Origin of the sequence: Paenibacillus sp. FSL P2-0322 (genome assembly GCF_037975315.1) — a bacterium.
Lineage (GTDB): Bacteria > Bacillota > Bacilli > Paenibacillales > Paenibacillaceae > Paenibacillus > Paenibacillus polymyxa_B.
Map to the genome: position 1 here is coordinate 1257843 of NZ_CP150243.1, position 115343 is coordinate 1373185.

Annotated in this window: 89 protein-coding genes, 1 pseudogene, 1 riboswitch and 1 other annotated feature (2 of these 92 cut by a window edge); of the genes and pseudogenes, 62 read left to right on the forward strand and 28 right to left on the reverse strand. The window is 46.2% G+C overall.

The window, feature by feature from the left end:
• Positions 1–280, reverse strand: the 5' end (the start) of a protein-coding gene (locus MKY24_RS05670; protein ID WP_023987320.1) for an EamA family transporter. 623 nt of this gene lie to the left of the window's left edge; only the first 280 of its 903 coding nucleotides appear in the window; the start codon lies at positions 278–280; its stop codon lies beyond the left edge, outside the window.
• A gap of 155 nt (positions 281–435) precedes the next feature.
• Here MKY24_RS05670 and MKY24_RS05675 point away from each other — a divergent pair, with 155 nt between their 5' ends.
• Positions 436–1296, forward strand: a complete 861-nt coding sequence (locus tag MKY24_RS05675; protein ID WP_023987321.1) for a TrmB family transcriptional regulator — start codon at positions 436–438, stop codon at positions 1294–1296.
• Between the two features lie 85 nt (positions 1297–1381).
• Here the strand turns inward: MKY24_RS05675 and MKY24_RS05680 are convergent, their stop codons facing one another.
• Together MKY24_RS05680 and MKY24_RS05685 are read right to left on the reverse strand one after the other, a co-directional pair.
• Positions 1382–3004 carry a nucleoside hydrolase-like domain-containing protein gene (locus MKY24_RS05680; protein ID WP_339201570.1) on the reverse strand — a complete coding sequence of 541 codons (1623 nt, stop codon included), beginning with the start codon at positions 3002–3004 and terminating at the stop codon, positions 1382–1384.
• A 236-nt stretch (positions 3005–3240) separates the two neighbouring features.
• A complete protein-coding gene (locus tag MKY24_RS05685) occupies positions 3241–4323 on the reverse strand; it encodes a bifunctional 3-deoxy-7-phosphoheptulonate synthase/chorismate mutase (protein ID WP_013309063.1) in 1083 nt (360 codons plus the stop codon).
• Positions 4324–4410: 87 nt separating this feature from the next.
• Positions 4411–4682 (reverse strand) — a binding site (T-box leader).
• A gap of 161 nt (positions 4683–4843) precedes the next feature.
• Here MKY24_RS05685 and MKY24_RS05690 point away from each other — a divergent pair.
• Genes MKY24_RS05690 through MKY24_RS05700 form a run of 3 tightly spaced genes read left to right on the forward strand, consistent with a single transcriptional unit; the run spans position 4844 to position 7088 of the window.
• Entirely contained in the window at positions 4844–5704 is an 861-nt protein-coding gene (locus tag MKY24_RS05690; protein WP_028543188.1) for a carbon-nitrogen hydrolase family protein, read from the forward strand.
• A 16-nt stretch (positions 5705–5720) separates the two neighbouring features.
• Entirely contained in the window at positions 5721–6392 is a 672-nt protein-coding gene (locus tag MKY24_RS05695) for a GNAT family N-acetyltransferase (protein ID WP_023987324.1), read from the forward strand.
• A 24-nt stretch (positions 6393–6416) separates the two neighbouring features.
• Positions 6417–7088 carry a hypothetical protein gene (locus MKY24_RS05700; protein ID WP_028543187.1) on the forward strand — a complete coding sequence of 224 codons (672 nt, stop codon included), beginning with the start codon at positions 6417–6419 and terminating at the stop codon, positions 7086–7088.
• 89 nt (positions 7089–7177) lie between these two features.
• Here MKY24_RS05700 and MKY24_RS05705 read toward each other — a convergent pair whose 3' ends face one another.
• Together MKY24_RS05705 and MKY24_RS05710 are read right to left on the reverse strand one after the other, a co-directional pair.
• The gene (locus MKY24_RS05705; RefSeq protein ID WP_028543186.1) at positions 7178–7357 is read right to left on the reverse strand and encodes a hypothetical protein; all 180 of its coding nucleotides are present in this window, start codon (positions 7355–7357) and stop codon (positions 7178–7180) included.
• Positions 7358–7448: 91 nt separating this feature from the next.
• Positions 7449–7709: a hypothetical protein gene (locus MKY24_RS05710; RefSeq protein ID WP_023987327.1), complete on the reverse strand. Its 261-nt coding sequence runs from the start codon at positions 7707–7709 to the stop codon at positions 7449–7451.
• A 183-nt stretch (positions 7710–7892) separates the two neighbouring features.
• On the opposite strand from MKY24_RS05710, the gene MKY24_RS05715 reads away from it, so the two are divergent.
• Together MKY24_RS05715 and MKY24_RS05720 are read left to right on the forward strand one after the other, a co-directional pair.
• Positions 7893–8180, forward strand: coding sequence for a hypothetical protein (locus MKY24_RS05715; RefSeq protein WP_023987328.1), 288 nt, complete (start codon positions 7893–7895; stop codon positions 8178–8180).
• A gap of 132 nt (positions 8181–8312) precedes the next feature.
• Positions 8313–10202 (forward strand): sensor histidine kinase, encoded by a 1890-nt coding sequence (locus tag MKY24_RS05720; RefSeq protein WP_028543185.1) that lies wholly within the window; start codon positions 8313–8315, stop codon positions 10200–10202.
• A 99-nt stretch (positions 10203–10301) separates the two neighbouring features.
• Here MKY24_RS05720 and MKY24_RS05725 read toward each other — a convergent pair whose 3' ends face one another.
• From MKY24_RS05725 to MKY24_RS05740, 4 genes and pseudogenes are all read right to left on the reverse strand, one after another.
• A complete protein-coding gene (locus MKY24_RS05725) occupies positions 10302–10538 on the reverse strand; it encodes an NHLP leader peptide family RiPP precursor (RefSeq protein WP_013309068.1) in 237 nt (78 codons plus the stop codon).
• Positions 10539–10613: 75 nt separating this feature from the next.
• The gene (locus tag MKY24_RS05730; protein ID WP_028543184.1) at positions 10614–11549 is read right to left on the reverse strand and encodes a hypothetical protein; all 936 of its coding nucleotides are present in this window, start codon (positions 11547–11549) and stop codon (positions 10614–10616) included.
• A gap of 177 nt (positions 11550–11726) precedes the next feature.
• The gene (locus tag MKY24_RS05735; protein WP_339201571.1) at positions 11727–12800 is read right to left on the reverse strand and encodes a polysaccharide deacetylase family protein; all 1074 of its coding nucleotides are present in this window, start codon (positions 12798–12800) and stop codon (positions 11727–11729) included.
• 82 nt (positions 12801–12882) lie between these two features.
• Positions 12883–13125, reverse strand: a pseudogene (locus MKY24_RS05740) (hypothetical protein); the annotation flags it as partial.
• Between the two features lie 392 nt (positions 13126–13517).
• On the opposite strand from MKY24_RS05740, the gene MKY24_RS05745 reads away from it, so the two are divergent.
• Positions 13518–14030, forward strand: coding sequence for a hypothetical protein (locus MKY24_RS05745; RefSeq protein WP_339201572.1), 513 nt, complete (start codon positions 13518–13520; stop codon positions 14028–14030).
• A gap of 56 nt (positions 14031–14086) precedes the next feature.
• On the opposite strand, the gene MKY24_RS05750 is transcribed toward MKY24_RS05745, so the two are convergent.
• The 3 genes from MKY24_RS05750 to MKY24_RS05760 form a co-directional block, all read right to left on the reverse strand.
• Positions 14087–14965 carry a hypothetical protein gene (locus tag MKY24_RS05750; RefSeq protein ID WP_028543180.1) on the reverse strand — a complete coding sequence of 293 codons (879 nt, stop codon included), beginning with the start codon at positions 14963–14965 and terminating at the stop codon, positions 14087–14089.
• Positions 14966–15132: 167 nt separating this feature from the next.
• A complete protein-coding gene (locus tag MKY24_RS05755) occupies positions 15133–15588 on the reverse strand; it encodes a MarR family transcriptional regulator (protein ID WP_220027180.1) in 456 nt (151 codons plus the stop codon).
• 215 nt (positions 15589–15803) lie between these two features.
• On the reverse strand, positions 15804–16250 hold the full coding sequence (locus MKY24_RS05760; RefSeq protein ID WP_339201574.1) for an AbrB/MazE/SpoVT family DNA-binding domain-containing protein: 447 nt from the start codon (positions 16248–16250) through the stop codon (positions 15804–15806).
• 198 nt (positions 16251–16448) lie between these two features.
• Here MKY24_RS05760 and MKY24_RS05765 point away from each other — a divergent pair, with 198 nt between their 5' ends.
• Both MKY24_RS05765 and MKY24_RS05770 read left to right on the forward strand, forming a co-directional pair.
• Positions 16449–17846 carry a helix-turn-helix transcriptional regulator gene (locus MKY24_RS05765; RefSeq protein WP_339201576.1) on the forward strand — a complete coding sequence of 466 codons (1398 nt, stop codon included), beginning with the start codon at positions 16449–16451 and terminating at the stop codon, positions 17844–17846.
• A 238-nt stretch (positions 17847–18084) separates the two neighbouring features.
• A complete protein-coding gene (locus tag MKY24_RS05770) occupies positions 18085–18270 on the forward strand; it encodes an aspartyl-phosphate phosphatase Spo0E family protein (RefSeq protein ID WP_076157770.1) in 186 nt (61 codons plus the stop codon).
• Between the two features lie 262 nt (positions 18271–18532).
• Here the strand turns inward: MKY24_RS05770 and MKY24_RS05775 are convergent, their stop codons facing one another.
• Entirely contained in the window at positions 18533–19759 is a 1227-nt protein-coding gene (locus MKY24_RS05775) for an acyltransferase (protein ID WP_076157774.1), read from the reverse strand.
• Positions 19760–19977: 218 nt separating this feature from the next.
• Here MKY24_RS05775 and MKY24_RS05780 point away from each other — a divergent pair, with 218 nt between their 5' ends.
• The 4 genes from MKY24_RS05780 to hcp all read left to right on the forward strand — a co-directional run bounded on the left by MKY24_RS05780 (position 19978) and on the right by hcp (position 25710).
• Entirely contained in the window at positions 19978–20985 is a 1008-nt protein-coding gene (locus MKY24_RS05780; protein ID WP_339201578.1) for a substrate-binding domain-containing protein, read from the forward strand.
• Positions 20986–21022: 37 nt separating this feature from the next.
• Positions 21023–23020, forward strand: a complete 1998-nt coding sequence (locus MKY24_RS05785) for a sensor histidine kinase (RefSeq protein ID WP_339201579.1) — start codon at positions 21023–21025, stop codon at positions 23018–23020.
• Complete coding sequence (locus MKY24_RS05790; RefSeq protein ID WP_339201581.1) at positions 22971–24272, forward strand: response regulator; 1302 nt, start codon at positions 22971–22973, stop codon at positions 24270–24272. Before MKY24_RS05785 ends, MKY24_RS05790 begins: the two co-directional genes overlap by 50 nt.
• 145 nt (positions 24273–24417) lie before the next feature.
• Positions 24418–25710, forward strand: coding sequence for a hydroxylamine reductase (hcp, locus tag MKY24_RS05795; RefSeq protein ID WP_220027187.1), 1293 nt, complete (start codon positions 24418–24420; stop codon positions 25708–25710).
• 41 nt (positions 25711–25751) lie between these two features.
• Here hcp and MKY24_RS05800 read toward each other — a convergent pair whose 3' ends face one another.
• Positions 25752–26099 carry a helix-turn-helix transcriptional regulator gene (locus MKY24_RS05800; RefSeq protein ID WP_023987345.1) on the reverse strand — a complete coding sequence of 116 codons (348 nt, stop codon included), beginning with the start codon at positions 26097–26099 and terminating at the stop codon, positions 25752–25754.
• Positions 26100–26551: 452 nt separating this feature from the next.
• Here MKY24_RS05800 and MKY24_RS05805 point away from each other — a divergent pair, with 452 nt between their 5' ends.
• From MKY24_RS05805 to mmsB, 8 genes are all read left to right on the forward strand, one after another.
• Complete coding sequence (locus MKY24_RS05805; protein ID WP_339201583.1) at positions 26552–27091, forward strand: hypothetical protein; 540 nt, start codon at positions 26552–26554, stop codon at positions 27089–27091.
• A gap of 76 nt (positions 27092–27167) precedes the next feature.
• Positions 27168–27494, forward strand: coding sequence for a nucleoside triphosphate pyrophosphohydrolase (locus tag MKY24_RS05810; protein ID WP_339201584.1), 327 nt, complete (start codon positions 27168–27170; stop codon positions 27492–27494).
• 828 nt (positions 27495–28322) lie between these two features.
• Positions 28323–29486 (forward strand): hypothetical protein, encoded by a 1164-nt coding sequence (locus tag MKY24_RS05815; RefSeq protein WP_202404132.1) that lies wholly within the window; start codon positions 28323–28325, stop codon positions 29484–29486.
• On the forward strand, positions 29467–29904 hold the full coding sequence (locus MKY24_RS05820) for a hypothetical protein (RefSeq protein WP_160789574.1): 438 nt from the start codon (positions 29467–29469) through the stop codon (positions 29902–29904). Before MKY24_RS05815 ends, MKY24_RS05820 begins: the two co-directional genes overlap by 20 nt.
• Positions 29897–31678 carry a hypothetical protein gene (locus tag MKY24_RS05825; RefSeq protein ID WP_202404133.1) on the forward strand — a complete coding sequence of 594 codons (1782 nt, stop codon included), beginning with the start codon at positions 29897–29899 and terminating at the stop codon, positions 31676–31678. Before MKY24_RS05820 ends, MKY24_RS05825 begins: the two co-directional genes overlap by 8 nt.
• Before the next feature lie 536 nt (positions 31679–32214).
• Positions 32215–33300 carry a multiple monosaccharide ABC transporter substrate-binding protein gene (chvE, locus tag MKY24_RS05830; RefSeq protein WP_025722459.1) on the forward strand — a complete coding sequence of 362 codons (1086 nt, stop codon included), beginning with the start codon at positions 32215–32217 and terminating at the stop codon, positions 33298–33300.
• Between the two features lie 32 nt (positions 33301–33332).
• Positions 33333–34883 (forward strand): multiple monosaccharide ABC transporter ATP-binding protein, encoded by a 1551-nt coding sequence (gene mmsA / locus MKY24_RS05835; protein ID WP_339201587.1) that lies wholly within the window; start codon positions 33333–33335, stop codon positions 34881–34883.
• Complete coding sequence (mmsB, locus tag MKY24_RS05840; RefSeq protein WP_068938496.1) at positions 34867–36030, forward strand: multiple monosaccharide ABC transporter permease; 1164 nt, start codon at positions 34867–34869, stop codon at positions 36028–36030. The genes mmsA and mmsB overlap by 17 nt, the downstream gene beginning before the upstream one ends.
• 119 nt (positions 36031–36149) lie before the next feature.
• Here mmsB and MKY24_RS05845 read toward each other — a convergent pair whose 3' ends face one another.
• Entirely contained in the window at positions 36150–36902 is a 753-nt protein-coding gene (locus MKY24_RS05845) for an MBL fold metallo-hydrolase (protein WP_339201588.1), read from the reverse strand.
• Positions 36903–37062: 160 nt separating this feature from the next.
• Here MKY24_RS05845 and MKY24_RS05850 point away from each other — a divergent pair, with 160 nt between their 5' ends.
• Positions 37063–37488 carry an Lrp/AsnC family transcriptional regulator gene (locus MKY24_RS05850; RefSeq protein WP_023987353.1) on the forward strand — a complete coding sequence of 142 codons (426 nt, stop codon included), beginning with the start codon at positions 37063–37065 and terminating at the stop codon, positions 37486–37488.
• A gap of 66 nt (positions 37489–37554) precedes the next feature.
• Here MKY24_RS05850 and MKY24_RS05855 read toward each other — a convergent pair whose 3' ends face one another.
• Positions 37555–38031 (reverse strand): GNAT family protein, encoded by a 477-nt coding sequence (locus MKY24_RS05855; protein WP_049828516.1) that lies wholly within the window; start codon positions 38029–38031, stop codon positions 37555–37557.
• 132 nt (positions 38032–38163) lie between these two features.
• Between MKY24_RS05855 and MKY24_RS05860 the strand changes: the two genes are divergently transcribed.
• Positions 38164–39078, forward strand: a complete 915-nt coding sequence (locus MKY24_RS05860; protein ID WP_339201589.1) for an EcsC family protein — start codon at positions 38164–38166, stop codon at positions 39076–39078.
• A 102-nt stretch (positions 39079–39180) separates the two neighbouring features.
• Here the strand turns inward: MKY24_RS05860 and MKY24_RS05865 are convergent, their stop codons facing one another.
• Positions 39181–40449, reverse strand: a complete 1269-nt coding sequence (locus MKY24_RS05865) for an MFS transporter (protein WP_023987356.1) — start codon at positions 40447–40449, stop codon at positions 39181–39183.
• Between the two features lie 355 nt (positions 40450–40804).
• On the opposite strand from MKY24_RS05865, the gene MKY24_RS05870 reads away from it, so the two are divergent.
• From MKY24_RS05870 to MKY24_RS05895, 6 genes are all read left to right on the forward strand, one after another.
• Complete coding sequence (locus MKY24_RS05870) at positions 40805–42796, forward strand: copper amine oxidase N-terminal domain-containing protein (protein ID WP_339201590.1); 1992 nt, start codon at positions 40805–40807, stop codon at positions 42794–42796.
• A 209-nt stretch (positions 42797–43005) separates the two neighbouring features.
• The gene (locus tag MKY24_RS05875; RefSeq protein ID WP_339201591.1) at positions 43006–44775 is read left to right on the forward strand and encodes a phosphatase PAP2 family protein; all 1770 of its coding nucleotides are present in this window, start codon (positions 43006–43008) and stop codon (positions 44773–44775) included.
• Positions 44776–45044: 269 nt separating this feature from the next.
• Positions 45045–46451: a sucrose-specific PTS transporter subunit IIBC gene (locus MKY24_RS05880; RefSeq protein WP_023987359.1), complete on the forward strand. Its 1407-nt coding sequence runs from the start codon at positions 45045–45047 to the stop codon at positions 46449–46451.
• Positions 46452–46469: 18 nt separating this feature from the next.
• The gene (bglX, locus tag MKY24_RS05885) at positions 46470–48725 is read left to right on the forward strand and encodes a beta-glucosidase BglX (RefSeq protein ID WP_339201593.1); all 2256 of its coding nucleotides are present in this window, start codon (positions 46470–46472) and stop codon (positions 48723–48725) included.
• On the forward strand, positions 48718–50097 hold the full coding sequence (locus MKY24_RS05890) for a glycoside hydrolase family 32 protein (protein WP_264454081.1): 1380 nt from the start codon (positions 48718–48720) through the stop codon (positions 50095–50097). The genes bglX and MKY24_RS05890 overlap by 8 nt, the downstream gene beginning before the upstream one ends.
• A gap of 215 nt (positions 50098–50312) precedes the next feature.
• Positions 50313–51146, forward strand: coding sequence for an AraC family transcriptional regulator (locus MKY24_RS05895; RefSeq protein WP_023987362.1), 834 nt, complete (start codon positions 50313–50315; stop codon positions 51144–51146).
• A 112-nt stretch (positions 51147–51258) separates the two neighbouring features.
• Here MKY24_RS05895 and queF read toward each other — a convergent pair whose 3' ends face one another.
• The 6 genes from queF to MKY24_RS05925 form a co-directional block, all read right to left on the reverse strand.
• Entirely contained in the window at positions 51259–51756 is a 498-nt protein-coding gene (gene queF / locus MKY24_RS05900) for a preQ(1) synthase (RefSeq protein WP_013309106.1), read from the reverse strand.
• Between the two features lie 430 nt (positions 51757–52186).
• Entirely contained in the window at positions 52187–53050 is an 864-nt protein-coding gene (gene queE / locus MKY24_RS05905; RefSeq protein WP_339201594.1) for a 7-carboxy-7-deazaguanine synthase QueE, read from the reverse strand.
• Positions 53043–53534 (reverse strand): 6-carboxytetrahydropterin synthase QueD, encoded by a 492-nt coding sequence (queD, locus tag MKY24_RS05910; protein WP_339201595.1) that lies wholly within the window; start codon positions 53532–53534, stop codon positions 53043–53045. The genes queE and queD overlap by 8 nt, the downstream gene beginning before the upstream one ends.
• Complete coding sequence (queC, locus tag MKY24_RS05915; RefSeq protein WP_013309109.1) at positions 53527–54210, reverse strand: 7-cyano-7-deazaguanine synthase QueC; 684 nt, start codon at positions 54208–54210, stop codon at positions 53527–53529. Before queC ends, queD begins: the two co-directional genes overlap by 8 nt.
• A 134-nt stretch (positions 54211–54344) precedes the next feature.
• A riboswitch (PreQ1 riboswitch) is annotated at positions 54345–54388 on the reverse strand.
• A 79-nt stretch (positions 54389–54467) separates the two neighbouring features.
• Positions 54468–55172: an AIM24 family protein gene (locus MKY24_RS05920; RefSeq protein WP_339201596.1), complete on the reverse strand. Its 705-nt coding sequence runs from the start codon at positions 55170–55172 to the stop codon at positions 54468–54470.
• A 25-nt stretch (positions 55173–55197) separates the two neighbouring features.
• Positions 55198–55638, reverse strand: coding sequence for a hypothetical protein (locus MKY24_RS05925; protein WP_023987365.1), 441 nt, complete (start codon positions 55636–55638; stop codon positions 55198–55200).
• Positions 55639–55951: 313 nt separating this feature from the next.
• Between MKY24_RS05925 and MKY24_RS05930 the strand changes: the two genes are divergently transcribed.
• The 3 genes from MKY24_RS05930 to MKY24_RS05940 all read left to right on the forward strand — a co-directional run bounded on the left by MKY24_RS05930 (position 55952) and on the right by MKY24_RS05940 (position 58153).
• Complete coding sequence (locus MKY24_RS05930) at positions 55952–56107, forward strand: hypothetical protein (RefSeq protein ID WP_023987366.1); 156 nt, start codon at positions 55952–55954, stop codon at positions 56105–56107.
• A 223-nt stretch (positions 56108–56330) separates the two neighbouring features.
• Positions 56331–57098, forward strand: coding sequence for a hypothetical protein (locus MKY24_RS05935; RefSeq protein ID WP_028543153.1), 768 nt, complete (start codon positions 56331–56333; stop codon positions 57096–57098).
• 71 nt (positions 57099–57169) lie between these two features.
• Positions 57170–58153, forward strand: a complete 984-nt coding sequence (locus MKY24_RS05940) for a WYL domain-containing protein (protein WP_023987368.1) — start codon at positions 57170–57172, stop codon at positions 58151–58153.
• 40 nt (positions 58154–58193) lie between these two features.
• Here the strand turns inward: MKY24_RS05940 and MKY24_RS05945 are convergent, their stop codons facing one another.
• The 4 genes from MKY24_RS05945 to MKY24_RS05960 all read right to left on the reverse strand — a co-directional run bounded on the left by MKY24_RS05945 (position 58194) and on the right by MKY24_RS05960 (position 62115).
• Positions 58194–58865, reverse strand: coding sequence for a 3'-5' exonuclease (locus tag MKY24_RS05945; protein ID WP_023987369.1), 672 nt, complete (start codon positions 58863–58865; stop codon positions 58194–58196).
• Positions 58866–59108: 243 nt separating this feature from the next.
• Positions 59109–61010 (reverse strand): 5'-nucleotidase C-terminal domain-containing protein, encoded by a 1902-nt coding sequence (locus MKY24_RS05950; RefSeq protein WP_339201597.1) that lies wholly within the window; start codon positions 61008–61010, stop codon positions 59109–59111.
• A 194-nt stretch (positions 61011–61204) separates the two neighbouring features.
• Positions 61205–61630 carry an ImmA/IrrE family metallo-endopeptidase gene (locus MKY24_RS05955; RefSeq protein WP_076264415.1) on the reverse strand — a complete coding sequence of 142 codons (426 nt, stop codon included), beginning with the start codon at positions 61628–61630 and terminating at the stop codon, positions 61205–61207.
• 11 nt (positions 61631–61641) lie between these two features.
• On the reverse strand, positions 61642–62115 hold the full coding sequence (locus MKY24_RS05960; RefSeq protein ID WP_339201599.1) for a helix-turn-helix domain-containing protein: 474 nt from the start codon (positions 62113–62115) through the stop codon (positions 61642–61644).
• A 332-nt stretch (positions 62116–62447) separates the two neighbouring features.
• Here MKY24_RS05960 and MKY24_RS05965 point away from each other — a divergent pair, with 332 nt between their 5' ends.
• From MKY24_RS05965 to MKY24_RS06050, 18 genes are all read left to right on the forward strand, one after another.
• A complete protein-coding gene (locus tag MKY24_RS05965) occupies positions 62448–62924 on the forward strand; it encodes an ArpU family phage packaging/lysis transcriptional regulator (protein WP_013309118.1) in 477 nt (158 codons plus the stop codon).
• Positions 62925–63394: 470 nt separating this feature from the next.
• Complete coding sequence (locus tag MKY24_RS05970) at positions 63395–64255, forward strand: hypothetical protein (RefSeq protein ID WP_339201601.1); 861 nt, start codon at positions 63395–63397, stop codon at positions 64253–64255.
• 10 nt (positions 64256–64265) lie between these two features.
• Positions 64266–64484, forward strand: a complete 219-nt coding sequence (locus MKY24_RS05975; protein ID WP_013309120.1) for a hypothetical protein — start codon at positions 64266–64268, stop codon at positions 64482–64484.
• A gap of 2 nt (positions 64485–64486) precedes the next feature.
• On the forward strand, positions 64487–65953 hold the full coding sequence (locus tag MKY24_RS05980) for a phage tail sheath family protein (RefSeq protein WP_023987375.1): 1467 nt from the start codon (positions 64487–64489) through the stop codon (positions 65951–65953).
• A 122-nt stretch (positions 65954–66075) separates the two neighbouring features.
• A complete protein-coding gene (locus MKY24_RS05985) occupies positions 66076–66483 on the forward strand; it encodes a phage tail tube protein (RefSeq protein WP_013309122.1) in 408 nt (135 codons plus the stop codon).
• Positions 66484–66559: 76 nt separating this feature from the next.
• The gene (locus MKY24_RS05990; protein ID WP_007429164.1) at positions 66560–66994 is read left to right on the forward strand and encodes a hypothetical protein; all 435 of its coding nucleotides are present in this window, start codon (positions 66560–66562) and stop codon (positions 66992–66994) included.
• A 176-nt stretch (positions 66995–67170) separates the two neighbouring features.
• Positions 67171–68964 carry a hypothetical protein gene (locus MKY24_RS05995; RefSeq protein WP_339201603.1) on the forward strand — a complete coding sequence of 598 codons (1794 nt, stop codon included), beginning with the start codon at positions 67171–67173 and terminating at the stop codon, positions 68962–68964.
• Positions 68965–69000: 36 nt separating this feature from the next.
• The gene (locus MKY24_RS06000; RefSeq protein WP_076295027.1) at positions 69001–69645 is read left to right on the forward strand and encodes a LysM peptidoglycan-binding domain-containing protein; all 645 of its coding nucleotides are present in this window, start codon (positions 69001–69003) and stop codon (positions 69643–69645) included.
• A complete protein-coding gene (locus MKY24_RS06005; protein ID WP_339201604.1) occupies positions 69642–70619 on the forward strand; it encodes a phage portal protein in 978 nt (325 codons plus the stop codon). The genes MKY24_RS06000 and MKY24_RS06005 overlap by 4 nt, the downstream gene beginning before the upstream one ends.
• Positions 70612–71019: a hypothetical protein gene (locus MKY24_RS06010; RefSeq protein WP_014280222.1), complete on the forward strand. Its 408-nt coding sequence runs from the start codon at positions 70612–70614 to the stop codon at positions 71017–71019. The genes MKY24_RS06005 and MKY24_RS06010 overlap by 8 nt, the downstream gene beginning before the upstream one ends.
• The gene (locus MKY24_RS06015; RefSeq protein WP_028543145.1) at positions 71012–71476 is read left to right on the forward strand and encodes a DUF2634 domain-containing protein; all 465 of its coding nucleotides are present in this window, start codon (positions 71012–71014) and stop codon (positions 71474–71476) included. Before MKY24_RS06010 ends, MKY24_RS06015 begins: the two co-directional genes overlap by 8 nt.
• Positions 71476–72627 (forward strand): baseplate J/gp47 family protein, encoded by a 1152-nt coding sequence (locus MKY24_RS06020; protein WP_028543144.1) that lies wholly within the window; start codon positions 71476–71478, stop codon positions 72625–72627. The genes MKY24_RS06015 and MKY24_RS06020 overlap by 1 nt, the downstream gene beginning before the upstream one ends.
• A complete protein-coding gene (locus MKY24_RS06025) occupies positions 72620–73294 on the forward strand; it encodes a YmfQ family protein (RefSeq protein ID WP_028543143.1) in 675 nt (224 codons plus the stop codon). The genes MKY24_RS06020 and MKY24_RS06025 overlap by 8 nt, the downstream gene beginning before the upstream one ends.
• Position 73295: 1 nt before the next feature.
• Entirely contained in the window at positions 73296–75860 is a 2565-nt protein-coding gene (locus tag MKY24_RS06030; protein ID WP_339201605.1) for a hypothetical protein, read from the forward strand.
• Between the two features lie 13 nt (positions 75861–75873).
• On the forward strand, positions 75874–76485 hold the full coding sequence (locus MKY24_RS06035) for a hypothetical protein (RefSeq protein WP_339201606.1): 612 nt from the start codon (positions 75874–75876) through the stop codon (positions 76483–76485).
• A gap of 59 nt (positions 76486–76544) precedes the next feature.
• Complete coding sequence (locus tag MKY24_RS06040; RefSeq protein ID WP_023987386.1) at positions 76545–76811, forward strand: hypothetical protein; 267 nt, start codon at positions 76545–76547, stop codon at positions 76809–76811.
• Positions 76812–76898: 87 nt separating this feature from the next.
• Positions 76899–77345 carry a phage holin family protein gene (locus MKY24_RS06045; RefSeq protein WP_023987387.1) on the forward strand — a complete coding sequence of 149 codons (447 nt, stop codon included), beginning with the start codon at positions 76899–76901 and terminating at the stop codon, positions 77343–77345.
• 158 nt (positions 77346–77503) lie between these two features.
• A complete protein-coding gene (locus MKY24_RS06050; protein WP_053324828.1) occupies positions 77504–78469 on the forward strand; it encodes a glycoside hydrolase family 25 protein in 966 nt (321 codons plus the stop codon).
• Between the two features lie 117 nt (positions 78470–78586).
• Here the strand turns inward: MKY24_RS06050 and MKY24_RS06055 are convergent, their stop codons facing one another.
• Positions 78587–83080: an amino acid adenylation domain-containing protein gene (locus MKY24_RS06055; protein ID WP_339201607.1), complete on the reverse strand. Its 4494-nt coding sequence runs from the start codon at positions 83078–83080 to the stop codon at positions 78587–78589.
• Positions 83081–83656: 576 nt separating this feature from the next.
• Between MKY24_RS06055 and MKY24_RS06060 the strand changes: the two genes are divergently transcribed.
• The 12 genes from MKY24_RS06060 to MKY24_RS06115 all read left to right on the forward strand — a co-directional run.
• Entirely contained in the window at positions 83657–86752 is a 3096-nt protein-coding gene (locus MKY24_RS06060) for a cyclic peptide export ABC transporter (RefSeq protein ID WP_339201608.1), read from the forward strand.
• A 38-nt stretch (positions 86753–86790) separates the two neighbouring features.
• A complete protein-coding gene (uvrA, locus tag MKY24_RS06065; protein ID WP_339201609.1) occupies positions 86791–89706 on the forward strand; it encodes an excinuclease ABC subunit UvrA in 2916 nt (971 codons plus the stop codon).
• Positions 89703–90734 (forward strand): class I SAM-dependent methyltransferase, encoded by a 1032-nt coding sequence (locus MKY24_RS06070; protein WP_339201610.1) that lies wholly within the window; start codon positions 89703–89705, stop codon positions 90732–90734. The genes uvrA and MKY24_RS06070 overlap by 4 nt, the downstream gene beginning before the upstream one ends.
• A 13-nt stretch (positions 90735–90747) precedes the next feature.
• Positions 90748–92154 (forward strand): condensation domain-containing protein, encoded by a 1407-nt coding sequence (locus MKY24_RS06075; protein ID WP_339201611.1) that lies wholly within the window; start codon positions 90748–90750, stop codon positions 92152–92154.
• Positions 92155–92156: 2 nt separating this feature from the next.
• Entirely contained in the window at positions 92157–93305 is a 1149-nt protein-coding gene (locus MKY24_RS06080) for an archaeosine biosynthesis radical SAM protein RaSEA (RefSeq protein WP_028543130.1), read from the forward strand.
• Positions 93306–93388: 83 nt separating this feature from the next.
• Positions 93389–101011 (forward strand): amino acid adenylation domain-containing protein, encoded by a 7623-nt coding sequence (locus tag MKY24_RS06085; RefSeq protein WP_339201612.1) that lies wholly within the window; start codon positions 93389–93391, stop codon positions 101009–101011.
• Entirely contained in the window at positions 101008–105927 is a 4920-nt protein-coding gene (locus MKY24_RS06090; protein ID WP_339201613.1) for a condensation domain-containing protein, read from the forward strand. Before MKY24_RS06085 ends, MKY24_RS06090 begins: the two co-directional genes overlap by 4 nt.
• 31 nt (positions 105928–105958) lie before the next feature.
• Positions 105959–107170 carry an aminotransferase class I/II-fold pyridoxal phosphate-dependent enzyme gene (locus MKY24_RS06095; protein WP_028543127.1) on the forward strand — a complete coding sequence of 404 codons (1212 nt, stop codon included), beginning with the start codon at positions 105959–105961 and terminating at the stop codon, positions 107168–107170.
• 5 nt (positions 107171–107175) lie between these two features.
• Positions 107176–109200 carry a non-ribosomal peptide synthetase gene (locus tag MKY24_RS06100; RefSeq protein ID WP_339201614.1) on the forward strand — a complete coding sequence of 675 codons (2025 nt, stop codon included), beginning with the start codon at positions 107176–107178 and terminating at the stop codon, positions 109198–109200.
• Between the two features lie 3 nt (positions 109201–109203).
• On the forward strand, positions 109204–113238 hold the full coding sequence (locus MKY24_RS06105; RefSeq protein ID WP_339201615.1) for an SDR family oxidoreductase: 4035 nt from the start codon (positions 109204–109206) through the stop codon (positions 113236–113238).
• Positions 113239–113279: 41 nt separating this feature from the next.
• Positions 113280–114914: a carbamoyltransferase N-terminal domain-containing protein gene (locus MKY24_RS06110; RefSeq protein ID WP_339201616.1), complete on the forward strand. Its 1635-nt coding sequence runs from the start codon at positions 113280–113282 to the stop codon at positions 114912–114914.
• Between the two features lie 36 nt (positions 114915–114950).
• A protein-coding gene (locus MKY24_RS06115; protein ID WP_339201617.1) for an amino acid adenylation domain-containing protein crosses the window boundary here: on the forward strand, positions 114951–115343 show its start. Its footprint extends 6741 nt past the window's final position; the window shows 393 of its 7134 coding nt (coding positions 1–393); the start codon lies at positions 114951–114953; its stop codon lies off the right edge, out of view.

Sequence of the window (115343 nt, forward strand, 5' to 3'; positions counted from 1 at the left end):
TCTCCATTGAAAAATAGAGAGTGATTCCCAAAACACCACTAAACGAAATCGTAACCAAATCTTTTGGCTTTACTTTGATATGTTCTTTTTTAATCAGCAAAACGATACCTAGCACAACGGAAGCTATAATAAATCTGGATAGACCCAAGGTAAGAGGGGGGAACGTCGTGTAGGCTGCTTTGGTGGCAATAAACGATGTACTCCAGATCAATAGGGCCAGAATCGTAGAACCGTAGTAAATCCGGCTGCTTTCGCTGTGATGAGCTATGACTTTGTTCAAGTTAAATCCTCCCTGAGATAATCCCCTGTGAAATGATGATAGTAGCTACTAAAGTGACTACTATAAAAACGTTACTAAAAAGATAGTGTGTATATCAGTTTTTGTCAAGGGGAAGTGATATAGTAAGGATGAACACGAATTGAGGAGAAGACGTCATGAAACCAAAACCAAATATATTAGAAATTCTACGGGATTTGAATTTTAGTGAATATGAAGCCAAGGCTTATGTGACCTTATTGGAAAGCTCTCCACTTTCGGGATACGCCGTTTCATTGAATTCCGGGGTACCGAGATCCAAAATTTACGAGGTTTTGTCTGGAATGGTCAACCGTGGGGATATCATGGTCAGTCAAGAAAATACGCCTCTGTATGTGCCGCTCCCGCCACATGAATTGATTGCCCAGAGAAAACGCAAAGCAGAGCAGATTTTCAATGTGGCGCAAGAGAGTTTGGAGCAGTACACAGCATCATTTCAAAATAGAGAGAATATTTGGAATATTTCGGGGTATGAAGCCATTATCAATCGCATAAATGAAGGGGTAAAGGGAGCAAAACACCGAATTTTATTGGAAATTTGGAAAGAGGATGCCGAGGTGTTCCGAGATGCCTTAGAGCAAGTCGCTCAGCAAGGAATTGAAGTGATCATTGTAGCGTATGGGGAGCTTAATTTTGATTTCGCTACTGTTTACCGCCATGATATGAGTGAGGAGATTACGTCTGAAATTGGTGGTCGGTGGATTGTACTTAGCGTAGACGACCGGGAGGTCGTAGCTGGCATACTTTCACTTGGTGATGACAGCCGCGCTGCATGGACGTTACATCCGGGTCTGGTGATGCCGATTACAGAAGTGATTATTCATGATATTTATATCATGGAAATCCTATATGAGTTTCGTGAACAATTAGAGGCGAAATTCGGCCCTAATCTAATTCATCTTCGCAATAAATTTGCTATGGGTCCGAATGGCAAAGGATATTATGTTCCTTTGACTGAAAAAAGCATTAAACGTGTATAGAGATTGTCTGAGGTCCGATGTGCAAAAATAAACAGGCCCATGGAGTGTTATTCCATGAGCCTAATTTTATTGATGTTGTGTTCAATTATTTTACGGTTACAATCACACGTTGATAATGCTTTAAAGGATGTTTTCCATTATCCTGTACTTCTGCAATGATATGAAGTGTATTCCCTGACTTAGCATCTGCAGGAACTGTGAAACTAACTGCATTCGTATCACTACCTTGCAAGTCAATCGTGTTTACTTTCTCGCCTTTAGCTACTTCTCGATGAAGCCCAAGCTGCATTTCCCCCAGCAATTCAGGTTTAACTTGTGCTGGTTTTACTTTAGAATCCTCATACGTGTCTGCTTCAAAATATCTCCACCATTTATAGGTCAATTGATTACCGTCGGGATCTGAACCTTCTGCATGCAGGGTTATTTTCTCCCCTGGACTAGCGGTTAGGTCTAATCCTTCTTTAATGGTCAACGTTGGATTGTGGTTGGCATCTTTGTAGTCGGATGCAATAGCCCAATCTGCACGAGCAGCAAAGTCATTTTGAATATCATCAAACCAACGCATCAGAGAATACTCTGCTTCGAATTTTTTCGTATGCACATCATAATCTAACACGGTATTTCTAAATAATTTATCGTTAACGACACCGAAACGACCTCCCCAGCCACCATAGGTTGGGTTTTCCATACTCCGCAATCCGTTATCAATTAAATAGAAGAAGGATGGAGAATCACCTTCAGAAATAAAGTCATACTTGTCGTATTGTGGATTTTTCTTTAAGTAGGCTTCACTGCCTCTTTGTTCTTCATCCAACTCGCCTTTGATGATATTGCCATCGCCCATCAAGGCATACATATTGAGCAACTTGCCATGACCATCTTTAATATTTTTGAAGTTCCATTCCCCGTGCAACTTGCTGTTTACTTCTTCTGTGTGCATTTTCCAAGCATAAGCGAAATGCCAGAAGTTAGATTGATCATTAATAATTCTGATGTCAGGCCAATTTTTAGCGATGTAATTATTGTAGCTATCGTCCTGGTCCAGAATGATGTACAGTACGAGTTTATCACTTACTTTTTTTCGAATCGTTTCCCATTGATCTGTATTTTTATATTCGTCTTCAATGGACTTTAAAGCTCTGGCCGTGGTATTGGTTCCACCCCAAGTTTGTACGTACAAATCTCTTTTGTCATCGTCCATGAAAAGTGTTTTAAGGAAATTGGAGCCTTCCGTTTCTTTGTCCATTTCACCTTTATTTGAAATGTTACCTATTTTGGTAACGCTCTTGATATATTCAGGCTTTGGATATCCCTCGGCATGTTTGATTAAGTTGGGATAAATCTCTCCGTAGGCATCAATCATGTCCGTTACCCATTGCGTTCCGGTCCATCTAAATGGCTTGATGCCAGCCTTTTCATCACCTGCATAATGATATACGGAGCTAGTCAGTACAATCCCCGACAAATCCATTTCATTGGAGTAAAGAAGAAAGCGAATGACAGAGTTCATATCATCTACTTCTCCATCGGTAGTGATTACCGTTCTGGCCTTGGTTGCTTTATTTTCTACTTTATTTTCCGTTTGTTTTTCTGTTGGAGCAGCGCTTTCATCCTTCACAACGGCGGGAGCCTTACTACTACAGCCACTGATGATCAAAATACAAATCATGGCTAATAAAAAAATGCTTAACCCTTTTCTTTCTCTCATTTCTGTTCCCCTCTCTGAACGTTCCTATGATGTTTTTTTAGGATTATAACCATGTAGGTATTCTTTTTATTCAAGATTTAGGCATAAAAAAAACCTAAACATATATATGCCTCAACAAAAGTCGAGCATACATACATTTAGGTTTTGCCTGCATGATCAGTCACAATCCTGATTCAATTTTACATCATTGTCCGAGAAAATGAAAGCGGTTTATGAATCCCGGCATAAAATTAGTTTTACGCTTTGAATAAACCGGATTCTTTGACTTCAGACAGGAAGTTGTGGAACTCAGGAATGTTCAGCTGTTGCTGAGCATCGGACAAAGCGACTGCCGGGTTCGGGTGAACTTCCACCATGATACCGTCAGCTCCAGCAGCCAGGGCAGCTTTGGCGCAGGGGGCCAGGATGTCCTTGCGTCCTGTGGAGTGAGTCACGTCCACCAATACAGGCAGATGGCTTTCCTTTTTCAAAATCGGAACAGCGGAAATATCCAGCGTGTTACGCGTCCATTTTTCGTACGTACGGATACCGCGTTCAATCAGCATGACTTGCGTGTTACCACGGGAAACGATGTATTCAGCAGCATGAAGGAACTCTTCCATTGTGGCAGCCAGTCCGCGTTTGAGCAGAACCGGAGTTCTAGTTTCACCTGCAGCTTTGAGCAATTCAAAGTTGTGCATGTTGCGCGCACCAATTTGAATAATGTCGATGTATTGGATCGCTTCCTCCAAATGTCTTGGATCGACGATTTCACTGATTGTAGCCAGCCCGAACTCGTCGCCTACACGTTTGAGAATTTGCAGTCCTTCCACGCCCAGTCCTTGGAAATCGTACGGAGACGTACGTGGTTTGAACGCACCACCACGCAGAATCGGCACACCGGCTTCCTTGAGAGCCGCACCTACTTCGCGAGTTTGCTGGTAGCTTTCGACCGAGCAGGGACCTGCGACCATAATGGAGGCTTTGCCGCCCACCAGCGTATCTTTAACCTTGATAACTGTGCTATCCGGTTGATTTTTGCGGCTGACGATCAGATGTTTTTTGTGTTCTTCTTTTTGATAGTTCAAAGAAGCCTTGAAAATATTTTTGAACAGCTGGCGAATCGTAGCATCGTCAAAAGGCCCACGGTTAGCCGCGATCAGCTTGTCCAGCATTTGTTGCTCACGTACCGGATCAAAGTCAGGTACCCCTTGAGCTTCCTTCAATTTTCCAAGTTGTCCCGCCAGTTCAGCGCGTTGGGACAGCAACTCCAGCAATTGCAAATTTGTAGCATCGAGCTGTTCACGCAGCAGCTCCAAAGAATTTTCATTTGTAGACATACAGTACACCCTTCCCAAATTTAAATTTGTTTTTTCTGTCAGCCCATGGACTTTTCTTGCAGAAAATAACACAAAAAGGCACTCGTCGCAAGGGACGAATGCCGTGGTACCACCCTAATTACAGAAGTATACATACGAATCGTCAACGTCGTTCAGTCGACGGCAGTAACTTCTGAGCTTGATGCCCGTAACGGGGGCTTCCGGAAACCTCTACTGCGGACAAAGGAATGAATCCTTCTGTCGGTTCAAGGCTCGACTCGGGAGTGAATTTCAACGCGGGATTGCGGTACGCTCTCAGCAATTCGTACCTTTCTGTGGGAATCCGTTAGACGTTTACTTGTCTCCGTCACTGTCTTTGTTCATGGTATTCAAAAGATTTGACCTTATTTTAAACAAAGTAGGTGCAGAAGGCAAGCCCTGATTATCAGGTTCAGTTTTCGCACCGTTTTGAATCGGTTATAATGTGAACAGCAACGGGACCCCCTTGCAATCTAAAAGACGTGATGTCCGAGGAGGAATTATGAGCAAAATCAGAGTATCGGCGGTTCAATATCATCTGCATACGATTGACTCATTCGAGCAATTTGCCCTGCAATCGGAACATTATATCAAAACAGCGGAGGAATTTGGCGCGGAATTTGTTCTGTTTCCCGAGTTTTTTACGACCCAGCTTATGTCGATTGGTGATAGTGAAGGCAAAGCTCTGACGATCAACTACCTGCCGGATTTTACGGACCGGTACCTTGAATTATTCACTTCGTTCGCACGTCGAACCGGGATGCATATTATCGGTGGCACTCATGTAGTTAGGAGAAACGAACGTTTATATAATACGGCACATTTGTTTTACCCGGACGGGCGTGTGGCCACTCAGGACAAAATTCACATTACACCGACAGAGGTGCATGAATGGAATATGGCTCCCGGTGAGGGGCTGAATGTGTTTGAGACGTCCAAGGGCACCATAGCGATGCTGACCTGCTATGATATTGAATTTCCCGAAATCGTTCGCATGGCGAAGGCCAAGGGAGCAGATATTATTTTCTGTCCTTCCTGTACGGACGATCGTCACGGATTTTACCGGGTACGATATACAAGCCACGCCAGAGCGGTTGAAAATCAGGTGTATGTCGTTTTAACGGGAACTGTCGGCGCTTTGCCTACGGTTGATTTTATGCGTGCCAATTATGGACAAGCCGCAGTCATTACACCCAATGACATTCCTTTTCCGCCACGCGGCATTATGGTGGAGGGTGAACTGAACAACGATATGATTGTGACAGCAGATCTCGATTTGCAGCTGTTGTACGATGTGCGCGAGCGGGGCTCGGTTACAACCTGGCGTGACCGTAGAACAGATTTATACACAGACTGGAGCTAATGAAAGGAAATAAGCCATGTATCGCAAAGAATGGTTCATCTTTGACGGCGATCGGCCGCTACGGGCGGTGATTCGTAATTATTCTACAGCCGATTATGAGGGATTGCTGCGTATTCAGCAGGAGAGCTTCCCCCCACCTTATCCGCAGGAGCTGTTATGGAGCCGGGAGCAGATTGCTAGCCAGACAGAGCATTTTGCAGATGGAGCGCTGTGTGTGGAAATTGAGGGGGAACTGGCGGGTTCGGTAACCAGCCTACTGATGCATTATAACCCCGAACATCCCCAGCATACATGGGAGGAAGTAGCAGATGACGGTTATATTCGTACGCATTGTGAGGACGGCAAGGCGCTGTATGTGATTGATTTGGCGGTACGTCCTGCTTACCGCAGATTGGGTCTGGGCAAATGGCTGATTTTTTCCTTATATCATCTTGTGATTGAACGGAGACTGGATCGTTTGCTGGGCGCGGGGCGTATGCCTAGTTATCAGCATCATGCCGACCAATTGAGCGCAGAAGCGTATGTGGATGCCGTAGTGTCTGGTGAGCTGAAGGACCCGGTATTAACTTTTCTGCTTCGTTGCGGACGGGTGCCTGTTTGTATCCTGCCGAATTATTTGGATGATGAACAATCGCGTAATTATGCTGCCCTCATGGAATGGCGAAATCCGTTTCATACCCATCACTAATTGTAGAGGAGCGTGTCCTATCCTATGGAATATCATCGCATTACTCATATTGAAGACCCCTTGTTTGCGAGCATGCATCAGCTAATGCAGGAAGTATTTCCACCAGAGGAAGTGCTGGAGTACAGTCTGTGGAAGGAACCGCTGGAAGACCCGGGTATTCGTGTCTTTGTTGCGGTACAGGATGATAAGGTAGTTGGTGCAACAGAGTATCGTTATTATGAGGACTTTAATGTAGCTATGACAGATTTTACGATCATCGGACAACCGGGACTGGGCATTGGCCGTTTTCTTTGGACACGACGCCAGAATGACTTGCACGCGCTTGCTCAGGCCAGCGGACAGCAGTTACAGGGGATGTTTGCTGAAATCTATGACCCTTACCGTGGCAACGAGCATCCCTTTGGTGGTGTCAAGCCAATGGACCCGTACGTGCGACGTGAGGTGCTATCTCATCTGGGCTATAAGCGTTTGGATCTGGACTACGTACATCCGTCCTGGAATAACGATGGTGTAGCAGTAGAAGGGCTGAATTTAGGCTTTATGCCTGAGGATGATAGCGTGGAAGAAGTGAGCGCCAAATTGGTGGCAGCTTTTATACGTCGGTACTATACAGTATTGCCGAACAAGCCTGCTGTCTGGAACGAAATGGTAGATGGATTGGAAGCTAAATCGACAGTAGCATTGCTGCCATTGTAAACATATGAAGTACAAAAAGGGTGCACTCAAGCCATGTATCATCTGCGTGGCTTAGGTTGCACCCTTTTTGCATTCTCTAATTGACCCTTTCATTTTCCTTGATCCCTGGGTTCGGGCTTCGCAGATGCGACTCCTCGTGGGTTATCTTCGGCCGAAATATCATCTGTAGTTGTCTTGTCCGCGGTCCTACGTTCGTCTGCTTCCACAGGATTCAAGGTTTTGTAGCGCTTATACTCCATATCGGCCTGAGACATCGGATCTTTATACATAGGAGATCAGTCAACTCCTTTCTGTTATACACTTCATTACCCGCATACCAGAATTGGTAACCGTTTTCTTTCACCTGATAAAATGAAGTGGTTAATCCAGCATATCGTCGCTGTCCAGTTGCTCTTCTTCGTCTCCATCCGTACCGTTCAGCAAATCGGTACCATGCAGGAATTCAGCAGGAGCAGAAGGATCGACAGGACTGTTCGGTGTCAGTTCATCGGCATCTGGGACGTCCTCCAGAGGAGTATCCGGCCCTTCCGTCAGATTCTCCCAGTTGGTTTCTGCATTTTGCAGAGAAGGCTCAAAATCATTGTCATGTAGCTCATTAGCTCGATCATCACGATTGGCCATGTTGCTCAGCTCCTTTATTTTTTGTTGCTTATTCCGACCTTACCCAAACAGCAGAACGGCTAAACCTTGAGTTAGTGTGTCTGTAGGAAGTTAAAATCATGCGAATAGGGATATGCCCATTCTCAATTAGCGTTTTTTTGGTAACTGCTGTGATATGATAAAGAAGATAGGGAGGGATATGAATTGGAATGGTACATGTTTGGTCCGATGATTAGTCGTATCCGAGTAGGTCAAAAGGCATCTACCCCGGGATTTTCCCGCACCCTCATTCGGCGCCCGGAAGGCTTATACTGGACAGATGGCGGACAAGCCGGAAAAATAGTAGAAATACGCGATTATTTATTTTCCGATATTTGGACGATCTATGAAGATGAAGATTGTGAACCATGGTTGGGGCTTAGAGAGCAGAAAGAGCGGCGCGAACAGGAAATGATCATTAATCAATATGAAGATTTTACAAAAAATGAGTAAAAAGAACATGATACCCTTCTTATGAAGAAGGTATGCACATCATCGTATAGAATAATATAATTTCAGGACGTAAAAAATGTTAAAACGTATACAAACTTGTAAATCCTACTATGTAACTTTGAGGTGCTTAACATGAGGCATGTGCCCAAAGCTGTCGCCACCCTGCTAGCGGTCATTGTGTTGCTGTTGTCGCTGGGCCACTCCGCCTATGCGGCCAAAATGACCCCGGAAAGGGATTATAAAATACCCTCCTGGGATATGAGATGGGGAGCGGTAGACGAGGATGGCTCTTTAGATGAGGTAAAGGATCGCAGCAAGGTCTGGATGCATATTGAAGATGATACACAACTGCTTAGGCAGCCCGGTAATATAGGCTCCGCCTGGATTCGTATTAAGTTACCTTCGTTAAATGATGAAACGCCAGCGGTACTTTTTGAAAATATTTATGGCAGGCATATTACGCTGTATAAAGATGGGACCAATTTTTACGAATCCTACCGTGGGTACAATTATGAGAATAATCGTATTCTGATTCCGCTGAAGCCGGAAGACAGCGGTAAAACATTATACATATGGACGGAAAGCAGTAAGAATAGACTGGGCATTATCGGCAATGTGATGACCGGTGATTATCGTGATTTATTGGGAACCTTGGTCAGAATGGATGTTTTAGATATTGTACTGGGCAGTACGTTTATCTTTATCGCCCTGGTATTACTGATCTGCTCGTTTTTTCTGTTCCGTCCGAGTATGGCCATGTGGCTGTCCCTAAGTGCGATTGTATTGTCTATTGGTCTGATGATCGTAACGTATTCACCATTCTTGTATACATTCTATCGCGGCTATGGCAAGCTGTACTTACAACTTTTTGATGTGGCACTATTTATTCTGCTACCTTCATTAGCCTACTTTTTTGAGCAAAATATCAATTCGATTATACTGATTCGCAAATTCAGAAAGGTGTTAACCGCCTACTCTTTGTTCTGCTTTACCATGATGATTGTTAATTTAGGAGCACAGGAGCGGTTGAACGATATATATTATTTTTTTAGTGTAGTCATCCTGGGTATATTACTCGTCGCCTTAATGATACTGCTGGTATTTGCTTCGGTTCGCATGGCACTTAAGGGTGATCACGAAGCGATCATTTTATCGACAGGCTTTGCATTTTTTGCAGTCATCTCTATCGGGGAACTGAGCTGGTTCTTTATTCTGGACGGACACTACAATATGTTTTTGTGGAAATGGGGCGTGTTCGGTTTTGTACTGGCGTTGATCGCGATTTTGGGCAGAAGACTGGCAGAAAAGCACAAGCAGGTGGTTCGGTATTCCAGAGAACTGGAGATGTTCAATAATGAGCTTCAACGTTCGGAGAAAATGGAGATTATTAGCGATCTGGCTGCATCTGTAGCTCATGAGGTACGTAATCCCCTTCAGGTTACACGTGGATTTCTTCAGTTGATGAGCAAGCAGGAGGATGGAAAAAACAAAGACTATCTACATATCGCTCTGGAGGAGCTGGATCGAGCTTCCGCGATTATTACTGATTTTTTGACTTTTGCCAAGCCAGAGTTTGACCAAACCAAAACGTTGACCATATTGGACGAATTCAAACATATTGAAGGAATCATCAGTCCAATGGCTAATTTGCAAGGTGGAAAAATTTCACTGGATATTCCCCAGGAAATCAAAGTACGCGGGAATTCCTCCAAGTTCAAGCAGGCGTTCATCAATATTATCAAAAACAGCATTGAAGCGCTGCGAGACCAGGGTCATATTCATATATGGGCTTATGTGGACAACGGAGAAGCTGTCATTCATATTCGGGATAATGGTGAAGGGATGGATGCTCAGACTTTATCCAGACTAGGTGAGCCTTATTTCTCGAATAAGACAAAAGGCACGGGTTTGGGGATGATGGTGACTTTTCGGATTATTGAAACGATGAATGGAAAAATAACTTTTACAAGTGCAAAAGGGGTGGGAACGGAAGCGACCATCCGCTTCCCCGTAGCCGGATAATATCCGGCTTTTTTGCATTCGGAGAAAACGGAGGGAAGCTTGCTGAGCCCACCCACATGAGATTAAGGAATATAGATTAAATAAGCATTAACAACCAATTTACCACATCGAGCGAGGTTTCTGGGATGCAGCGAGTACACCGGAGGGGTCTGGAGGAATTACCAGAAAAAACTGATCAGGCGTTTCCTCTAACGTTTTGATTTGGATATGATCGGGGATCACGACTCCTAACACATCACGAATTGCAGATTTGGGATCTGTCATCAGTTTCTCTCTGAAACTGGCATCCTCCCAAGCTTTTTGAATGACTTGTGTTTGAAGAACTTCAGTAGCCATCAAAAATCACCCTCTCATTCAATTGGTTATATTTACCTAGTCAGTATACCACGAAAGACTCAGAAAAATCTAGCATTATTTCATATTTTTGGAGAGCCAGTAATCAAGTCCGCCTCTTCTCAAATGCGAGCGTCCGCCTTCAATTTCCGCCGCCACTTCGCCCAGCTCCGCTGCGATAGAATGTGCAAAACTACGTAGGCCGTGGATAGAAGGCTCCAGGGTCTCTAACTGTTGGACTGCTTGATCGGCAATGTTCACATAGTTGGCGAGCGCACCGCGTACATAAATCGCTTCCTGAATCTGTTTGGGTCCCAATCCTTCACAGTAAGCCGTCTTCTGCTCGGCACTGATATGGGACAAAAGACAGTTATAGCTATGTTCGACCAAATCTTCTGACCAATCCGCCCAATCATCCGACATTTGAAGCACGAGTAGCGCCAAGTCCGTCATATCTGTAATGATCTGGATCAGATCGGCACGGCCTGCAAGCAGTAAAGCACCCGTTCCGGCCATTTTTAATGGACTTGCTTTCAGCGCGACCTTATTTCTTTCCCCTTGAAAATAGTCCTCTGTTCCTTCGGATGTCACACTAACGGCCCATTCATCAATATACGTTCGGGCATATGACCAAAAAGGAGAGGTTGCCGGAAAAAGGTCCCGATATACGCTTAGACACTCGGTATAGAATAGCTGGCTTAACGCGAGTTGCGTTTTACGGTTGTCTGCTGCTGTGTCCATCACATCATCTTGAATTAAATAGTGAGCCATGACGAATACGTTGCCAAGTGACAGCTTGCGGCATGTTTCGGGGGGGAGTCCGGTGAGTTCTTGCAGCCAAAATGGAAGCAAATAGCATATGTAATTACGCGTGCTGTCTTCCCTCAACGGATTAAAACGCGCCAGATAGTCCAAACCCTCTTGCTGAAAGGGAGCTGGAAACGTGGACGTCCGTTCCTCCGCTTGACGAAATACTTTTTCCAATTCGTCTTTGTATGCAAAATACCATTCCATCGCTATCACCTGCATCTCTTATGAATATTTTTATAGCGATTTCTAGTTGTTAACCGCCATTATACAACAGATTGCAATTTTCAAGATTTTGTTATTTTTACATTGAGAATGTTGTAAAAAGGATATCGACAAAAATCCCGGCTGGGAAGATCCCGCCGGGATTTTGTTTTTTTAAAATTAGATGATCTCTAAATAGTCAATATAAGCATCCCATGTCCCATCATCGGCTGTTACAACAAGCTCAATCTCTTGATTTCCGGTTCCATGGCTGACATTGTTTAAAGTATAGACCGCAGGACTGCTCCCGCCGAAATAGAAGGTACCCTTCGTTTGTCCACCAATTTTCAAGTCAACTTTGGCCATGTTGGAATTATTTGAAGCACCACGGAGTGAAAAACTATGGGTGCCACTGGTAAAATTCTGTGTGAATTTCACTGAATCATTGTTGGAGTATAAAGCCACTCCGTTGAACGGCGAGCTGATATTTGAAGTGTACTGACCGCCTTTGGTCATATTCTCTGCTTCCACTTTTGTGCCTTTGTTTGGCGGCGTTTCGCCGTTTCCGCCATCAGGCGCTACTGCCCGGCCATTGCTTGGTGAGATCATACCAGAGCAAAGGTTACGGTTTTTGAGGTTCTGTGCAATTTGTGGAATAGCTTGGAGTGTAGTCTGGTACTGATCATGCATCAGGATCACATCGCCGTTTTTAAGTTTGCCCGCAGCAGCTACGATCTGTGCGGTGGAGGCGCCGTTCCAGTCTTGGGAGTCAACGTTCCACAATACTTCGGTAAGACCGTTTTGGGTCTCAATGGATTTGAGGGTTGCGTTGGTCTCGCCATACGGAGGACGGAACAACTTTGGTGCCGTGCCAGTAATGGACTGTATCATTTGCTGCGTGCGTGTAATTTCCGATGACATCTGCGATGTGCTCAGTTGTGTCATATGCGGATGTGACCATGAATGATTACCGATCCACATGCCTGCTGCTTGCTGGTCACGTACAAGCGAAGGATTATTCTGCGCGTTTTGTCCAAGATTAAAGAGCGTCGCGCGTAAACCGTTTTGCTTCAGAGCACTAAGCAGCGCTTTGGTGTTAGAGGGATTGGGACCATCGTCGAAGGTTAACGCTACATAACCGCTCGAGCAATCAGCCGCAAGCGCCTGGTTGCTCGAGATCACCAGCGAGCCAGTGAATAAAGACAAGGTGATTGCCATAATCGCCGTCCATTTTCCTGCTTTAGCTATAAACATGGGTCTACCTCCTAGCTATTTTAATATAGTATGGATGTTCCGATACTCCGAACCGATTCAACTCTTTACTAGATTTGAAATTTTAGTCGATCTCCAAATAGTCAATATAAGCATCCCATGTCCCGTCATCGGCTGTTACAACGAGCTCGATCTCTTGGTTTCTGGTGCCATTATTGCCGCCAATCGTAATTGTATTACTAGTTACATTGGCACTCCGACTGCTTTGGTATCCCTCTACAGTAAGTGAAGCTTCATACATCTTGTCCATGTCTTCCCACTTTTTGAAGTGCTCGCTGACCGATATGGTTTTGCTCGTGCGTTTGGATGTCCATAAAAATAACCTTATTTTTTTGTTTCATTGGACTTTTCTCCTGTAGCCTCACTATGATGCAGTGCATTCTGTAGTAGCTTGATGCAACATGTCTTTCCAAAAATCAAATTGTAAACGTTTACAATTTGATTTTATCATATTTTCCTTAATATATAACTTGAAAAATTTCAAGTTATATTGTAGAAAGTATAGTTATTCATTCTTGCTCACTCTACAGGATAGGGTTCCCAAGGAGCGCGTGTAGATCGAAGGTTGGGTGTAATTGTGATAGCAATGTTCATAATTTCTTTTTCCCGTCTTATGGTTACTTAACAGGCGAAAATATGAATAAAAATAGCGGGAAAAGAAAATATTATTTTAAAAAGGATGAAAGAAGGGTCTGCAACATGAAAAAACAATGGAAATTGACCGCTGCTATTCTGTATGGAGGAGTGATGATGTATGGCACTGCGGGTGCAGCTGGAGCTTTCGGGACGGAACCGAGTAATTCGTTGCAAACTCTCACTCCCAACGACTCTATCCAAGGGGCAGCACGCCAATGGAATGTTGAACCACAGGACGACCACGGGCATGGGCATGTTCACAGACATAGACACGGCAAACGGCCTGGCGGCTTGAATCACCATCTCAACGAGAAAGTAGCCAAGCTGCTGGGCATCACTCCTGTCCAATTAGAGAAAGAACTGGGACAAGGGAAGTCATTGGCCGAGGTTGCTAAAAGCAAAGGCATCCAAGAAGATCAGCTTATTGATAAATTGAAGAATGAAATGACCGTGGATTTGAAACGGCTTGTGAACCGTAAAGGCCCGATTACATTCGATCGTAAGTCCGGGGCTTCGAATGAAGCTCAATTAAAACATGAGGCAGGGACGCCCTCAACCTCGACTAACGAAAACTAAATGTATCTTTTTGCACTAAAAAACCTTGAGAATGGCGGTCCTCAAGGTTTCCATATTCACCGGGCGGTCCGCATCGGATTCCTGCTCTCGCAGGGCACCTTGGTCTGGCACAGTCCGCAGCCGGCACCTGATTTGGCCTCGCCGCCGTTTAGAACCGCAAAGTCCCGTGATGCTTGGCCGTACACAAATTTCATGCAAGCAATCTTGTCATGTCCGCCTTCCTTGCTGATGGCTTGCACAGGGCAGCGGGTAATGCACACACCGCAGATGCCCTTGCTACACAGCAGGCAGTTTCCGGTATGGCCTGTGACTGAAGATGCTCTGGCATCAGGCGGCACCTTGAGATCGGTCACCACGGACAGCAGGCGGATGGCAATTCCTTTTTCGGTGATGAAGCCGTCGTTGATACTGAAGGTGCCAAGACCTGCAGCATATGCAATGTGGCGCTCCGACCAGTTGGAGATCGGCCCCCCTGTGGCACCATAGATGCTGTACCAATCCGTATCCAGCGGTGCAACTGCACGGTAACCAAGGCCTGTTAAGTATCCCGCCAAATGCCGCCTCGCAGACTGTACAAAATATTCATCGCCAAAGGTCCGCAGCAGCGCCCATTCCCTTGAGGCTCTATCTTTTTGCGCACGATTAGCCTTGCGAATCGTCTCGCTGATCGGCAGCACAACGCTGATAACGGTGCCTCCATCAAAACTCCCCATTCCAAAGGAACGTTCAAATGCTTCCTGCGGCGTGGCGTGGTCGGGCCCGACCACTCTTTTGTACTCCTCAAACAAAGGATCATTGCCCGCGGCAAATTGAATAATCGGCTCCTCGTAATAAGGACTCTGTAGTTCTTCACAAACATTGCCTTTGTCTTCGCTCACATAGGTTTTCATCTCGGCTACGATGTTTTCTCTCATATCCGGTACGGATTCAACCATCCTATCCACATCCCTCTCCGTGGTTATTGTTCACAGCAAAGCTTCCTTTCAGAAGTCTTGTGGCGGGCTAACATATATTACTGACCAGCCTTGATACCGCGAAACATTTCTTTTTTTCGTGTATATACACGAATTGAGCAACACTTCATGTATGAGTAGGCGGCTAATCACAAACCCAAATGTTCAATTTTGGATAAGAGTGAGGTCAGTATCTGCAGATTCCCGTTTCCCAATGACTCCTGCAAAAAACGTTGCGCCTCCTCCCAAAGCTCGGCTGCGTCGTTGTATACCGTTCTTCCACTCTCCGTCAGAGTAAGGCAGCGGTTGCGACTGCCCTCAGCAGATGTATCCTCCACATATCCGCTATGCTCCAGCGCCTTCAAATTGCGCACAATCGTTGTCCGGTCGAGCCGCATCTCCAGCGCCAATTCGCTTACACTTGCCGGTCCCAGCGCAGTTAAGTGCTTGAGCAGCGAGAATTGGCTAATATTGAGTCCGCTCGGGGCCAGATACCGGTCATACAGTCCCGTAACAGCCATCGAGGAACGGCGCAGATTAATGCAGGTACAAACTGAGGCTGATTGCTCCTGCGAAGATTTCTTATTCTTCCTTGTCGTTGTCATAAGTTCCCCATTCTTTGTACTGTTTCGTGTATCTACACTATCTCAAAAAATAACCGGTTTTGTCAGAGATGTTTGTCACAGCAGTCAGCTCTGTCGGTCTATCATGATTTATCCCCTGTAGTCCTTCCTACAAATGAAAAGTTGAAATAACCAGTCGCACGAAATCAACCAGCGACTGGTTATTTAGCTTTGCTAGAATATGAGTTGAGCGATACCTATAATAGCTTTTTAAGCTGGGAAATACGGCCTTGGGACACGCCGAGCCATTCAGCATATTCACCTTGCTTGGCTGCTGGATGCTCACGCATAAGTCTTCTTAGCTTTTCAACCAAATGTTGTGAAGGCGACCGATGTGCTCGTTTTTCTTTGTATGGTTCCTTAACAACAGGAACAGGTATTTGACTTACACCTATGTTTCCCTTCAGATCGTTTATGCATTTTTTACACAAAAATGAATCCCTGAAATAGCTTAAATCCTGAACCGAATAACATAAGTGACAGCAGACTCCAATATACTTCCGCATACTCAATAATCCTGTTTCAACATCTAAATAAAATTCTAAAGACTCACCAGCTTGAATACCCATAGAGGTTCGCAACTCCTTAGGGATAACAATCCGGCCTAACGTATCCAAGGGACGTGTCATACCTGTATTTTTCAAATGATCCTCTCCTTCCATTGTCCAACATCCAATGATCTCCTAATAAAAATATAAAAATCAATAAAGTAAAAGCATTTATGTTTGTTCCAAAAGATGGTATTATCGTGAAGGAAAATCTATAATTATACTATTAGTTTCCAAACTATATTGTTTATTGAAATTGAAATTCTATGAAAATGCTGAAAGGGTGGTTTATCCATGGAAATCACACCTACGATACAGGCAGAAATTCAAACCTATTTGAAACGAAAAGGCTTAACGATGACCAAGTTTGGTCACACGATTGATTTGAATGTAGGTACAGTTAGTAGCATTGTGACCGGTAACCGATCTATTTCTGTTCACCAACTGGATAGTATTACTGCGGGAATGAATTTACCACCGGATTATTTTTACGAGCGTTATATTGAAGAATGTATTGAAGAATCTCCGCTCAACTGGAAAAAAATCAGCCCTTTCCTATACCGCTGCATTGAGCTAGGACGACTGGACTGCTTGCAGCGAGTGGTAATTCTGTTATTGGATAACCCTAATTATCCGCCATCACTCTTTGAAGTTGCCGAAAATGTATACAAAGACGGTTATAATGAAGCAGCGGCTTACCTTTACAAAAAGGTGGCTGAAAGTGAGAAGCAGCAGCATTCAGAGCGATTGGCGATCTGCCAGTATCGTTTGTTCCAAATCAATATTGGACAAGATAGAGCTGTAAATCTTCAGGCTGCCATTGAATTTGCCCCTTTTGTTGATCGTTTAGACGAGATAGAGCAATTAGATGCATTAAAAGATTTAGCGAACGTGTATAGGTCACTAAGTATGTGGGACAAGGTGTATGAATTTTCATCTCAAATGGGTCAATTAGGACAGATCCAATATAATTTGGTTTATAACTCCAAGCGAAAAGGAACAGAGCCGCAAAAAAAGCCAATTAGACCGTTTTTTACTTACATAGCCTATTCTGGACTAATGTGTGCTAGTGCTTGCGATGCAAAAGGAGATCATGAACAAGCATTAGAACACATTCATTGTTATGCGGATCTAAGTTGGGTGAAGGAAAAAGATTCCGAGTCCCTTTATTGGAAGAAGCAGTATCTGCAATGGGCGAAAATTAATACGTACGTCAATAGACTTATGTCCGGGGACATCAGTGTTCTGCCGGATTACGTAGAACATATGGCTGCCGAAAAAGAGATTTTTGCCGAGCTACTGAACGTCCTTGAAGTAGCTAATCGATATAATGTAGATGTAGATCATATCCTCCGGCGCTTTGAGTCCCAAATTGCAGCGTATCAGGAACCATCATCTTCTGATACGTATACTCAACAAGTTTTACCGGAAGAATACGTACGCTTCTGGTACAAAATGGCCAAGTACAGCCTAAATAAAGGCAGATATCTATATGGTTTCAAATGTTTAATAAACGCGTTTGAAAAAGCTGTTACAATTAACCATGTACTACTTATTGCCAATTGTTTTGGATTATTTTATCATTTCAAAGCACATGCGGCTCCTAAAACACAGGCTCGGTTCCAAACTATTTATGAGGAGGTGTGGGAGAAAAATGATCAAAAGGATGGCTTTCTTCTTAGCGGTAACTAGCTTTTTACTGGTATTCACAGTACCAGCTCAAACTGCAAATCTAAGCCATGACACAATCCAAACACAAGGACACGTTGGTGGAATGTGATCCAAGTAATGATCATCTTCATATTCTTTACCCTGGACCAGCTTATCGCTGGTCTCTTTTTGTATTATTTTGTAATTTTTTGGTTCAAAAAAGATTATGACGTATTTGTACATCCCTCCTTAAAATAAAATTCATTAGGAGGTATGCAGGATGAACAGGTATGAAACGGTGCCGTTAATTCAACAGATGGAACACGCCAGACAACAATTGCATGATCTTTACGAAGAGTATGGCTTCGGACATGCTTGTGTACTTGAGCAGTCTATGCTTTTGGATGAACTGATTAATCAGTACAACCGTATGTTTCAGACCAAGAAGCTGCCTCACTATGTTTAGAGCTAGATCATTAACAACGACGATGTTATGTTCGGTTCATTCCCCCTTCTTTTTATGCAAAACTATGACTTCTTCCGCGTAATGTTTATTATTATTCTATATAATGACTTATTTTAAAATAAAATACATATTCATGTCATAAAATGTTAATCATTTTTTTGAGGGGACGGCATACTAAGGCAACAAAAAAAGCAGAGCTCAATAAGTGAGCCCTGCCAAAGTCCATTGGAATTATAACCCCATGCTGAAACACAGACACAGATTAGCCAAGCTCCTGCGTGCTTTTGGAAGCACGTTTGGAGGAAAGGAACTGGAAGCGAAACGAGTGCCACTTCAACCGCTGTCTGCCTTTGGAACCAACAATCCAGTTGCCTCCAGGCAGATGGGCAAAGAGCCAGCTGATGCCCAGAGAAACACTTGCCACGACGATAAACGTAATGAGCGTAGCTGTAAAATGATGATCGCCCAGTGCAAGCGGGCGGGTGTAGTAGGATATGAAGGCCAGTACGAGCGCATGGGCCAGATATCCTCCAAAAGAATAACGTCCGATCCAGTTCAGCATACGGCGAAACGGCTCGGATCGCGTATCTTTTTGCAAATGGAGCAGCAGTCCGTACAATAAAAGCAACTGCGACACGATTAGAACAAAGGTGCTTGGCTTCAAATAGGTGGAAATATTAAGATTGATCGTATCGCCCGACTGGATCAGCATCGTGTGACCCATGAGCATGAACAAACCAATAAAGACAAATACATTCCACGGCAACGTCTGTTTGGCCAGTCCACGCCAGGTGTCTGTCATGTAAGCACATACTGCGCCCAGCATAAAATAGAAAAAGTACATGACAAAGTTGTAGGTGCGATAATCCAGCAGAGTCTGCCAAAAGGACGGCAACCCAGTGCTCCATGCAGACATGTCATAGTAGGACCATTGTAACAGCAAAGCATAAACCGCAGCGGAAATCAGCATAATAGCCAAAACAAGCTGTTTGCGTCTTTTCGTGCTGTAACGACGTAGAAACGCTTGAACCTGCCCGGCTGCTTTTGAAAATAGAGGAAACAAAATATAAAACTGAAAGATCATCACTACAAACCATAGATGATATCCGCTGACGGGGATGATCATTTCCTCGAACATACCTTTGTAAAAATAAATATTTCCCCACTGCGCCGTTGACCAGTTCTGAGTACATACCCAATAAATAACAGTCCAGCAAAGGAAAGGAACATAAATATCTCGAAACCGCCTGCCAATATAGCGAGGATAACCAATCGGTTTGTTGCCATTATAAAAAAGTAGCGCCGCAGACAGGAAAACGAACGTCGGTGTGCCAAAACGTGTCAAATGATACAGCATCGCGAGCATAACAGAATCTGGCTGTTGGATGTCGCTGCGATAAATATATTCGCCAATGCAATGCTGAAGCACGACAGCGAGGTAGGCAAGGCCCCGTAGTTCTGTCCACTCCGCGATACGCGGCTTGCTCATCCATATCACTCCTTTTCCTCAAGATACGCACATGTTTTCCCTAGCACAATTGTAGGTATTGTAACGTAGAAACATTAGTGCAGGATTAACGCCACCTGAAAGTAAGAAGAGTGAAGTAGTTCCAATTTGATATGATTGCGTTTACAATCTAAGTAAAACCAGAATAAATTAAAGTGAATTTATAACTTAAGGATACACACAGGAAGAGGAGAGGAAGGATGAAAAAAACGCTGCTGGTATATATGCTGTTGATTGCGGCCTTTGCTCTCTATGTGTTCAGGTATGAACAATCTGGCCCGTTGAATGGCACTTGGGAGGATAAGGGGCTACGAGGCAGCATTGGAGAAACCTATATGATGATTACCTTCCAGTCTGGTTTGGAGTATTGGAAAAGCGGGCTCAAGGGCTTCGAGGATGCTGGGGATGCGCTGGGGGTGACTGTGGAGTATCGGGGAGCTACCCGTTATGATGCGCAGGAGCAGACGACCGTTATTGAGCAGGCGATTGCTCGTAAGCCCGCAGGGATTGCCATATCAGCGATTGATCCTCACTCCCTGATTCCGGTGATTAATAAGGCGCTGGATGCGGGCATTCCTGTAGTACTGTTTGATGCCGGAGCGCCGGGGAGTCGTGCGTATTCCTTTTTGGGCACGGATAATTATAAGGCGGGCGTGACCGCTGCGGATAAGATGGCAGAGCTGTTGGGACGAGAAGGTCAAGTCGCTGTTCTGACACTGCCTGGACAGCAAAATCATGAAGAACGCTCGCGTGGATTTCGCGATACCATTCAGCGGCAGTATCCTGCGATGAAGGTGGTGGAAGTCGCAGATGGCCGCGCAGACGCGATGGTATCCCGGGATGAGTCGCAAAGGCTGATGAAAGCTTATCCGAAACTGGCGGGCATTTTTGTGACCGATGCAACGGGAGGAACAGGTGTGGGTGAAGCGGTACTGAGTCAAAAAAACAGCCATCCGCTGAAAATCATTTCTTTTGATACGAATAAAGCGACACTGGATATGATTCGTGGTGGGACGATCTCGGCAACGATTGCCCAGGGAACATGGAATATGGGCTATTGGTCGCTTCAATATTTGTTCCATCTGCATCATCATTTAACGATTCCTGCACCTTCTTACTCTGGCGACAACACTCCGCTGCCCGTGCGGGTAGATACTGGGATTTCCGTGGTCACCCGGGCGAATGTAGATGATTATTATGCGAAATAAATTTTGGAAGCGTATCCACTTAAGGGTGCACCAAACGATGCCTCGCTTACGCTTGCGCAATATGCCTTTACGCTATCAGCTCATGCTGCTGTTCCTGTTGTTTGGCATTGTGCCTTCGCTGGGATTAGGTCTGCTGGTCAATTGGACGGTGGAACGGATTATTGAGCGGCAGGTGGAAGACCATACGATGCAATTGATTGGCAAGGTAAACGAAGCACTGGACACCAAAATGGAAAATTTGCAAAACATGACGTATCTGATTGCTTTTAACCCCGATATCGGGGAGTTCTGGAAAGGGCGGACGCTGGCAGACGGCCACGCGGGTCATGCGAGTATAGTAACGCCGGAAAACCAGGGGGAGCGGACACAGAACTCGGTGCAAAATCAGGCTCTCAGCTCCAAGCAGGCATTAAGTTCTGTACAGGAGCAGGATACGCTATATGAAATGAAGCAATTTTTGCAGGGATATACTACGTTATATCCTGAGATTGCAGGGATTCTGATCGTAAACGAAAAAGGCGACTATATCAGCAATGAAATGTATGCTCGAAGCACGCGTAGCCTGACGGAAGAAGGCTGGTACCAACAGGCGGCGCAGCATGCAGGCATATTCACTGTGCTAGGACAGCCGAGCCACCGTAATGTGACTACTCATGTCCGGTACAAGGACAGCGAAATTGTCTCCGTCGTTCGTTCGGTTACGGATCCGGAAACCGGACACGTGTTAGGCGTGATTATGATTGACCTCAAGCTACGGGCTGTGTCGCAGGCTGCCAGAGATGTAACCCTGGGCAAAAGCGGGTATTTAATGGTGACAGACGCTGAGGGGCGCAGCGTGTACAGGCCGGATATGCCTTTGATTGAGCGCATTCCGTCGCAATGGTTCGGGGCAGGTGACAGCGGGATGTTTACCCGTGAAGCTGGGGGCAGAGAATTGCTGTTCATGTTCAGGGCTTCCGAATTCACGGGCTGGAGAACAGTGGGGGTATTCCCGGCACGCGAATCTACACTGGAAGTTCGGCAAATTAAGTTCTATGTCGTCTGTTTTGTTTTTATTGTATGTCTATTTGGCTTAACGGCATCCTTGCGATTGTCGAGTTCCATTGCGCAGCCGATTTTCCGGCTGATGTCCTATATGCGGGCAGCAGAGACAGGAGATCTTACAGTTCGCCAATGGAGTGACCGTGGGGATGAAGTTGGGATGCTGGGGCGGAGTTTTAACCGGATGCTGGAGCAAATTCGCCGTCTCATGTCACTTAGCGAACTGAGGGAACGGCAAAAGCGGGATGCCGAGCTGCGCAGCCTTCAGGAGCATATTAAGCCGCATTTTTTATACAATACGCTAGATACCATTCACTGGATGGCTCGAAAAAATGGAGCAGACGACGTGTCCGACATGGTGGGGGCGCTATCGAGATTGTTCCGTCTCGGGCTGAGCAAGGGGGATGACTTTATTCCGCTGCGCTCCGAGATTGAGCATATATCGAGCTATATGCAAATCCAGCAAACCCGCTATCGTGACCGACTTCGCTGGGAATTGAATGTACCCGACGAGCTAAAGGATCTGTTCGTGTTGAAGTTAATGCTTCAGCCTGTAGTGGAAAATGCGATTTATCACGGCATCAAGGCTAGACGTGGTCCAGGCACGATTTGGGTAGAAGCTAAAGCCGAGGGCGACAAGCTGCTGCTGACGGTACGTGACGATGGCGCAGGGATGACGACGGACCGGCTGCGTGAACTGCGTGAATGGCTGGAAATACCCCTGGAGGCGATGGAAGGAAAGCAGAAGCAAAAGGGAGTTAGTACCCATGGCAGAAGCTATGGCATGCTGAATGTACAAGCGCGTATCCGGTTGTCTTTTGGCGAGGAATATGGAATTGTACTGGAGAGCAAAGAAGGGACAGGTACCTGCGTTACGATCACTCAACCGTTGCTGCTGGATATGGCGCAACTGAAGAAGCCTTATGAAAAAGGAGAGGGTCAGGATGACGAAATCACAGGCCACAGACAACTCGACAACGGTGAGTCTGATTGACCAGGCCATAACGGAAGTGACCATAGGGACGGCAAAACGTTACCAAGTATTGATCGCAGATGATGAGCCGATCATCCGAGAGGGGATACGAGATTGCATAGACTGGGCGGCTCTGGGCATGGAGGTTGCAGCAGAGGCGGAGGACGGAGAAGAAGCGCTGGAGCTGGTGGGTCAGCTTCATATCGACATCGTGCTGGTCGATATGAATATGCCGTTCATGGACGGCATTGAACTGATTCGGCGGCTGCGGGAAGAACATCCGGAATGCCGTTGCCTGATCATTTCCGGGCATGATGAATTTGCTTATGCGCAGGAGGCTGTCCGACTTGGCGTAGAGGATTATATTTTGAAGCCGGTAGATGCGGATCAGCTTCATGCTGCGCTGTTGCGGCTTCGTCAGCGAATGGACGAAGAGCATAAGCGTGCCGCCTATGTAGAACAAGCCGCCGGACAGATTGAACGGAATATTCCGCTGCTGCGCCAGCGTTTTTGCCTGGAATGGATGGAAGGGCAACACACGGGAAAAGACATCATGGAACAGTTGGCGTTTTTACGGCTTCCATCGCGACCGCCTGCTCAGATCGGTGTCGTACGGTGGCCTGCGGCAGAGGCACGGCAGACGATTATGCGTGAGAATGACCGCCAGTTGTTTCTTTTTGCCGCTGAAAATATTATTGGCGAACTGCTGGAGGACCGACCGCATGTGTTGTTCCGCGATGCGAACGGGCTGATCGGCATATGCCTGTGGCAGGAGGCACCCGAGACGATAGGCACTTCCATGGAGCAGGCGATTGGACGCTACCTGAATATAGCGGTTCATACGCATGTGGAGTCCAACGCGGGTGGACTAGAAGGTGCAATTGACGCGTACCGGGTGAGTCGGGATCGAGTGTATGGCGAATCGCAGCTGTCTCCCATCGTACGTCGGGCCCGGCAGCTCATTCAGGAAGGTTACGCCGATCGGGAATTAACGCTGGAAGCCCTTGCTTCGCGGCTACAAGTATCCGCCGTATATCTCAGCCGTGTGCTCAAAAAGGAGCTCAACGACAGTTTCGTGACCCTCGTCACGCGTGCCCGTATCCGTAAAGCAGTGCAGCTGCTGGATTCCACGACGTTGTCTATCTATGATATAGCAGAACGTACGGGTTACGACAGTCAGCACTATTTTAGCACCGCTTTTAAAAAGACTATGGGCGTGTCCCCTGTGCAGTATCGTAAAGGCGGTGGAATTCAAGAAAGCACGGTAGAGTAGGAAGGATTGGAATGGGGGATGAGTCTCACACTGTCTAATAATAAACTGTAAGAAAAAATGTGTGTGTAATCACACCTACGCATTCAGGGGTTTGTTACGCTGGGGATAACGAACAAATATCTATCAATATTTGGAGGAAAACGATATGTTTTGTTATCAGTGTGAACAGACGCCGAGTGGCGGGTGTAAAGTAGTTGGGGTGTGCGGGAAGGATGAGACGGTAGCGAGCTTGCAGGATACGATGATTTTTGCATTAAAAGGGATTGCTGCCTATGCGACACATGCTCGTCAGTTGGGATATAGCGATCCTGAGGTAGATCGGATCACGCATGAAGCGTTATATATGACCTTAACCAATTCTAACTTTAATGTACAAGAGCATTTGGAAATGGCGATGAAGGTCGGAAATGCGGCTGTACGGATCATGGATGTGCTGGATCGTGCGCATACGGATCGTTTTGGCATTCCGCAGCCGATTACGGTCAGCCAAAATAAAATCGAAGGCCAATGCATCGTCGTGACCGGACATAATTTGTATGCGCTGGAGGAATTGCTGCGGCAGACGGAGGGTAAAGGCATCAACATCTATACCCACTCAGAAATGCTGCCTGCCCACGGTTATCCGGCATTGAAGAAATATGCACATCTCAAAGGGAATATCGGTAAAGCCTGGTACGATCAACGCAGACTGTTCGAAGAGTTCCCGGGCGCCATTCTGGCTACGACGAACTGTGTTATGCCGATTAAAGGCACGTATGCAGACCGCTTCTTCTCTTATGAAGTAGCCGGGCTGGAGGGAGTAGCCAAGATCATGGACGACGATTTCTCTCCATTGATCGAGCGTGCTTTAGCACTGCCAGCCGCAGATGTAGAGTCTGAGCAGGTGCTTACGACAGGATACCATCACGAGACGGTTATCGGGCTGGCTCCTGAGATTATTCAGGCAGTTAAAGACGGGCATATCCGTCGTTTCTTCGTCATTGCAGGCTGCGACGCACCGGGCAAAGGCGGCAACTATTATCGCGAGCTGGCTACATCCTTGCCGAATGATACAGTCATTCTGACCACGTCCTGTGGTAAATTCCGTTTTAATGACGTGGATTATGGCACCGTTGGAGATACCGGCATTCCGCGTTATATTGATTTGGGGCAATGCAACAATTCCGGTTCTACTGTTAAAATCGCTCTGGCATTAGCGGATGCTTTCGGCTGTACGGTGAACGAACTGCCTGTCAGCATTGTTCTGTCCTGGTTTGAGCAAAAAGCGGTCGCCATCCTGCTGGGCTTGTTCAGCCTTGGCATCCAAGATATTCGCATTGGGCCGAAGCCGCCTGAGTTCATTTCTTCTGGCGTACTGGATGTACTGGTGGAGATGTTTGGCTTGAAACTAATTACTACCGCAGAGGAAGATATGAAAGCGATGTTGGCGTTGTCGTAAGGGGTTGGTGGGGAACTGCAAAGCGCAGTTCCTTTTTTGTTTCATCGTTCATCGATTCTTATAAAGATGTCCGTAAGAATCTTTAATGCCAGCTCAGTATCTTTGGATTCACGAGTTCTTAGGAGAGTCAAAATGGTTTTTATACTCGAATCTTCTTCGGTAAGCTCATCATTGTCCTTCACATATGTAAGCAACTGATAGACGCCCACGTTCAATGCCTTCGCTATTTTCTCCAGATTTTTCAAAGATATATTTCTCTCCGCACGCTCAATGAAACCAATATAACTCGAATTGAATCCTGCTTTTTCGGCTAAAGCTTCTTGGGAAAGCCCTTTAGACTTTCGAATATCTCGAATACGTGTACCGACTAATTCTAAAAGTTCTGACATGATTACACCTCTCTATAGTAAGAATTTCACAAAATTCGATTCCAATCGCTCCAAAATGTAATATATAGACGAACGAGATCATCTCAATCTATATATTATTAATTGGAAGTCGCTTATTGGATTTTGCAAAATCCTCTAGTTAGAAGTGTAGAGAAAGAGTTACATCTAATTAATAAGTGTTAGTAAGTAAATTGAATTAAAAACTACTATATAGTAATATTTATTATGAAGCTTGTCCCGTAGCTAGAAAATTATACATCTTGATGGTTACATAATTGTGCTATGTTGCTCACATTGTTTCAGGATTTTGCAAAATTCGATACCAGTCGCTCCGAAGTGTAAGATATAGACGAACTAAACTATTTCCATCTATATTTTGTTCATTGGAAGTCGCTTATGGGATTTTTGCAAAATCCTCGTTTATGAAATTTTAATTCAGGAGTTGATTCCCCTTGAAACATTACTCCTTAAGTCCCCTACATAGTGATTCCGATTTCAAATTGCCTAAGTACAGCGATACCTACATATTCAATTGCATGATGGATTTTCAAAAGCTTGCCGAATACCAGATCAAGCTTGCACAGATGATGCGCGACCATAATCAGTTTCACAACTGCCTCATTCTTTGTGATCAAGCGATGTTTTCTATGGCTAAGGCCATTTATGTTCATCGAAACCAAATCATTCCATTGTATATTCGTTTATCCGTGACTGACCTGTTCCCTTTAATTCACACAGAGGCTGAGCCTAATTTAGATATGGTGCTGTTTATCGGTACGGTACATTATCTGGTTTCGGGTGAAGATGATGTATCTAAAGAGCCGATGAAGCTGGGGGAAGTAGACAAGTTGCTTTATAAAACGGACTCTATTCTAGAGTCTCTATCACAGCGGATCGTAGCTGATCCGTCTAAGCGGTATCCATCTATTTATAAAGAAAATTCGTTCAATGAATCGGTAGATCTTTTATCAATAATACCCGGTTCTTTTTGAGCTAATGATATAATGACGCAAAGGAAGATGTTGGATGCTGGCTAACACTTCCACATCAGAAAGGGTGTTATTTCATATGCCTACATACAACAAACTGGTGCGGGATCGAATTCCGCACCTCATTATGTCTCAGGGTAAGGAATGTCGGACACGTATCTTGGAACCAGAGGAATACAAGCAGGAATTGCGAACAAAGCTTCGTGAAGAAGTCGAGGAATATTTTGAAGCGGAGAAAGATCAGGATGCGCTGGAAGAACTGGCGGATATGCTGGAAGTCATCCGAGCGCTGGCAGAAGTACATGGAGCGAATGTAGCAGAACTGGACAAGCTACGGGCAGACAAAGCCGAGGCACGGGGCGGATTCCAGGAGCGGGTGTTTTTAATTGATGTCGATGAAGCTTAATGTCAAGCTCATTACGGATAATTTAGCGGATGGACTTATCGCGGAGATACGATATGCCTCCGGGATTTTATTATGACTTCTTTTATAATGCAGTTCGGATTGATAATCTATTTTTTAAGGAAATGTATTCAACTACATCGTCAAAATGTTTAAGAGAAATATGGAATTATACAGGGGAAAGAAAATAAAGAGATTATTTGTGTTTGTGATTGAGAGAGTGTAGTAAACATCAGCAAAAGGTTCGTTACAGCAGGAAGTAATATTAAATGAAGCAAGTATATGCGAAGATTGAAATGAATGGTAATCGTTATAATGATGCACAGGTGATAATTGAGGTCTAAGCGCAGAAATTAAAGAAACAAAAGTGAGTTCTGGACAAGCCACATGAATCGTATGAAGAAGACATAATAACAGAAGCAAGTACTTTGGAGCGTCGCAGACGAGTGAAGAGCAGAATCGGGCGTTGAAGAAAATGGTGGAGCGGATTGTGTATAATTAGGGAAGGGAATCGAGTAGAGTTGACGGTTTGTTAAGATGAACCCAATTAGCCGTAGAGAGGGCCTCTGGAGTAATTACAGAGGTTCTTTTTGTTATTATTTAAGTTTTTTGGATTTAAAGAAATTGTAGGAATATTTTTAATGATACTAAAATTAATGGGAAAAGCAGGAGGAATATAAAATTATGTCGAAAGTAGTAGTTCATATGGACCATTATATTTACATCATTTATAAATTTGCAAATGACTAAGTAGTTTTGAGGGATGTAATTATTTGTTATGATTCAAAAAAGTATTTATGTAACGAAATAATTAGTATATGAGGTGCAATTATGGAACCATACATACTGGATAACAGTGGAATATATAGTTTGAGCGGATTTTCTTATCAAATACGAGTATTTGTTTATTATATGTTAAAGCTTAAAGAAGGAATGCAAATTGAGTTTGAAACGATTGATGATATTAATATGAAGAAAATTAAACCTCAACAACTAGATGATTTTGATGAAAAATTTTTGAATAAAATAGTTGGTAGTTCAACAAATGAAACAATGCAAGTTAAGAGAACCACTATCACGCAAAGTACCGCAGTACAAGTGTTACTCAATTGGATTTTACTCGAATCTTCGGAATATAAGGTTTCCAAATATACGTTGTTTACTGATGCTGAATATAACAATACAGATATATTGTTTAGTAATTCAGCGGAAACACTTTTTGAATCAATTAGAGACTCGGATAAGAGTAATAAGGCCACTATTACAAAGGTTAAAAAAATATACAAAGAAGTAGAAGAATTCAAAAATGTATACGAATCTATTAAAGAAAAATACGAATTTGTTTCTATGGAAAATATTGATGAGAAAATAGATGAAAATTGTTCAGAGTTATTTAGAAAAGCTGGTATAAATAAGGTTGTTTATTATCAAAGAATAAAGGAATTGTTACAGCATATTACCGTACAAATCATGGATAGCATATATAGTAAAAAACCCTATATATTCACCTATAAAAAATTCATGACATTAGTAGAAGAAATTTGCAGTAGGATGACGGAAGAAATAACGCTCCCTCAATATTCGGATTTTAAAAAGCTTCACTCTATTGATTTTAATGATTTAAGTATCTCAAAATCTAGAGAATATAAGCAATTACTTGCTTGTGAACTGCCACAGCCTATAATTAAAACGCATTTGGGATACGGTGAGTATTACAAGGAGTTACGTTTTAAATATATGGAGTTAAATAAGATCGGTAAGATTGATAATATCGAAGAAACAACACATGAGAACTTTGAGATGGTTAAATTTGAATTACAAAAAAATGGAAATGATACACCATTTAATCGTTTGAATGCAACAAAACAACAAGGGAACACATATGCACAAAATGAACATGTTCGTTTTGGATCAGGAATATTTTTAACAAAAGAAGGAATCGAAGACATCCAAATTTCTTGGAAGGATGATAAACATGAGACAACTGAAAATTGAAGTTGAATCCATTCAGGTTAGTATTTTTTGTGAAATAGTTTTAGATATTCTTAGGAAGCATAGGAGATTAAGCATAACTAAAACATTAGTTTTTGCCTACTTAATTAAAAAACAGCGTTTTATCCCTAATAGTGTTTATAACGGAAATAATACTCAAGATATTATTTATAAATGTCTTTCGCTCCTTTCTGGAGACTATTTAGAATTCTGTAACAGTGTAGAGTTTATTATTAAGGCAATCCATGTATTGAAAACTAGGAAGATTATTATTGTAGAAAATGATTTGTTATTGATTAAGGATAATTTATCTGATAGTCAAAGTATATTCAAAGAAACCAAATTCCTCGAAAAAGCCATTGAATACAGTAAGGGTATAAATGAAAGACAATTTATGAAAGAGGTCACTAATAATGTTTAAAATAATTAATTTAGAGCTTTGTAGTGTTGATGATAGTAAATTCATATACGAGTTTAAACCAGGGATTAATTATTTCAAAGGTAAAAATAGTTCTGGAAAAACTGAGTTCTATAGTTTTATTGATTTTATGTTCGGGTCCTCGGAAGATATTAGAAAAAAGCCTTGGTACAATGGAACATTAGCAAAGGCAACAATGCAGTTTGAATATAATGGTTTAAATTTTAAAATATCAAGAACCAGTAATCCTAATATAAATTATCTCTATTATTCAGATGAAGAGGAAACAGCCTTTATAGATTTAAGGGAGTATAAAGGAAGGCTAAATAAAATTTTTGCAAGAGATATTGACCTCCTTAAAGATTTGAAAAACTTTACAGAGGAAGAACTTACCTATAGATCATTTACAATGTTTAATTTTCTTGGTGAGAAAAGGCAAGGAGCGATTCATGATTTTTTTGACAAATGTAGTGATGTGAAATATTCGGTAAAACTGGCGCCTATATTAAATTTCATATTCAATAAACATCTTGAGCGCATATATGAGTTACAAAAAGAATTGAATTCTCTATTATCTGAAGTGAGGGAGTTAGAAACTGCAACAGCAAGGTATGATTTTATATTTGCACAAATAAATAAGAACCTTCAGAAACTAGGAACTGGAATTTGGTACTCTGGGAAAAATGCGGAAGATATAAAAATCAAACTTAATGAAATAAAGAACATGAATGACCTTGTTCTAAGCAAGAAAGAGAAGAATATTGCTGACTTGGAAGTAATGTATAGCAACATCTCTGAACAAATTAAAATATATGAAAACCGAATCTCTGATTATAAGCAAATTGAGAGAGACAATCAAAACAGAAAGTTATTATTAGAGAAGCTGAATTCACTACTTGGAGAAAATAGTGATTTTGAATATTTAGTTTCTCCATTACAAAAGTTAATTTCTGAACTTGATTCTACAATATCGTTTAGTAAATTTCTAATCGGGGACAGTACTATAAATGAACTAAAGAAACAAAGAGAACAAGTGAAAATGGAAATAAAAAGAAACGATTCTCGATTCAAACTATTTTCAATGGAAGAAAAGGCAAAGGCAATCATAATTATAGAAGATTATTTATCGGCAGATATTAGATCCTATGAAGATGAGCTAAAACAGAAAAAAAAGAGAATCAAAGAAATACGTGAAGAATTAAGGGTATTGCAAAATTCTGATGATAATAAAAAAATTGAGGGGTTATCCAAGTTTATTACAGATCTTTATCAATCTGCAAAGGATATTTCTTCAGTGGTAGATGATGATTTCAACCAAGAAGGTTTCAAGATACAATATCTAAAAAAAGGTAATATATTGCAACCCACAATAATTAAAACAGAATTTGATGAAAATGAATTAAAAGAAAAGAAGGCTGTTAATTATTATATTGGAAGTATGGCAAGGCATACACTAATTCAATTGTGCGGTTATTTCGGATTTTTGAAAATATTAATAGAGGAGAATAAATATCCAATAATCCCTATATTGGTTATCGATCATTTATCTAAGCCATTTGATCATTCAAATTCAAAAGCTATAGGCAGAGTAATATCTAAAGCATATGAAAGTATCGGAAAAAACAAATTACAACTTTTTATGTTTGATGATGAGGAATATGAAACATTGGATTTAAAACCAGACCATTCGGAGAACTTAGTTACTGAATTTAAAACAGGTTTTAATCCTTTTTTCACCTCAAAAATGAATGGAGATGCGGAGGAAGACCAAACTTAGGTTTCTGATAAAAATAAAGCTATTTATCTAAGCCTTTAAGTATTAACGGGGAATGGGATGCCTAATAATAACTCAAATCATTTAATTAAATTTATAATTTATTTAGGTATGGTTCGTTACTGAGGCATAGGTAATAAGAAATATGAGCCTCTGTGAATAAGTTCCAAAAAAGTGTAACTCTTTAGATAGCCGTTTTTAATGATTCTACAAATTGAGACTTTTGCCAATCGTAAAAAGGCCAAAGTCTTTTTGCATTTTCAAGGTATATGTGCGATCCTGATGATCCTTATTCCAACTTAAATCCCTCCTCCCCCACCACAAAGGTTAAAATTTTATAAAAAAAGTTCAAAACCAGCAAAGACCTTTCCCGGCCTGGAATGATACCATGTGTTTGCACATAAAAAAAGGAGAGGTACTCGTTGCCTCACTTATGTAAGCGCTATCTCATTTCGACTCTAATCAGCACTGACCTGAGGATTTTGCAAAATCCTTACCTTCAAATTGACCCGCATCACATGAGGAAAGGGGAACTTCATATGAAAAAAGGAGCTGTTGTCGTATGGCTTCTGGTTTTGGCCCTGATGCTTTCGGCCTGTAATTTGGCGGAGAGTGGAACGGGCAGCAAGGAAAAAGGCTATGTGGGCATTTCCATGCCGACCAAATCGTCCGAGCGTTGGGTAGGGGACGGGGAGAATATGGTCCGGTTGTTTCAGGAGCAAGGCTATAAAACGGATTTACAGTACGCCGAGGACGTGGTGGAAAACCAAATCTCCCAAATCGAAAATATGATCACCAAGGGTGTCAATGTTATGGTGATCGCTTCGGTCGACGGAAACACGCTGACGGATGTGATTCAGAAGGCACACGACCGAGGCATTCAGGTCATTTCTTACGACCGGCTGATTCGCAACACACCGTATCTGACGTATTATGCGACCTTCGATAATTTTAAGGTGGGCGTGCTACAGGCGGCATATATTGAGAAAAAGTTGGGACTCAAGGAAGGCAAAGGCCCATTCAATATCGAGCTGTTCGGTGGTTCACCGGATGACAATAACGCTTATTTCTTCTTTAATGGTGCGATGTCTGTACTTAAACCGTACGTGGATTCCGGAAAACTGGTCGTGCGCAGCAAGCAGATGACGATGGCGCAGATCGCTACACTGCGGTGGGATGGAGCATTGGCCCAGTCGCGAATGGATAACCTGCTGAGTGCGTACTATTCGGGGGCTAATCTGGACGCGGTACTATCCCCTTATGACGGAATCAGTATCGGTATCATTTCATCCCTAAAAGGGGTCGGATATGGATCAGCGAACAAGCCGCTGCCGATCATTACAGGGCAGGATGCAGAGCTGGCTTCCATCAAGTCGATTGTGGCTGGGGAGCAGACACAAACTGTATTTAAGGATACTCGCAAGCTGGCTGAGCAAACGGTCGTGATGGCCAACAGCATTTTACAGGGTAAACAAGCGGAAGTGAATGACACCGAATCCTATAACAACGGTAAAAAGGTCATTCCTGCCTACTTGCTTGATCCAATCTCGGTGGATCGGACGAATGTGGAGAAGGATATTGTCGGCAGTCACTATTACACCAAAGAGCAAATCGGATTGAAATAAGAGTAAGAATCCAACCGAAAGGAGCGTATCCCATGACTGGAATCATTCTAGAAATGAAGGGAATTACCAAAACCTTTCCCGGCGTGAAGGCATTGGAAAATGTAAATCTCAAGGTCAAGGAAGGCGAAATCCATTCCTTGTGCGGTGAGAACGGTGCAGGCAAATCGACGCTGATGAAGGTACTGAGTGGTGTATATCCGCATGGAACCTATGAAGGGGATATTGTTTTCCAGGGCAAAACGTGTGAGTTCAAGGATATCAAGCAGAGCGAGGAATTGGGCATTGTCATTATCCATCAGGAGCTGGCGCTGATCCCGTATCTCTCGATTGCGGAAAATATTTATCTGGGCAACGAACGCGCCAGTGGCGGCGTGATTGATTGGAAAGAGACTTTTGTAGGGACACGCGAGCTGCTGTCCAAGGTCGGTTTGAGTGAAAATCCCAATACATTAGTTACGAACATCGGGGTCGGAAAGCAACAACTAGTTGAAATTGCGAAAGCGCTATCAAAAAAGGTGAAGCTGCTTATTCTCGATGAACCGACAGCGGCGTTGAATGAGGATGATAGTGAAAATCTGCTTAATTTGATGCTGGAATTTAAAAAGCAGGGCATTTCCTGCATTCTCATCTCCCACAAGCTGAATGAAGTCGCAAAGGTGTCGGATTCGATTACGATTTTGCGGGATGGGAAGACGATTGAGACACTGGATATGAAAAAGGATGAGGTCACGGAGGATCGGATCATTAGCGGGATGGTTGGACGTGATCTGACCAGCCGTTATCCAGAGCGTCATGCCGAGATTGGCAAAGTCGTTTTGGAAGTGAAGGATTGGACGGTGTATCACGAGCACCATGCAGACCGCAAGGTGCTGGATCAGGTGAATTTGAACATCCGTCGCGGTGAGATTGTTGGTATTGCCGGGCTGATGGGAGCGGGACGGACCGAGCTGGCGATGAGCATTTTTGGCAAGTCGTATGGACGCAACATTTCCGGTCAGCTGATTAAAGACGGCAAGACGATCCAGAACAACACGGTTACGGACGCCATCAACAACGGCTTTGCCTATGTGACAGAGGATCGCAAGGAGTATGGCCTCATTCTGATGGATGATATCAAGCGTAATATTTCGCTGACTGGTCTGAACAAGCTGACGAAGGGTGCTGTCGTCAATGAGCAGGAGGAAGTCGTCGTTGCAGAGGAAATGAAAAAAAGCATGAACATCAAAGCGCCGAGCATTTTACAGAAAACGGGTAATTTGAGTGGCGGCAATCAGCAGAAGGTGGTGCTGAGCAAATGGATTTTTGCCGGGCCGGATATTCTGATTCTGGATGAGCCGACACGCGGCATTGATGTGGGCGCCAAATATGAAATTTATACGATTATTCATCGACTTGCCGCTGAAGGCAAGGGAGTGCTGGTCATTTCGTCCGAGCTACCAGAGGTACTAGGCTTATGTGACCGGATTTATGTCATGAATGCTGGGCGGATCACTGGAGAGGTTAGCCGTGAGGACGCGTCGCAGGAAACGTTGATGAGATATATGACCAAGTCAGGAGGCGTGAAGCATGGAAACCATAACTAAACTATTTAAAAATAACATTCGCCAATATGGCATGATGATTGCGCTGGTCGTCATTATGATTTTGTTCGAGGTACTGACAGGCGGCCTGCTGTTGAAGCCGATTAATATTACCAATCTGATTCTGCAAAATAGCTATATTCTCGTGCTGGCTATCGGGATGGTGCTGGTCATCATCACTGGACATATTGATCTGTCCGTCGGCTCCATAGCCGCTTTTGTCGGTGCGGTTGCCGCCATAATGATGGTCGACTGGCAGCTTCCAGCATGGATCGCTGTGATTGCATCTTTGCTGGTCGGGGCGTTAATCGGCGCATGGCAAGGGTTCTGGGTCGCTTATGTACGGATTCCGGCATTTATCGTTACATTGGCGGGAATGCTGCTCTTTCGCGGATTGACAATGATCGTGCTGGAAGGCCAATCTATCTCTCCATTTCCGGGGGGATTCCAGAAAATCAGTTCAGGCTTCCTGCCGGATTTTTCATCTACCGGGTATAACCTGGTATCCATCATTGTCGGCATTGCACTCACGGTATGGTTTATCGTGAACGAAATTCGCGAACGCCGTTCTCAGCTTAAATATGGATTCGAAGTTCCGTCACAGACTTTATTTGTACTCAAATTGATTGTGGTAGCTGCGGTTATCAATCTGTTCACCTTCATGCTCGCGAGCTACGCGGGGATACCTAACATTCTCGTGCTGCTGTTCATACTGATCGTTGTATACTCCTTCGTCATGAACCGCACGATTATGGGCCGTCATGTGTATGCGTTGGGTGGAAATGAAAAGGCAGCGGGTCTGTCCGGTGTCAAAACGAAAAAAGTAACGTTCTGGGTATTCGTCAACATGGGCGTGCTGGCCGCCATTTCCGGTCTGATCTTTGCTGCACGTCTGAACGCGGCTACGCCGAGAGCAGGTACGAACTTTGAGCTGGATGCCATCGCAGCTTGCTTTATCGGCGGTGCTTCGGCATCCGGCGGGATCGGAACCGTTTTTGGAGCCATTATCGGTGGTTTGGTCATGGGCGTACTGAATAACGGCATGTCTCTGATTGGTCTGGGTATTGACTGGCAGCAAGGTATCAAGGGCTTGGTGCTGCTGCTGGCAGTTGCCTTCGATATTTACAACAAAAACAAAAGATCAGCTTAAGCTCAGATTCGATATCGTAAAACAAGACACCTCCAGTCCCACTTGAAATGTGGATGCTGGAGGTGTCTTGTTTGTTTGGCCTGGAATGTAGGAACCGTCATCAGATGCCAGAACACATATTATCCCGAAACCGTTGCTCCATCTGCCGGAATATGGACGCGTCCCTCCAAACCTTCACGGTTGATGTGTTCTGTAAGCTCAGAGCGAGTTAGTAGACAATGGTTGATTGCCTCCATGTGGACAGCCACGATTTGTGTATAAGAGGCATGCTGTGCAACAGCTGTTACATCTTGGGCAGTCATAATAATAGGATCACCTACCGTAAACCGTGCTCCTCCAGCGTTCACAATTGTCCACTCAGGACGGTATTTATCCAGTGCTTCCGCGACTTCACTGCACCAGATCGTATCCCCGGCCAAATAGACGACAGGTTCACCTGGAGCCTGAAACACAAAGCCGGATACGGGTCCCATCTGTTCCCCGATTTCTCCGGTGCCGTGATGCCCGGTAGTACGGATAATCTCAATTTCTCCCACAGAACCAGCTACCCAAATCGGAGTAACCTGTGTAAAACCGTCAGCAGCGATCTGTTCTTCATTTCCGGGCTGACAGAAGACGGGAATTTGTTTGTCCAACCAGTGTACTGCTGCCGGGTCCCAATGATCCGGATGTAAATGTGTGACGATCACAACGTCAGGCTGTCCGAGTGCCTGCCATTGCGGCGGCAAGGGAACCAGCGGATTACGGCGGGCATTTTCCGTATTGGGAACTGGCGGATTTGCGCCAGCATCGCTTAACATCGGATCAATCAGAAATTTTACTCCAGCGTATTCCAGCCATAAGGTTGCGTTGCGGATTAGTGTGATTTTCATATATGGAAGCTCCTTTTGTAATGAATGTTATTTTTGACCGAGTGTATTTTCGGTAGTTCTTTGTTTCTGTTACAATCATATCTGACGCAAGGAGCTACAGGCTACGGCCTGTTGAAAGGAAAACCAGCATTCTCGTTTCATCATGAAAGGAAAAATAACTATGGAACTATTCGTACCTGATGACACCGATCTGCGCATTCTTCATCATTTAATTGAAGACAGCTCTTTATCGAACAAGGAGATCGGCCAGCTTGTTCATTTGACAGGCCAAGCCGTAGGGGCGCGTGTTCGAAAAATGCAGGATGCGGGCATTATCGAGGGCTATACGCTGCGCTGGAACCCTGAAAAAATTGGCCAGACGATTCATGCCTTTATTACGGTTTTTTTGAATTCAGGAACGACTCACAGTGCTTTCCAGGCTTTTGCACGGGAGCATCCCTATATTGTCGAAATCCATCGGGTGAGTGGGGAAGGCTGTTATTGGATGCGCTTGCGCATGTCATCACAGGCAGAGTTAAATACCATGCTGGATGAGCTTACGAAGTTTGGTAATTACAAATTGAGTTTTTCCATTGGTGAGATTTAACGATAAAAGCTTTTGGCGTTTGTGCCGAAAGCTTTTTTATTTGGGCGAGGGCTATCGAGGTCAACGTCATAGGCTCATTTTAAAAATATGCTGCAAGCCGTGTTGTCCCATTTTAGTGTTACCTTCATCGATAAAGCCACATTTGCGATACAGATTTTGGGCAGGCAGATTACGGGCATTGACGCCCAGTACAATCTCGCGAATATGTGGGAAGTGTCTGGCGATGAACTGTGGTAGTAAAAGCAGCCCTTTTTTAGCGAATCCTTGTCCCTGATCTGCGTAATGAATAGAGAACGCGCGCAGCAGCAGTGCCTCAGAAATATTCGTATAGTCCGCTAATTCATCCCCATCGTATAAAATGAAAAATCCAACGGGTGTTCTAGTAGCCGTAATCACGACAGGATGGCGGTGCGGATCTTCCTTGGCCAGTGTCAACATTTCATCCGGCATTCCAGTAAACTGCTTCTGCTCCTCAGGTAAGTAGAAGGTATGTAAAATGGCATCATGCCCACAATGGTAAGGGACAAGCTCTACATTATTCATCATTACACTCCGATCTGTACGGATTTTAACTTTCTATATCATCTAGTTTGCTAAAAAAAGAAACCTGAACTCGCCTTGCTTACGTATTACCCATACATAAACTAGCATAGTCAAAAGGAGACGTCTACGGTTATGAAGCAGCTTGCAGAATATCGGGAAAGCCAGGACGTATTGCGTCATGAGCTGAAGAATATTGAAAAATGGGAAAAGGAACAGAAGGACATTTTTTTCTGGGAAAAAATCGGCAGATGGCCTTTTATGCTGCTGGATCGGCTGACGCCCAAAATCATTAAAGACAAGCTAGAGCAACTGCTTAATGAGATGGGCAGCTTCATTCAGAACGGCGGCAAATATTTGGTGAAGGAAGAAACGGTTCTGAACAGGCTGAAAAAGACGGCCCATGAACATGTAATTCAGCAAAATGGCACAGATTCCGTGTCGGATACGCAGGACCTGCCTCGTGCCGGGGAAAACGCTGATTCGGAACATAGTGCCGAACCTAGGTGGGAGTTGAAGCAGGCGGCTGAGCTCCCGCTAACAATCATGGATCGGACTGCTGACGAGATGACGGCGGGTCGCATTACCTTTGCCACCGCTCAGGGAGCAACAACGGGGATTGGGGGTGTGTTTACGATTGCGGCGGATATTCCTCTTTTGCTCGGCTTGGCACTCAAAGTGCTTCAGGAAATAGCCTTGTGTTATGGCTTTAATCCCCATGATAAGCAGGAACGCATTTTTATTATTAAATGTATGCAATTTGCTTCATCTGATATTGTGGGTAAAAAGGCTGTTTTAGAGGAGCTGGCTTTGTTCGATGATCCTTCACGTCAGGCACAAGTTTTTTCCCAGATGCAGGGATGGAGAGAGGTCATTAACACCTATCGTGATCAGTTTGGATGGAAAAAGCTGCTTCAAATGGTCCCGATTGCGGGTATTTTGTTTGGCTCCATTGCGAATCGAAGCGCTATTAGTGACGTAGCTGAAGCAGGGAAAATGCTGTATCGGAAGCGTCGGATTTTAATGCGTTTGGCAGAAGTAGAGAACTGATTGCAACACTTAGGCGTAAATGGGGATATTTTTTCGTGAGGAAACACGTGAGTTGGCTATAAAGTTGTGCAGCGGCCAAGATGGCCGCCACACGTTTGCCTGTTACACTTCGGCTCCATTTTCTTCCGCCCAGCGGTTCAGGGTTTTATCTGTAGGAAGCAGGAAGGTTAAGATGCCGAGCAGTGGCAAAAAGCCACACAGGAACATGATGTGGGTGATGCCTACTTTGTCGATCCAGTTGCCGAGTACGAGTGCGCCTACACCGCCAAGGCCAAAAGCCAGGCCCGTAATGAGACCGGACACGGTCCCGATTTTACCAGGCACGAGCATCTGTGCATATACGACTGTGACCGAAAAGCTAGACAGCATAATAAATCCGATAATCGCCAGCAGGATTGCCGTCCAGAATTGGTTGGCATAAGGCAGCAGCAACGCGAGTGGTGCAGCTAATACCATGGACAGAAAAATCATATTTCGTTTACCAAAACGGTCCGCCAGCGGACCGCCAAAGAAGGTGCCTAGCGCTCCAGCCCCGAGGAACAGGAAAATGTAAAGCTGTGCATCAGCCAATGGCATTTTAAATACTTCCATCAGGTAAAACGAATAGTAGCTTCCGACCGAGGTCGAGTACCACGAACGGACGAATACCAGTAGAATGAGGACAATCATGGCAAACATAACGCGGTTACGCACTTCGGGCTTCATGCGGCGTGCCACCGCTTTTTTGCGTGCAACGCCTTCTGTACGTAGGACGTTACCGTACCAGCGGGCGATGAACGATTGCACCACAATTCCCGCTGCTGCAATACCTGTGAACCAGATCGCACCGAATTGTCCTAACGGGATAAAAATCCAGCTCGTGAGCATCGGCGCCAGCGATTGGCCCGCATTGCCGCCAACTTGAAAAATGGATTGTGCCAATCCCCGGCGTGATCCTGCCGCCATATGGGATACGCGCGAGCCTTCAGGGTGAAAGGCAGCCGAGCCCAGACCCACAAAGATGACTGCGATCAGCACCGCTTTATAATCGGCAGCATAGGCGAGCAGCAGCATGCCGGTCAGCGTAAAGCCCATACCGATGGGAAGAATAGCTGGCGTAGGTCGTTTGTCCGAAAATAAGCCAATCACGGGCTGCATGATTGAAGCTGTAAAATTGATCGCGAATGAAATCCAGCCGATCTGCGTGTAGCTCAGGCTCATAGATTCCTTTAAGATCGGAAAGATCGCTGGAATGACCGATTGAATCGAGTCATTGAACAGATGGACGAAACTGATCGCAATCAGAATCGCAAAAACGGTGCTTTTCGCTTGCGGCCCCGGGAGGGGAAGCGATTGGCCCGTTTCATTTTTTGTAGCAGATTTACTAGTCATGGCAACCTCCGAATATGTATGTATATTTTAAGATATAGGAAGCGATCCGTTTGCAGCAAATGGCTGAAAGTGGGATAAAGTCCCCCTTTACTCATCGCTGCTTGCCCATTCTGCTGGATACTCTTTATTACTCGATTTAGTTGGTTTCTAAAATGGTACATCGAAATTCAAACGTTTATCATCCTCAAAACCGATATATATGTGAGTATTTTGCATAAGTCCCAAGAGTGCTTTTCAAATCAGCAAAATAGAGATCGAAGTGATCCAGTTCGTCTATATATTATATTTTTGAGCGTTGGGAATGGAATTATGCAAAATACTGATATGGAAATATAGATAGAAAAGGGGAACCACGATGAGAAAAGCAGCGAAGATTTTGCTGGCAGTATCCATGGTATGTGGAGCGGTGGTGGGAACTACGTTAAACACTGGAGAAACAGCAGTAGCGGCAAATGTAACGACGAACAACACTTGGAAAAACGCTAAAATTATAGACGTGATCGACCGGAATAACTACATACTGGATGACGGTTCTTTATGGAGAAAGAGTATAGATGGCCCGGTTATTGAGAAATTGAATTTGAAAGGCATTACAGGCAGCAAAAACGAGAGCCAAGGTTATTATGGCTGGACTGAGGACGGGAAGGTAGCCATCTGGGATGATAACTCCGACCCAAAAGTGACGGCTCAATCCTCAGGAGTTAAAGAAATTACAGGTGAGGGTTTGGCTATTAAAACCGATGGGACGATCTCCTGGGGAAGAGAACAGGTTGAGGGAATATCGGATGCTATAGATGGTGATAAGGTAAGTACCTATTTTACGGTTCTTACTCGATCCGGTGATGTATGGTATTCCACAGGGTACGCAGAATCTAAGCCCCGCAAGATAGGTCATGTAGATGGTGCGCTTGATATCAAAATGAGTACGGCGTATGCTGCAGTACTTAAGGAAGATGGCCATGTCACGATGCTGGATATGCTGACCAATGAACCCCCACGCGAAGTGGGAAGTGATATTGCTTCAATTTTATGGAAAAAAGGTACACATGTCTTGATTACTGTACATCATGATGGGACTGTATGGAGCTATGACCGAATGAAGAAATATCCAGCTGTGCAGCTTAGCGGGTTATCTAATGTTGCACGGTTGGTTGATTCGCCTGACGAGCTTTTTGCACAATTAAAGGATGGCTCTTGGGTCGGCTATAAGGACGGAATCACGACTGCGCTGAGCTTGCCTACATTAACGGGTATGTCCTTGTTGACGACCTCTAAAGAGGCTGCCATCGGCGATACGATTCAATTAAATGTACAAGAGACGTATTCGAACGGTTATCGACTAACACGTCATCCCGAAGCTAGTGAGATTGAAGTAGAGAAACCGCAGGTTGCCGAGCTACAGCAGAATGGTTCGGGTACACTCAAAGTAAGGGGCATTGGAAGCACATCCGTAGCTCTGCAGACCGAAGGAATACCATCTTCTTTTACACTAAAGGTATCGTCCGATCAAACCTTGACCGGGGCGGCTATACTGAACGGCAATGTGTATTTACCTGTGCAGTCTGTGTTCAAGACGCTGGGTGGATCTGTTACCGTGGCGAACCAGACCTTAACGATCAAGCTGGGTAAAAACAATATCGTACTCCAAAAAGGGAGTTCCACCGCGATGGTGAATGGTAAACCTGTTGCACTGAAGGGCAAGGTTCAAACGGTTAACGGACAGGTTGTATTCCCGGGAACATTACTGACCGATCTGAAGTTGGGCGGATTCAAATGGAATCGTGACCGCCAGCAAGGAGAATTATCTGTGGGCGCTACCAAGCTGGTCATTGAGACGCCAGAAACGGCAAAAATTATCAGAGCCATTGATCTGGGTAGTCTGTCCAAATTAATTGGCAAAACCTATTGGGTCAATAACTTCTATAGCGCTGGAGAGCGATTTGGCAAGGTAACAGTTAAAGATATCGAAGTCAGCACGGATCCGAACGGTGTTAAATCTTACGAAGTTATTTTCCAGGGGGCCAATGGCGAAACTTATGACACGTATTCCATCATCGGAGCTTCACGCATTCCACAAATGCTGTCTGATTCCGATCAATTTCTGACTTACGATCCGTACAAGAAATACCAATGGTCGCAAGCCATCTGGAACAAGATTAAAAATAATGAGGTAAGCTTGGGCATGAATACGACGCAGGTGCAGTTCGCATGGGGAAACCCAACAGTCAGAGAAAAGGGGGCTGCTTCAAACGGAACTCAAGTCGAAGCCTGGGTATACGGCAACCGTAGTCTTTATTTCAAGGCGGTAGCTTTCGTGAATGGCAAAGTCATAGAAGTATGGCTGTAGGGTAGCTGGTTTTCTATAACGGTTTGAACAAGGTATCTCCAGAGTCGTATATACGGCTCTTGGGATGCCTTTTTTTCATTTAACAAAACTAAGCTCTTTATTTAACAAACTTAAGATATGATTCTTTATGTCATACATCTTTTTATATAGATAATAGCTTCGTAGAGAAAGTATGAAGAGCACAAGAGAAGAGAGGATCTGATTTGAGAATGAAATCGCTAAGGAAACCACTATCAGTTGCATTACTATCTTTACCATTACTTCTAGGTTCCCTAGGTGGAAGTTATGCGAGTGCGGCAACCCTACCAACAACGGTAACTCCAACAGAACCGTCGTGGGGATATTTCGTAGATCATTATAAAAATAATAGTTCTGTAAATAAGACGGAAAGCTCTAATCCAACCCTCGGGTTGCTCTCCGAATTTAATAAGCTTTGGACTCCCGGCGCTACCTGGGATACAGGTACCAAGCTAAACAGCAGCGTGCTGGACGCTAATATTCAAAAAGTGATTGATATAGCTGCCCGGCGCACTTCCAGTGAGGCCGATGCGGCTTATTTGGATGATCGCAGAAACCAGAGCTACAGTGTGATCGACGGTCTGGGTTCGCTCACTGATGTATATCGAAAGAATGCAGGTGCCACGACAACGATCAACGACATTCCGGCAGATGCCCTGACTAAGAAATACGAAGATGAGGGAACGAATGCAGGGAGTACAAGCTCCAATCTCGGTAACATCGTAAATCTGGTAAATACCTTGCGCGGGGAATACTCTACGACGAACCCGGCTAAGTCTTACTTTAGCTATCCTCGTCCGTTTCGCTGGAGCGATAACTCAGTGGTTGTTCCGAGCCTTATTCCTGCTCTCAAAGCTGATGCTACTAGCGATGGCGGCTTTCCTAGCGGTCATACCAATGCTGCGTATCTCAGTTCTATTGCTATGGCCTATGCCGTGCCGGAGCGTTATCAGGAACTGCTGACACGAGCTTCGGAGCTGGGCAATAACCGTGTTGTTGCCGGTATGCACTCCCCGCTTGATGTTATGGGAGGACGTGTCATGGCAACGGCGATGGCTGCTGCTATCCTGTCTGATCCAGCCAATAGCAGTTTGAAGAAAGCGGCTTATCAGGATGCTCGTAAACAACTGCTGTCTCAAAAAGGCACAGCTCCAGATCGATTCAGCAATTATGCCACAAACAAAAAAAATTATAATCAACGATTAACATACGGATTCAGTCAGGTTAATCCAACTACGACGCCAATGACAGTGCCTAAGGGAGCTGAGGTACTGTTGGAGACACGCTTGCCTTACCTGGATAGCACACAACGTCGTTGGGTTTTGGCTACTACAGGGATTCCTTCCGGCTATCCTGTACTTGATGATGCTGAGGGATGGGGACGATTGAACCTGTTTTCCGCCGCGGATGGCTACGGTGCTTTCACCAATAATGTTGCGGTAAATATGGACGCTTCCAAAGGCGGTTTCAATGCACTGGATCGCTGGCGCAACAATATCTCCGGCGTTGGAAAGCTGACTAAAAAGGGAACAGGTACGTTGAAGCTAATGGGCAACAATACGTATTCCGGCGGTACACAGATCGAACAAGGTACTCTGGAGGGAACTTCGGAAACGGCTTTCGGAAGTGGTGGAATTACGAATAACGGGGGAACTCTGCTTAAAAATGCTTCTGGAAAGCTGATTATTGGCGGAAATTACAGACAATCTACCAAGGGAACACTTGAGCTTAACCTGCGCAGTAAAAATGATGTGCTCAAAATGAAGGGAACAGCCATACTCAACGGAAAATTACGTCTGAATTTTTCTAACAAATATGTACCGGCTAATGGTGCTACGATCTTAACTTATGGTAAACGGAATGGAGCATTTTCTTCGATTGAAACAGTAGGTTTACCAAGTAATTATAAAGTGAAGGTTATCTATACAGCTGACAGTGCTCAGTTGAAAGTCACTAAGTAAAACGTAATTAACTCTCTATACAACAATTGAAGTGCACCTTTAAAATACATGGGGATAAACCAGAAGGTTATTCCAGTATGTATTCTAGGGTGCACTTTATTGTTTCATCATAATTAATCAAAAGTATAAAAAGGTCAAAATTTGACCTTAATGTAGTAAAATAATCCCGCTGTTTGAAAGCGCAGTCATGATATTCTTAAGAAGCATATTTGATCAAATTTTCAAATGATTCAGACTAACTAAGAGGAACAGAGGAGAGGAAGAGACTGATGAGTCTTGAAAAGGAATACGTTAAAATAGCCCAAGATGTCATTAAAGGGCTTGGCGGAGAAGACAATATTATTTCCATGGCACATTGTGCCACACGGCTGAGGCTGATTGTAAAAGATAGAGAAATTATTGATGATGAATTTATTGAGAATATTGATAAGGCCAAAGGCGTTTTCTTTACCTCTGGGCAATATCAAATTATTTTTGGAACCGGTACTGTAAATAAAGTATACGATGCCATGGTTGGTCAAAGCATATCTGCTACATCAAAGGCTGATTTGAAAGAAATGGCCTCCACCCAAGATGATAATCGGTTCAAAAGAATGATCCGAGTTTTCGGGGATGTATTTGTTCCGATTATGCCCGCATTGGTAGCTACAGGATTATTCATGGGAGTTAGAGGCTTAGTAACTCAGCCTGCACTGCTCCAGTTATTTGGACTTACGCCTGATCATATTTCTGCGAATTTCATATTGTTTACACAAATATTGACCGATACGGCTTTTGCATTTTTACCCGTGTTGGTATGTTGGTCGGCCTTCCGGGTGTTTGGTGGATCGCCGCTATTGGGGATTTTGATTGGATTAATGTTAGTGAGTCCTTCGTTGCCTACATCCTGGGATGTCGCCCAAAAAGTTCAGGAACCACTAGTGTTTTTCGGATTCATTAAAATTGCAGGCTATCAGGGCTCGGTTTTGCCTGCTTTCATAATAGGTGTCGTGGGGGCGATGCTGGAGAAGAAGATCAGGAAGTCAGTCCCCGATGCATTGGACTTAATTCTAACACCGTTTCTAACATTATTAATAACACTGGTACTGGGATTGTTCGTAATTGGTCCCATTTTTCACGAGGTGGAAGCTTTAATATTAATGGCTGTTACCGCCATTTTGAAATTACCATACGGCATCGGCGGATTTATTTACGGTGGCATCAATCAGATTATTGTAGTTACCGGACTACACCATGCCTTAAACCTGATTGAAATACAGATGTTAGTGGGCAATGGTTGGAATATGGTGAACCCGATCAGTTCGGCGTCGATTTGCGCACAAGCGGGTGCTGCGCTAGCTGTTGGTCTAAAATCCAAAAATGTAAAAACCAAATCCATTGCTTATCCTTCTACCTTGTCAGCGTTGTTGGGCATTACAGAACCCGCTATCTTTGGGGTGAACATTCGATATGGCAAACCGTTCATGATGGGCTTGATTGGAGGAGCGGTTGGTGGTTTCTTCGCACGTATATTTAATATTCAAGCAACGGGTATGTCGATTACAGCCCTACCTGGAATGTTATTGTACCTGAACAATCAGATATTTCTTTACATTTTAGTTTGTGTAATCGGCTTTGCTGTAGCATTTTCGCTAACGTGGATCTTTGGGTTTAAAGAAAAAACAGATAACAAATAAAATGATGTGGGGAGAATCATGGACAACAACACACTACTTAAGAAATTGGACAGCCTTTCAATAGAAGAGAAAATAGGCCAGCTCATCCAACTGACCGGTGATTTTTTTGAAGGGGATATAGACACTGTTGTGACGGGGCCTTTAAAAAAATTAGGGTTAAACGCCGGCTACAATATATATAACACAGGATCGATATTGAACATCACTAACCCAGAAAAAATTATCCAGTTGCAAACGGATTATTTAGAAAAATCGATTCATAAAATTCCGCTGCTGTTCATGGCAGATATTATCTATGGGTATCGAACTATCTTCCCGATTCCGATTGCACAAGCATGTAGTTGGAATTATGAGGGAATAGAATATGCGGGTTCGATTGCTGCCCAGGAATGTTACGACGAAGGTGTTCACGTGACCTTTTCCCCCATGGTAGATATCGTTAGAGATCCCCGTTGGGGGCGGGTGATGGAATCGCCTGGAGAGGATACTTTGCTAGCGAAGAAATACGCTGAAAGCATGGTTCAGGGGATACAGGGAAGAAACTTGGAAGGGATCATACCAGCCAATAAAATTGCCGCTTGCGTCAAGCATTTTGCCGCTTATGGGGCACCTGTCGCTGGACGTGAGTATAACGCCGTGGATATGTCGGAGCATACGCTGCGAGAATATTATTTGCCAGGGTATCAAGCTGCAATCGAGGCGGGGGCAAAGCTTGTTATGACGGCCTTTAATACCTTGAACGGCGTCCCTGCGACAGGAAACGAGTGGCTTAACCGCGACGTGCTAAGACGAGAAATGAACTTTAATGGTGTGTTGATCTCGGATTACGCCGCTATAGAAGAACTGATCATGCACGGTTATGCTGAAGACGAGGCTTCAGCCGCAAGGATTTCGTTATTGGCTGGTGTTGATGTGGATATGAAGACAGCGATATATGCCAATCAATTGGAGAAAGTAGTATCGGATGACGAGCATATGCTGGAGCTTTTGAATGAGGCTGTATACCGTGTTTTAAAGCTAAAAAATGATTTGGGGCTTTTTGAGGACCCGTTCCGCGGATTACAGGAAACCGTTCAGCGGTCGAGAAACAGTATTCTGTCAGATGAACATAAAAAAGCCGCGCTGTCCTTGGCTGAAGAATCCGTAGTCTTGCTGAAAAATGAAAATCAACTACTGCCATTGTCTAAACATACCAAAGTAGCTTTAATCGGCCCTTACGCAGATGAAAACTCTACCCTGGGCATGTGGGCCATTAAGGGGGATGAGGCGGATACCGTCAATTTGAAAATGGGATTATTAAAGCATGTTGATCCCGGCAATCTCTCGGTTTGCAAAGGGGCGTATATGCTCCCCGCTAATGCGAGAGAAGCCCTAGGCAAATATGCGGACAAGCTGGCTGCTGAAACAGTCGATGAGGAGGCCCTGCTGCACGAAGCGATCCGGAATGCTAACGAAGCGGATGTCATTGTACTCGCCTTGGGAGAAAGTATTTATCAGAGCGGAGAAGGGGGATCGCGAACGAACCCGACGCTTCCTAAGCCGCAAATGAAACTGCTCCATGAATTAAGTTTACTGGGCAAAAAGATGGTTCTGATCGTTTATAGCGGAAGACCTTTGATTCTTACCGAAGTAGCCGGAAAAGTTGACGCTATTGTCCAAGCCTGGTATCCAGGAACGATGGGCGGAGAAGCACTGGCCAATATACTGTATGGGGAAGTCAATCCATCGGGGAAATTAGCCATGACCTTTCCACGAAGCGTTGGACAAATTCCGATATCCTACAATGAGTTGAATACAGGAAGACCAAATTTAAAGGAAAATGGTTCTTATCGGTTTGCATCCCGATATATTGATGAAGTGAATGAACCCTTGTATCCGTTTGGCTATGGTAAATCCTATACCTCATTTGAATACAGCCTATTAACAGTTAGCCAAAAAGAAATGAAAAAAAATGAGTCAGTTGATATCTGTATTTCTGTCACCAACACTGGAATTTATGATGGAAAGGAAACGATCCAATTATATATTCGCGATAAATTTGCAAGTGTTGCAAGACCAGTGAAAGAATTAAAAGACTTTAAAAAAGTTTTTTTGCAAAGTGGCGAGACCCAAAATGTCGAATTTTCAATTCATGAAGAGATGCTTAAATTTTATGATCGTGAAATGCAATACAAAAGTGAACCCGGCGAATTTGATATTTATATCGGGTCAAGCTCGCAGGAAATTTTGCTGAGTTTTAGTTTTGTTTTTTTACCGGAGGATGAGCATGAATAAAAGCGACGCGTATAACCTTAAATATCATATTACTCCTCCTTACGGTTTGCTCAATGACCCTAATGGGCTTGCCTATTTCAATCATCAATATCATGTGTTCTATCAGTGGAATCCAAAAGGAACGGAGCATAAAAATAAATGCTGGGGCCATGTTGTTTCTAGCGATCTGGTGCACTGGCAAAGGAAAAGTGTCGCGCTGGAGCCTTCAGAATGGTATGACAAGGATGGCATTTATTCGGGCGGAGGCATTGTTCATAATGAAAAGCTGTATCTGTTTTATACAGGAAATGTAATCCGAGATGATGGAGTAAAAGAAAGCTATCAATGCGCCGCGATTTCGGAGGATGGCGAGTATTTCCAAAAAATAGGTCCCTTGTTTGAGCACCCCAAAGGTTATACCCGACATGTTCGAGATCCGAAAGTATGGAGAGACCAACACGGGAACTGGTGGTTGATTGTTGGTGCTCAGAGAGAAGATTTGACTGGAAATACGCTTATCTACAAATCTAAAAATTTGTCCGAATGGGAATGCCAAGGATCATTTGTTGATCACGATCATCAATTTGGATATATGTGGGAATGTCCAGATGTACTTCATTTTGCCGAAAATGATGTTTTTGTTTTCTCTCCTCAGGGTTTACCGGAGAGAGGCGAATATTATAAAAATCCTAATCAATCGGGTTATATTGTTGGCAAATTATCGAATACAGGCAAATTTAACGGCAACCTTTCCGATTTTAAAGAGCTTGATCGAGGATTTGATTTTTACGCGCCACAATCATTTAAGGTTAATGACAGAACCATTATGTTCGGATGGATGAGCGCCATGAATGAAGAAGCGGAGAGGGCTGTCCCGACCATTCAGGAGGGCTGGATTCATGCATTGACTCTTCCTAGAGAAGTGGTATTGATGAACGGTGTGTTGTACCAGAAACCATTGCCGGAATTACAATTGTTAAGACTGGATGACATGCATTACAAAGGGGAAATTCAAAATAACAGTGAGTGGTTACTGCCTTCTACACAAACGGAGCTCATTGTTCATTTTTCCTTACTCACAGAAAACTTTAAAATGATCATCAGGGATGCTGTGCAATTTGACTATGATTGGGAACAAAATAGTCTGACAGTTTGGAGAACAAACTGGTTGACTGGCGAGAGGGAGTACAGAAAAGCAACATTAAATAATAAGCTTGCAGAAATGCAAATATTCATTGAAAGCTCAAGCTTGGAAATATTTGTTAACGAGGGTGAAGAAGTGTTTTCCCTGCGTTATTTCATAGAAGATGCAGACCAACGCAATGTATTGCTTGAGGCAGGAGACAATGTAGGTGAAGTTAGAATGTATCAGTTGCAGGAATGTGTAGGTTAACATTTTTTTGCTTGCCGAGTTGCAAGTAGGCTAAGGAAGGCTGTTCATTATCCCGTTTACGGGAAGAACTGCCTTCTTTTTTATTTTGGTCCGTTGAATAGATTCTGCTTGTCCGGGCATTTTACTATCGGTATAGTATGAGTATTAGTATAAGAGTTTATTGCTTAATATAGAATACAGATGGATCACTCATGGCTGGCTGATGAGGTGTAGTGATGAAAAAAATATATGAACATATCGAAATAGACAGAAAAAAAATGATTAACCTTTTTATGTTCCAATCCAGAGATACAGAAAGAGTCATTCCTATGCATTTTCACAGCAATATGGAGTTGATCTACTGTACAAGTGGAAGTCTAAAGGTGTGGCATGAAGGAAAAATAACTATTTTGATGGAAAAGGATGCGCTATTCATTAACAGCAATGTCCCGCATTCCACGCAGAGCATTACGGAGAACCAAGTCATTGTGCTGCAATTTCCAGACACTTTCTTTGCCAATGAACAAGTAATCATACAGTTAAACACGCAAGAGAAACAAGTTGAAGATACTATAATCTCTAAATTAAGAGGATTGTTTATGGATATATATGATCTACATATTTCCAAAAGCAAATACGACTACATTTTAGAGCAAAGCCGAATTATTGAACTGAAATATTTGCTTGTCAATCATTTTAGTCAGGCAACAGACATTCCACCGGAAGTATTTAGTGAAAAGCAACGAAAGATAAAGACAATCATGGACTTTATTAAAGAGCATTATACTGAAAATATTAGCCTGGCCAAAACGGCCCGTATCTGCGGTTATTCGGAGGCTTATTTGTCGCGAATGTTTCATGAATATACAGGCCAGACGTTTACCGAATACAAGCAAATTCTTTGTTTGGAGAAGGCGATCGATTTACTGGATTCAACCAATAAGTCACTTACAGAAATTTCTTACGAGGTGGGGTTTCCAAACGAGAAATCTTTCAGAAAAGCTTTTAGAGAAGTTATGGGTAAAACACCGTATGAATATAAAAAATCAAGATTTGATCTGGATGTGTAACGCCACGAGCATGCACAGCATCCTTTCAGTACAACCAAGGGGCTGTCCCTTGTCATTTGATGACTTTAGGACAACCCCTTGATATTTACGCTATGTCAGAAGAGTTATTAGCTTAACGGTTATCGATCTTTTCCGGGTACATATCATGGTTCATCATGCGGTGCTCCGCTATCTGTTCGTACTTCGTTCCTGGCTTGCCGTAGTTGGTGTAAGGGTCGATAGAGATGCCGCCGCGTGGTGTGAATTTGCCCCATACTTCAATGTAGCGAGGGTCCATCAGCTTAATCAAGTCATTCATGATGATATTGACGCAGTCTTCATGGAAATCGCCGTGGTTACGGAAGCTGAACAGGTACAGCTTAAGGGACTTGCTTTCTACCATTTTAATATCGGGAATGTAGCTGATGTAGATGGTTGCAAAATCAGGCTGTCCTGTAATCGGGCACAGGCTGGTGAACTCCGGGCAATTGAACTTTACAAAATAATCCCGATACGGATGTTTATTATCAAAGCTTTCGAGAATGGCGGGATCATAGGCAAACGTGTATTGTGTACCTTGATTGCCAAGCAGGGTAACGTCGGTCATTTCTTCGGGTGTTCTTCCGGTCATATGGATGAGGCTCCTTAAGTTTGGTTTGGTTTGGTAAACGAGATAGGGAGTTATGGTGGTGGGGAGGTCGCTCCGCGAATGATTTGATCTTCCGATCGCTGTTGAAATGGGATTCTTTCTGATAAGGTGAAAGATATAGGTTAGAATCCCATTTCAAAGGCGAACGCTAACGCTTCTACAGATTCAAATCCTCCGTTTCGCTGCCGACCGCCGTCAACACCATAAAGTCCTACCCGTTTACATATTGGTTGGGGCAGAAGTGAATAGTGCTCGCTCCTATATGAAAGGAGCGTTATTTTATGAGAAACCCCGTCCTTACGGACGAGGGTTTCTCTTGTTTTGTAACTTGGGTGTCGAGGGTGTACTTCGACTAATTTGGTGTATCTTGTGTATCACATACAGCTCATACGGAATATATTACATATAAGTGTTATACGCCGCGTTTATTGCCCCATACGAGGGTGTGGAGCTGCGGGAGTACTCTTACGTCGTTTAGTCGGGAATCGTCCATGACACGGTCGATAAGCCATTCATAACGATGGAGTAGGGACTCCGCAATCTGTCCGGTGTTCTCCGTGTTCACATCTGGATTACCCGTCTGGAGGAACAGCGGTACGTGTGGATAGCGCTCGTGAACGATGCGGGCATAGGCAAGATCGGTGTCATCGAAGATGACGACCTTCAAGCTGCAAGCTCCGGTATAGAGCCGCGCAGATTCATTAGCGGGTTCCTTCAAGCTTGGTGCGGTTGGGACGTTGGACGTAGCTCGGGACTCACTAGCCATCTTCCGGTTCGATAGACGGGCGACGATATCATCCAGCACGTCCCAGTTGGTCGTCATACCAGAGCTGGGCGGCTTCGGGGATAGGGTTACCTCATCGATATCGTACAGCCATTCCTGCCAACGGGAGCCTTGTGTTTCGACAGCGGTGGCAATGCCTTGACTGCGCAGCAGGGTAATTAGCTCCCCGAGCTGCGGTAGCAGGGCAGGATTGCCTCCAGAAAGGGTCACATGCGAAAACCGTTCGCCACCGATGGCCTTCAGCTCCTGCCAAATGTCAGTGGCACTCAGACGACGGATCTGGTCCTTGGCGCTGCCGTCCCAGGTAAAGGCGGAGTCGCACCACGAGCAATGGTAATCGCAGCCTGCGGTGCGAACAAACATCGTTTTACGACCAATGACCATACCTTCGCCCTGAACGGTAGGACCAAACACCTCTAGTACGGGAATAGGGGCTAGTTTGGTGCCGTGGGAGGCTGTCATGGGTTGGTGAGTCGTCACGGTATTACTCATCGAGCATCCACTCCCGTCGGAACTCGGCGTAGCTGGTAGGTGTCTCGAACAACCGTACAAACTCGGTACGTCCACCTGCGACACGGTTGCAGTATGCATCCGAGGTCAAGGCTGACTCCATTTGTTCAAAGATCCAGACGACCATATTTTCCGCCGTTGTATTCATTGGAGGAAGCGTCTCATTCAAGTAACGATGGTCCAGAAAAGGCTCAAGCCGCTCTTTCCAGATCGTTTTGATGTCACCAAAATCCAGCGTTAGACCCGTTTCGCCCGGTATACCGCTTATGCCAAACACGACGATATAGGTATGTCCGTGCAGATTTTTGCATTTGCCTTCGTAGCAGTGCAAATGATGTGCTGCATCGAATGTAAATTGTTTGCTGACTAGTACACGTTTGTGGTGATAACGCAGCTGAGAGTGCTCAATGTCTGTCCCGAACTGCTGGAGCTTATCGACAATGCGAAAGGTACCTGGCTCACGCATGACCTTCAACTCCTTGGGATGAAGCACCGCGCACCGCGAGATACTGCTCGAGTCCAGCACGGCGAAGTTTGCAAGCAGGGCATTCGCCACAGCCGTCGCCAATGACGCCGTTATAGCACGTTAGTGTACGTGTTCTTACAAATTCAAAAGCTTTCAGCTCATCGGCCATGTGCCAGGTTTCGGCCTTGTTCAACCACATGAGCGGGGTATGAATCACAAAGGGATAGTCCATCGAAAGGTTCAGTGTGACGTTCAGCGATTTGATAAAGGAATCCCGGCAATCGGGATAGCCGCTGAAATCCGTCTCACAAACGCCTGTAATCAAGTGGCGCGCTCCTTTTTGCTTGGCGAGAACTCCCGCGAAGCTCAGGAACAGTAGGTTGCGACCGTCTACAAAGGTGCTAGGCAGTTCGCCTTCCTGTTGAGTAATGTCAATGTCGGTGCGTGTGAGGGCATTAGGGGCTAGTTGATTAAGCAGGCTCATATCCAGTACCGTTTGCGGAACACCCAGCTCGCGGGCAATTCCAGCGGCTACTTCGATTTCCTGCTTGTGGCGTTGACCGTAATCGAACGTCACGGTTTCTACTTCAGCAAAATGTTTTTTTGCCCAGAATAAACAGGTTGTGCTGTCTTGGCCGCCGCTGAATACGACGACTGCTTTTTCGTTTGCAAACATAAAAAAACCTCTCGATCTTCTTGGAATGGTGCAAGACATGGAGTCTTGTCACTTGGAAGAAGGAGAGTTCTTGAACCGACTTCAACAAAAAACAGGCCTTGCCCCGCGAATTCATTTTTCTTGCGGAGGACAAAGCATCGTTAGTTTTTTATAGAGGGAGTTCGCGAACCTCTCCCATGCATGACGCATGGATTTTCTCCATTAGTATCTGCCATGAGGACAGACGGCTATAGCATTGTCATTATAGCATGGCAGGGCTATTTGATAAACACTCCACCAAATGGAATGACTTCCCGTAAAAATCGCTTGATCACGCCATCGTCGTTCATATCCTGTTGAAGCCGCCGATGATGTTCCCCAGCATGAAATAGTACGGTACCCTGTCCGGTCATTTTAAAATGATAGTTCATATGCTGGCTGGCCAGATGGTTGCCGTACACGGTCAACTCTAGTTTAGCGTTTTCGGGATAGGCAATGACGCTGCTTGCATCCACATATATCGGCTCTGTGGGATGAAGCTGTTCTTGACATACCAATCCCTGCGTCAAAAGACCGATTTGACCAACACCATCGAATTTCATTTTTATAACATCGCGGCTAAACAACATGTTTTTCATGCTTAGCAGCTTGGTACGCATTTGGATACCGGAGCTGTACCAGAACAGGTTGCGAAAATCGTATAACAGATCATCGCTCCCTTCAAGCTTAATCATTTTTAGACTAAAGCCAGGCGGAAGTGCGGCAATTAGGCGACAAGCTCCTGTGAAATCGGCTTGAATCAGTTTGTGTTTGCGATACATGCCCTTAATATTCATCAGTTTATCATTACGGCCTGAGCTGGGTCCGCGGTATGCGATGATTTGCTGCGGATGCAGAACATGCAGCTTTTCTCCTTCCGCCAGATCGAGCGTTACGACCGAACCGACGCTTTCATCATGGTGTTGTCCTGCTTGTATGTCCATTCAGACCTTTCATCCTTTCAGACAGTTAGTATCTTCCCGAACGTCGACGCATCCCGTAACGCAACAGTCGGATACCGATAAAATAACCGGCCAGCAGAATTATAGCTGTGATGATGAGCATTTTATTTCGGTGTGAAGCCTGATCGCGCTGGGTTTGAAGATTTTTTAATTCTGTGACAGTGTCAGTCAGCTTGCGGTTTTGCTCCAGTAATTGGGCGTTTTGCTCTTGATAGGCTTCTAAGCTGTTACGGGCCTTCTCCAGATCCTCCTGTGTTTGTCGGTAGCTTTCCTTGAGCTGATACACATCACCGGGCAACCGCGAAAATTGCTCGAAGCCTTGGTACACATCATCCCAATAAGCAGCATGTACTTCGGGTACACGAGTTATCCCAAAAATAAACAAAAGTGCTATAGCAGCGCAGACAATGCGGCGGTACAAAGCAAAACGACAAGTTGGTCGTGCCAAGAGATGTTCCCCCTTTTGATAAACCAAGATGTTAGGTGATACGGATCATTACCCATATGACATGGTTACGTATAATATAACGATTCGGATGCAGATTTTAGAATAAATGGACGACAAATACGGAGAAAATGTTCTCAAAAAAAGTCGATATATTAGTTTAAGTGTACCTTAAAACGGGTATATCAAGGAAGCGGCAACATTCCGGCATTTTTTCCAGCATACGAGTAAAGAACGATCCGCACCTGATCAGGGCTTAAGTTGAATATATGAACTGAAATATATTAAAAATTGATATAGAAGGAGATTTTGCAAGATGAATGAGAGAGAACAAAACTATAAAACTTTAAAAATCACTGTAAATGGAAAGCCGTTATCAAAGGATCTCGTTGTAGATAGCACTACTTTTGCTCCTATATCTGATATTTGCACAAAAACGAAAGTTTCTTTAACAGAAACTACAATCTCATAAGTATAAATATAGAAGTAGACTATAATATAGCCCGGCATATGCCGGGCTATTTTTGCGCATTTATGTAATTAAAATGGTTTAAAATGTTATTTACCAAACTAGGTCCCCCTTCATAAAGATTCCCATGTATAATTTTCACAATCAAACATACGTTCCCTGACAATATAGTGTCAGATAACACTGTTAATTTAGAGTTACATGTTCTTTTAGGGGGAATTTACCAGTGGTGAAGTCAATGCTCAATGTAACGTGCACATGGGACAAAGAGTCTATATCTGCGAATGGGTCCAAACAAGTAAATCTACTGATAGAATGGGGCTATGGAGCTATACGTAAAAGAAAAGGAAATCTAATACCGAAAGCAGCGGGATGTGACCTTCAACTCCAGTTCATTCCAGAAAACGGGGTAAGTCTATTAAAAGCTGAAGGGGTGAGGCTCGGTTTTAAACGCTCAGAAAACGGAGATAGCATGTTTGTTCACTGTGGTGATGTACGGCGGGGAAAATATAGACAGGCTATTTTAACGTTTTCTATACCGGCTCACTCGTCCGGAAGACATACGATTGGAATGATGGAGTGGAGCTGGCGCAAGCCATCGCAGGAAAAGCGAACGCTGATCCGGACAGACCAGCTCTATATCCATTTCACGCATCATCTTGGTCTGCTGAGCATTCCATCCAACCCGAAGGTGGAAAAATACATAAAGCTGAATGAGACGTCCCCTATTGTAAAAAAAGCATTGCGTATGTACGAGAAAGGGGAATATGAGCGAGGGGCGTTCATCCTTACCAGACAAGCAGATGAATTACTTATACGTGCAGCAAGAAGCGATGACATGGACTACCTGCAGGAAGCCGAGTTAATTCTGGCCATACGCAATAAATGGAGTGGTACTTTTGTCTCATTCACAGCGTATAGTTCTAAGGTCATTTTTAATAAAGCAATATCGGTAGGAGATGTTCATTTTACTGAAAATGATATTTTAAGATAGGCAATTATGCTAGTTTATTTGTGTAATATAGTGAGTCTAATTTACTATCTTTTTGTAAAGGAGAGACTTCCTTGACTGATCGGTTGATACGTTTAATGCGGATTATTACTATTGTTCAGGCAAATCCGGGGATATTGGCAAGAGAGCTTGCCGAACGTTGTGAAACATCAGAACGTACTATATACCGGGATATGGAGGCGTTAAGCGCTATGCATATTCCGATTACGAATATGGGGCATGGAAAAGGGTACATTTTTATTAGTAATTTTGCTTTGTATCCTCTGAATTGGACGGAAGAAGAGGTAGAGGCTTTTACCAAGCTGGGAGAAATTATGGAAACGGTAAAGCCTCTTTTACCGCCAGCTTTTGAAAGTGCTTATGAGAAAGTGATGGCCTCTAGTCAGAAAAAAAAGATGGACCAGACGAGCTTCGCGCAGGAAATGAAAAATATCATCCGGCTCGGCTCGACACTTGATCGGGAAAACCAGCCCTATCTGCTCAGGCTGATTGTTTTGGCGAGTCTTACGCAGCAGACGATTGAAGCGGAATACAGCTCGCCTCAAAATGAAAATGTATCCCTAGTTCAGGTAGATCCTTATTGTTTGGTTCCGCAGGATCGGCGATTCTATATGCTTGGTTTTTGTCACAAGCACTCCGCTATGAGAACCTTTCGGATCAGCCGCTTTCGGAACATGAGAATTTTGCCGTATACGTTTCAAAAAAATACAACTGAAATGGAAATGTTTTTTAAAGGGACCTGGTCGGTGACCAAAGGAAATCAGAATATCCGGTTTGTGGTACGTTTTTCTGCCGAGTCTGTATATCGGGTCAAAGAAGAGGAGCTGTTCATCAAGCCTTTTCTTAAGGATTTGCCGGATGGAAGTTTGTTGTTTGAGGTGACGGTCAATCATGACCGTGAATTTTTGGATTGGCTCACTTCCTATGGAGCTGAGGCCGAGATCCTGGAGCCTTTACGGTACCGCAAACGAATGCAAGAAATGCTGCGGACCTGGGGGGCATTCTATTTCGATAAAAAGGCAGGAAATCAAGAATAACAGGGGGAGATCCCCCGGAACGGGCCGGGGAGCTATCCGTTTAACGGTCTTTAAACAGGTTGGCGAGATTGCCAAAAGGACTGTACTGCTCCTGTTCTTCTTCTGGTGAGGAGTAGACGAGCTTCGAGCCGCGGCTTTCCTCATCGTCAGCAGCATTATGAACTAATGTAATACGATCAAAATGGTACATGAAAACCTGCGCGGTGTTCACGGCATCATCCAGTGCCCGGTGTTGTTGACCGTCAAAGTCAATGTTGCACAATTCCAGCGCCTGAGACAGGCTCAACTGACGGTACTTTCCATTGGAACTAAACAGACGAGAAATCTGCTTCTGTATATCATTTGTATTATGAATCCATCCGAGATCTACATGATGGGTACGACAATGGGATACCAGCTTCTGACGGTCATCCGGGCCCCATGCGCATAAATAATAAGGGGAATCCGTACCGAGCCAGGCTATGAATTGCTTCACAGCTTCAGGGAATAGTGGGGCGGCATCAATGTCTCGTTGAGTAATACCCGTGAACTGAACGGTATCTGTAGAGAGTACAGGCCGATTCGAGGGTCTTACAAAACTGTGAAACGTATCCGCAACGTATAGGCCATCGTCTCCCTGAACAACTTTGACGGCACCGATATCAATGATTTCGGAGGAATATCTGGCGTTACGGCTAACGGTAAATTCAAGATCGTAAATAATGTATTGCATTTCTGGACTCCTTCCACACATATAACTGATCCCGATGGGTATCGGGACGAATGTTCTCTGCCCGAATGACTCTTCTCCATCATACCTCTCGGTTCACAACTTGTCAGCGGTTAAAAGGTTTGCTTTTAAAAAAAATATGCGATGTCCAAATGAGCTTGGACTATCGCATATCTAAAAACGCCTGACATACAGCAGCATCCGAAACCACTAGGATTCCGGACGCTGTTTTTGCTAGCTATTGAATTAGGCCGGGAGGTCTAACTTTTGTCCCGGATAAATGCGGTGAGGATTCTTCAACTTATTCAACTGCTGAAGCTGTTGCCAGGTGGTACCATGTTTGCGGGAAATGTCATACAGCGTATCCCCGGATTTCACAACATATACATGGCTATTTGTAACTTGTGCAGAAGCGGATGTCTGCTGTGGCTTGGCTGTTTGAGACTTTGCCGGTGCCGGTTTTGCGGGTGCTGGTTTCGCAGCCGGTGTAGGTACGGATTGCGGCTTTTCCTGCACAGGTGCGGGTGTTGCCGTTGAAGCAGATGGCGCAGCTTGTGTGGCAGGGACAGAAGTTTTACCGTCAGCCTTGGCTTCTTGAATGCGACCGTCCGCTTGTACTTGCAGGCTAGCGGAGCCCACCTTTTGCATGTAGCGAATTAACGCTTCGTCAAGCGAGCCGAACATCCCTGCCTGTGGATATTTAGCGAACATCGTATATTGGTCACCACCTACGGCAGTAAAATCATTGGTGGCCAGTGTGTATGTTGCCTCAGGATCAAGTGTCTTTCCGCCGATCAGGATAGAATGAACACGGCTCCCTTTGGCTGCTGATGTGTCTATTTTGAACGAGATACCTGATACCTGTGGGAAACCTCCGCTTGGCTCTGGATAGGAGGCTGTACCATTTTCCAGTGCGGCCTGAATGTCAGAGCCCTTCACTTTCAGGGTAACGATCTGGTTGCCGAAGGGCAGCACAGTGATGATGTCTCCCTTGGTTACTGTCCCCGTCTTGATGGAAGCCCGGATGCCGCCACCATTCGTTAAAGCCACGTCTGCTCCTGAAACATCACGCATAGCATCGGTGAGCAGGTCACCGAGATTGGTTTCACTTGCACGTACCTTTTCGCGTGCTCCTTCCAGATCCACACTCGTTTGCGTTACAACCTCTTTAAGAATAGGTTCCTGGTCCTTTTGAATGGAGGCGATCAATGCAGCAATCTCAGCGTCGGGCTGAACGTCGACTGCTTGAGTCGAATCAATCAGCTTGGCTTGCTTTTGCGTAACCTTACCGCCGTCGACCCATAAGTCCACAACACCCAGATACTTGGTGTATTCACCTGCGCTAGCGATCAATGTACCATTGTCACTAATCAAGCCTTTTTCCAGAACGGTATGGCTGTGTCCATCGATGAAAATATCAATGCCAGGTACTTCCTTAACTACCTTAAGGCTGGTGTCCTTACTAGACGCATCCTGCCCCAGGTGACCAAGAACAACAACGACATCTACTTTGCTGCGGATTTCATCAACAGCCGCTTTGGCCTCAGCCGCAGGGTCGGTGAATTGAATACCCTCAACATTTTTGGGATTAGTCTTATATGCTGTTTCTGGCGTAGTCAAACCGATAATACCGATTTTAACGCCGTCCACTTCTTTAATAACATAGGGTTTGAACAAACTTGTTCCGTCTGTTTGTTTAATATTGGCGCTGAGCACAGGGAACTGAATCTCCTTACTTAGCTCAACAAGATGCTTCCAACCATAATTAAACTCGTGGTTACCCGGAACCATAGCATCATAACGCAGCTTGTTAATCACTTTCACAATGCTCTCGCCGTTAACCAAAGTAGCGAAGGTCGTTCCATGAACGGTATCCCCGTCATCTAGCAGCAGCGTATTGGGATTGGAAGCCCGATACTGATCAATGATACCCGCCAGCTTGGCGAATCCCATTTCCTTGTCGTTCGCGACCACGTGGGCATGGGTATCGTTCGTATGTAGGATGGTGATGTGTTTACCGCTGACTGGAGCCGTTGCCGTTCCCGCTGTTCCCACATTGGTTGCTGGGTCTGCTGCTGCTGTACCGAGACAACCAAGTAGAAGCGCGGCAGTCGTCAGGATCGACGAGAGTTTTTTCCATGAGTTCATGTTGTTCCTTCAACCTCCCATAAAATGAATGAATTAGAGAAACCGCTTACGACCACATTTTATCAGATGATTGTAAAAATAACTTCTATTTTATATCAAAGCACTAAAATTTTTTGAGATATCGGTTGTTAAATCCACCGTCTAGTTACCTATATTGTAGAGGAAGTAATAAACAGCAACTTATAGAATAGGAACTAATGTTCTGATTTATGGTCAAAAAAAAGGGCAGTCTCTTTGGGCAGCCCGATCCGGGGTAAATAGTGATCCAACGTTTCGTCAGCTAGTGGCGGTTTTCCCTCACTCAGCAAAAGCACGGCAAACCGATTGGCCTGCTGTTCAAATTTTCCTGGGGAAAAGTAGGAGTGCTCCTCCATAAAAAAGCGGCTAATGCCTTTATGCAGTCGGTCATGTCCCAATTCATGCGCACAGACGAACCGTTCCCATTCGGGTGTGAGGCCATTGTGGATAACGATAAATCTTCTACGCAGCTTGTGGTAATACAGCCCTTTGGTTGTGGGGCCTAGATCGCAGTATCGGATATGGATACCCAAAGCTTTCGCAATATCGAAGGGGCAGTTGGTACGGTATTTTCGGACAAGTTTGTGAATGAGTTCGTTCATACGCTCACCTACTATCCCTGATCTTTGCCCGCTTGGGGCTCTTTGGGCTTTTTATGTTTGTTCATCTGCTTGGCTTCCCAGAACAGACCTGTCAGCACGTCCTTGATCCGTTGACGGTCTTTTTCATCCAGCGGAATGCCATCGAACATTAATTCGTCGTCTTCCTCCAGCATTTTTTTAAAATCCCGGCGGTCTTTGGAGGTTGCCCATTCCGGCACAGTAGAACGATAAAGTTCATGTGGACTTTGCTCCATTGAATCATCGTCTCCCCAATATCCGGCGGCCTTCATCATTTCGGTATAGGATACGCTAAGCGCGTCCGCTATTTTGCGGAGAGTGGAGGGTTTGGGGATTCCGCGCAGTCCATTTTCAATGCGGGAAATTTGTGAATTGCTAATACCTGCAGCATCTGCCAACTGGTTGATGCTCCATTGTTTGTGCTCACGCTGCTGCTTTAAGTAAGTTCCGAATGCTGGCTGTTCCACAATGGGGGCTCCTTTCTGCAAGAGAATCATAGATATTAGTTTTATTATACCATTAGGTAAATAGTAAAAGCACGTAATATGCCAAAAGGCATAGGAAAATGAAGTGAATATCCTGTTTTTGGAGCTATACTGCTTTTTTTGACGATGGATACCTATCCTAAATAATGTTATGTTATACTCAAGATACGAACAAAAGGGGAACAAAATGTAAACATGAGCGTTTTTCTATTTCGGGATTTTGCAAAATTCGATTCCAGTCGCTTCGAAGTGCAAAATCCTCATTTAAAAATACATCATTGTCAAAAGGCATAAGATAAGGAGTGTTGCTTTACATGAGAAATAACTTACCCGAATTGGACCGTCGCAAAACGCAGAATGCATTGGAGGGTGTGTTTGAGAAATACCGAATTTATAAAACGATTACTTTTATGGATCGGGAGAGCTTTATTACGGCTGGCTATACGGATCGCCCGAACGGCCCAACGAATGTGACAAGCGATCCAACGGCCCGGACAGCCGTATATAATGTAGATGCTCCTGCCGCCCGCTTGGCCTACTGCGAAATGGTGGATGCCGTAGTGAGTCGCTTGAATGAACGCGAACAGCTGCTCATCCGTGAACGTTATTTAAAGGATGACGATGTGTTTGATTACAAGGTTTACAATTACGTACTGGACCCTCCGGTCAGCAAGGATACGTACACGAAGCTTCGTACGCGTGCTTTTTACAAAATGGCACTTGCACTGGCGGACCAAGGCGTTTTAAATTTGGCAGGCTTGCAGAAGGGCGCGGATCGAAAACTGGGTTAATGTAATAATTATCCACTTGTTCTCATTTCTATTTTAAAATGGTTTCCTAAAAGGCCTTGATTTCCTGTAATAACAGGGATCAAGGTCTTTTTTTATAATAGGAACATATGTTCTCTAAAAACCTCCCAACATCATCCCTAGTCTCTGCTTTTATCGTCCATTTCCCCGGCAACGCATTCGTTATTAGGGTGTAAGATTATATCATCGGGAATCAAGACAAGAGGACATACCGAAGACACACACAGTCAAACGTTAGCCGGCCATTAGGGCCGGTTTTTTCATGCGGTGATCGTCTCTGTCGGTTCCCGGGAATTCGTTGTACAGAAAGGAGGAGTCGTGTTGCCTAAGCAAGGGATGCTGCAATGCATGAGTACGAGGCTGCGCCGGATGAGAACGCGAAAGTGGAAAAAAGCCTGGCTGAATAGCCACAACATGCGAACGCAGGGGACGCAAAGGTGGCATGCCGCAGGATGAGACAAGCCTTTAAGCAAAAGCTCATTGAAATTATTCCAGCGCTGCAAGGGCGTGTATACGATGTTCAGCCACCGTCGCAGACGGCAGAGGAGCTGTATGCTGTTATGGCGCTGGGCGAGGAAATTTGGAAGTCTTCCTGGGCCGGCTATCGGCAGGTTGTTCGCATCAAGCTGTACGCAGGACAAGCCGGGCTGGCGCAGGCTGATGTATGGGCGAATGCCCTGATTGCCGGGCTGCACCGGGAACCAGTGACAGGTGCAGGTGAGGATACATCGGCTTTTACCGCGCACTATTTGGGTGTGCGGGATGCAGAAAAGCTGGACACTGTTACGGGCAAGGCCTATAGAACGCTGCGTTTTGGCGTGTATGTGCCTGAGACGGAAGGTGGTTCGGCCGTTCCAGCAAACGGTGCTACACAGCCGGAAGAGTGGCTGGCCGCGCTGGTCCGCTGGACGCGGAAGCAACTGGGCGAAACGTGGTCGGTATACGCCGACGCATGGCCAGCACAGCCGGGCCGGCACGCGGTACTATGGCGGATGAGCGGCTGCGAAACTAGGATGGCGGGAGCCTCCATGTATGAGCTGCGCAAACGGTTCATCGGGCATATTACCGCCCCAGACACCACTGAAGAAAACCGCGCAGCTTCCGCACTGATCGAGGGCTTTGCCGCTCAAATCCAGCTTCCTCTTGATCAGGACAAGGGCCGTTATATGTCTACAGCTGAAGCTTCAGCTGATTTGCAGGCAGATGCCATTTTAGACGGTCAGCTTCGACTGATGCTAGTACAGCGGCGAATGCGCCCAGCCGAGGAAGCGGCGTTGATTCGCAGAGTGGAAATTCATCCTATTTTGAAATGAGGTGGTCCGAGTGACCTTGGAAAACCATGAGAAGGCCCCGGTATATGCCGGGCAGGAAGCAAGCGGCCCCCGCTATACGCTGGAGGAGCTAAAGGAGCACGCAGAACAATTGTTTTCCGTGAAAGAAGAAGTGCTGGCAGGCGCCTTTTTTGGCACACAGGACAAGCTGTTTACAGTAGCAGAAGCACACACTAAAATCGAACAATTTATGAAAGCGAAGGTGGACTAATTATGGCAGGCGGAACATGGGAAAACACGAATAAACCGGTATTGCCGGGTTTGTATATGAATTTTCAGGCAGCAGCAGCTTCAGCAATTCAAGGTGGGTCGCGTGGTACGGTCGTTGTACCCGTTAAGGCGAATTGGGGCCCTGTACGTGAGTTTGTAGAGATCGGCAGTGAAACGGCAATCAGCCAAATCTTTTCCGGTGACAGTCTGGACGGTGCGACCGCGTATTCGACGCTGTATCTGGCTTTGCTGGGCGGTCCGAAAAAGCTGCTAGCCTACCGTTTGGCAGATGATACAGCTGCTGAAGCATCTGTGACGCTGAAAAGCGGCGGTGCGACCCCGGCGGATGTGCTGCGCCTGAAGGCTTTGTACACAGGTAGCCGCGGTAATGGTTTCGCTGTAACTGTACAGCCAACTTTGGGTGATGAGCAAGCTCGTGAGGTGCGCCTCTATGAAGGAACCAAGCTACTCGGCACGTACAAAGGCAGTGACGGTACAGCAGCCTCTATTGCCAAGGCCATGAACGAGAACAGCGAAAACGTATGGGTGAAGGCCGAGGTTGTTGGCGACGGCGGCATTCCGGTGGATGTCAGCGGCGTACACCTCACTGGCGGCAACAGCGGCAATAGCAAGTTGGTTAATGCCGATTACATCGCGATGCAGGAGGCACTTGAAGGACAGGAATTTAATGTCTTGGCTCTGGATTATGCAGCTGATCTGGCATTGCTGCAAAGCTTTGCTGCCTGGATCAAGCGTGTCCGCAACGAAGGTAAAGGCGTAATCGCTGTATTCGGCGGTTCTGCGGCAGATGATGTGTCCAAAACAGCCGTCAGCTTGGCCTCTGCACGTTCCCTGGCGCTGAACCATGAAGGTATCGTGAACGTCGGTACAGGCGTACGTCTGGCAGGTACGGACTACAGTTCCGCCCAAACGGCTGCTTATGTAGCCGGGCTGATTGCAGGCCAACGTCTGAATCAATCGGCGACGTATGCGGTTACGCCTTTTGAGGATGTAACCCGCCGCTGGACACGTTCCGAGCAGGAGCAGGCAGTCCGTAATGGTGTCTTCCTATTGTTCTTCGATGGTCGTCAGGTCAAAGCGCTGCGTGGCATCAACAGCTTGGTGAACCCGGCTGCTGGACAAAACAATGCATGGAAGAAAATTCGTTCCATCCGTGTCATGGATGCTATTAATGCTGACTTGCAGCGTGCAGCCGAAGAGACTTACATTGGCAAAATCAACAACACGGTGGAAGGTCGTCTGGCGCTTATCGGTGCGATCAAAGAATACCTGGCACAGCTGTCGCTGAGCAACGTCATCGAAGCAGATGGCTACGATGTCATTCTCGACCCGGCTTACTACGGCGATGCGCCAGTCATCAAACCGGAGCCGGATCAAGTGTTCCTGCAATGGAACGTGAAGCTTACCGACGTGATGGAGCAACTGTTCGGCACATTTTACGTGCAATAAATAAGCATTTTACGTGTACAAGCATTTCGCAGGCAATCAGCAGAAATGGTGTAGCTTGTTAACAACGAGGATTTTGTGAAATCCCGAACTATATTATGGATCATTTTGAGGAGGAAAAAGAAATGTTGGATGCTTCAAGAGTCATTTTAGGTACGTATGGTCAGGCGCATGTGGACGGGGTGTGGCAGACGAATATCAACAAGCTGGAAGCCAGCGTGGAAATGGAAAAACGCGAGCTGAATCTCGTGGGCAATGAGTGGAAGGTGCACAAGCGCGGTATCAAAAAGGGAACGGGAACAATGAGTGGCTACAAGGTCACATCCGATATGATTCGTCGCGGTTTTAACCGTTTTGAGATTATTACTAAATTGGATGATCCAGAAGCCTTCGGACATGAAAGTATTCGTCTCATTCGTTGCACTGCTGACAAAATCCAACTGGCCAACTGGACAGCAGGAGAAGAAGTACAGGAAGAAACGACCTTCACCTTTGAAGGTTATGAGCTGCTTGATCCGATTGTAGCAAACTAAATTGGAAGACGGGGGATGGGATGCTGTCAAGCGTTCCGTTCCCCAAATACAAATGAACAATAAGGGAGAATGACTTATGAGCTTGAATGAGAATATGACAGAAGAACAAATTTTGGACAGCCTGTTTGAAGCTGCTGAAAAACTACCTGAGGAAACGGTCCGCATCAAGCGCCTCGACATGAAAATTGTGCTGCACGGCCTGACCTCCAGTAAGGTGGACAGCATTCGTGAACGCTGCACGATTCGACGGACTGTGAAAGGTGCAGTGGATGAGAAGGTAGATACTGAAACGTTCAACGCCTTGTTGATTTCGGAAGCTACTGGAAAGCTGGAAGTGAAGGGCCTGTCCCTTAACGGTTGGGGCGATCCACGGATTACAAGCCGCTTGAAGCTGTCCGGTGGCGAACAGTCTGTCCGCCGTATGCTGCTGGCGGGTGAACTGGATGCAGTAGGGGATAAGGTGCTGGAACTGTCCGGTTTTGGTGTTGAGATTGCTGATCTAAAAAACTAATCAGCTCCGGGGGAATGACGACGATGCTGTACCACTTGTGGGTCCGGCACCACCTCCGCCCCGGAGACTTTTGGCGGCTTCCCCGCGGTGAGCGCATGCTGCTGCTGGCGTTTGCCGAACAGGAAATGGATAGCATAGCAGCTTCAAAAGCATAAACAAGGAGGTGAACATGATAGATGGCAGAAGCATTAAATTACCGCATGAACCTTGTGATTGATCCTAAAAACGTCATTAAGGCGAACAGAGAATTGCGCGCAATGGAACGCTATTTTGAGCGGATTCAAGGACGTGTGTTGAAAATCGGCCGCACTCGCATGGCCCCGGAAATTGTGCTGAACGATATGGCTTCCAAAGGATTGGATAATCTGTTGAACAAGATTAACCGGGTCAAATCCCAGATTATTAACGCCTCGGGGAATGTGAATTTGAAGGTAAACTCCCAATCTGGCTCAGGCTCCCCGAAGTCTGATAACAATCCGAGTATCGTTTTGCTAAGCACGGCGGTGCAATTGAATACTATAGCTGTAAATGCCAATACAGCAGCTATTGTTGATTTAGGTACTAAGTTGGGATCTGTGACACCAGCTGCAGAGAAAAAAGAAGAGCCTAAGGACGCATTAACTCAGGTAAAGGATTTTCTTGGTAATGTAAAAAAAGTTGGTGAAGGGGTAAAAAGCATATCTGAAGCTCCTGAAGCTTTTAAAAAATTTAAAACTGATTTTGGTATTTTAAAGGGACCGCTCCAGGGAGCTAACCGAAGAGAGAAGTTTAAAGATTTTGCTAGTAAAGCATTAAATGTAGGGAAATCTGGGGGTGAGTTTTTAGAAAAATTTGGAGGGTCTTCAGATTTAATTGAAGGCGGACAGGGATTGTTTGATCAGGCTAAAAGCTTGGGGATGATAAATCCGAGTGAAGCCGCTGGTGTGGTGCCTAGCGCTGCAAGTTCGAGTGCTGCGGCAGATGCAGCCTCAAGTATTATCAGACCAAGTAGTGTTGCAGGTGCAGCTGAGGAAGCTGGATCAGGCTTATTTAAGAACTTTTTAAAAGGTGGAGCGAAAAAACTATTGGGACCTTTAAGCTATGGAATGGATATTGTGAACATCGCGAAGGCTACCTCTGGTAAAGAACGTGCAGAAGCTATCGGTTCCACAGTTGGTGGGACTGCTGGTTCTGCATTAGGCGGAGCTATCGGTTCATTTTTGCTTCCGGGTATTGGTACTGTGGTTGGTTCTACACTTGGGGGTATGGCGGGAGACTTTGTCGGTGGGAAAATTGGTGGATTAGTCTCAGATTATGGTCCAGCCATGATGGACAAAGCGAAGTCCGCTGGTAAATTCCTTGGAGAAAAAGCTTCCCAGGTTACAGGCTGGCTTTCTGATAAGGCTGGAGATTTTGGTAAAGGCTTTTCTGATTTCTTTTCTTTTGGTAAAAAAGATGAACCTAAGAAAGAGCCAGCTAAGCCTCCTGAAGCTCCTAAACCAGCAACCTCTAAACCAGCAATCCCACCTCATTCGAATTTAGGTAAGTCATTTGAGCCCTTAACGCCTATGGCTATAAATTATAGTGCTAGTGCAGTTGCAAACGTACCTCCGCAACCAGGCGTAAAAGGTGTTCCTAATCCTTACGGACCGATGGCTATAGTTAACCAGGGAGTCAATCCAAACCCACTACTGAATACTGCGGCTCATGCGAACAATGGAGCCAAAGCTAAAGGCAAAGGTAATGGTAATCCGACACCTCAAGTAGTACAGATCAGTCCTGAACAAATGGGAACACTGTCTGGCTTTTTGAAGGATTTTAAAACGGAAACCACCAACCAATTCAATCTTCCTGCGGGGGCTGTACAGGTCACTGTACATGAGAACAAGCTGGATGTGGATGGGCTTATTACGCAAATTGGCTACCGTCTCAAAGCTGAAATTCTGCGTGCAACGCAGAATACCAAGCCAGCAGGCGCTGGAGCTATGTAATGGAGTAGATGGTAGCAACGGGGAAGGAGGAAAGAGATGGAATTTAGTTTGACAGATGGTAAAGGGAAAAAATTTCAGTTTCCGGTGAATCCTGAGGAAGTGACGATCTCACGGCAAAAGGGATTTGATACAACGACGATTTTATCCTATGGGGAGTTTGACTTCCCACAAGGGGAGAAGGTGAAGGAAATCTCCTTCTCTTCTTTTTTTCCGAAAGAATACAATCCAGCGTATTGCACATACGAAGATATCCCTGATCCGCAGGAGGCCATGAACACGTTGAATGGCTTTTTGTTATCCAAGAACCCGCTACGTTTTATTATTACGGAGACAGCCGTGAATGTGCCAGTAATTGTGGCATCTCATAATTCGATCTTTCGCGGCGGCGAGTATGGGGATGTGAATTTTGATCTGTCACTGCGGACCTGGAGTGATATGAAAGTTGCCAAAAAAGCTGGTGGCACAGGAAGTAAGGCGGCTGTGGTCAACAAAAAGCCCCGCACAGATATGAAAGAAAAGAAAAAAACATATACGGTTAAGTCCGGGGATTCCTTGTCCAAAATTGCCAAGCTGGAGTTGGGGGACAGTTCGCAATGGAGTCGTATTTATCAGCTTAATAAAAAGGTCATTGGACAAAATCCGAATGCGATTAAACCGGGACAAAAGCTGGTGCTGTCATGAGCTATAAAGTCATGTTACAGGATAAATATGATTTGTCGCCGCTTGTGGAGAACATTAATTTGAGGGATTCGCTGGAGCAAATCGCCTATCAGGGCACGGTCAATCTGGTCGTTACGCCGGATATGCCCGCCATTTCCCCTGGGATGTCCATTCGGGTTAGTGGGATTCCTTATGGTAAAAAGGATTATGTTCCCTTGTTGTCTCCAGCGGTGATCTGGGAAGTAGAAACCTCTAACAACGGACTCAAACGTATGACGCTGACGTTATATGACCGTACGGTGTATTTGGACAAGTCAGAGGATGAATATTTACTTCCTGCCAAGCAGACGGCTACTCAGCGTTTTCAGAAGTATGCTAGGGACTGGAAGCTGAAAATCGCTTCATTGCCAGATACGAAAAAAACGCTGGGACGCGCCGTATACCGCACACAGTCCATCTATTCTATGATGCTGGGAGATCTGCGCGAAACGGCAAAGGCGGGGGGGAAGCTGTATCATCCACGGATGATTTCTTCCGGCTTGGAGCTGTACGAGCTGGGAACGAACAAAGATGTGTATGCTCTGGAGAGAGTCACGGATACAACTCAATCCCGTACGCTGGAAGGTGCGGCCACGAGAGTGAAGGTACTGGCTACGGCTGCCAGTGAATCAGGCAATGAGGTACCATCCAAGGTGATGGCGCTTGAGGAAAAGGACATTGCCAAATATGGGACACTTCAGGTGATCGTGCAGGATGACGAGGTCAAGTCTGGGGCAGCAGCACGTGAGTTGGCCAAAAGTAAGCTGAGAGGCATACAACAAACGATATCGGTAAATGCACCGGATATGAACACGATTCGAGCAGGAGATGCGGTAATGTTAGGTTCCATAAAGCTGTTGGTCATTTCAGTGAGCAGGGAATTAGGTAACCCCGGCAGTATGTCGCTGGAGCTCGGAACGTATGACGATGTAAAAAGGAGGTTTTACCTTGAATAAGGACCCCTATGGGCATTTGGCTACTGCGCTGCAATCTTCTTTTCATAAGCATACCAAGCAAGCACTGAGTGGGGTAGGCGCGGTACTAGGAACGATCACCTCCACGGGACTCAAGCTGGACGATTTTAAACATGAGCTTCAGGATTATCTGGTCGCCGAGCTACCGGGGCTGCTGTCTGTACCACGTCATATGTATAAAGGCACCTCAACCGCAGTGGAATCGGAAAATTGGGAAGGCAAAGAGCTGAAAACTTCCTTTTATATCGGGGAAGACGAGCTGGAGGATGTGAATCTCAGTTTGAACGAAGGTCTTAAGCCTGGAGATCGTGTACTTGCGGTTCGGGTGAATAGCGGCAATGATGTGGTGGTCGTGTGCAAGGTGGTGAGTGGACGTGGCTAATTTATTCCCCGAAACAGATGATATGATCTGGACAGACACGGATATGACCGACCCGGATGTACTGGAGGATAACCGTGCGGTATTTGGGCGAAGCTGGCGGTTTGATTTTGAAGCTGGTGAGTTTGTTATGAGCCCTAGCCGTAAAATCGTGACTACAGGCGAGAAAGAAGCCTGGGTACAGTGGTGTGAAAAAGCGATTCGCACTCCTCGCTACCGGCATGTGATCTATTCACCTGACTATGGGAGTGAGCTGGAGGAGCTAATTGGCAGCAGCTATGGGCACGGTGTGCAAGAAAGCGAAATTAAACGCATGGTCACGGAGGCATTACTAGCAGATGCACGTACGGCTAGTGTGGATCAATTCACGTTTCGCTGGGAAGGTGAGGCGTGCCATTTTAGCTGCCAGATTACGAACGTGCGAGATGAAACAGAAATTGTGGAAAGTGTGGTGATCTAATGGCAGACTTGCCGGAATATTTGGTAGACCAGACGGAAGAGGGAATTTTAAATCGGATGCTGGAAAAAGTGCCTTCGGACATGGATAAGTCCGAGGGCTCTTTTATTTGGGATGCACAGGCGCCAGTAGCGTTTATGCTATCCGAAGCGGCAATCTGGGCGCAGGAGCTACTGCGACGTGGCTTTGCCAGCACAGCAGCCAGCGACAACCCGGATTTTCGCTCGCCGGAGCTGGATTTGCGGACAGCAGAGCATGGGGTGACACGGCGAGAAGCGGTTGCTGCCTCAGGTATGGTCAGTTTTACAGGCACAGCGGGAACGACCGTCCCGGCGGGAACGTTGGTGGCGACCCCGGCAGATGATGTATCCGGGGAAGCCTCCATTGAGTATGCGATCACGGCATCGGTCACGCTGGATGAACAAGGTGCCGGGGAAGCTGCTATTCGGGCGGTGAATCCCGGGCGCAGCGGTAATGTGCCTGCGGGTGTCATCCAAGTGATGGCAACCCCGGTTAGCGGGGTCGCCTCTGTGATCAATACGGAGGAAACCAAAAGTGGTACAGACGTTGAGAGCGACCAGTTGTTGCTGGAGCGTTTTTATGCCAAGGTGCGGAACCAGGGTACCAGTGGCAACAAGGCGCAGTATACCCAGTGGGCGAATGAGATTGCTGGAGTTGGTGGCGTAGAAGTTGTTCCTCTCTGGAAAGGGCCGGGAACAGTAGGGTTATATGTGCTGGATACGGATAAACGCGCGGCCAGCCCGGATATCGTGGCTGCGGTGCAGAAATACATTGATCCGACTCAGGATGGACAAGGAGAAGGGCTGGCACCAGCGGGCCCTGTGGTGACGATCATGCCAGCGACAGAAGTGGAAATTAATATCTCAGTTAAGGTACAGCGTACCAAAGAGAAGCCGTCCACACTGGATGAAATCAAAAAGCTGATCGAAAGCGGTGTGCGGACGTATTTGAAGCAGCTTGCTTTTTACAAAGAAGACCCGTTGGTACGGTATACCCGGATTTCTGCTGTGCTGCTCGACATTCCGATTATTATTGATTTCTCTGAACTGAAAATCAATGGACAGAGCAATCAGAATATTGAGATTGGATCAGGTCAGGTGGCAGTGCTGGGGACGGTGAGCGTCAGTGAGTAACAATGGAACGAACAGTTTTGAAGATTTATTGAATAATTCAGACCAGGGAAAACGTGCAAACCGTAGTGACACTTTTGTTAATCGGGTAACTATAGCGGGAGATACATTGGGCCAAATGAGCAGCGAGCGGGGACGCGAGCTGCTTTCCTATTTGCCTGCCTATTATGAAACCTCACGTGTAATGCGTTCCGATATGGATGCTAAAGGAAGCGAATTGGACGCTTTGTATCTTGCAATGGATGCAACGGTGGGACAGTTTTTCGTACGTACCGCCACGTGGGGGTTGGAACGCTGGGAAATGGAGCTGGGGATTGAAACCGATCTGACGAAGCCATTGGACCAACGGCGTGCGGTGGTGGAGTCGAAGCTGCGAGGGGCAGGAACTTTTTCCGGCCGGCTTGTCAAAAATGTAGCGGAGGCGTATGACGGAGGCACTGTAGATGTTATCTTTCATCCCGCCGAATGGGGATTTACCGTCAAATTTATGGATACCATCGGGATTCCGCCTAACGTGGAGGATCTTAAAGAAGCCATTGAGGAGATCAAGCCCGCTCACATGGCGGTGGAGTACAAATTACGCTACCTGACCATTGCTGAAGTCGAGTCTATGACCGTCTATGAAAATGAACATACAACACAGGATAGATATTTAGGAGGTGGCGCATAACATGGCAAGCGAAAAAACACCAAATCTTGGCTTAAATCAAATTGACCGCACATCGCCCAAAACCACGTATTTTGATCTGGAGAAGTATTTGGACCAAAACTGGCGCGCTGTAGATGATTTTGCAGGTGATGTGAATGATGGTGTGAATGCGATCAAGAAGCGTCTGGATACGACGGATCGTAAGGCGGTAACTTTGGAACCTGGGGTACAAATTGTTCATGCGGAAAAGGCATCTCCGTTTTCGCTGACGGGGATGAGCGGGCGTACGTTGGTGAATCTGTTGGGGCGGGCAGGCTCTGGTGACCAAATCGGTAGCCTTTTAGGTTGGGATGCCGATCTTGCAGTTGATACATCTAATAAGGCGCAGGGTATGGGATCAATCAAGGTCACTGCAAAGAATGCCACCGGCGTGTATAACGTGTACAGTAGCGGATTTAAGCTTACTGGCGGAAGGTACTATATCGCCCTGGCTGATGTTAAAAACATCAATGCTTCAAATAATATTTATGTAAACTTTTCTACGGGTGGTAATAAGGCGCTCAAGCAGTCCATAGATAAGAGTCAATTTGTAACGATCTATACAAAATGTGCACCGGCAAACGATACTGCGATAAACTTGGAAGTTTCAGCGATTTCCACAGCAACGGGTCAAGCTTTTTATGCAGACGCGATTCGTCTCTATGAAGTTAGCGCCTCAGAATATGCTGCGCTGGATAGCATGGTTGCTGAACAGGTAGCTGCCAAATATCCATATGTAGACAGCGTAACGCCTGTGCGTAATCCGTATGCGATTCGGTATGGGGAGAATTTGGCCCCCCATTCCTTTTATTCTTGGAACGCTAAGGTGGGAACACCCGTTATTAAAGATGATCGAAGTGTTGTTGTTTCATCTTCCAATATAATGATATCTTCCATCTACCCATTAGTTTCTGGTCAGAGTTACACTATTTCCGCTCAGTCGAGTGGGTCAACGGGTAGAATACATGTAAATACACAAAACGAGACTGCGGTTGTCGGTAATGTAACAGGTATCGGACTTATCTCTTACACATTCACAGTTCCGGTAGGCACTAATGGTGTAGTGATCCGCTTGTTGGGGACATCCACTGACGATATAACGTTTTCCGATGTTATGCTTAACATCGGCAGCACAGCAAAAACATTCAGGTCGCGTGAAGACTCCATGCTTGCTCTCCAAACAGATCTGTACGCCGATCCGGTGACAGGTGGTAGTGCCGATAGGGTGTTTGAGCAGGATGGGCAGTATTTTAAAAGTAAGATGTGGAAGAGTTTGGTATTAGATGGATCGTTACCTTGGTTTTTTTTCTCGTCAGCAATGGGATATAAAGTTGTTCGTCTACCTATCACTAACGGCAGGGTTGATAGTGAGAGGATAACCAAGTTCGATGGTAAGTTGATTCAGCATGTTTTCCCACTGAGTGAGTCAGACCAATCCCACCTTAGCCCAGATTCGGGCGTAGTTGGTCTGTCCATCTCGAGCGCAGACAGCGGATGGGGAGACAACTATACGCCAACAACGGACGAAATTAAAGTGTATTTTATGGGTTGGAAAATGTATGATGCAGGAATATATACTCCAGAGGCGGCACAAGCAGCAACCACCGCGACATATAACGGTACAGGCACAAAATACTGGGTGCATCGTATTGGTGCAGCTACCTATTCCAAACCTTTGCCTACAGCTTCTTATGCGGAATTCACGTCATATCAACTCATTTACCAACTTGCAGTTCCAGTTGTAGAGCATATTATCAGTGAAGGGCAACTATCCTTTGTTGAGGGCGATAATCAGATTGAAGTAGGTACGGGGATTGTACTGCGCGAAAGCTCAGGTATTAATACGATTCCCGGTGCTTATGCCTATGTGAATGCCGAAAGCCCTTTAAAATACAAACCGAGGAATATCCTTGCTGTGTACAAGAATGGTAAAAAGGATTCACGGTGGGAGGTTGTTATTAGGCCAGGTTCGGACGCCTTCGCACCCATAGGGGTAGCGTTTTCGCGGTTAGTTGTGGGGTTGTATGACCCAGCGGACAGCTTTTCAACAACCTACTTTATGACTGACGCATCTCCAGCCGTACCATTCACAGGCTCCTACACAGCCAACGAGAAGACGCTTTTAGCGGACTTGGTGGAAAGTGTGCAGCAGAACACGGCGAGGGTGTCGGTGCTTGAGAACAAGAAGGCTGACAAAGATAATCCTGCATGGCTTACACCGACGTTGCTTAATGGGTGGACTAACATAGATACATCATTGAGCCAAATATCCTACCTAAAAGATTCAAATGGTTACGTCCACATAAAAGGTGTAGCCAAACCAGGCGCGATGAATACGAATGTGTTTCAGTTACCTGTAGGGTATAGACCTTCTCGAACGATCGTGGCTGGTGTGGCAGCGAATACAGACAAAGATCATGACGTTTTAGGGCGAATAAACATTGGAGCCAATGGCAACGTTGCGATACTTGCCGTAGCTGGCATCACGATAACAAATACTGGTTGGGTTAGTTTGGACAGTTTGCCGCCGTTTCTGGCTGAACAATAAGGAGGTCTAACACATGAAAGCAGTACCTAAAGTAAATACAAACGGCCTCTATCTGGAGGACGAGCTGGTGGACGATGCCTTTTCAGGTGTCGTCCCTTTTTATACTCCATCTTCGCCCACGCTATCTGATACAAAGCAGCAGCTAGACACCCATCGGCTTACTGACAGTAGCTCTAGTACCATAAATGGAACAAGTTCAGAAAGCATCTTTGCTGGTTATACGATAGCAATTTCAGTGCCGCCAGGCTTATATCATCCTCGTTTTGATATCCAAGGCTGGCTGACTTATGAAGCGGAATATAACCAAAAATTGATAGAAGCACAGGGTGCGTATGAGCAGTTGAACAAGGAATCTCAGGCAGCATTTCAGAAGCTGCATGATGAATGGCAAAACAAGCCGGAAAACGAACGCGGGGATGAACCTGTATATTTTGCTCAGACATTCACGGCTCCAGAACGAAGAGACCCAACGACGTTCTGGAGTGAAGGATTAAGTGCCGAAGCGATTAAGGAACTGACACAAAAAGCAGAGCAACAGCCAAGTGAGACAGATCAATTGAAGCAGCGTATTGCAGATCTCGAAGTAATGCTGACTCAGCTCATGCTTGGTAGCACAGGAAAATAACGTGTACTGACTATTATATATAGCAAAAATTTTTATATAAAAGAGGTGAAGTCATAACTATGACCGCTTTAACAGAGGCTCAATTGCGTATTTGTGCTCATGCTTGCATCACCCGCTATGAGCGGGGAGAGGGCGATATAGCAACGATCATGGGAAGCTACATTTTAGATGAAGAACAACGTGAACAAGTAATGAAGATTATTTTATCCAAGCGTTCTGATCTGGTAACGGGCAACGTAGGTGATTCATCATCAACTGAAGCTCTGAATGAGCAGGAAGAAACGGTTAAATGGTATAACTCTATTTTCCGTAAAAAAACAGTATAGAGAACAAAACAAAGATAATTGTTTATTTGCCCTTGGATCAGTCCAAGGGCATTCATTTTACACCTTGGTTCAGAAGGGGGAACAAACATGCATGAAAAGATCGATCAGATTTGGCTGGGGCTATCCACGGGGACCTTGATCGGTTATTTTTTTGGGGGGTGGACCACAATGTTGACGTTGCTGTGGTGGATGGTCGTGATCGACTTTTTCACTGGATGGGCAGCGGCCTGGATTAATGGAGAGCTAAAAAGCCGCCAGGGGTATTACGGTATTTTTCGCAAGGTTACCGTGTTTTTGCTCATTACGGTAGCTCATCTAATCGACGGTATTCTCGGGGATGCACATTACTTCCGGGATGCCGTCGTTTTCTTTTATTTAGCGAACGAGTTGTTGTCCATTATTGAAAATGTGGGCAGAATGGGAGTGCCGATGCCGGATATTTTGCGGAATGCGGTAGCTATTTTTGAGTCTAAGTCGAGTGGAGAAAAAATAAAGCCAACCGACCCTTCCGACAAAGAAAATAAAGCTTCATAAAGTGCCACCAGTAGCCACTACCAAAATAGGCAGACTACCTTTTTGCCCTTTTTTCGGTATAAAAGTGGAAAAGCCCAGACCGTATGGATGGTCCAAGCATATGGATAACAGAGACAGAGTGAGCTACAACATTATGAATGATAAGGAGGGAACGCCTTATGCAGAATCGCAGCCCTAACGCTGCCGAAGGCATTGACGTGTCCCGATATCAGGGAACGATTGATTGGAAACGTGTACGAGCCGATGGTAAATCGTTTGCCTTTATTAAAGCGAGTCAAGGACAGCGTTACGTCGATCCGACATTTATCACGAATGCAAAAGGGATCAAGGCAGCCGGGATTCTCCTGGGAGCTTACCATTTTGTAGATGCAACTAGTGTAAACGCAGCAAAAGCGGAAGCCAGGCATTTCGCCGAGGTGCTGGATCAGATGGGGGGTGCGAAAGCGCTGGACTTACCAGCGGTGATGGATTACGAAAATAATCCGGGAGGGCTTAGCTCGGCCGCGATTCATGAGGTTGCGTTGGCATTTTTAACAGAATTTGAACGGGTAAGTGGCCGTAAGCCGATGGTATATACAGGGAATGCTTTTGCTGCCCATTTCAAAGCCCCATTGGGTAGTTATAAGCTGTGGATTGCGCGTTATAGTACACGGGTGCCCGGCGACACCACGGCATGGAAGCGCTGGGACTTTTGGCAATACAGCGATAGTGGACGGGTTGATGGAATTCAAGGGCCGGTTGACCTGAATGTATACGCCGGAACAGAGGCCGAGCTACGCCAAGCATTTGCAGGAGAAGAGGGGGATGAGCCAATGACAGCAGAGGAAAAAGCGGCATTTAAGGCCCTGCAGCAGCAGGTCGCTGCCCTTGAAAACAGCAAAGATGTGCTCAAGCAGACGTTGAATGAACAGAGCGCTTATATTAAAAAAGTGGATCAGCGGGTAGCTGAACTGGAGGCGCGTCAGGCTATGCCTGTACCGGCCTGGGCGAAGGAAGCGATGGCTGCCGCTGTTGCAGTTAATCCGACAAGCTCGATTGTGGATGCGAAACTGCCAAGCAGTTACGATTTTTATCGCTTACTGGTCGTACTGAACCGTCTGGGTGTGTTTAAAACAACCAAATGATCTTCGAAAGAACTCATTCACTGCCAATCCCACTTTTATATGAAATGAGTAAAGCAGTTACGCCCGAAGTCTAAATAGACAGGCGGTTGAAGGCAACCGCCTGCCCTTATTGCACCCTTATTCGAAAAGCAATTCAATATCCTCTTGGCTAATCCGAGCAGATTCAAAGTCCGAAGGAGTGAAGTGAACATTTTGCTGACTAATCGTAAAATCAATCACACGGTTTAGAGTTTGGATATACATATGCATAAATTCAGTTATACTTTCTTTTTCAAACAATTCCGTGCTGTACATCATATGGACCACCAACTGGTCGTTAACAATCAGGCTGTTGATTTCGATGCCAGCCGTTAGATGATTGGCGTAGTCCACATCTTGAAGGCCTGGAGTATGCTTATATACATAGTCTGAACTCTGACTTTCGTGATCGAACTGTCCCAGATAATTGAAGCGTAGGGGACGAATCTTTTTACTTTTTTCAATAGCTCCTTGCATGTATTTTAAAATGCCATAACCGATACCCTGTTGGGGAATGCGTCGGCGCAGTTCCTTGACATATGCAATGACACTGCCTATTTCTGTACCTGGCACTTGAATACGTAAGGGATGTAACGCCGTAAACCAGCCAACCGTTCTGGATACGTCTACGTGATCCAGGCTCCTTCCGTGATGCTCAACCTCATAAGTGAAATCGTCCAACCCGATCCATTCCTTTACACTTAACGCCAAGGCAGCTAGCAGTAAATCCACAGGCTCAGTATGATAGACCTGATTCGCCTTGGTGAGCAGTTTGTGCGTATGGGTAGGGGAAAGTACTCCTTCGACGACTGCACATGAAGCATAGTTTACGGCAGTAGCTGGCTGGCTTGTGATGAATGCTGGAAAATGGTCGTTGCCGCCCTCCATTTCATTCCAAAAATCAAGCTCCTCCCGTAGATCCGCAGTAGTGGAATAATGATGAAGCTCCTTGGCAAAGGTTTGAACAGAGGCTGTTTTTCTTGAAAAATGTACCTCCTTGCCTTCTTCTAAGGCATGATAAGCCTCCAATACATCCTCCAATATAATTCTCCAGGAAACTCCATCTACAACCAGATGATGCGCAGTGATGAACAATTCCCAGGTTCCTTGTCCGTGATCGAATATAGCTGCTCGAATAGGAAGACGGTGGGACAAATCGAAACCGGATTGCAAGCTATGCACCAGCTTATTGAATTCATGCTGCCAAGCCTCTGCTGAAATAGGCGTCATGTCATAACAATCCAGCTTGAACGGGATTGCAGTGAGTTCCGGGTTATAAAATAACTTGCCATCCGGGTGTATGCTCATCCTTAAAGCATCGTGATGTTCAATTACTTTGTGAAATGCCTTTTCTAGAGCAGAACGATCCATTTCATTTTTCAGCAGAAGCAAGACCGATTGATTATAGTGATGAGGATTATGAAATGACTGCTCCATAAACCACAAGGAGATCGGTGTAGGCTGAATTTCTCCGCTGACGGGAGCTGAAGAATCGTACAGTCGGCTCTTTTGGCGTGTGTAATGAGCAAGCTCTGCTATACTGGGATGCGCTAAAACATCCTGTACACCCACTTCCAAATCATAGTTATTTAATTTGGATGTCATCTGGATCGCTTTAATAGAGTCTCCGCCCAGTGCGAAGAAATTATCGTGGATACCTATGATAGACGTATGGAACAGCTCTTCCCAAACCTGCACGAGAATGCTTTCCACCGTATTATGGGCTTCCTCATATATGTCAGTTAATCCAGAGGACACGTCTGGTACAGGAAGCTTTTGCTTGTCCACCTTGCCATTGGATGTAAGCGGGATGATTTCCAGCTGGAGTATGTGGCTTGGTACCATATAATGGGGAAGACAAGCATGTAAATAATCTTTGAGAAGCTTGGGAGAGATAGCACGATCAGATACATAATAGGCACACAAAACGGGATATCTATTCGCATCGCCTGTTTCCACAACGTTTACGACAGCATGCTGGATGTCAGGATAGGAGGATAAAGCTCCTTCAATCTCACCCAGCTCGATACGAAAGCCTCTGATTTTGACTTGGTTATCATTTCGGCCAAGGTATTCGATCAGGCCATTTTCCAGCCGTATCCCCATGTCACCGGTTTTATACATTCGTTCGCCAGGAACAAAAGGATTATCGAGAAACCTTTCTTTTGTGAGTTCCGGTCTGTTCAGATATCCTCTTGCCACTCCATGACCGGAAATGTAGATTTCTCCTTTTACCTGCACAGGAACAGGCTTTAAGTGCGTATCCAGCAAATATACAGCCACGTTATCGGAAGGCACACCGATGGGAACGGATCTTCTGCTATCCCGGTCTGCATCATACATATGGATCATGCAGCCTACGACGGTTTCCGTAGGTCCGTACTCATTGAACAGGGCAATACTTCCGCCAAACTTGTCATGAATGTTGTGAGCAAGACTGACTTTGAGATCTTCTCCTCCTACAATGTATTTGCGGACGCTCGATGTACGAATGTCCGACTCTTGTAGAAGGGACAAGTGAGCGGGAGTTAGCTTTACAATGGTTGTACGTTGGTCTTTCATCATGCGGAACAATACAAATTCGCCGGGATCATCATCTCTGTAGAGGTTGATGGCATGTCCGCTGATTAATGGGGTGAATATGGAAGTGACAGTCAGATCAAAGGCTATTGACGAATAACAAGCAAAGACCTCGTGAGCTGCGGACAAGTAGGTTTTATTCGCCCACCATATGTAATTCACAAGTCCCTTGTGCGGAACTGCCACTCCTTTAGGTTTGCCTGTGGAACCGGAGGTGTAAATTACATAAGCGAGCTGGTTCGGTCCGCTTTGTGGCTTCAAATTCGAGCAATCTCCATGGTACAGGGATGCATCGTCTATACGATAAACTCCTCTGGAAAATGAAATATCATCATCTAATGGTGCATCGGTAAGAAGCAAAGCAGCCCAGGAATCCTCCAGCATATAGCTAACACGGTCAGCTGGATAGTGAGGATCTATAGGCAGATAGGCCCCACCTGATTTCAACACAGCTAAGACCGAAATGATAAGCTCAAATGAATGCCCAGCCATGATCCCCACGATACTCTCTTGCCCAATACCACGGCTTTTTAAAAACCTCGCCAGTTGGTTAGCTTGTTCATTTAACTCACGATAGGTTAACGTGTGCTCTTCAAAGTAACAGGCAATATTAGTAGCTTTTTCAACGACTTGCTGCTCAAATAACTGAGTAATGGTTAGGGACGAGGGATAGGAAGAACGTGTTTGATTCAGCCCATAGATCAGCTCATTTTGTTCCTGCGGAGATAGCATTTCAATTTCCGCAATCGGGGTCTGTGGCTGCTCGATCATCTCGCGAACGATATGAATGATATACTCAAACATTTTTGCGATCTGCGTCTCACTGTAAGAATTCACTTTATAGTCAAAGTCCAGCGTAATTCTTCCGCTCCCCTCCCAGTCACGAATAACCAGTTGCAGCGCATAAGGTTGATAACCACTGAAAACCTCCTGAACTTCATAGGGGCACCCATCAAATTGGGGACTAAATTTCATATTGTAATAATTAACACACATACCAAACAGACTGTTATATCCTTTTTGAGCAAGCTCCAGGTCACTAGCTAGAAGATCATATGGATATTTTTGATGAAAATAAAAATTCATCAGCTCTGCCCCCACATGCTTCATCAAAGAGCAGGCATCTAAAGCTTCATCCAGTTGGATGCGAAACGGCATGGTGCTGGTGAACATACCAAACGTATTTTTTTGTTTTTTGCCCGATCTGTTTAGGACTGGAGTCCCGATCACCACATCGGTTTCTTGAGTCGTCCGGTAGATGTAAAGCAGAAGGGCGGATACGAATAATACGTTTACAGAAAGTTTGGAGCTTTGGATAAAGGTCTGAATTATACGTGAAGTTTCACTGTCGATGGCAAAGGACGTTCGAACGGCCGAAATATCTTTGCTTTTGTTGATAGGTATCATGTCGGGTAAGGTTTGAAATTTTTCATGCCAGAATATTTTATTTTTAATAAAACGCTCAGATGTTAAATAGGCTTGTTCTTGATCAATGATAGGTATGTAGGAATATTCTTCATCAGCAGGCAGGGGGCTGTGGTTAACCAGTAGTGTATAATACTGCGAAATTCGTTCAGACACGATATGTAAGGCCCAACCGTCTGCAATAATATGATGAAATTGACCCAAATAACCAACATCAGCAGGCCCCAGTTTAAAAATAACAAAAGAATACAGTTTGGCATTCAACAGAGGCATAACCTGTCCGCTCACAGCCTTCAGCCATTGTTCAAAATGAAGTAACGGATCAGGCTCATGACTAAAATCAATACATGTGATCTGCTCCTTTTCATAGGGCTTTACGTACTGTACGGGTTCTCCATTTTGCTCTTCGATCTGGATGCGGAGGCCTTCCGTTTTGGAAATGAAGAGTTGAATCGCTTTCTCCAGCGCGTCAAACTCTAGTTCCTTTTGAATGCGTACAAGTCCGGTCAAATTGTGCATGGCTGTCGTACCATATATTTTCTCGTTATACCAAACTCTTTTTTGAGAATGCGTTAATGCATAGAACATCCATTAGCCTCCTTATACATGCAGATATTGAAAAACATAGAGTCTACATAAAAATGATCCTAGACCACCCAATAAAAACAATCAAGCAGAAAAAATGTATTTTTAAACAAAAAATAAAACGGATTTTCGACAATTTTATTCCAATTTAAAAAGGCGAGTTCCCTTTAAAAGGTTTCCGTAGGTTTACAATGGAATTTTTAAAAAAGTGTGAATTAGCTCACTACATCCGATATGGATGAAATGTTAAGGTGTTAATACAATTTCGATAATATTGATAAATATTAATTTATAAGTATTTCTGGTAATTGACTCTCCGATTTCGCAATCAATATCCTGGCATTCTTCCTTAATTTTCCTTTAAATAAATCCATTCCTATTTAACATATATTTACTCTTAAACTATTTAATTATCCATAAATTAAATATACAAATTGTGTATATTTATTCATGATGTTGAATACTATTTATCCTAGTTTTTTTATGTAATTACTAGATAAATAGTCTTACATATATTGGTCAAGCAAGCTTTGATTACATATTACAAAGAAAGCTGGAGCGATTATGGAATGTAAAAAGATGATCATGAGAAAAATGGCAGCGGTTATCCTGATTTTCGCTTTAGTGGCTACATGTATTCCGCCCAGTCGTGCGGAGGCCGCAGCAGGATTGGATGAAAACACCACTCAGCGTTTGGAAGCATTTATTCATGAGAAGATGCAGGAAGGTCATATCCCTGGAATGACAGTTATTGTGGTTCGTGGAAAGGAAACGGCCTATCTCAAAAGTTTTGGGTATGCCAATGTGGACAAGCAGGTTCCTGTAACACCCGAGACAAGCTTTGAAATTGCCTCTTGCTCCAAAGGATTTACAGCACTTGCCGTGCTGCAACTACAGCAGCAGGGGTTGTTGAAGCTGGATGATCCCGTTTCAAAGTTTTTTCCATGGTTTCAAGCCAAGTATAAGCACCAAAATGTCGAGATTACACTGCGGCAGCTGTTACATCACTCCAGTGGCATTCCATGGTACACAATTACCGACATCCCGATCTCCAACCGTCCCGATTCACTGGAACAGGTTGTACGAAATGTGAATGGCCTGGAATTACATAATCGTCCTGGCGAACGCTTTGAATATGCCACCATTAACTACGCAATCGTGGGGGCTGTCATTCAAAAGGTCACAGGGCAACCTTACGAAGATTATATGAAGACCCATATTTTTCAGCCTTTAGGTCTGAATAAAACTACTCTTTATCCCACAGAAGCCGCACCCACGATGGCAACAGGCTACAAGAACGGCTTTTTTCAAGCACGTGAATATCAATCCCCTGTCTTTAGAGGAAACCGTCCCGCTGGTTATATCATGATGGACGGAAATGACCTCGCCACTTGGCTCAAATATCAGTTGGGCAGCCTGAAATCTCCCATGACTCCATTAATTATGGAAACTCATGCGCCTGACCGCACCGTTACCCCCAGCAAGTTTGATATGTCGTCTTATGCTATGGGCTGGGCTGACTACCAAAGTGGAAACGGAGAGGTGTCCAAGGCTGGATTAAATCCGAATTTTTCTGCTTATATGGTTTTTCGCCCTCAGGATCAGCTGGCTGTAGGGATTATGGCAAACAACGGTACCACGTTAACGTATATCACGGGGCATGGTCTTATGGACATTTTACGAGATCGTCAGCCTGTGTCTCCGTATGAGCCAGATCAGAAAACAGACAATGCGTGGTCCGTTATTACGATCATGCTGGCATGTTATGTGCTGGCGGTAGTGGTCCTGTTGATGACGGTGGTACGAGATATCATCCGCAAACAACGTGTTTTGAAGCCTTTGAATCCAAAAAAGCTGCTCACATGGCTGCTATTTTTACTTTGCAGTACACCATTTTTGTATGGAGTTTATCTGGTTCCTACAGCCATGCAGGGCGTTTCTTGGACAACTGCGATCGTCTGGTCTCCGTTTAGCTTTCCGTTTGCGATTGCAGCCTTGGGGCTGGGATTGCTCTTGAGCTTTGGCTACCTGGTGTTGGGTACGCTTTTTCCGAACACAGACGAAAATAAACGCTCGCTTCCTTTACTGGTAATGATGAGCTTGCTGAGCGGGGCGGCGAATGCTTTTGTCATTTTTATCGTCAATTTCTCAATTGGCAGCGAAATACCGCTCAAATATCTGCTGTATTATTTCGGATTAGCGCTGGCGGTTTATATTTTCGGTCGCAAGCTGATTGAAACCAAATTAGTGAAGATTACCTACAACATGATTTATCGAAAACGAATGGAACTGATTCAACGTGTGCTACACAGCTCTTATGACAAATTAGAACGCATGGACAATGGCAAAATTTTAGCCACTTTAAATAATGATACAGAGATGGTGGGCTTCTCGGCCAATGTGGCGGTGGGGTTCGCGACCAGTCTACTGACAGTCATCTGCTGCTTTGTTTATCTCGGTACGATTTCATTTTGGGGCACGATACTCTCCCTGGCTGTCATTGCGGTGATTGCCGCATTTTATAGCATCGTCAGCGGTACGGCTAACCGCTATTGGGAAGAGGCGAGGGATACCCAAAACGTGTATTTGGGGTTCATCGACCATATGCTCAAAGGTTTTAAAGAGCTTAGTATGCATGGACGCAAAAAGACGGAGTTTAGCAGCGATATTCAGGATAGCTGTGAACAGTATCGTCAAAAACGCTCCGTGTCCCGCATTAAATTTACCAATGCACTGGTGCTGGGCGAGACGCTGCTGATTTTAATTTTAGGTGTAGTTACCTTTGTGTTCCCGACGATTTTCCCGAACATTAAGGATTACACATTAATTCAATTTGTTGTCGTGTTCCTCTACTTGATCGGACCCATCAACGGATTGTTGCAGGCTGTGCCGGAGCTGTTCCAGATTCGGACCTCCTGGCGAAGAATTAAAGCCTTTATTGCGGAAATGCCGACTGATGACAGCGGAGAAGTGTATGATACTGCGAGTTTTGTGGATGAAGAAGTAGCTGTGGAACGAATAGGCTTTCACAACCTTAGCTTCGAGTACAGCAACGTGACTGGAGAATCCAGCTTTTTGGTCGGACCTATTACACTGGAAGCGGCTAAAGGACAGATTATTTTCATCACAGGTGGCAATGGCAGTGGTAAAACGACGCTTGCTAAATTAATGACTGCTCTCTATCCTCCACAAACGGGATACATCACGATCAATGGAGAGGTCATTGATGCCCGCACGTCGGGCGAGTATTTTTCCACCGTCTTCTCTGATTTTCATCTGTTTGAGCGCTTGTACGACATTGATTATAAGGAAAAGCAGTCCGACATTGAGCGTTATCTGAAAAGACTGGGACTGGAGGAAAAAGTAACGGTCAAGGATGGATATTTCAGTACGCTCAAGCTATCAGGTGGACAACGAAAGCGGCTTGCGCTTTTGATCTGTTATCTGGAAGATCGACCCGTATATTTGTTTGACGAATGGGCTGCCGATCAAGATCCGGAATTCCGCAAGTTCTTTTACCATACACTTCTGCCTGAAATGAAGGCGGCGGGTAAAATTATTTTCGCCATTACGCATGATGACCATTATTTCCATACCGCAGACCGACTGCTGAAGATGGAAATGGGGCAGATGAAGGAGCTGGAGGTGCTGAGTGCTGAAGTCAGTGGCTCATAACCAATCCATTAAAATTCATGAAAAAGTGTGGGCTTAACATGGAAAACTACATTGTTGTCAAAGGTGCAAGACAGCACAACCTGAAAAATATCTCCTTGCGGATTCCGCGAGATCAACTGGTTGTTTTCACGGGAGTTAGCGGCTCGGGTAAATCATCGCTTGTCTTCAATACACTATATGCGGAAGGGCGACGACGCTTAATGGAGTCGCTGTCCGCATATGAACGAATGGGTTTGCGAAAAACCGAAGAGGCGGATGTGGACTTGATCGAAGGGTTGTCTCCGGCAATTGCGATGGAGCAAAAGACGGTCTCGCGCAACCCGAGGTCAACCGTGGGTACATTGACCGAAATCTCCTCTTTTGTCCGGTTGTTGTTTTCACGAACAAGTCGGGCGGTTTGTCCCTACTGTCAGGAAGCACTGTCTGTACAGACAAGGAAAAAAATCACGGAGCAGATACTCCATTGTTCACCCGACACTTCAATAGAAATCTATGCGCCGATCCTTTCCATGCCACATGAAGGGCCTGTCGCGTTGCTGAAGGAAATACAAAAAAAAGGCTACACCCAATTAAGCTGGAATCAAAAAATGCTGGATGTAGAGCAAGCTGAGGTTTTGTTTTCCAGTATGTCTCCACAGGCAGTACGTCTAGGAAAAGGAGACAGTCAGCTGGAGGTACTGGTTGGCAGAATTACGATTTCAGCTTCCGTGGAGCAACGCAAAGATATTCAAGCTATGGTGGATAAAGCACTGGACTTAGGAGATGGCTGGATTCAAATTCGACCTATGGTTGATAAACGATTCGTATGGAATCCAAATTTCGGTTGCTCCTGTTGTGGTATGGTGGCGAGTGAAATTTCGGCAGGGGCTTTCTCGTCGAATAGTCCTTTGGGTGCTTGTCCGACTTGTACAGGACTGGGCACTCATTATGAAGTAGATCTGGAACGTGTGATTCCTGATCGATCCAAAAGTCTAGCTGAAGGAGCGATTCAGCTACTTGGCTGGCAATGTGAGCAAGAGAAATTTCATAAAAATCGAAAAATTTTGGAGGGACTGGCGACCCGATATCATTTTGAACTGAGCACGGCGGTAAAGGATCTGCCAGATGAGGCGTTATACGCTGTGCTATACGGTACTCAAGGGGAAAAGATTGCAATTGAGAATCCTGCTACAGGTGGCAAGCTGATGCACGAAAGATTTGCAGGGATTGTGAATCTTATTTATGAGCGCTTTAACGCTAATGCCAAGGATGAAATGAGCGCCATGAAAGCGGAAGACAAGGAAGTGATGCGGGAACAAGTATGTCCGAGCTGCGGAGGAGCACGTTTGAAGGCAGAACGACTGCTATATCGTGTGGGGGACAAAACGATCCGCGATTTTTCGAACATGCCGTTGGTTGAGCTGTATGCAGGCTGTGATGAACTACTGCGAATGGCACCTCAAGTTTTCGAGAGTCTTGCGGCTGTGGCCCAGCCCATTTTACAGGAAATCAAGACTCGTTTGACGCTGCTGCTGGATATGGGACTGGACTATTTAAATCTGAACCGTCCGGTGACCCTGCTCTCGGGTGGTGAATCACAGCGCGTACGCTTGACGACCCAATTAAGCTCTGGGCTGATGGGCATGATCTACATTTTGGATGAACCCAGTGTTGGATTACACCCGAAGGATACCGGGAAAATGATAGCTATGCTTCACAGACTACGGGATTTGGGAAATACCATCTTGGTCGTCGAACATGATGAGGAGATTATGGCCCAAGCGGATTATCTTGTAGATATTGGGCCTGGCGCAGGATTGCTCGGCGGTGAAATTGTAGCACAGGGTACGGTGGAAGAAATCATGAGCAATTCGAAGTCTTTGACAGGACAATATTTGAGCGGCAAGCAAGGTATTGCTGTTCCCACCCAACGAAGAAAGGCCTGTGACGGGAAATATCTTGAGGTGCTGGGAGCCAGGGAGAATAATCTGCAGAACCTGAATATACGAATTCCATTGGGTTGTTTAGTTTGTGTTACAGGGGTATCAGGATCAGGGAAAACCACGCTGGTTCATAACGTTATATATGAGAAATTACGTTCTCGCCTGGATGGTAAATCTGCATATCTGAAGCACGATGTAGAGCTGAAAGGAGAAGCGTCGATTGATCAGGTGATCTGTATCGATCAGAAGCCAATTGGACGGACACCGCGATCCACTCCGGCTACCTATGTGGGGGTGTTTGACGCCATTCGAAAGCTGTTTGCCAGGACAGAAATAGCTAAGCAACTCCAACGAAAGAGTGCACATTTTAGCTTCAATTCACCGGGTGGACGCTGTGAAGTTTGTTCAGGACTCGGGGTGATCGTCACTGAAATGCAGTTTATGTCTGACGTTGAAATGGTTTGCGAAACGTGCCGGGGCAGACGCTACAGCGAGGATATACTGGCAATTACATATCACGAGAAGAATATCGCGGATGTATTGGAGATGAGCATTGAAGAAGCTGCTGTTTTCTTCGCTGACCAACCGGATATTTACGGCAAGTTGAAGCTCATGAACGAATTGGGTCTTGGTTATATGAAGCTGGGTCAGTCTGCCACGACATTATCTGGCGGGGAAGCCCAGCGTATTAAGCTGGTAGAGGAGCTAAGTCAGTTAAAAAAAGGGCGCAGCCTGTTGTACATTTTGGATGAACCGACCACAGGCTTGCATCCCGACGACATTCAGCGACTGCTAACTATCCTTCAACAGCTCGTGGATGAGGGCAACACCGTACTCATCATTGAACATAACCTGCATCTGATCAAAACAGCAGATTATGTGATAGACCTTGGCCCTGAAGGGGGCACCCGAGGTGGACAGCTAGTGGCAGCTGGAACGCCTGAGCAGGTTGCGACCTGTGAGCACTCCCATACCGGATCTTTTTTACGTAACTTAGGAATGGATTACGACGAGAACGAGGTGAGAGCATGAGCAACAGATTGGAACATTTACGCATTCTCCCGACAGGCCCCCTAAATTATTATCTGCAAAAGCGATACAACGATCTGCCATGGGTGCACAAGTTTGGCTTGGATCACATCAAGGTAAAGGGGGATTTTATACTCATTCATGCATGGAAGCCTGGGTATGTGAAGCTAACACGGGAACAGGCAAATCGTCTCAAAGCAGCCACTGAAAAAGGCGAAAATCCTGAGGACAGGCTTCCTCGGCTGCCGGAAGCATGGCTACTGGACGGAGAAGATGAACCTGATGTGGAAGGACTCTTGGCTAAGGTCATCGTGCCCGAGTTATTCGAACTGCTTTCCCCGGAAAATCTTCAAGAAGACGTGAACAGTCCGCAATCTATCCGGTTAAGAGCTATTTTGGAGCGTGTCGCCGAGCATGTACCTGTTTTTCCAGCCATTCAGAATCCCAATGAACTGCGTCGTTTTCTGGAGGTCGTGAAGAGCCAAAAGCCTAAAACAGTCGTTGAGATCGGGACAGCCAGCGGCGGTGTGTTTTATTGCCTGAGTCAACTGGCCGATCCGGACGCGTTGCTCGTCAGTATTGATTATCCGGGTGGACCGTATGGAGGGGGTCAGGATGACAGTGAGGTGCAGCTCTATTCCAGCTTTGGCAGCACGGGGCAGCAGTTTTCTTTTATTCGAGACCGTTCATTTCACTGCTCCACCAAACAGGACTTGAAAAAGGTTCTAGGAGAACGGCAGATTGATCTTCTGTTTATCGATGGAGATCATTCCTACGGTGGAGTGAGTTCAGATTTTCGTATGTATCAAGAGCTGGTGGCACCGGGCGGCATGATTGCTTTTCATGATATCAGCATGCGGCCTGAAACGTGGGGAAGAGGTTATGATGTTGGCGTTTTCTGGGATGAAGTGAAACAAAGTTATCCCTCCTTTGAGGAATTTGTAGACCCAACGGGCTGTCGAGAGCCGTTTATTCGTCACCCGCAAGAGGGACTGTTCGCATATGGGATTGGCACCATCATTCAATTGTAAGGGGGAGACAACCATGAGCCACCGTCCATTGAACAAAACACGTGTGGAGGATGTCATTGGTTTGACTCCCATGCAGGAAGGAATGCTTTACCACTATTTACGGGACAAGGATACAGGAGCTTATTTTGAGCAATACAGCTATACGCTGCAGGGTCAGCTTGATCTATCTGTCTGCTGTGAGGCGTGGAAATGGACGATTCAACAGCATGAAGTGCTGAGAAGCGTATTCCGCTGGGAAAAGATCCAGAACCCGGTTCAGATTGTCCTGAAAGGACGCGTCCTATCTTTCACTTTCCATGACCTCATAGAAATGGAAGAGGTGGAGCAAGAGACGGTACTACAGGAGCTTCGCGAGGCAGACCGTGCTGTAGGATTTGACCTGTCCGAGGGCCCCCTACTGCGGATTACGGTGTTTAGGCTGGCACATGATCGTCATATCATGATGGTCAGCAACCACCATATTGTGATGGATGGCTGGAGTAATGGCATTGTGCTGGGTGAGTTTATCCGGGCATATGATGCGCTGCGTGCAGGCCGGGAGCCAGAACGATTAGCCAAGCCGCGTTTTGGAGAGTACGTGAAATGGCTTGGTACGCAGGATAGAAGCGGAAGCAAGGCATTTTGGCAAGCTTACCTGACTGGATATGAGGTTCAGCCCCTGTGTTTACCCGATACAATTTCTAGCTCAGAAATAAGCGATACGGCTTGCGAATCGTATGTTTTGCAATCGGAGCTGGTGAGGGGGCTTGAAGCTGTTGCGAAGGAAGAATCCGTGACAGTAGGTACCCTTTTTACAGCGGCCTGGGGTATTCTGCTGCAAAAGGTCAGCAGACGTCAGGATGTGCTTTTCGGCACGACGGTATCTGGCCGCTCCAGCAGCCTGCCTGGAATTGAACGGGTAGTGGGGCTTTTGATGAACACGGTTCCTGTACGGTTACAGTCAGGCAATGGAGATACGCTGCAACAAGCCTTGCTCGATATTCAGCAAGCCAGCGTAGCGAGACAGCCCTACGAAACAACACCGCTTGTGGATATACAGTCTTACGGCAATTTCAGAAGCACAGAGCGTCTTTTTGATACGTTGCTTGTGATTGAAAATTATCCGCTGGAGATCAATCGACAGAGTGAATTGACCTTGGAATCCTTTTTTGGCCATAGCGTAACGGATTATTCACTTCTGGTGAGCATTCATCAAATGGAGCAAACTGCCATCCAAATCATGTATCAGCCCTCAAAATATGAGCCGTCCGCGATTGAACTGTTATGTGAACGTTATGTTGCTTTGCTCAGGCTGATCGTTACAGAAAGAGATTATGCCATTCAGAATATTCACTCCTTGACGGAGATGGAAAAGAGACTGGAAGAGGTCTGGGCAATTGAATTTGACTATAGCCCGGATACTTTGAAAAGGAGTGTATGAAGATGAAGAAGCCGAAAGCTTGGGAACAAATGGATTCCTATCAATGGATGACCACGAAAGAAACCGCCCACTATTACCGACTCATCGCCAATCTAATGAAGGAGATTCACGCTAAAATTCCAGATGAACAGTATCATTTGGACAAAGTAGCGACAGAAACGGATATTCGTGAGGAAAACTTTCAGGGAAAAAACTATCAACGCGCAGTCATGTATTTAATGTCTAACGGATGTGAGTGGGCCTTGAAAAACGGAAATGGCTGCACCATGTGCGGTCATTTGGCCAAGCAAACACGTAAAGACGGCCCTCTCTCTGCCCATTATTATTTGGAGCAATTTAGTGAGGAATTTAAGCGGATTGATTTTAGCAAATATCCTTTACTCAATCTGTATAATAACGGCTCCATTCTCAACGACAATGAAGTTCCGGCTGAAGCGCTGTGGGAAATCATACGCATGGTTGGAGAAAAGCCTGAGATCAAAATGCTGGTCATCGAAACCAGACCCGAATTTGTAACGAAAGAAAATATGGCGGAAATTAAGCGCCTTTTACCGGATAAGCATGTGGAAGTCGCCATGGGGCTCGAAATGATTGACGACTTTTTGCGGTATGTATGCATAAACAAAGGCTTTTCCTTAAAGCAATTTGATAAGGCCGCTCGCTTGGTGACCCAGGAGCTGAATTTACGCAGCTATGTGTTGCTGAAGCCGCCCTTTATTACGGAACAAGAGGCTATCGAACATGCCGTACAAACGATTGAGCATGCTTTTGAGCTCGGTACGACGACCGTTTCACTGGAAAGCTGTACCGTACAGGATTATACACTGGTGCAATATTTAAGTGACCAGGGCGCCTATAAACCGGCATGGCTCTGGAGCATCGTTGAGGTGGTAAAACGGACGGCGCATTTGGGCAAGATCATCGTCGGTTTGTTCCAATTCTATCCTTCTCCTGTCGGGGTGCCTTACAATTGTCCGCATTGCAGTGATCGAGTAATGGAGGCGTTGAAGGAGTATAATCACACTCTTGATCCGAGCGTTCTGGACCATCTGGATTGCAGCTGCAAGGCTGAATGGAAGAAGGAACTGAATCACGTGCATCCTCCTTTTGAGGAAAGACTGAGTATTTTGAATAGTGAATTAATCAAGTGATTCATTGAGATTATCAACTGGAAGATATGGTAGATTCGTCAGCTCATGAAGGCCTGGAACGGTTGACAGAGAGGGGAGTGTGTATGGACAAAAGTACACATTTGAAAGGCCGGATCATTGAAGAATATTGGATGGAAAAATGGTCTCAAGACCTGCCGAGGGAATTACTGCCTACAAGCAGAAGCAAGTCTAACCATCAGCTGGAGGCTCGCAAGGAAACGCTCGAAATGGTTATTCCCAGGAAAACGATTCGTCAATTGGATCAAATGTCGAAGGGCTCGGAGTTGGGACGTTTTATTTTGTTCCTGACGGCGCTGTCAGGGCTGGTCTATCGCTATTCGCAGTCAGAGGATATTTGTATCGGCACGACGACGCTTATACAGTCCGAACCCAAGCGGGGAAATGTACTTTTTCTCAAGTCGCGGGTTCAGGGAAGCCGAACCTGGCGTGAGCTTAACGAAGACATGAAGGCCGAGTTTTCTCGAACGCTGAATCATCAGGATGTTTCTGTGCCCCTTCTCTATAACAAATGGACATCTCTTCACGGGAGAGAACTGCAAGAACTGTGGCAACTGGCATGTGTGGATGAGGGATTACAAACGGTGACTGAGGACCTGGATCGGTTCGATCTGATGATCAGGCTTGTACCAAACGAAGAAGGTCGAATGCTGCAACTGGTTTATCGGCCTGAGGTGTATTCGTTGTCCCTAGTCCAATCCTTTGCTGCAAATTTGCTGTATGTTCTGGCTCAATGGCCTGAGAAATCGGCGGTCTCTCTGGAGGATGATGCGGCAAATATGCTGGCTCCACAGCAACGAGAGCTTCTGGTACATGGATTAAACCAGACGGCTGTAGAGCTGCCGGGTGTGACCTTGCTGCATCAATTGTTCGAAGAACAGGTGATGACAACGCCTGAACAAGCTGCTGTGGTCGAGGCAGGGTATCGCATTAGCTATAGAGAGCTAAATGCGAAGGCAAATCAGTTGGCCCGTACTTTACAACGTCACGGAGTGGGATCGGATGATATCGTGGGCATCATGGCTGAGCCGACGACGGAGGTCATCATTGCCATCTTAGCGGTATTAAAGGCTGGAGCGGCGTATTGTCCGATAGATCCGACGTTTCCAGTAGAGCGGGTACAGCAGCTTTTAACGGATAGTCGGATGGAGTTGTTGATCTCACCTCCACAGCATGTGGATACCCATGCTTTTCAAGGAACAGTGCTCGATCTATCCAATCCTGCATTATATGCGGGGGAGCCGTCCAATCTACCGTTTGAGGGTAGACCTGATCATACAGCGTATGTCATATACACATCAGGCTCGACGGGAGCGCCTAAAGGGGTGGTGATAGAGCATCGTCATATTGTCAATCAATTGGCTGGACTGAAACGCAGCTATGACTTCCATGAACAGTTGAGACATGTTTTGATGGCTCCGTTCACATTCGATCCCTCTGTGCAGCAGATTTTTTTACCGTTAGCTACAGGCGGGACACTGTATCTGATTCCGAAAGAAGCCAAAACCGATCCAAGCGCCTTTTGGGGACTGGTACGGAAGGAACGGATTAACGTGTTGAATACCGTACCTTCACTGATGGAAGTGCTGTTGGAACAGGTGACAGATATCGAACATCACTTTGCTTTTATCATGGTGGCAGGTGAGGTTTGCAGCGGCGAGCTGGTACAGCAATTACGCGATAAGCTAAACATAGACAAGCTGCTCAACATTTACGGCCCGACGGAAGCGGCTATTAATACAACTCTGTATGAATGTCTGCCTGTAGAGCAGCGAGCAACATTACCCATAGGTAAGCCTCTGCTGAATTATCAGGTATACGTTCTGGATCCACAGCAACGCTTGCTGCCCTTCGGAGCTACTGGAGAGCTGTTCATCGCTGGCGCTGGACTGGCGCGCGGATACTTATACAATCCACGCTTGACGGCAGAACGCTTTGTGCCGAATCCGTTTGGGACCGAATCAGAACGGATGTATAAAACAGGCGATCTGGTGAAATGGTTGCCCGACGGCAATCTGGAGTTTGTCGGCAGGTCCGATGATCAGGTTAAGATCCGGGGGATGCGTGTGGAACTGGGGGAGATTGAGTCTGTTCTCAGAAGTCATCCGTCCATCAAAGAAGCCGTGGTCATTCCGCATGGATCAGAGGAACGAACCGAGGATCTTGCTGCCTTTTATACCTTGAAAAAATCGGGAGCCAGGCAAGAATCTCCGGTCGGAACGAGCGATGTCCAGTCGTACTTGAAGCAGCATGTACCGGGCTATATGGTCCCGGCTCATATCGTCTGCTTGGAGTCCATGCCCGTCACAGTGAACGGCAAGGTGGATAAAAAAGCGTTGCCTCTGCACCAGATTGGAATTACCGAAACCCGTGCATATGTGGCACCACGTAATGAGCTGGAAGAACAGCTGGCGGAGATCTGGAAGAAGCTGCTGGTCGTACCTGTCGTTAGTGTGGAGGAAAGTTTTTTTGAAGCAGGTGGAAATTCGTTGTCTATCGTGCGACTACAAAGCAGAATCCACCATCTGCTGAAAGTTCAGCTGACGATTCCGCAGCTCTTTACACATCATACGATCGCCATGCAGGCCAAAATCATTCAGTTCGGCGGTGTAGAGCAACCTACCGAAGCCCTTCGCAAAACGGAAACAAAACGACTACATACCCACAGACCTGAGCTTGGAAGCAAGGGGCGAAACGGTGATGTTGCTGTGATTGGCATGGCTTGCCGTTTCCCTATGGCGGACAATTGCGATGACTTCTGGGACAATCTGTGTCGCGAGGTGGATGCCGTTCGCGACATTCCGGCCCATCGGTTACAGGATATTGCTCAGGGTTCAGATGATGTAGTCGGGCAGTCAAGATCGTTGCCGCAAGGCGCATATTTGGATCGAATTGATGGCTTTGATGCATCGTTTTTTCAAATATCCCCTAATGAAGCACGGATGATGGACCCGCAGCAGCGTCTACTGTTGCAGGTTGTATGGGAAGCGATGGTGAATGCGGGATACTCGGAAAAAGAGGTGTATGGCTCGAAGACAGGAGTGTTCGTAGGGACAGGCACACCGCAATATGTGGACCTTATGCCACAGGTAGAGCCTTCCGCAATTCCGGGGAATTTGCAGGCTGTGATTGCTGGACGGATTGCTTATGCCTTCAATTGGACAGGCCCGGCGGAGGTTATTGATACAGCCTGTTCCTCTTCACTCATCGCCGTGCATCATGCGGTACAGGAGATAACGTCCGGCGGTTGTGAAATGGCTGTAGCTGGTGGTGTCAATCTGTATCTGTCGATGGTGGATGAAAATCTCTTCAATATGGGAATCGCCTCACCTGATGGAAAGACAAAGGCGTACGACGCATCGGCAGATGGTACAGGCGGTGGCGAAGGGGTTGGCGCTGTTGTACTGAAGTCACTGGAGCAGGCGGTGGCTGATGGTGATTATATTTACGCAGTAATCAAGGGAAGCGCAGCTAACTCGGATGGTCGCTCCAACGGGATCACAGCTCCCAATGCGGCAGCGCAGGCTGAAGTGATTGAAGAGGCCTGGAAGCGCGCGGAGATTGATCCGCAGACGGTTTCTTATATCGAAACGCACGGAACAGGCACCAAGCTAGGTGATCCTATTGAAATGGAGGGCATTACACGGGCTTTTGGACGGTATACAGATCGTAAGCAGTTCTGTGCGGTAGGCTCCGTCAAAAGCAATATCGGGCATCTGGATTCAGCGGCAGGGATTGCCGGGTTTATAAAAGCAGTGCTGGCCATCACCAAGCGTCAGATTCCGGCATCCCTTCATTTTAAAGTGCCTAACCCACATATTGATTTTGCAAATTCTCCGGTTTATGTTGCTCGGTCACTTCAGGAATGGACGCCAGACTGCGGAATTCGTCGTGCGGGGGTAAGCTCCTTTGGCTTGAGCGGAACGAACTGCCATGTTGTGCTGGAGGAATATGCGATCCAAAGAGAAGTTCCTTCTCTGGGCGAGGAATATGTATTCACCTTGTCAGCCCGGACTGAACAAGCGCTCTACGCTTATGCCGACAGGTTTGCAGCTTATCTGGGAAATACCAACGAAGCTTTGGCAGACATTTGTTACTGTACCAATATCAGCCGTGGAAACGACGCCTGCCGTTTGGCTACCGTCGTCGGCTCGCAGGAAGAATTACGGCGTAAGCTCATGCTGTTCGTGGAGCAGAGCGATCATGATGCAGCTTCGGTATTACCGGATCGCGAACGAATATACGTAAATACGACAGCAAAAACAGGGAACAGCCCTGAGCCGTATAGGGTACAGCCTGCGGAATCGCTGGAGCATATGGCAAAGGCGCATATGCAAGGAAGGGAGCTGGAGTGGGAGGACTATTATCACGGACAAAACCGGGTGCGAGTTCCTCTTCCAGGCTACCCGTTTGAAGAGAAGCGCTACTGGGTTGAACCCAAAGTTCAGCAACCACCGCATGTACCAACTAGTGCGGAATTGACCCCTGACACGCAGGAGGAATCTCCTGATTTCTGGCAGGCTACCGAGGCGGTTTTCCAATTTGGTGAACGGTTATTGGAAGAGAGCGGCTTTGTGGTAGAACAGGGCTATAAAAAGGCGGTTGATGAATTTGCGGCCCAGCTTATTATCGGATTATTCAGACAATGGGGGACGCTCACGGAACCCGGAAAAGTATATAAAGAGTCAGAAATGTTGCATACGATAGGGATTACTTCCACATATCAGCGTCTATTTCGGTTCATGCTGCGTTTCGTAGAAGAACAGGGCTACATCTGCATTGACGGTGATAATATCACGCTAACCCTTGAAGGGTCAGCTCCTGATCTGTCGGCCTTATGCACCCAATACGTGGAACAATATCCGGCATTTGCGGGAACATTCAAGGTGTTGAAGTATTGTCTGGATGCCTATCCGGCTGTGCTGACCGGGAAAAGGTCACCCCTGAGTGTGCTGTTTCCCGATGGTACACCGCAATTCCTGGCGGGCTTTGCCAATCAGGGACGTACGCTGGGCGATCTGTGTGAGACGATGGCGCTGGACGCATTAAAGCAGCATATTTTAGCGCAAGCGGGAAAACGGCTCCGCATTCTGGAAGTCGGGGCTGGCTCGGGAACGGTGGGCAAGGTCCTTTTCCCAGCCATAGCAGATCGTCAAGTCGAGTATTGCTACACCGATTTGGGCCGGGGCATCATTTTGGAAGCGCAAAAGCAGTTTGCAGCCTACCCGTTTGTTCGATATCAGACTTTTAATATTGAAGAAGATCCTTTGGCACAAGGCTTTGCGCCAGAACAGTTTGATATCATTATTGGCCTGAATGTAGTTCATGCCACGAGCCGTTTACGAACGTCCTTGTCCCAGTTGAAAAAGGTGCTTGCTCCTGGTGGAGCCCTGTTTATGATCGAAAAAGTGCAGAACGAGCCTGCGGAAAATCTCGTCTGGGGGATGACGGAGGGATGGTGGCTGTTCGAGGATCAGGACATACGGAAGGATTCTCCGCTGGTTCCGACGGAAACATGGGGGCAGTTGTTGAAGGAGGAGCGATTCACGGAGGTACGAACCTTTCCTATGCATTTGCCAAACCGTGCCGAGGCTGAAACCGCGCTGATTATCGGTCGAATGAGCGAGCAAGAACAAGTGAGCAGGGTTGAAGATTTAATGTACCGTGTTCGGTGGATTAAAAAAGAACTGAAGAAGACAAGAGAAGGCGTGTTGGCTCAAGGAAACTGGCTAATCTTCAAAGACAAGCTGGGGATTGGTGAGGAACTGGTGCAACGCATGAGGCGCTCCGGTCATCCTGTGGTGACTGTAGAGGCTGGGCAAAGGTTTGAAAAACGGAACGATCAACAGTACACCATCCAGCCGGGTGTAGAAGCAGATTATATTCAACTCATGAATGAACTGGGACAACATAACCAGCGCTTGAACGGTATCGTTCATCTCTGGACCTGTACAGTCACCCCGTCAACCCCAGTCAACATTGAAACAGTGGATGCAGGTTTGGAGTCAGGTGTCTATAGTCTTTATTTTCTGACTAAAGCATTACTGCATCAGGGTCTGCATGAAACGCTGGACTTGCGGGTGGTTTCGAACTTTACCCAGCGGATATCGGACGAGCAACAAGTATCACCTGAAAAAGCGGCGATTCACGGTTTGGTCAAAGTTATTTCTCAGGAGCATCCACAATTGCAATGCTTCGGACTGGATGTCGAAACGCTCCACCACACCAACGAGCAAGTGGCGGATCTGATCATGACCGAGCTGCAAGAAAACAAAACGGATTCATTCGTTGTCATCCGTCAGGAGCGTTACATCCAAGGTATGTCTCGTCTCGAATCGGATACGGTAAGCACTCCAGATAATCGGAATCATCCGGGTATTCCACCCCGGCGTTCCATCACCGTTCGTCCGGGTGCCGTATATATCGTGACTGGAGGCGCAGGGGGATTAGGACTGGAGGTTAGCCGGTATTTATCCGAGCAAGCTCCGATCCATCTAGTCATCCTGAACCGAACGGAGCTGCCGGAAAAATCGCAATGGTCACACATCATAAATGATCAGGTGCAAAGGAAGGCTGATACCGTAATTTACCGTAAGCTTTCGGCCTTTGCAGACATGGAAAAACACGGCTCAAAGGTGCATTATTACGCGGGAGATGTGGCTGATTATAGGCAGATGCAACACATTTTTGACGATGTACAAGCTCGTTATGGCCCCGTTAAGGGAGTTGTTCATTGTGCGGCAGCTAGCGGCGACACCAGTCGTCCGCTGGAGATTCAGAATTTGGGTGATTTTCGCAAGGTGCTTCGCCCCAAAATTCACGGAACGCTGGTATTGGATAAGCTTCTGGCGGAACAAGAGACAGATTTCTTTGTTCTGTACTCCTCGGTAGCCTCGCTATGGGGCGGAGCTGGCGGTGGAGATTATGCGGCTGCCAATGCGTTTATGGATGCCTTCAGCGCACAGCGTAACATGCAGGGGCAAACGACGCTTGCGATCAACTGGTATGCGTGGGAGGGACTCACTGGACCAGGGTGCATGGACTATATGCCTGTATCAGATGCGCTGGCTGCTTTCCGCATGAGCTTGTCTTATCCGCTGGATCAGGTGGCAATCGGCAAGTTTGATACACAGAAGCTGCGTGAATGGGCGCCGATGATGAAAATTCAGCTTGCGCCGGATATGCTGACGAGTCGACGCCGAGCTGTAGCTAAATCCACCAAGGAAGCAGGAGCTCTGCCATCTGTCGAGCCTAACCGTTTGGTGACAGATGTGAAGGTCAGTCTGAAAGGGAAAACAACAGAGCCTTACACAGAGCTGGAACAGCAGATCGCTCAAATATGGGCAGAGGTGCTGGGATACGAGGAAATTGATGTAGGTCAACATTTTTTTGAAATCGGCGGGGATTCCTTGCTTATTTTGAAAGTGCTGAGTCTTCTGAATGAACGGGTTGATCCCGAAGTGGAGGCCGGGGATTTGTTCTCGTACGGTACAGTTGCGCAGCTGGCGCAGTTTATGGAAAACAGGCATGCCGCCAGCACAAGAGAAGTGACGGACGTAGCACCGCACTTACAGGTTGAAGTTTCCGGGGCGGACGAAGCGGACGAGGATTTACGAAGCCTGATCAAGCGTGTAAAGGAGGACGCTATTTCAGTGGATGAAGCTATGAAAGGATATGAAAGCATATGAGGGATACGTTTGTTGAAGCCATTTTGCAGCTTGTAGCCAAACAGGAATTATCCGAAGAGCATGCGTATTCTCTGATCAAGCAATATCAGGTTCGGCTCAAAACTGCTTCATCGTCCGCAGCCCACGATGGAATAAACCGCAACAGGGATATAGCCATCATCGGCGTAGCCGGACGGTTCCCGCAAGCAGATAACAAGGAACAATATTGGAGTAATCTGGTCAACGGTTTGAATGGGATACGAACGTTTCCAAGCTCACGCTTGGAGCAGATTCGTCCCTTTTTGGATGAACAGAATCAAGGGCCATATATGCCGGCAGGCTATTTGGAGGAAGTTGATACGTTTGACGCGGCATTTTTTAATATTCTTCCGGGTGAAGCCAAATATATGGACCCGCAGCAGCGTATGTTCATGGAAACCGGTTATGAGGCCATTGAGGACGCAGGGTATGGTGGTGAACGCGTTCGTGGCTCACGAGTGGGGGTATATGTCGGCTATAGTGAAGCGCGATACAAGGAGCTGATCGAAAGCGAGTCGTCCACCGCCTTTGTCGGGAATTTCCCGCCAGTTATCGCAAGCCGTCTCGCTTATGCGCTGAATCTGTCCGGTCCTGCATTGAGTGTAGCCACCGCCTGCTCGTCTTCCCTGGTTGCCTTGCATCTTGCATGTGAGGGATTACGCGCTGGAGATTGCAGCATGGCTTTGGTGGGTGGGGTAGCCATTGGTGCGTTACCCACCAGGATGGAGCCGGGCGGGCTGGGGATTACTTCTCCGCAAGGACAATCACGCAGCTTCGACGCGGATGCCGACGGTACGGGATGGGGCGAAGGTTGTGGCGTTGTTCTGATCAAGCCACTGGAGCAAGCCGAGAGGGATCACGATTATATTTACTCTGTGATTAAAGCAAGTGCCATCAATCAGGACGGTGCCTCCAACGGATTGGCCTCCCCGAATGCCCGAGCTCAGGAAGAAGTGATTGTAGAGGCGTGGAAGCGTGCGGGCATTGACCCTTCGACGATCTCTTACATCGAGGCTCATGGAACGGGGACCAAAATTGGAGATCCGATTGAAATTAAGGGGATTACGAATGCCTTTCGCAGGTATACGCAAAACAGACAATTTTGCGGAATCGGCTCGGTTAAAAGCAATATCGGTCATCTTGATTCCGCTTCAGGCATGGCAGGATTAATCAAAATGATCATGGCTTTACAGCATAAGCAGCTTCCGCCCACCCTGCATTTTGCTTATCCGAATCCGTTGATGAACCTGCATAGCTCTCCGGTCTATATCCATACGAAGCTAACCGAATGGCGAAGTGAGGACGGAATACCACTGAGGGCGGGTATCAGTTCATGGGGGTTAAGCGGTACAAATTGTCATGTGGTGCTGGAGGATTATCAGGGAAGCAGGCCCTCCCTTTCTTCGTCCTCCGATCTACCCTGCGGTGGGGAGCGTGTATTTACCCTTTCGGCATACAGTGAGAATTCACTGCGAAGATTGACTGCCCGATATATTGATTTTTTGGAGAATGACGATATTCCGCCTTTGGAAAATATCTGTTACGTCCTGAATACGGGCAGAGAGCATCATGCTTATCGGCTGGCGATTCCGGTCACGGATCGACGCAGCCTTTGGACAAAGCTCAAACAGGCTTATGATGCTTTGGTTCGTCAGGATGGAACAGGGCTGGAGCAGCAGGGGATTTTCTGTTCCATGTGCAGCGAGTCCCTGGTAGAAATGGCGCTGGATACAGATGATGCCCCGATGATTGCCCGGCGATATGTTGCCGGGGAGAACAGGCGCTGGGCGGAGGATTACCCGGCAGGTGGGTGTGTCAAAGTACCCTTGCCTGCATACGCTTGGGAGAAGCAACGATATTGGGTGGAGCCGCCGATCCAACGTCGAAGCAGCAATCGCGATGAACAGGTGTCAGCTTATAGCGAAGCACGCGTTTCCTTTGGTGACGGATATGTTCCGACGGAAACAGAAGACAGGCTGGCACGTATCTGGGGCCGAATTTTAGGGATTGACGAACTGTCTGTGGATGCGGGTTTCTTCGAACTAGGCGGGGATTCCCTGCTGGCAACAGATCTGATTACTGCCATAAGCCAGGTATTCCATACACGAATTACATTGGTTGATTTGTTTGGACATCCCTGCATTCGTGAGCTGGCCCAGCTTATTTCAGGCGAAAAGAAATCGGATTACCAGTCCATTGAACCTGTGTCTCCACAAGCATTTTATCCCGTATCCAATGCGCAGCGCCGTCAGTTTATTTTGAAGCAGCTGGCAGAAGGCAATTTGAGTTACAACATGCCCGGAGCGGCTACGATCACGGGACGCTTGGATGTGGAACGCTTTAAAGCTGCTTTTGCTGCGATCATTCGTCGCCATGAATCCTTTCGGACGGTGTTTGATGTTGCGGAGGATGAAATTGTGCAAAGTGTTCTTCCGCAGGCTGAGCTTGCTATATCGCTGGGTGTGGCTCCAAGGGGAGCAGATGTGCAAAAGCTGATGGAGGAATTTGTCCAGCCGTTTTCTCTGGGAGAGGCTCCTTTACTTCGGGTACGCTTGCTGCGATTAACGGAGGAATGTGATGAAGAGGACAAGCATTTGCTGATGTTTGATATGCATCATATTGTTTCGGATGGCGTTTCCATGGAGATCCTCATTCGGGAATTTACCAGTCTTTATGCCGGGCAGAACCTGCCGCCGCTGCGTATCCAATATAAGGACTATGCGGTATGGCAAAATGCTTTTCTGCAAAGTGAGCAGATGCTGCAACAGGAGCAATTTTGGCTGAGGACGTTAACGGAAGGACTGGAGTCAGGATTGCCTGTTCTGAAAATGCCCAGTGACTATCCCCGGCCGCCTGTGATGACTTTTGAAGGGGGGGTGTACTCGTTCACGATTGACAAAGTGGTCGCTGAACGCTTGCGAGCGATGGGACAGGAGCATGGCGCTACGCTGTATATGACGCTTCTTGCTATATACAATGTGCTACTTTATCAATACATCGGGCAGGGGGATATCATTGTAGGCTCCCTCATTGCTGGCAGACGTTATGCGGGTGTAGAGCATACGATAGGACTTTTTACCAACTACTTGCCTATTCGTAATACTCCAGCGGGTGAGCGGCGCTTTACGGACTTCTTAAAGGAGGTGGCTCATCGCACCATAGCCGCGTATGATCATCAGGATTATCCATTTGAAAAAATGGTGGAGCATCTGGATCAGAAGCGCGATCTTTCACGCAACCCTATTTTTGACACCATGCTTATTTTACATAATCAGGGGATGCAGAAAACCCAATTTACGATGGGAGATTTAACGCTAAACATGGTGGACTGGGCCAAGCACAGTTCAACCATGGATTTAAAGCTCGACATTTTTCAGGGAATGCAAGGGGAACTGAAATGTACCTTTGAGTATTACTCTCGTTTGTTTCACGAACAGACGATCACTGCGCTGGCAGGACATTTGCTCAGCCTGATCGACCAGATTGTGGACCAGCCTGAGCAAGCTTTAGCGGAGTACCGGATTTTTTCACCTGAGGAAGCGGAGAAGATGAAACAGAAACGGCAGGGAAAGGACTCTACTTTTGCGCTTCCTGCGATTTGCCCGGCACCGGAGGCTGAGCAGCACCCTTTGTCTTTTTATCAAAAGCAGATATGGCGACATCGAGGATCAACTAATAATGTGATCGTTCATGCAACGTGGAAAGGCAAGGTGGATCAAACGTTATTTGCCAGAGTGCTGGAAGAACTGCAAGCCGAACACAGCACGCTCAGAACAACCTTTAGGGAAGAGACAGCCGGGCCGACTCAGCAGGTGCAGGCGTGTCTTCCGTTGGATTACAAATTTACAGATGTACTAGAGAGGGATGCAGCTTCTTGGGCGGAACATTGTGTGGCTGTGGAGTATCGGAACCCGTTCAAGTTACGACAAGGTCCGCTGTACCGGATACGCTTGGGTTGTGACAGCAACGAACGATGCCAATTGATCGTCGCCGTTCATACATTACTAACGGAGTGCCTCGATCTGAAAGGTTGGCTGGAACAACTGTTTATTCGCTATTCCGCTGCTGTTACGGATTCGGCAGTGGATACAGCCCACATATTTCAGTCCATCTCGCAGATTGATTTTACTTATTGGCAACAACGGTTGCTGCAGGAAGGATATTTGGAGCCTCAAAAGGCGTATTGGACTGAGGCACTGCAAAAGCCGCTTCCTCCGATCGGATTGCCGTTCAAACGCGGGGAAGAAGCTTTTGTAACACCCGAGTGGACTTCTATTGAAGTGCCTCTCGCCACAGAGGAGACTGAAGCTCTAAAAGCTTTTGCCTCCAGTCATGAAGGTTCTGTTACGGACGTTCTATTCGCCTGTTATTTCCTGCTGCTGCGGCAATTAACGCATGCGGAGGAGCTTTTGATCTATGTCATGCATCCCGAAGGACATCCAGTTCAGGGCAGCGGAGTACCTTTATGTATCCAGCATCCTGTGCCAGTCAGAGTTTCGATGGAGGGGCTTTCGTCGTTTAATCCTTTGCTAGAAAAAGTGAAGGACAAACATCAAGCTGCGCTTCAAGCTGTTTTATATCCGTTTCATTTGCTGCTGGACCCTAATGAGTTGAAGAGCGGGAGGGAGGGTTCATCACGTTATAACGTCGTCTTTTGCACAGAGGATGGAACGAGATCTTTACCCGAGGGAGGGGAAGTGGGATTGCGTGTATACCCCTCAGAGCCAGCAGCACTGCAACTGTCAGTCGTGAAATCAACAACCGGACTGACCTGTTCCCTGAGGTGGAATACCGCTTTGCTGGAATCTTCCTATGTCCACTCTATGCTGGAAAGGTATCACAAAATAATCAAGACCATTGCTAGTAGTGTGTCCAACCTGTCTAAGGTATCCCATTAACGTGCGGTTCATTCAAAGGAGGCAATTACAAATGGAATTAAGATCATCTATTGAATTTTATGACAATCGGTTTTTAATGTTCGTTCTGGATCAAATGGCTTATGAATTTGAGAAAAACGGCTCCAAAGAGGTCATTCGAATGACCTTGGGAAAATCCGAGCTACCTTTGCATGAGGATATCATTCAGTCGATGAAGGATGCGTTGGACACCTTTGAAAAAAGCTCGCTTGTATTTCCGCCGGGCTTGCCGGAATTAAAGGAAGCGCTCGCGGAGGAATACAAGAAAACATATGATCTGGACATTAACCCTAACAATATCCTGATTAATGTAGGCACCAGCGCCTTATTCCGAAATCTGTTTTATTTGCTGGCAAAAGAGGGGGATGAGGTTCTTTTACCGCGTCCGTACTATTCTCTGTATCATTTTTGCGCCCAATTGGTAGGGGCGAATGTTCGCTACTATGATATCAATTTGGAGACGTTGGCACTGGATCTGGATTCCTTTAAGGAAAATTTCACGGATAAAACCAGAATTGTAGTCATTAATTCGCCTGGTAATCCGCTAGGCAACATCTTAACGAAAGACGAGCTGTATGCCATTGATGAAATTATCAACGGTCAGGCAGTGGTCATTAATGATGAGATTTATGCCAATGTTTGCTTTGATGAACGAAGCACTTCGGTACTGGAGCTGAAGGATACCAAATCAGCCTTTATTACAACGAATGCTTTCTCCAAAGGGTACCGGATGTACAGTCGGCGCGTGGGCTACTGTATCGTTCCTGACGAGCTAGTCACACCGCTCACGGTCATACAGCATCATACATTGCTGACAGCCGACCCTGTCGTGCAATTTGGCGCACTGGAAGCATTGGCACATCCCGAAGAGATTGAGCAGCTGGTCAGCCTGTATAAAGCAAGACGGGATTATACGGTGGAGCGATTCAATGAGGTTCCGCTCGTACGTGCTATCCCTGCACAAGGTAGCTTTTACTTCACACTCGATTGTGAAAAGTACATGGACGAGCACGGCATCGAAACGAGTTTGGAGCTGGCTGAACAAATTATGAGAGCCAAACAAGTGGCGACTGTGCCAGGTTCTGATTTTGGATTGCCGAAAATGCTGCGCCTGTCCTACTCTACAACGCGATACAACGAAGGCATAGATCGCTTAGTGGACTTTTTCACAAACAGCTTGGTAGGTCAATCGGCTGTATCTGCTGCAATTCCGGTTCGGGAGTAGACCCTATGGATCTGGATTTTGATGCATTTGAAATTCTATCGGCAGAAGAGGAACGCGTCATTGCGGAGATGAATCAGACTGCAAAGCTTTATGAGGATCATGTTACGATTCCTGATTTGTTTGCCCGTCAGGTCGCAATCACACCACAGCAAACCGCTATTTATGAATACGGCTCCTCCATTACGTATGCCCAATTGGAGGAACAAGCGAACCGAATGGCCCGCCTGCTGCACGCAGCAGGTGTGCGGCCTAACCAGCGGGTAGCAGTGGTAGCGGAACGGGGAATTGAGCTTTTAGTGGCTGTTTTCGGCGTATTAAAAGCAGGTGCAGCTTACGTGCCTATTGACCCGGACTACCCGAAAAAGCGGATTCAATATATGCTGCGCGACAGTTCTTGCGGTGTGCTGATCACCGAGTCTGCCAAGCTTCAAACGATGCTGGGAGATTTGCCGGAGAGCATGACGACGGTTGTTTGTCTTGACGAAACGAAGATGCGAGCAGATCGTCTGACGGTGTATCAGCGGTCGGATTGGGAGCGCCAGGAGCAGGGCTCATGGGCGTGTCCTGCCGGTGAAAATGATCTTGCGTATTTGATTTACACCTCAGGCTCTACGGGAGATCCCAAAGGAGTCATGATGACGCATAAAGCTGTGCTGAATACGCTCTTTTGGTTGCAGGATACCTTTTGTTTGACCGCAGAAGATGTGATTGCGCAGAAGACTTCTGCCAGTTTTACCGATTCGGTATGGGAATTCTTCTGGCCTCTGATATACGGAGCCAAGCTGTCTATATTCAGCTCGGATGCGGTCAAAGATCCTCAACGGCTATATGAACAGCTACGGGATGACAAGATTACCATAACCCAGTTCGTTCCGGCCCAGATGAGTCTCTTTCTGGATGCGGTTCCGACCGAAGAGACGGATCATCCGCTACCGGAACTTAAATGGGTATTCAATGGAGGCGAAGCCTTACTCGTCAATGGGGTGCGGGACTGGTATAGCACATTCCAGCAAGCCAAGATTGCCAACATTTACGGTATGACCGAGTCGGCTATTTATGCAACCTGTTACCTGATTGACGCATCTCCGGCAGAGGGAGAATTGAGCATTCCGTTGGGAAGGCCCCTTGCGAACACGCATGTTTATATTTTGGACAAGGAGGGGCAATTGTGCCCCTTTGAGGTCAAAGGCGAAATATGCATCGGCGGGATTGGTCTGACGGAGGGGTACTGGAATAAGGCAGAAGCAACTGCCAAGGCTTTTACCCAGCATCCCAAAACAGGAGAAAGGCTATATCGTACAGGTGATTTGGGCCTGTTACGGCCGGATGGCATTCTAGAGTATAGCGGCCGCAAGGATGATCAGGTACAGGTGCGGGGGTATCGCGTAGAACTCAAAGAAGTGGAGCGGGCCGTATCCGTTTTTCCAGGGATCAAGGAAACCGCTGTGATTGCCCAAACGGATGAGTTTGGTGTAACCAATCTCTTATGTTATTTTACTTCGCTGGAAAAAGGGCTCGAAGTGGATGATCTGACAACACACTTGCGTGAAATATTACCTGAGTATATGATTCCGGGATTTTTCATGGAACTGCTGGAGATGCCGTTAACTCCGAACGGGAAGATTGATCGCAAAAATCTGCCACAGCCGGAGGGCCGAGTTCACCGTTCAACCGCATATGTGGCGCCTCGCAATGAAAGAGAGCATATGCTGACGAAAATCTGGGCCGGAATTTTAAATATAAGCCCGGAGGACGTCGGCATCCATGACAGCTTTTTTGAAATCGGCGGCAATTCCATCTCGATTGTTCGGCTTCATCGAAAGATGAAGCACGCACTGGGCAGTGAGGCAACAGTAGCCGAGCTGTTTTCCTATCCTACGATTGCAGCGTATATGAATCACTTTGAAAATCAGTCCAAGGATGACGAACAGCTGGATCAGGATCTTATGAGCCTGCTGGATCAAATTGAAGATGGCTCACTGGATGTAAGCGAGTCTATACGGGCGCTGGACCATCTGAAGGAGGGATAACATATGAAACGGGTTCAGAAGTATTTGCTAGCTCAGGTTGCTGCAAAACATCTCTCCAAGATAGAAGCTCTGCCGATGCTAAAAGAGCTATTCGAAAATGAGGCCAAAACGGTGAAGGTTGATGATATTGCCGTTGTTGGGATGGCCTGTCGTTTTCCGGGCGCAAATGGAACAGATGAGTTTTGGGATAATCTCGTGAACAGCATGGATGCCGTGAGGGACTTCCCGGAAAGCCGCAAGGCTGACGTGGACCAGCCTATTCGGGACTATTTTAAAGGTAAACGATATGCGCCGGAGATCAAGTATCGCAGAGGAGCCTATTTGGACCATATTGATCGTTTTGATGCGGAATATTTTAACATTACTCCCGCAGAAGCCCGGTGTATGGACCCTTTGCAGCGCATTTTCCTTGAAGTTACCTGGGAAGCACTGGAGGATGCCGGCTATGCCGAAAAGGAATTGTACGGCTCACGAACCGGGGTATACGTAGGGGATACGGATGCCGATTACTTGCAACTGATTCAGAACATGGAACCGTATGCCTTACCCGGCAATACCATTTCAGTCGTAGCCAGTCGGGTGGCCTACTTGCTGAATCTCGCCAGCGGTAGCCATCTGATTGATACCGCCTGCTCGGCATCTTTGGCTGCTGTGCATCATGCGGTCAAAGGACTGATTACTGGCGATTGTGACATGGCTGTAGCCGGCGGGCTGAATCTGACCCTGTTTCCTGTAGATGAAGGGCTGGTCGATATCGGCATTGCTTCTCCCGACTCTGTTGCGCGCACCTTCGATGCCGCAGCGAATGGGACGGTATGGGGCGAGGGATTCGGGGTCATCGTACTGAAGACGCTGGAAAAGGCTAAAAAGGATCGGGACCATATCTACGCTGTCATTAAAGGCAGCTCCATGAATTCGGACGGAAAGTCCAACGGCATTACCGCGCCAAGTGCCTTGGCTCAGACGGAGCTGATGAAGGAAGCTTGGCGTAATGCGGGTATCTCTCCGGAAACGGTAACCTACATTGAGGCTCACGGTACAGGAACTCGTCTAGGTGACCCAATTGAGATTGAAGGCATTACCAACGCCTTCCGCAGCTACACGGACAAGCGGCATTTTTGTGCCTTGGGCGCGGTGAAAACGAACATAGGTCATCTGGACACCGCAGCCGGTATTGCAGGTCTAATCAAAACAGTGCTGTTATTGCAAAAGAAGGAGATTCCGGCAACCCTCCATTTTAACGAGCCGAATCCGCACATTAATTTCATTGAATCGCCTGTGTATGTGAATACAGAGTTGGTTCCATGGGAGACGGAGGCAGGAGTGCCACGGCGGGCAGGAGTAAGTGCTTTTGGTCTAGCAGGAACTAACTGTCATGTCATATTGGAGGAATATGAGCAGGACGAGCAGAGCCAGTCCGCCAGTGGAGAAAACGTACCGTATGTATTTACGTTGTCTGCCAAGAGTAAAGCTTCCTTTGATGCTTTGGTTGACCGTTATCGTACGTTTTTGGATCGCACGGCTCATGCGCTGCCAGATATTTGTTTTACAAGCAATCAGGGACGGGGGCACTATGCTTATCGGCTTGCGATTGTAGCTACAAGTCTTGAAGAGTTAAGGGAAGGGCTGGAGCGATTTGCAAATGCAGATGAAGCTGCACGTCCAGCTTTAGCGGGAGAGGGGATATATTATACCCGCCTAACGACCCGTGAGGAGAAAAGCTTCAAGGTACAGCCTGACACCAGCCTGGATCGGGTTGTGGATGAATATATGCAAGGTAGCGAGATCAATTGGACAGCTCTGCATGATTTGGATCAAAGACATCGTGTTCCTTTACCTGTATATCCATTTGCAGGCAAACGACATTGGGTGAATTATATCCCGGAGCATGCGATGGAGCGTGTAGCAGATTCCCCAGCCTTGAGATCGGTACCGGAGAAGCAGGTTGACCAGTGGTTCTATGAACTGAATTGGGTAGCCAGTCCGTTGACGGCTTCTGCCTCCCAAGAACGGTCGGTTACCAGCAAGTCATGGCTTATTCTGGCGGATGAAGAAGGCGTAGCTGCTTCACTAAGCGAGTTTATGAAGGATCAAGGACTCACACCTATTATCGTAGAGGCTGCATCTGATTATGCTGCCATAGATCCGAGCCATTATCAGATTCGTCCCGGCTATGCGGAGGATTATAACAGGCTGCTTGCAGCCGTGACCGAGGTTGAGGCGCGAGGGGGAGCAGAGCTTTCCGGTATCGTCCACTTGTGGACCTGCACCGAAATTCGCAGTCGCATGCGACAACTCGATGATTTGAATGAAAGTCAGGAGCAAGGGGCTTTAAGTCTTTTTTATTTGATGAAGGCTGTTCAGGCAAGCTCGATTCATCGCCTGTTGGAAATCAAAGTCGTCTCGAACTACGCACAGCTGGTCGTAGCGGAGGATACATATGTGTTCCCGGAAAAAGCGCCTCTGTGGGGATTGATGAAGGTCATCTCGCAGGAATATAGTCAGCATCGTTGTAGCTGTATGGATGTAGAAACGATCGGACGTGACAATTCCGACATTGCTCAGGAAATCATGCTGGAATTGGATCGGGACGAAGCAGATCAAAGTTCAGCATGGCGAAGCGGTCAGCGGTATACGCAGCAGCTGGAACGGATGCAGCTTACAGCTCATCCACATCGGAAGATTACAATCCGTGAGGGTGGCGTCTATCTGATTGCCGGGGGAGCCGGTTCAGTTGGACTGGAAACCTGCCACTATCTTGCCCGGCAGGCGAAGGTTAAGCTCGTGCTGGTGAACCGTACTGTGCTTCCGGACCGGGAAAGCTGGCAGGAACGAGCTGCGGGGCTGGATACCTCTGAAATTACGAAGAAAATCCGTGGACTGTTGGAGATTGAAAAGCTCGGCTCCGAGGTGAGCTACTATGCGGCAGATATCACGGATCTGGATGCAATGAAGAAGGTCGTGGATGATGTGCATGCACGTTATGGCCCGATTCATGGGGTCATGAATGCCGCGATGCATTTGGAGGAAATTCGTCTGGAGCAGATGGATGCAGCGGGGTTCCAGCGAACCATGGGAGCCAAGGTAATAGGAACATGGGTGTTAAACGAGGTGACTAAGGATCAAACGCTGGACTTCTGGATTCTTTTCTCGTCAGTGGCTTCGCAGCTGGGAGGTGTAGGCTTGGGTAGCTACGCTGCTGCAAATGCATTTCTGGATCAGTATGCCCACTATCAGAGCCGTCGTGGCATGGAGATGATGGCGATCAACTGGTCGCATCTGGAGATGGGGGCTACATCGGACGAGCTGATGGATCAACGGATGTTATCTCAGCCGATTTCGTCGGAGGACTATGGCAAGCTGTTTGATCGGCTTTTGCAATATAAACTGACCCAAACGGTCATTGCCAACATTCGCAGCCAGGAGCTGGCTCAAGTGTTGACGCTGCTCAAGGTCCGCTTTTCCCCAGACTTAACAAAGGAAATTACAGAGCAAGCGCAGGGGCACAACGATCAAGAATCTGAAGCCTACAGTCATCTGCTGGAGTCCTATCAAGAGCTGAAGCAGTTCATTACCTCTAATGAGGCACTGAACGATATGATCCAGCGAAATGTGAAGCTGGGTGCTAAATTTGTCTCCTTCGAGGAAGAGCTGTTTCGTACGCTACAGCCCAAGTCGGAGGCTACGGACACTGGAGTGCACATGAACTCTCACATTCAAGTGACCTTGATCGGCCGTGATGGAGATGCGTATTCGAAAACAGAACGGCAGCTAGGTCAGATTTGGGGCGAGGTACTGGGGCATGAGGAAATTAGCATACACCAGGACTTTTTTGAAAATGGAGATTCGCTGATGCTGATGAGTGTCATTGCTAAAATTAAAGACCAGCTGGCCATAGATGTACCGATTCAGGTCTTTTTTCAGGAGCCAACGGTGGCCGGGCTGGGAGGCTGGATAGATGAATCCAATCGTGTCGATTCCGAGGAATCCGATATCATTCCGGTATTACCACGTCATTTTGCTGAGGCTGAACAATAAAGCGGCTTTGTGTTGGGCTAACAGGTGAGGAGTGAAGGAACATGTTATTCTGCGGACTGAAATTAACGCATGATGGTAGTGTGGCCTTGATTGAGGATAACAAGCTTATTTTCAGCTACGAGGTTGAAAAATTCAATAACAACAAACGCTACAGCGAAATTCCTGATTTGGATTTTGTCGAGGAAGTGCTTAACCTGCATGGCTATACCTCGGCAGATGTGGATCGGTTTGTCATCGACGGCTGGGCCGGATTGAAGGAAAGTAAGGTGGACACGCGTTCCCATGGGCAGGAGCTGTCCCTCACGGTTGCACCTTACCGCGAAGTATCGCTTTCAGCCGACGCGCTCCAAGCCTATTCGGGCAGTGGCCTTGCCATTGGTGGAAGAACCTACAACTATACCAGTTATATGCATTCAACCACACATATCGCCAGCACCTATTGCGCAAGTCCTTATGCGGTGACCAAGGAGCCGTCTTACGCGCTTGTGTACGATGGCGGCATGTATCCGCGTTTTTATTACTTTGATCCAGCGAACGGAAAATTAGAAAATCTGGGTCCTCTCTTCATGTACATTGGCAACATTTATTCACTGTTTTCGCTGCACTTTGAGCCATTTCTGCGCGGAGGGCAAGGACCACGTGTGGATGATCTTTCGGTAGCGGGCAAGGTCATGGCCTACATTGCCAAGGGACAGGTACGTCCAGAGCTGCTCGAACAGTTTGAATTAACGTATGCACGGCATTTTTCACCCTCGCTGGAGTTTAACTGGACCTTTTCCCAGGAAATCAAGCGATATGTAGATGAGCATCATATTCCGCATGCAGACGCCATGGCGTCTTTTCATCAGTATTTGGAGCAGCTTCTCGTAACCTCGCTGGAGGCGAGTGTGACCAAGCATGGACGGAAAACACGAAACTTTTGCTTTATAGGAGGCTGTTCTCTGAATATCAAATGGAACAGTGCGATTCGGGAAAGCGGATTATTTGACGATGTGTTTGTTTCTCCGTTTACCAATGATACAGGTTCGGCTATTGGTGCTGCCTGTTGTGAAATGATTCATCAGACAGGTCATCCTCATTTGAATTGGTCTGTGTACAGCGGACCCATGGTCATTCAAAATGAGCCAGCAGAAGGTTGGGAATCACGTGCTTGTACGGTAGCACAGCTCGCGGAGCTGCTGCATACGACAGATGAACCTGTCGTGGTGCTGCATGATCGGGCGGAACTGGGACCACGTGCTTTGGGCAACCGGAGTATACTGGCAGCTGCCGTTCAACCGGATATGAAAGACCGCCTGAATGCCATCAAGCAGCGGGAAGACTATCGTCCGGTCTCACCGATTTGTATGGAGGAGCATGCACCTGCTATTTTTTCACCGGGAACACGTGATCCGTATATGCTTTTTGATCATATGTTGCGTGATGAATGGGTGGAACGCATTCCTGCGATCCGTCATCTCGATGGAACGGCACGCCTGCAGACGGTGAGTCGGGAGGATAATCCGCTGATCTATGAATTGCTGCATGCGTACGAGAATTTGAGCGGTATTCCAGTGCTGTGCAATACTAGCGCCAATCTGCTCGGCAGCGGCTTTTTCCCGGATGTACGTTCTGCAACCGAATGGAACGGAACCCGGTATGTCTGGTGCAATGAAACGTTATACGAAAAGCAGTAGCATATCCTCGAATAATGTACAGATGGAGGTTTACACATGGGAGAGAAGCAGACCTATGATCTGTCTCATGGGCAGAAACGGTTCTGGGTTCAGTCCCAGCTGGACGCTCAGAGCAGCGCCTTAAATCAGTCGGTAGCCGTTCGAATCAGACAAGCTGTGAATACCGCGTATTTACAGCAGGCCCTCCATACCATCGTTGAAAGACATTTTATCCTTCGTACAGTGTTCACGGTGGTCGAAGGTGTACCGAAGCAAGTGGTGCTGGAGCAATTGACCTTAAACGTGCCTGTTGTGGATGTATCGGATACAGGGGAAGAAACAGCGTGGGCAGAGGTACAAAAAGAAATACAGACTGTGATGAATCAGCCTTTTGATCTGGAGCAGAGTCCATTATGGCGGGCACAGATCTACATGCTGGCGGCAAACGAC

Excerpts from the sequence above, each read along its gene's own strand:
- MKY24_RS05675 (WP_023987321.1), top strand. The coding sequence starts at position 436 with ATGAAACCAAAACCAAATATATTAGAAATTCTACGGGATTTGAATTTT.
- MKY24_RS05680 (WP_339201570.1), bottom strand. The coding sequence starts at position 3,004 with ATGAGAGAAAGAAAAGGGTTAAGCATTTTTTTATTAGCCATGATTTGT.
- MKY24_RS05685 (WP_013309063.1), bottom strand. The coding sequence starts at position 4,323 with ATGTCTACAAATGAAAATTCTTTGGAGCTGCTGCGTGAACAGCTCGAT.
- MKY24_RS05690 (WP_028543188.1), top strand. The coding sequence starts at position 4,844 with ATGAGCAAAATCAGAGTATCGGCGGTTCAATATCATCTGCATACGATT.
- MKY24_RS05695 (WP_023987324.1), top strand. The coding sequence starts at position 5,721 with ATGTATCGCAAAGAATGGTTCATCTTTGACGGCGATCGGCCGCTACGG.
- MKY24_RS05700 (WP_028543187.1), top strand. The coding sequence starts at position 6,417 with ATGGAATATCATCGCATTACTCATATTGAAGACCCCTTGTTTGCGAGC.
- MKY24_RS05705 (WP_028543186.1), bottom strand. The coding sequence starts at position 7,357 with ATGTATAAAGATCCGATGTCTCAGGCCGATATGGAGTATAAGCGCTAC.
- MKY24_RS05710 (WP_023987327.1), bottom strand. The coding sequence starts at position 7,709 with ATGGCCAATCGTGATGATCGAGCTAATGAGCTACATGACAATGATTTT.
- MKY24_RS05720 (WP_028543185.1), top strand. The coding sequence starts at position 8,313 with ATGAGGCATGTGCCCAAAGCTGTCGCCACCCTGCTAGCGGTCATTGTG.
- MKY24_RS05725 (WP_013309068.1), bottom strand. The coding sequence starts at position 10,538 with ATGGCTACTGAAGTTCTTCAAACACAAGTCATTCAAAAAGCTTGGGAG.
- MKY24_RS05730 (WP_028543184.1), bottom strand. The coding sequence starts at position 11,549 with ATGGAATGGTATTTTGCATACAAAGACGAATTGGAAAAAGTATTTCGT.
- MKY24_RS05735 (WP_339201571.1), bottom strand. The coding sequence starts at position 12,800 with ATGTTTATAGCTAAAGCAGGAAAATGGACGGCGATTATGGCAATCACC.
- MKY24_RS05745 (WP_339201572.1), top strand. The coding sequence starts at position 13,518 with ATGAAAAAACAATGGAAATTGACCGCTGCTATTCTGTATGGAGGAGTG.
- MKY24_RS05750 (WP_028543180.1), bottom strand. The coding sequence starts at position 14,965 with ATGGTTGAATCCGTACCGGATATGAGAGAAAACATCGTAGCCGAGATG.
- MKY24_RS05755 (WP_220027180.1), bottom strand. The coding sequence starts at position 15,588 with ATGACAACGACAAGGAAGAATAAGAAATCTTCGCAGGAGCAATCAGCC.
- MKY24_RS05765 (WP_339201576.1), top strand. The coding sequence starts at position 16,449 with ATGGAAATCACACCTACGATACAGGCAGAAATTCAAACCTATTTGAAA.
- MKY24_RS05770 (WP_076157770.1), top strand. The coding sequence starts at position 18,085 with ATGAACAGGTATGAAACGGTGCCGTTAATTCAACAGATGGAACACGCC.
- MKY24_RS05775 (WP_076157774.1), bottom strand. The coding sequence starts at position 19,759 with ATGAGCAAGCCGCGTATCGCGGAGTGGACAGAACTACGGGGCCTTGCC.
- MKY24_RS05780 (WP_339201578.1), top strand. The coding sequence starts at position 19,978 with ATGAAAAAAACGCTGCTGGTATATATGCTGTTGATTGCGGCCTTTGCT.
- MKY24_RS05785 (WP_339201579.1), top strand. The coding sequence starts at position 21,023 with ATGCCTCGCTTACGCTTGCGCAATATGCCTTTACGCTATCAGCTCATG.
- MKY24_RS05790 (WP_339201581.1), top strand. The coding sequence starts at position 22,971 with ATGACGAAATCACAGGCCACAGACAACTCGACAACGGTGAGTCTGATT.
- hcp (WP_220027187.1), top strand. The coding sequence starts at position 24,418 with ATGTTTTGTTATCAGTGTGAACAGACGCCGAGTGGCGGGTGTAAAGTA.
- MKY24_RS05800 (WP_023987345.1), bottom strand. The coding sequence starts at position 26,099 with ATGTCAGAACTTTTAGAATTAGTCGGTACACGTATTCGAGATATTCGA.
- MKY24_RS05810 (WP_339201584.1), top strand. The coding sequence starts at position 27,168 with ATGCCTACATACAACAAACTGGTGCGGGATCGAATTCCGCACCTCATT.
- MKY24_RS05815 (WP_202404132.1), top strand. The coding sequence starts at position 28,323 with ATGGAACCATACATACTGGATAACAGTGGAATATATAGTTTGAGCGGA.
- MKY24_RS05820 (WP_160789574.1), top strand. The coding sequence starts at position 29,467 with ATGAGACAACTGAAAATTGAAGTTGAATCCATTCAGGTTAGTATTTTT.
- MKY24_RS05825 (WP_202404133.1), top strand. The coding sequence starts at position 29,897 with ATGTTTAAAATAATTAATTTAGAGCTTTGTAGTGTTGATGATAGTAAA.
- chvE (WP_025722459.1), top strand. The coding sequence starts at position 32,215 with ATGAAAAAAGGAGCTGTTGTCGTATGGCTTCTGGTTTTGGCCCTGATG.
- mmsA (WP_339201587.1), top strand. The coding sequence starts at position 33,333 with ATGACTGGAATCATTCTAGAAATGAAGGGAATTACCAAAACCTTTCCC.
- mmsB (WP_068938496.1), top strand. The coding sequence starts at position 34,867 with ATGGAAACCATAACTAAACTATTTAAAAATAACATTCGCCAATATGGC.
- MKY24_RS05845 (WP_339201588.1), bottom strand. The coding sequence starts at position 36,902 with ATGAAAATCACACTAATCCGCAACGCAACCTTATGGCTGGAATACGCT.
- MKY24_RS05850 (WP_023987353.1), top strand. The coding sequence starts at position 37,063 with ATGGAACTATTCGTACCTGATGACACCGATCTGCGCATTCTTCATCAT.
- MKY24_RS05855 (WP_049828516.1), bottom strand. The coding sequence starts at position 38,031 with ATGAATAATGTAGAGCTTGTCCCTTACCATTGTGGGCATGATGCCATT.
- MKY24_RS05860 (WP_339201589.1), top strand. The coding sequence starts at position 38,164 with ATGAAGCAGCTTGCAGAATATCGGGAAAGCCAGGACGTATTGCGTCAT.
- MKY24_RS05865 (WP_023987356.1), bottom strand. The coding sequence starts at position 40,449 with ATGACTAGTAAATCTGCTACAAAAAATGAAACGGGCCAATCGCTTCCC.
- MKY24_RS05870 (WP_339201590.1), top strand. The coding sequence starts at position 40,805 with ATGAGAAAAGCAGCGAAGATTTTGCTGGCAGTATCCATGGTATGTGGA.
- MKY24_RS05875 (WP_339201591.1), top strand. The coding sequence starts at position 43,006 with ATGAAATCGCTAAGGAAACCACTATCAGTTGCATTACTATCTTTACCA.
- MKY24_RS05880 (WP_023987359.1), top strand. The coding sequence starts at position 45,045 with ATGAGTCTTGAAAAGGAATACGTTAAAATAGCCCAAGATGTCATTAAA.
- bglX (WP_339201593.1), top strand. The coding sequence starts at position 46,470 with ATGGACAACAACACACTACTTAAGAAATTGGACAGCCTTTCAATAGAA.
- MKY24_RS05890 (WP_264454081.1), top strand. The coding sequence starts at position 48,718 with ATGAATAAAAGCGACGCGTATAACCTTAAATATCATATTACTCCTCCT.
- MKY24_RS05895 (WP_023987362.1), top strand. The coding sequence starts at position 50,313 with ATGAAAAAAATATATGAACATATCGAAATAGACAGAAAAAAAATGATT.
- queF (WP_013309106.1), bottom strand. The coding sequence starts at position 51,756 with ATGACCGGAAGAACACCCGAAGAAATGACCGACGTTACCCTGCTTGGC.
- queE (WP_339201594.1), bottom strand. The coding sequence starts at position 53,050 with ATGAGTAATACCGTGACGACTCACCAACCCATGACAGCCTCCCACGGC.
- queD (WP_339201595.1), bottom strand. The coding sequence starts at position 53,534 with ATGCGTGAGCCAGGTACCTTTCGCATTGTCGATAAGCTCCAGCAGTTC.
- queC (WP_013309109.1), bottom strand. The coding sequence starts at position 54,210 with ATGTTTGCAAACGAAAAAGCAGTCGTCGTATTCAGCGGCGGCCAAGAC.
- MKY24_RS05920 (WP_339201596.1), bottom strand. The coding sequence starts at position 55,172 with ATGGACATACAAGCAGGACAACACCATGATGAAAGCGTCGGTTCGGTC.
- MKY24_RS05930 (WP_023987366.1), top strand. The coding sequence starts at position 55,952 with ATGAATGAGAGAGAACAAAACTATAAAACTTTAAAAATCACTGTAAAT.
- MKY24_RS05945 (WP_023987369.1), bottom strand. The coding sequence starts at position 58,865 with ATGCAATACATTATTTACGATCTTGAATTTACCGTTAGCCGTAACGCC.
- MKY24_RS05950 (WP_339201597.1), bottom strand. The coding sequence starts at position 61,010 with ATGAACTCATGGAAAAAACTCTCGTCGATCCTGACGACTGCCGCGCTT.
- MKY24_RS05955 (WP_076264415.1), bottom strand. The coding sequence starts at position 61,630 with ATGAACGAACTCATTCACAAACTTGTCCGAAAATACCGTACCAACTGC.
- MKY24_RS05965 (WP_013309118.1), top strand. The coding sequence starts at position 62,448 with ATGAGAAATAACTTACCCGAATTGGACCGTCGCAAAACGCAGAATGCA.
- MKY24_RS05970 (WP_339201601.1), top strand. The coding sequence starts at position 63,395 with ATGAGACAAGCCTTTAAGCAAAAGCTCATTGAAATTATTCCAGCGCTG.
- MKY24_RS05980 (WP_023987375.1), top strand. The coding sequence starts at position 64,487 with ATGGCAGGCGGAACATGGGAAAACACGAATAAACCGGTATTGCCGGGT.
- MKY24_RS05985 (WP_013309122.1), top strand. The coding sequence starts at position 66,076 with ATGTTGGATGCTTCAAGAGTCATTTTAGGTACGTATGGTCAGGCGCAT.
- MKY24_RS05990 (WP_007429164.1), top strand. The coding sequence starts at position 66,560 with ATGAGCTTGAATGAGAATATGACAGAAGAACAAATTTTGGACAGCCTG.
- MKY24_RS05995 (WP_339201603.1), top strand. The coding sequence starts at position 67,171 with ATGGCAGAAGCATTAAATTACCGCATGAACCTTGTGATTGATCCTAAA.
- MKY24_RS06000 (WP_076295027.1), top strand. The coding sequence starts at position 69,001 with ATGGAATTTAGTTTGACAGATGGTAAAGGGAAAAAATTTCAGTTTCCG.
- MKY24_RS06005 (WP_339201604.1), top strand. The coding sequence starts at position 69,642 with ATGAGCTATAAAGTCATGTTACAGGATAAATATGATTTGTCGCCGCTT.
- MKY24_RS06020 (WP_028543144.1), top strand. The coding sequence starts at position 71,476 with ATGGCAGACTTGCCGGAATATTTGGTAGACCAGACGGAAGAGGGAATT.
- MKY24_RS06030 (WP_339201605.1), top strand. The coding sequence starts at position 73,296 with ATGGCAAGCGAAAAAACACCAAATCTTGGCTTAAATCAAATTGACCGC.
- MKY24_RS06035 (WP_339201606.1), top strand. The coding sequence starts at position 75,874 with ATGAAAGCAGTACCTAAAGTAAATACAAACGGCCTCTATCTGGAGGAC.
- MKY24_RS06040 (WP_023987386.1), top strand. The coding sequence starts at position 76,545 with ATGACCGCTTTAACAGAGGCTCAATTGCGTATTTGTGCTCATGCTTGC.
- MKY24_RS06045 (WP_023987387.1), top strand. The coding sequence starts at position 76,899 with ATGCATGAAAAGATCGATCAGATTTGGCTGGGGCTATCCACGGGGACC.
- MKY24_RS06050 (WP_053324828.1), top strand. The coding sequence starts at position 77,504 with ATGCAGAATCGCAGCCCTAACGCTGCCGAAGGCATTGACGTGTCCCGA.
- MKY24_RS06055 (WP_339201607.1), bottom strand. The coding sequence starts at position 83,080 with ATGTTCTATGCATTAACGCATTCTCAAAAAAGAGTTTGGTATAACGAG.
- MKY24_RS06060 (WP_339201608.1), top strand. The coding sequence starts at position 83,657 with ATGATCATGAGAAAAATGGCAGCGGTTATCCTGATTTTCGCTTTAGTG.
- uvrA (WP_339201609.1), top strand. The coding sequence starts at position 86,791 with ATGGAAAACTACATTGTTGTCAAAGGTGCAAGACAGCACAACCTGAAA.
- MKY24_RS06070 (WP_339201610.1), top strand. The coding sequence starts at position 89,703 with ATGAGCAACAGATTGGAACATTTACGCATTCTCCCGACAGGCCCCCTA.
- MKY24_RS06075 (WP_339201611.1), top strand. The coding sequence starts at position 90,748 with ATGAGCCACCGTCCATTGAACAAAACACGTGTGGAGGATGTCATTGGT.
- MKY24_RS06080 (WP_028543130.1), top strand. The coding sequence starts at position 92,157 with ATGAAGAAGCCGAAAGCTTGGGAACAAATGGATTCCTATCAATGGATG.
- MKY24_RS06085 (WP_339201612.1), top strand. The coding sequence starts at position 93,389 with ATGGACAAAAGTACACATTTGAAAGGCCGGATCATTGAAGAATATTGG.
- MKY24_RS06090 (WP_339201613.1), top strand. The coding sequence starts at position 101,008 with ATGAGGGATACGTTTGTTGAAGCCATTTTGCAGCTTGTAGCCAAACAG.
- MKY24_RS06095 (WP_028543127.1), top strand. The coding sequence starts at position 105,959 with ATGGAATTAAGATCATCTATTGAATTTTATGACAATCGGTTTTTAATG.
- MKY24_RS06100 (WP_339201614.1), top strand. The coding sequence starts at position 107,176 with ATGGATCTGGATTTTGATGCATTTGAAATTCTATCGGCAGAAGAGGAA.
- MKY24_RS06105 (WP_339201615.1), top strand. The coding sequence starts at position 109,204 with ATGAAACGGGTTCAGAAGTATTTGCTAGCTCAGGTTGCTGCAAAACAT.
- MKY24_RS06110 (WP_339201616.1), top strand. The coding sequence starts at position 113,280 with ATGTTATTCTGCGGACTGAAATTAACGCATGATGGTAGTGTGGCCTTG.